Origin of the sequence: Flavobacterium sp. DG2-3, from assembly GCF_030730925.1 — a bacterium.
In the GTDB taxonomy this organism is placed as follows: Bacteria; Bacteroidota; Bacteroidia; order Flavobacteriales; family Flavobacteriaceae; genus Flavobacterium.
On sequence record NZ_JAVAMB010000002.1, the window covers coordinates 57,672 to 173,014 of the forward strand.

General features: G+C 33.2%; 109 protein-coding genes and 1 tRNA gene (2 of these 110 cut by a window edge). 42 read left to right on the top strand and 68 right to left on the bottom strand.

Annotated elements, in window-relative coordinates:
- From Q9Q97_RS04235 to Q9Q97_RS04250, 4 genes are all read right to left on the bottom strand, one after another.
- Positions 1-301, bottom strand: partial view of a Maf-like protein gene (locus tag Q9Q97_RS04235; RefSeq protein ID WP_306154925.1) — the 5' portion only. 284 nt of this gene lie to the left of the window's left edge; 301 of the gene's 585 nt are visible here — the first part of the coding sequence; it begins with the start codon at positions 299-301; its stop codon lies beyond the left edge, outside the window.
- The gene (locus tag Q9Q97_RS04240; RefSeq protein WP_306154927.1) at positions 294-1,220 is read right to left on the bottom strand and encodes a geranylgeranylglycerol-phosphate geranylgeranyltransferase; all 927 of its coding nucleotides are present in this window, start codon (positions 1,218-1,220) and stop codon (positions 294-296) included. The genes Q9Q97_RS04235 and Q9Q97_RS04240 overlap by 8 nt, the downstream gene beginning before the upstream one ends.
- Positions 1,221-1,303: 83 nt before the next feature.
- Positions 1,304-1,831: an HAD family hydrolase gene (locus tag Q9Q97_RS04245; protein WP_306154929.1), complete on the bottom strand. Its 528-nt coding sequence runs from the start codon at positions 1,829-1,831 to the stop codon at positions 1,304-1,306.
- Positions 1,815-2,576: a Rossmann-like and DUF2520 domain-containing protein gene (locus Q9Q97_RS04250; RefSeq protein ID WP_306154931.1), complete on the bottom strand. Its 762-nt coding sequence runs from the start codon at positions 2,574-2,576 to the stop codon at positions 1,815-1,817. The genes Q9Q97_RS04245 and Q9Q97_RS04250 overlap by 17 nt, the downstream gene beginning before the upstream one ends.
- Positions 2,577-2,864: 288 nt before the next feature.
- Between Q9Q97_RS04250 and ccsA the strand changes: the two genes are divergently transcribed.
- Entirely contained in the window at positions 2,865-6,092 is a 3,228-nt protein-coding gene (gene ccsA, locus Q9Q97_RS04255) for a cytochrome c biogenesis protein CcsA (protein ID WP_306154933.1), read from the top strand.
- Positions 6,093-6,582: 490 nt separating this feature from the next.
- Here the strand turns inward: ccsA and Q9Q97_RS04260 are convergent, their stop codons facing one another.
- From Q9Q97_RS04260 to Q9Q97_RS04275, 4 genes are all read right to left on the bottom strand, one after another.
- Positions 6,583-7,314: a DUF3667 domain-containing protein gene (locus Q9Q97_RS04260; protein ID WP_306154935.1), complete on the bottom strand. Its 732-nt coding sequence runs from the start codon at positions 7,312-7,314 to the stop codon at positions 6,583-6,585.
- Positions 7,315-7,319: 5 nt separating this feature from the next.
- Complete coding sequence (locus Q9Q97_RS04265) at positions 7,320-7,706, bottom strand: DoxX family protein (RefSeq protein WP_306154937.1); 387 nt, start codon at positions 7,704-7,706, stop codon at positions 7,320-7,322.
- Between the two features lie 101 nt (positions 7,707-7,807).
- Complete coding sequence (locus Q9Q97_RS04270) at positions 7,808-8,596, bottom strand: anti-sigma factor (protein WP_306154939.1); 789 nt, start codon at positions 8,594-8,596, stop codon at positions 7,808-7,810.
- Positions 8,596-9,126: an RNA polymerase sigma factor gene (locus tag Q9Q97_RS04275; protein WP_306154941.1), complete on the bottom strand. Its 531-nt coding sequence runs from the start codon at positions 9,124-9,126 to the stop codon at positions 8,596-8,598. Before Q9Q97_RS04275 ends, Q9Q97_RS04270 begins: the two co-directional genes overlap by 1 nt.
- A gap of 761 nt (positions 9,127-9,887) precedes the next feature.
- Between Q9Q97_RS04275 and Q9Q97_RS04280 the strand changes: the two genes are divergently transcribed.
- Positions 9,888-10,472 (top strand): glutathione peroxidase, encoded by a 585-nt coding sequence (locus Q9Q97_RS04280; protein WP_306154942.1) that lies wholly within the window; start codon positions 9,888-9,890, stop codon positions 10,470-10,472.
- 154 nt (positions 10,473-10,626) lie between these two features.
- On the opposite strand, the gene Q9Q97_RS04285 is transcribed toward Q9Q97_RS04280, so the two are convergent.
- Both Q9Q97_RS04285 and Q9Q97_RS04290 read right to left on the bottom strand, forming a co-directional pair.
- Positions 10,627-11,121, bottom strand: a complete 495-nt coding sequence (locus Q9Q97_RS04285; protein WP_306154944.1) for a GNAT family N-acetyltransferase — start codon at positions 11,119-11,121, stop codon at positions 10,627-10,629.
- A 16-nt stretch (positions 11,122-11,137) separates the two neighbouring features.
- Positions 11,138-12,313, bottom strand: coding sequence for a thioredoxin fold domain-containing protein (locus tag Q9Q97_RS04290; protein ID WP_306154946.1), 1,176 nt, complete (start codon positions 12,311-12,313; stop codon positions 11,138-11,140).
- A 176-nt stretch (positions 12,314-12,489) separates the two neighbouring features.
- On the opposite strand from Q9Q97_RS04290, the gene menD reads away from it, so the two are divergent.
- The 8 genes from menD (at position 12,490) to Q9Q97_RS04330 (ending at position 21,587) form a co-directional block, all read left to right on the top strand.
- On the top strand, positions 12,490-14,151 hold the full coding sequence (menD, locus tag Q9Q97_RS04295; protein WP_306154948.1) for a 2-succinyl-5-enolpyruvyl-6-hydroxy-3-cyclohexene-1-carboxylic-acid synthase: 1,662 nt from the start codon (positions 12,490-12,492) through the stop codon (positions 14,149-14,151).
- A gap of 87 nt (positions 14,152-14,238) precedes the next feature.
- Positions 14,239-14,580 (top strand): DUF2853 family protein, encoded by a 342-nt coding sequence (locus Q9Q97_RS04300; protein WP_306154950.1) that lies wholly within the window; start codon positions 14,239-14,241, stop codon positions 14,578-14,580.
- A 165-nt stretch (positions 14,581-14,745) separates the two neighbouring features.
- Positions 14,746-15,600: a S1 RNA-binding domain-containing protein gene (locus tag Q9Q97_RS04305; RefSeq protein ID WP_306154952.1), complete on the top strand. Its 855-nt coding sequence runs from the start codon at positions 14,746-14,748 to the stop codon at positions 15,598-15,600.
- Positions 15,601-16,406: 806 nt separating this feature from the next.
- Entirely contained in the window at positions 16,407-17,240 is an 834-nt protein-coding gene (locus Q9Q97_RS04310; protein ID WP_012024845.1) for a 1,4-dihydroxy-2-naphthoyl-CoA synthase, read from the top strand.
- Positions 17,241-17,350: 110 nt separating this feature from the next.
- Positions 17,351-18,313 carry a 1,4-dihydroxy-2-naphthoate octaprenyltransferase gene (gene menA / locus Q9Q97_RS04315; RefSeq protein ID WP_306154970.1) on the top strand — a complete coding sequence of 321 codons (963 nt, stop codon included), beginning with the start codon at positions 17,351-17,353 and terminating at the stop codon, positions 18,311-18,313.
- A gap of 31 nt (positions 18,314-18,344) precedes the next feature.
- Positions 18,345-19,022 carry a metal-dependent hydrolase gene (locus tag Q9Q97_RS04320; protein ID WP_306154972.1) on the top strand — a complete coding sequence of 226 codons (678 nt, stop codon included), beginning with the start codon at positions 18,345-18,347 and terminating at the stop codon, positions 19,020-19,022.
- A 222-nt stretch (positions 19,023-19,244) separates the two neighbouring features.
- Positions 19,245-20,471, top strand: coding sequence for a M48 family metallopeptidase (locus tag Q9Q97_RS04325; RefSeq protein ID WP_306154974.1), 1,227 nt, complete (start codon positions 19,245-19,247; stop codon positions 20,469-20,471).
- 81 nt (positions 20,472-20,552) lie between these two features.
- On the top strand, positions 20,553-21,587 hold the full coding sequence (locus Q9Q97_RS04330; protein ID WP_306154977.1) for an o-succinylbenzoate synthase: 1,035 nt from the start codon (positions 20,553-20,555) through the stop codon (positions 21,585-21,587).
- Positions 21,588-21,829: 242 nt separating this feature from the next.
- Here the strand turns inward: Q9Q97_RS04330 and Q9Q97_RS04335 are convergent, their stop codons facing one another.
- Both Q9Q97_RS04335 and Q9Q97_RS04340 read right to left on the bottom strand, forming a co-directional pair.
- Complete coding sequence (locus tag Q9Q97_RS04335) at positions 21,830-22,375, bottom strand: hypothetical protein (RefSeq protein ID WP_306154980.1); 546 nt, start codon at positions 22,373-22,375, stop codon at positions 21,830-21,832.
- Between the two features lie 21 nt (positions 22,376-22,396).
- Complete coding sequence (locus tag Q9Q97_RS04340; RefSeq protein WP_306154981.1) at positions 22,397-23,305, bottom strand: OmpA family protein; 909 nt, start codon at positions 23,303-23,305, stop codon at positions 22,397-22,399.
- 219 nt (positions 23,306-23,524) lie between these two features.
- On the opposite strand from Q9Q97_RS04340, the gene Q9Q97_RS04345 reads away from it, so the two are divergent.
- Both Q9Q97_RS04345 and Q9Q97_RS04350 read left to right on the top strand, forming a co-directional pair.
- The gene (locus Q9Q97_RS04345) at positions 23,525-23,998 is read left to right on the top strand and encodes a CYTH domain-containing protein (protein ID WP_306154983.1); all 474 of its coding nucleotides are present in this window, start codon (positions 23,525-23,527) and stop codon (positions 23,996-23,998) included.
- Between the two features lies 1 nt (position 23,999).
- Positions 24,000-24,968, top strand: coding sequence for a YpdA family putative bacillithiol disulfide reductase (locus tag Q9Q97_RS04350; RefSeq protein WP_306154985.1), 969 nt, complete (start codon positions 24,000-24,002; stop codon positions 24,966-24,968).
- Between the two features lie 198 nt (positions 24,969-25,166).
- Here Q9Q97_RS04350 and Q9Q97_RS04355 read toward each other — a convergent pair whose 3' ends face one another.
- The gene (locus Q9Q97_RS04355; protein ID WP_306154987.1) at positions 25,167-26,735 is read right to left on the bottom strand and encodes a YdiU family protein; all 1,569 of its coding nucleotides are present in this window, start codon (positions 26,733-26,735) and stop codon (positions 25,167-25,169) included.
- 114 nt (positions 26,736-26,849) lie between these two features.
- Entirely contained in the window at positions 26,850-27,383 is a 534-nt protein-coding gene (gene msrA, locus Q9Q97_RS04360; RefSeq protein WP_306154989.1) for a peptide-methionine (S)-S-oxide reductase MsrA, read from the bottom strand.
- A 185-nt stretch (positions 27,384-27,568) separates the two neighbouring features.
- Between msrA and Q9Q97_RS04365 the strand changes: the two genes are divergently transcribed.
- Complete coding sequence (locus Q9Q97_RS04365) at positions 27,569-29,056, top strand: aminotransferase class V-fold PLP-dependent enzyme (protein WP_306154990.1); 1,488 nt, start codon at positions 27,569-27,571, stop codon at positions 29,054-29,056.
- 1,055 nt (positions 29,057-30,111) lie between these two features.
- Here the strand turns inward: Q9Q97_RS04365 and Q9Q97_RS04370 are convergent.
- The 6 genes from Q9Q97_RS04370 to Q9Q97_RS04395 form a co-directional block, all read right to left on the bottom strand.
- Positions 30,112-31,854: an APC family permease gene (locus Q9Q97_RS04370; protein WP_306154992.1), complete on the bottom strand. Its 1,743-nt coding sequence runs from the start codon at positions 31,852-31,854 to the stop codon at positions 30,112-30,114.
- A gap of 108 nt (positions 31,855-31,962) precedes the next feature.
- On the bottom strand, positions 31,963-32,433 hold the full coding sequence (locus Q9Q97_RS04375) for a nuclear transport factor 2 family protein (RefSeq protein ID WP_306154993.1): 471 nt from the start codon (positions 32,431-32,433) through the stop codon (positions 31,963-31,965).
- A 47-nt stretch (positions 32,434-32,480) separates the two neighbouring features.
- Complete coding sequence (locus Q9Q97_RS04380; RefSeq protein ID WP_306154995.1) at positions 32,481-33,005, bottom strand: hypothetical protein; 525 nt, start codon at positions 33,003-33,005, stop codon at positions 32,481-32,483.
- 12 nt (positions 33,006-33,017) lie between these two features.
- Entirely contained in the window at positions 33,018-33,494 is a 477-nt protein-coding gene (locus tag Q9Q97_RS04385; protein ID WP_306154997.1) for a hypothetical protein, read from the bottom strand.
- A gap of 6 nt (positions 33,495-33,500) precedes the next feature.
- Positions 33,501-34,178, bottom strand: coding sequence for a peptidoglycan DD-metalloendopeptidase family protein (locus Q9Q97_RS04390; protein WP_306154999.1), 678 nt, complete (start codon positions 34,176-34,178; stop codon positions 33,501-33,503).
- Positions 34,179-34,182: 4 nt separating this feature from the next.
- Positions 34,183-34,848, bottom strand: a complete 666-nt coding sequence (locus Q9Q97_RS04395) for a spermidine synthase (protein ID WP_306155001.1) — start codon at positions 34,846-34,848, stop codon at positions 34,183-34,185.
- 64 nt (positions 34,849-34,912) lie between these two features.
- Between Q9Q97_RS04395 and Q9Q97_RS04400 the strand changes: the two genes are divergently transcribed.
- A complete protein-coding gene (locus tag Q9Q97_RS04400; protein ID WP_306155003.1) occupies positions 34,913-35,464 on the top strand; it encodes a 1-acyl-sn-glycerol-3-phosphate acyltransferase in 552 nt (183 codons plus the stop codon).
- Between the two features lie 84 nt (positions 35,465-35,548).
- Here the strand turns inward: Q9Q97_RS04400 and Q9Q97_RS04405 are convergent, their stop codons facing one another.
- Positions 35,549-36,004 carry a helix-turn-helix transcriptional regulator gene (locus Q9Q97_RS04405; protein WP_306155005.1) on the bottom strand — a complete coding sequence of 152 codons (456 nt, stop codon included), beginning with the start codon at positions 36,002-36,004 and terminating at the stop codon, positions 35,549-35,551.
- A 312-nt stretch (positions 36,005-36,316) separates the two neighbouring features.
- Between Q9Q97_RS04405 and Q9Q97_RS04410 the strand changes: the two genes are divergently transcribed.
- The 4 genes from Q9Q97_RS04410 to Q9Q97_RS04425 all read left to right on the top strand — a co-directional run bounded on the left by Q9Q97_RS04410 (position 36,317) and on the right by Q9Q97_RS04425 (position 41,232).
- Complete coding sequence (locus Q9Q97_RS04410) at positions 36,317-37,471, top strand: M14 metallopeptidase family protein (protein ID WP_306155007.1); 1,155 nt, start codon at positions 36,317-36,319, stop codon at positions 37,469-37,471.
- Positions 37,472-37,548: 77 nt separating this feature from the next.
- Entirely contained in the window at positions 37,549-38,028 is a 480-nt protein-coding gene (locus tag Q9Q97_RS04415) for an Lrp/AsnC family transcriptional regulator (RefSeq protein ID WP_008468989.1), read from the top strand.
- 92 nt (positions 38,029-38,120) lie between these two features.
- Complete coding sequence (locus tag Q9Q97_RS04420; RefSeq protein ID WP_306155045.1) at positions 38,121-40,706, top strand: phosphoenolpyruvate carboxylase; 2,586 nt, start codon at positions 38,121-38,123, stop codon at positions 40,704-40,706.
- A gap of 10 nt (positions 40,707-40,716) precedes the next feature.
- Complete coding sequence (locus Q9Q97_RS04425; protein ID WP_306155047.1) at positions 40,717-41,232, top strand: DinB family protein; 516 nt, start codon at positions 40,717-40,719, stop codon at positions 41,230-41,232.
- 212 nt (positions 41,233-41,444) lie between these two features.
- Here Q9Q97_RS04425 and recQ read toward each other — a convergent pair whose 3' ends face one another.
- The 6 genes from recQ to Q9Q97_RS04455 form a co-directional block, all read right to left on the bottom strand.
- A complete protein-coding gene (gene recQ, locus Q9Q97_RS04430) occupies positions 41,445-43,553 on the bottom strand; it encodes a DNA helicase RecQ (RefSeq protein WP_306155049.1) in 2,109 nt (702 codons plus the stop codon).
- A gap of 149 nt (positions 43,554-43,702) precedes the next feature.
- Positions 43,703-44,116, bottom strand: a complete 414-nt coding sequence (locus Q9Q97_RS04435) for a DNA primase (protein ID WP_306155051.1) — start codon at positions 44,114-44,116, stop codon at positions 43,703-43,705.
- Positions 44,117-44,124: 8 nt separating this feature from the next.
- The gene (locus tag Q9Q97_RS04440; protein WP_095931202.1) at positions 44,125-45,093 is read right to left on the bottom strand and encodes a deoxyhypusine synthase family protein; all 969 of its coding nucleotides are present in this window, start codon (positions 45,091-45,093) and stop codon (positions 44,125-44,127) included.
- Between the two features lie 100 nt (positions 45,094-45,193).
- Complete coding sequence (locus tag Q9Q97_RS04445; RefSeq protein WP_306155055.1) at positions 45,194-46,597, bottom strand: arginine decarboxylase; 1,404 nt, start codon at positions 46,595-46,597, stop codon at positions 45,194-45,196.
- A 302-nt stretch (positions 46,598-46,899) separates the two neighbouring features.
- On the bottom strand, positions 46,900-47,967 hold the full coding sequence (aroB, locus tag Q9Q97_RS04450; protein ID WP_306155057.1) for a 3-dehydroquinate synthase: 1,068 nt from the start codon (positions 47,965-47,967) through the stop codon (positions 46,900-46,902).
- A 126-nt stretch (positions 47,968-48,093) separates the two neighbouring features.
- The gene (locus tag Q9Q97_RS04455; protein WP_306155058.1) at positions 48,094-50,469 is read right to left on the bottom strand and encodes an O-antigen ligase family protein; all 2,376 of its coding nucleotides are present in this window, start codon (positions 50,467-50,469) and stop codon (positions 48,094-48,096) included.
- Between the two features lie 107 nt (positions 50,470-50,576).
- Between Q9Q97_RS04455 and Q9Q97_RS04460 the strand changes: the two genes are divergently transcribed.
- Complete coding sequence (locus Q9Q97_RS04460) at positions 50,577-51,746, top strand: proline dehydrogenase family protein (RefSeq protein ID WP_306155061.1); 1,170 nt, start codon at positions 50,577-50,579, stop codon at positions 51,744-51,746.
- Between the two features lie 158 nt (positions 51,747-51,904).
- On the opposite strand, the gene Q9Q97_RS04465 is transcribed toward Q9Q97_RS04460, so the two are convergent.
- The gene (locus tag Q9Q97_RS04465) at positions 51,905-53,695 is read right to left on the bottom strand and encodes an ABC transporter ATP-binding protein (RefSeq protein WP_306155063.1); all 1,791 of its coding nucleotides are present in this window, start codon (positions 53,693-53,695) and stop codon (positions 51,905-51,907) included.
- 263 nt (positions 53,696-53,958) lie between these two features.
- On the opposite strand from Q9Q97_RS04465, the gene Q9Q97_RS04470 reads away from it, so the two are divergent.
- The 4 genes from Q9Q97_RS04470 (at position 53,959) to Q9Q97_RS04485 (ending at position 57,306) form a co-directional block, all read left to right on the top strand.
- Positions 53,959-54,036 (top strand) — tRNA-Val (locus tag Q9Q97_RS04470).
- A gap of 291 nt (positions 54,037-54,327) precedes the next feature.
- Positions 54,328-54,963, top strand: a complete 636-nt coding sequence (locus Q9Q97_RS04475; RefSeq protein ID WP_306155064.1) for a hypothetical protein — start codon at positions 54,328-54,330, stop codon at positions 54,961-54,963.
- A 182-nt stretch (positions 54,964-55,145) separates the two neighbouring features.
- Positions 55,146-56,768: a signal peptidase I gene (gene lepB / locus Q9Q97_RS04480; protein ID WP_306155066.1), complete on the top strand. Its 1,623-nt coding sequence runs from the start codon at positions 55,146-55,148 to the stop codon at positions 56,766-56,768.
- 7 nt (positions 56,769-56,775) lie between these two features.
- A complete protein-coding gene (locus Q9Q97_RS04485) occupies positions 56,776-57,306 on the top strand; it encodes a hypothetical protein (protein WP_306155068.1) in 531 nt (176 codons plus the stop codon).
- A 61-nt stretch (positions 57,307-57,367) separates the two neighbouring features.
- Here Q9Q97_RS04485 and Q9Q97_RS04490 read toward each other — a convergent pair whose 3' ends face one another.
- Positions 57,368-58,021 carry a hypothetical protein gene (locus tag Q9Q97_RS04490; protein ID WP_306155070.1) on the bottom strand — a complete coding sequence of 218 codons (654 nt, stop codon included), beginning with the start codon at positions 58,019-58,021 and terminating at the stop codon, positions 57,368-57,370.
- 2 nt (positions 58,022-58,023) lie between these two features.
- On the bottom strand, positions 58,024-58,218 hold the full coding sequence (locus Q9Q97_RS04495; protein WP_306155072.1) for a hypothetical protein: 195 nt from the start codon (positions 58,216-58,218) through the stop codon (positions 58,024-58,026).
- 148 nt (positions 58,219-58,366) lie between these two features.
- Between Q9Q97_RS04495 and Q9Q97_RS04500 the strand changes: the two genes are divergently transcribed.
- Positions 58,367-58,951, top strand: a complete 585-nt coding sequence (locus Q9Q97_RS04500; protein ID WP_306155074.1) for an HD domain-containing protein — start codon at positions 58,367-58,369, stop codon at positions 58,949-58,951.
- A 15-nt stretch (positions 58,952-58,966) separates the two neighbouring features.
- Here the strand turns inward: Q9Q97_RS04500 and Q9Q97_RS04505 are convergent, their stop codons facing one another.
- Positions 58,967-59,488, bottom strand: coding sequence for an endonuclease V (locus Q9Q97_RS04505; protein WP_306155076.1), 522 nt, complete (start codon positions 59,486-59,488; stop codon positions 58,967-58,969).
- Positions 59,489-59,503: 15 nt separating this feature from the next.
- Positions 59,504-60,076: a hypothetical protein gene (locus Q9Q97_RS04510; protein ID WP_306155079.1), complete on the bottom strand. Its 573-nt coding sequence runs from the start codon at positions 60,074-60,076 to the stop codon at positions 59,504-59,506.
- Between the two features lie 192 nt (positions 60,077-60,268).
- Here Q9Q97_RS04510 and Q9Q97_RS04515 point away from each other — a divergent pair, with 192 nt between their 5' ends.
- The gene (locus tag Q9Q97_RS04515) at positions 60,269-60,664 is read left to right on the top strand and encodes a VOC family protein (protein WP_306155081.1); all 396 of its coding nucleotides are present in this window, start codon (positions 60,269-60,271) and stop codon (positions 60,662-60,664) included.
- Positions 60,665-60,675: 11 nt separating this feature from the next.
- On the opposite strand, the gene Q9Q97_RS04520 is transcribed toward Q9Q97_RS04515, so the two are convergent.
- A complete protein-coding gene (locus tag Q9Q97_RS04520) occupies positions 60,676-61,263 on the bottom strand; it encodes a hypothetical protein (RefSeq protein ID WP_306155083.1) in 588 nt (195 codons plus the stop codon).
- A gap of 93 nt (positions 61,264-61,356) precedes the next feature.
- On the opposite strand from Q9Q97_RS04520, the gene Q9Q97_RS04525 reads away from it, so the two are divergent.
- The 3 genes from Q9Q97_RS04525 (at position 61,357) to map (ending at position 63,624) form a co-directional block, all read left to right on the top strand.
- On the top strand, positions 61,357-61,926 hold the full coding sequence (locus tag Q9Q97_RS04525; RefSeq protein WP_306155085.1) for a Crp/Fnr family transcriptional regulator: 570 nt from the start codon (positions 61,357-61,359) through the stop codon (positions 61,924-61,926).
- A 78-nt stretch (positions 61,927-62,004) separates the two neighbouring features.
- Complete coding sequence (locus Q9Q97_RS04530; protein WP_306155087.1) at positions 62,005-62,742, top strand: SDR family oxidoreductase; 738 nt, start codon at positions 62,005-62,007, stop codon at positions 62,740-62,742.
- Positions 62,743-62,859: 117 nt separating this feature from the next.
- Positions 62,860-63,624: a type I methionyl aminopeptidase gene (gene map / locus Q9Q97_RS04535; RefSeq protein ID WP_306155089.1), complete on the top strand. Its 765-nt coding sequence runs from the start codon at positions 62,860-62,862 to the stop codon at positions 63,622-63,624.
- 52 nt (positions 63,625-63,676) lie between these two features.
- On the opposite strand, the gene Q9Q97_RS04540 is transcribed toward map, so the two are convergent.
- The gene (locus Q9Q97_RS04540) at positions 63,677-64,072 is read right to left on the bottom strand and encodes a VOC family protein (RefSeq protein ID WP_306155091.1); all 396 of its coding nucleotides are present in this window, start codon (positions 64,070-64,072) and stop codon (positions 63,677-63,679) included.
- 134 nt (positions 64,073-64,206) lie between these two features.
- On the opposite strand from Q9Q97_RS04540, the gene Q9Q97_RS04545 reads away from it, so the two are divergent.
- Positions 64,207-64,557 carry a DUF2200 domain-containing protein gene (locus tag Q9Q97_RS04545; RefSeq protein WP_306155094.1) on the top strand — a complete coding sequence of 117 codons (351 nt, stop codon included), beginning with the start codon at positions 64,207-64,209 and terminating at the stop codon, positions 64,555-64,557.
- 37 nt (positions 64,558-64,594) lie between these two features.
- Here Q9Q97_RS04545 and Q9Q97_RS04550 read toward each other — a convergent pair whose 3' ends face one another.
- The 6 genes from Q9Q97_RS04550 to Q9Q97_RS04575 form a co-directional block, all read right to left on the bottom strand.
- Entirely contained in the window at positions 64,595-65,152 is a 558-nt protein-coding gene (locus Q9Q97_RS04550) for a DUF4256 domain-containing protein (RefSeq protein ID WP_306155096.1), read from the bottom strand.
- Positions 65,153-65,163: 11 nt separating this feature from the next.
- A complete protein-coding gene (locus Q9Q97_RS04555; protein WP_306155098.1) occupies positions 65,164-65,541 on the bottom strand; it encodes a DoxX family protein in 378 nt (125 codons plus the stop codon).
- A 7-nt stretch (positions 65,542-65,548) separates the two neighbouring features.
- Positions 65,549-66,016 (bottom strand): SRPBCC domain-containing protein, encoded by a 468-nt coding sequence (locus Q9Q97_RS04560; protein ID WP_306155100.1) that lies wholly within the window; start codon positions 66,014-66,016, stop codon positions 65,549-65,551.
- A 3-nt stretch (positions 66,017-66,019) separates the two neighbouring features.
- Positions 66,020-66,337: a helix-turn-helix transcriptional regulator gene (locus Q9Q97_RS04565; RefSeq protein ID WP_306155102.1), complete on the bottom strand. Its 318-nt coding sequence runs from the start codon at positions 66,335-66,337 to the stop codon at positions 66,020-66,022.
- A 143-nt stretch (positions 66,338-66,480) separates the two neighbouring features.
- Positions 66,481-67,857, bottom strand: coding sequence for a hypothetical protein (locus Q9Q97_RS04570; RefSeq protein WP_306155104.1), 1,377 nt, complete (start codon positions 67,855-67,857; stop codon positions 66,481-66,483).
- 87 nt (positions 67,858-67,944) lie between these two features.
- Positions 67,945-68,997, bottom strand: a complete 1,053-nt coding sequence (locus Q9Q97_RS04575) for a linear amide C-N hydrolase (RefSeq protein ID WP_306155106.1) — start codon at positions 68,995-68,997, stop codon at positions 67,945-67,947.
- Positions 68,998-69,228: 231 nt separating this feature from the next.
- Between Q9Q97_RS04575 and Q9Q97_RS04580 the strand changes: the two genes are divergently transcribed.
- On the top strand, positions 69,229-70,203 hold the full coding sequence (locus Q9Q97_RS04580) for an alpha/beta fold hydrolase (protein ID WP_306155108.1): 975 nt from the start codon (positions 69,229-69,231) through the stop codon (positions 70,201-70,203).
- Positions 70,204-70,226: 23 nt separating this feature from the next.
- On the opposite strand, the gene abc-f is transcribed toward Q9Q97_RS04580, so the two are convergent.
- The 9 genes from abc-f to Q9Q97_RS04625 all read right to left on the bottom strand — a co-directional run bounded on the left by abc-f (position 70,227) and on the right by Q9Q97_RS04625 (position 77,962).
- On the bottom strand, positions 70,227-71,813 hold the full coding sequence (abc-f, locus tag Q9Q97_RS04585; protein WP_306155109.1) for a ribosomal protection-like ABC-F family protein: 1,587 nt from the start codon (positions 71,811-71,813) through the stop codon (positions 70,227-70,229).
- Between the two features lie 206 nt (positions 71,814-72,019).
- Complete coding sequence (locus tag Q9Q97_RS04590) at positions 72,020-72,388, bottom strand: hypothetical protein (RefSeq protein WP_306155111.1); 369 nt, start codon at positions 72,386-72,388, stop codon at positions 72,020-72,022.
- 216 nt (positions 72,389-72,604) lie between these two features.
- Positions 72,605-73,537 (bottom strand): transglutaminase, encoded by a 933-nt coding sequence (locus Q9Q97_RS04595; RefSeq protein ID WP_306155113.1) that lies wholly within the window; start codon positions 73,535-73,537, stop codon positions 72,605-72,607.
- Between the two features lie 19 nt (positions 73,538-73,556).
- Positions 73,557-74,408, bottom strand: coding sequence for a substrate-binding domain-containing protein (locus Q9Q97_RS04600; RefSeq protein ID WP_306155114.1), 852 nt, complete (start codon positions 74,406-74,408; stop codon positions 73,557-73,559).
- A 239-nt stretch (positions 74,409-74,647) separates the two neighbouring features.
- Positions 74,648-75,124 carry a DUF4265 domain-containing protein gene (locus Q9Q97_RS04605; RefSeq protein WP_306155116.1) on the bottom strand — a complete coding sequence of 159 codons (477 nt, stop codon included), beginning with the start codon at positions 75,122-75,124 and terminating at the stop codon, positions 74,648-74,650.
- 3 nt (positions 75,125-75,127) lie between these two features.
- Complete coding sequence (locus tag Q9Q97_RS04610) at positions 75,128-75,514, bottom strand: VOC family protein (protein ID WP_306155118.1); 387 nt, start codon at positions 75,512-75,514, stop codon at positions 75,128-75,130.
- A gap of 72 nt (positions 75,515-75,586) precedes the next feature.
- A complete protein-coding gene (locus tag Q9Q97_RS04615) occupies positions 75,587-76,456 on the bottom strand; it encodes a nucleoside phosphorylase (protein WP_306155120.1) in 870 nt (289 codons plus the stop codon).
- A 120-nt stretch (positions 76,457-76,576) separates the two neighbouring features.
- A complete protein-coding gene (locus Q9Q97_RS04620; protein WP_306155122.1) occupies positions 76,577-76,909 on the bottom strand; it encodes a translation initiation factor in 333 nt (110 codons plus the stop codon).
- 102 nt (positions 76,910-77,011) lie between these two features.
- Positions 77,012-77,962, bottom strand: a complete 951-nt coding sequence (locus Q9Q97_RS04625) for an isopenicillin N synthase family oxygenase (protein WP_306155124.1) — start codon at positions 77,960-77,962, stop codon at positions 77,012-77,014.
- Between the two features lie 190 nt (positions 77,963-78,152).
- Here Q9Q97_RS04625 and Q9Q97_RS04630 point away from each other — a divergent pair, with 190 nt between their 5' ends.
- Entirely contained in the window at positions 78,153-80,129 is a 1,977-nt protein-coding gene (locus tag Q9Q97_RS04630; protein WP_306155126.1) for a dehydrogenase E1 component subunit alpha/beta, read from the top strand.
- A gap of 385 nt (positions 80,130-80,514) precedes the next feature.
- On the opposite strand, the gene Q9Q97_RS04635 is transcribed toward Q9Q97_RS04630, so the two are convergent.
- The gene (locus tag Q9Q97_RS04635; RefSeq protein ID WP_306155128.1) at positions 80,515-80,916 is read right to left on the bottom strand and encodes a glyoxalase; all 402 of its coding nucleotides are present in this window, start codon (positions 80,914-80,916) and stop codon (positions 80,515-80,517) included.
- A gap of 101 nt (positions 80,917-81,017) precedes the next feature.
- On the opposite strand from Q9Q97_RS04635, the gene Q9Q97_RS04640 reads away from it, so the two are divergent.
- Positions 81,018-81,437 carry a hypothetical protein gene (locus Q9Q97_RS04640; RefSeq protein WP_306155130.1) on the top strand — a complete coding sequence of 140 codons (420 nt, stop codon included), beginning with the start codon at positions 81,018-81,020 and terminating at the stop codon, positions 81,435-81,437.
- 142 nt (positions 81,438-81,579) lie between these two features.
- Here Q9Q97_RS04640 and Q9Q97_RS04645 read toward each other — a convergent pair whose 3' ends face one another.
- Both Q9Q97_RS04645 and Q9Q97_RS04650 read right to left on the bottom strand, forming a co-directional pair.
- Positions 81,580-82,836 (bottom strand): mechanosensitive ion channel family protein, encoded by a 1,257-nt coding sequence (locus tag Q9Q97_RS04645; protein ID WP_306155131.1) that lies wholly within the window; start codon positions 82,834-82,836, stop codon positions 81,580-81,582.
- Complete coding sequence (locus tag Q9Q97_RS04650; protein WP_306155133.1) at positions 82,829-83,113, bottom strand: DUF3817 domain-containing protein; 285 nt, start codon at positions 83,111-83,113, stop codon at positions 82,829-82,831. The genes Q9Q97_RS04645 and Q9Q97_RS04650 overlap by 8 nt, the downstream gene beginning before the upstream one ends.
- Positions 83,114-83,292: 179 nt before the next feature.
- On the opposite strand from Q9Q97_RS04650, the gene Q9Q97_RS04655 reads away from it, so the two are divergent.
- The 4 genes from Q9Q97_RS04655 (at position 83,293) to Q9Q97_RS04670 (ending at position 88,342) form a co-directional block, all read left to right on the top strand.
- Positions 83,293-83,826, top strand: coding sequence for a DUF6155 family protein (locus Q9Q97_RS04655; RefSeq protein WP_306155135.1), 534 nt, complete (start codon positions 83,293-83,295; stop codon positions 83,824-83,826).
- A gap of 109 nt (positions 83,827-83,935) precedes the next feature.
- A complete protein-coding gene (locus Q9Q97_RS04660) occupies positions 83,936-85,474 on the top strand; it encodes a DEAD/DEAH box helicase (protein WP_095929316.1) in 1,539 nt (512 codons plus the stop codon).
- Positions 85,475-85,661: 187 nt separating this feature from the next.
- Positions 85,662-86,996: a DEAD/DEAH box helicase gene (locus Q9Q97_RS04665; protein ID WP_306155139.1), complete on the top strand. Its 1,335-nt coding sequence runs from the start codon at positions 85,662-85,664 to the stop codon at positions 86,994-86,996.
- An 80-nt stretch (positions 86,997-87,076) separates the two neighbouring features.
- On the top strand, positions 87,077-88,342 hold the full coding sequence (locus Q9Q97_RS04670) for an NAD(P)/FAD-dependent oxidoreductase (RefSeq protein ID WP_306155141.1): 1,266 nt from the start codon (positions 87,077-87,079) through the stop codon (positions 88,340-88,342).
- Between the two features lie 152 nt (positions 88,343-88,494).
- Here Q9Q97_RS04670 and Q9Q97_RS04675 read toward each other — a convergent pair whose 3' ends face one another.
- A complete protein-coding gene (locus Q9Q97_RS04675) occupies positions 88,495-89,724 on the bottom strand; it encodes a multidrug effflux MFS transporter (protein ID WP_306155143.1) in 1,230 nt (409 codons plus the stop codon).
- A 143-nt stretch (positions 89,725-89,867) separates the two neighbouring features.
- Between Q9Q97_RS04675 and Q9Q97_RS04680 the strand changes: the two genes are divergently transcribed.
- The 4 genes from Q9Q97_RS04680 to Q9Q97_RS04695 all read left to right on the top strand — a co-directional run bounded on the left by Q9Q97_RS04680 (position 89,868) and on the right by Q9Q97_RS04695 (position 93,824).
- Entirely contained in the window at positions 89,868-90,284 is a 417-nt protein-coding gene (locus Q9Q97_RS04680; RefSeq protein WP_306155145.1) for a hypothetical protein, read from the top strand.
- An 86-nt stretch (positions 90,285-90,370) separates the two neighbouring features.
- Positions 90,371-90,754 (top strand): hypothetical protein, encoded by a 384-nt coding sequence (locus tag Q9Q97_RS04685; RefSeq protein ID WP_306155148.1) that lies wholly within the window; start codon positions 90,371-90,373, stop codon positions 90,752-90,754.
- Positions 90,755-91,310: 556 nt separating this feature from the next.
- On the top strand, positions 91,311-93,224 hold the full coding sequence (locus Q9Q97_RS04690; protein WP_306155150.1) for a DUF294 nucleotidyltransferase-like domain-containing protein: 1,914 nt from the start codon (positions 91,311-91,313) through the stop codon (positions 93,222-93,224).
- A 3-nt stretch (positions 93,225-93,227) separates the two neighbouring features.
- Entirely contained in the window at positions 93,228-93,824 is a 597-nt protein-coding gene (locus Q9Q97_RS04695) for a 3'-5' exonuclease (RefSeq protein ID WP_306155151.1), read from the top strand.
- 189 nt (positions 93,825-94,013) lie between these two features.
- Here the strand turns inward: Q9Q97_RS04695 and acs are convergent, their stop codons facing one another.
- The 7 genes from acs to Q9Q97_RS04730 form a co-directional block, all read right to left on the bottom strand.
- Entirely contained in the window at positions 94,014-95,921 is a 1,908-nt protein-coding gene (gene acs / locus Q9Q97_RS04700; protein ID WP_306155153.1) for an acetate--CoA ligase, read from the bottom strand.
- Between the two features lie 490 nt (positions 95,922-96,411).
- Positions 96,412-97,881, bottom strand: a complete 1,470-nt coding sequence (ilvC, locus tag Q9Q97_RS04705) for a ketol-acid reductoisomerase (protein WP_306155155.1) — start codon at positions 97,879-97,881, stop codon at positions 96,412-96,414.
- Between the two features lie 62 nt (positions 97,882-97,943).
- Positions 97,944-98,465 carry an acetolactate synthase small subunit gene (gene ilvN, locus Q9Q97_RS04710; protein ID WP_306155157.1) on the bottom strand — a complete coding sequence of 174 codons (522 nt, stop codon included), beginning with the start codon at positions 98,463-98,465 and terminating at the stop codon, positions 97,944-97,946.
- Between the two features lie 87 nt (positions 98,466-98,552).
- Positions 98,553-100,241 (bottom strand): biosynthetic-type acetolactate synthase large subunit, encoded by a 1,689-nt coding sequence (ilvB, locus tag Q9Q97_RS04715; protein WP_306155159.1) that lies wholly within the window; start codon positions 100,239-100,241, stop codon positions 98,553-98,555.
- 154 nt (positions 100,242-100,395) lie between these two features.
- Entirely contained in the window at positions 100,396-102,069 is a 1,674-nt protein-coding gene (gene ilvD / locus Q9Q97_RS04720) for a dihydroxy-acid dehydratase (RefSeq protein WP_306155161.1), read from the bottom strand.
- Between the two features lie 270 nt (positions 102,070-102,339).
- Positions 102,340-103,458, bottom strand: coding sequence for a 3-isopropylmalate dehydrogenase (gene leuB / locus Q9Q97_RS04725; RefSeq protein ID WP_306155163.1), 1,119 nt, complete (start codon positions 103,456-103,458; stop codon positions 102,340-102,342).
- A 51-nt stretch (positions 103,459-103,509) separates the two neighbouring features.
- Positions 103,510-104,685, bottom strand: coding sequence for a 2-isopropylmalate synthase (locus Q9Q97_RS04730; RefSeq protein WP_306155165.1), 1,176 nt, complete (start codon positions 104,683-104,685; stop codon positions 103,510-103,512).
- A gap of 155 nt (positions 104,686-104,840) precedes the next feature.
- Between Q9Q97_RS04730 and Q9Q97_RS04735 the strand changes: the two genes are divergently transcribed.
- A complete protein-coding gene (locus Q9Q97_RS04735) occupies positions 104,841-106,385 on the top strand; it encodes a hypothetical protein (RefSeq protein ID WP_306155167.1) in 1,545 nt (514 codons plus the stop codon).
- A 510-nt stretch (positions 106,386-106,895) separates the two neighbouring features.
- Here Q9Q97_RS04735 and Q9Q97_RS04740 read toward each other — a convergent pair.
- Together Q9Q97_RS04740 and Q9Q97_RS04745 are read right to left on the bottom strand one after the other, a co-directional pair.
- Positions 106,896-108,551 (bottom strand): M1 family metallopeptidase, encoded by a 1,656-nt coding sequence (locus Q9Q97_RS04740; RefSeq protein ID WP_306155169.1) that lies wholly within the window; start codon positions 108,549-108,551, stop codon positions 106,896-106,898.
- Between the two features lie 226 nt (positions 108,552-108,777).
- Entirely contained in the window at positions 108,778-110,433 is a 1,656-nt protein-coding gene (locus tag Q9Q97_RS04745; protein ID WP_306155571.1) for a M1 family metallopeptidase, read from the bottom strand.
- Between the two features lie 234 nt (positions 110,434-110,667).
- Here Q9Q97_RS04745 and Q9Q97_RS04750 point away from each other — a divergent pair, with 234 nt between their 5' ends.
- A complete protein-coding gene (locus Q9Q97_RS04750) occupies positions 110,668-111,366 on the top strand; it encodes a carbohydrate-binding family 9-like protein (protein WP_306155171.1) in 699 nt (232 codons plus the stop codon).
- 164 nt (positions 111,367-111,530) lie between these two features.
- On the opposite strand, the gene hisIE is transcribed toward Q9Q97_RS04750, so the two are convergent.
- The 6 genes from hisIE to hisB all read right to left on the bottom strand — a co-directional run.
- Complete coding sequence (gene hisIE / locus Q9Q97_RS04755; protein WP_306155574.1) at positions 111,531-112,133, bottom strand: bifunctional phosphoribosyl-AMP cyclohydrolase/phosphoribosyl-ATP diphosphatase HisIE; 603 nt, start codon at positions 112,131-112,133, stop codon at positions 111,531-111,533.
- Positions 112,134-112,215: 82 nt separating this feature from the next.
- On the bottom strand, positions 112,216-112,971 hold the full coding sequence (hisF, locus tag Q9Q97_RS04760; RefSeq protein WP_306155172.1) for an imidazole glycerol phosphate synthase subunit HisF: 756 nt from the start codon (positions 112,969-112,971) through the stop codon (positions 112,216-112,218).
- 86 nt (positions 112,972-113,057) lie between these two features.
- Complete coding sequence (hisA, locus tag Q9Q97_RS04765) at positions 113,058-113,780, bottom strand: 1-(5-phosphoribosyl)-5-[(5-phosphoribosylamino)methylideneamino]imidazole-4-carboxamide isomerase (RefSeq protein ID WP_306155174.1); 723 nt, start codon at positions 113,778-113,780, stop codon at positions 113,058-113,060.
- 69 nt (positions 113,781-113,849) lie between these two features.
- The gene (locus Q9Q97_RS04770) at positions 113,850-114,323 is read right to left on the bottom strand and encodes a hypothetical protein (RefSeq protein WP_306155176.1); all 474 of its coding nucleotides are present in this window, start codon (positions 114,321-114,323) and stop codon (positions 113,850-113,852) included.
- A gap of 3 nt (positions 114,324-114,326) precedes the next feature.
- Positions 114,327-114,908 carry an imidazole glycerol phosphate synthase subunit HisH gene (gene hisH / locus Q9Q97_RS04775; RefSeq protein ID WP_306155178.1) on the bottom strand — a complete coding sequence of 194 codons (582 nt, stop codon included), beginning with the start codon at positions 114,906-114,908 and terminating at the stop codon, positions 114,327-114,329.
- Between the two features lie 174 nt (positions 114,909-115,082).
- Positions 115,083-115,343, bottom strand: the final stretch of a protein-coding gene (gene hisB, locus Q9Q97_RS04780) for a bifunctional histidinol-phosphatase/imidazoleglycerol-phosphate dehydratase HisB (protein ID WP_306155180.1). The gene runs 876 nt beyond the window's last position; only the last 261 of its 1,137 coding nucleotides appear in the window; the start codon falls outside the window, past its right edge; it ends in the stop codon at positions 115,083-115,085.

Below are 115,343 nucleotides of genomic sequence, written 5' to 3' on the forward strand. Positions count from 1 at the left end.
TAATCATTGCAAAAGCTTCTTCAGCATTTTTTGGCTTTCCTAAAGCTTTATTTTGATGCCAAACAATCGTGTCGCTTGTAACTAGAATTTCATTTTCATTTAATTCTCCTTCAAATGCATTTGCTTTTAATTCAGCAAGATAATCGGTTATTTCAGCCGCTTTTAATTCTGGAGGATAAATTTCTTCCACATCTTTTAAGCGAATTTCAAAATCAAGGTCTAAATCCTTAAAGAACTGTTGTCTGCGCGGAGATCCCGACGCCAAAATGATTTTATATTTTTTTAGTTTTTCTTTAAGCATTGTATTTGATATTTAAGGCAATAACCAAGATTGATAAAATTCCGAAGAACAAAATAAGTTTTAAAATACTGCTTAAATGATGAAAATCTTTCTGCGATTTGGCACTAAAAATTTTCACGATAAAATAAAGCAAAGGCGCTAAAACCGTTACAAAAGCATAAAATACGGCTATGTAAAGCTTATTTTGCATGAAATAAGTATTGCAGTAAAGTCCACACATAATAAATGCAACAATCGCAAAACCTAAAGCAATTTTTGCCGCTCTGTTCACCCCGATTGCCACTGGGAGTGTATTAAATCCCATATTGTAATCGCCATTTACATCTTCAATGTCTTTTACGATTTCGCGAATAAAATTGATCATGAAAGCAAACAAAGCATAATCGGTCAGAATTGAAAAAAGACTCGCCATTTGCGCTTGATTTTCGCCAGTTGTAGCAGGAAAAAGATCAAAAACACCAATAATTAATACGCTTGCCGCTAAAAGCAACGCAACTACAAAATTGCCTAAAATCATGATTTGTTTTAGCGTTGTCGCATAAAAATATAAAAGGGAAGCAATTAGAATAAAAAGCGACGCAAAAGTCGGCCTCATGATAATATTAGACAAAATAAAACCGATGGCAACTCCAGAAATATTCAATCCGATATAAATGTTATAGGCAGCAGTTTCTGAGATTCCTTTTCCAACCACAACATCGTTTGGCTTATTAATAGTATCGGTTCCTACATCATAAATATTATTGATTACGTAACCTGCCGCAGCCAATAAAACGGTGCTTAGAACCAGTAATCCGTACTGCCAATCGGCCAATGCTAGCGGAACTTCCTGTTGTTTTAAAAAAGCATAACGAAAGAGCAGCTGCATAAAAGCAAGCATTAATAAATTTTTATATCGAATAAGATTTAGGAATTTCATTTTTCTAAGGTTCTGAGTTGCTAAGGGGCTAAGGTTCTGAGTTTTCTTTAATCTAAAATCTAAAATCAGAAATTTAAAATTATTTAATCGTGTTTTCCGTTAAAGTAATCCATCCATTTTCCCTGCACTTTCATTACTTGTTCAATTACGTCTCTCACGGCGCCACGTCCGCCTTTTACATGCGAAATATAGCGGCAGATATTTTTAATTTCTGGACTAGCATCTTGCGGGCAAGTTGGAAGACCTACTAATTTCATAACATGAAAATCTGGAATGTCATCTCCCATATACAATACATTTTCGTGTTTGATATTGTTTGTATCTATATATTCTTGCAATGTTTTTACTTTGTCAGGAGTTCCTAAATGAACATCTTTAACCCCTAGATTATTAAGACGAATACGAACGCCTTCATTGCTTCCTCCAGAAATAATGCAGACATGGTAACCGCTTTCAATTGCCGCTTTCATAGCATAACCATCACGTATATTCATTGTTCTTAACATTTCGCCTTCATTGGTTACAAAAACTGAACTGTCTGTAAGTACGCCGTCTACATCAAAAACAAACGTTGTGATGTCATTCATTATTTCTTTATAACTTTTTGCCATTATGCTGTATAGATTGTGTTAGGATTTTATAGATATTTTTTTTGTTTTCGTCTTGTAAAAAAGCCACATGTGCATCGGTAGTAATAGAATCGTGGCGCACGGCTGGACCAGTTTGTGCGTCGATTGGATCAAGCGTATTGATTTTATCTGCAGTTTCCTGAATTAAAGGTCTTAAAACAGCAAAAGGAACCTGATTTTCTTCACAAATTTCCTGTCCCATTTGGTATAAATGATTCGTAAAATTGCTCACAAAAACTGCAGCGACGTGAAGCGCTTTACGCTGTTCTGAACTTATAGGATAAACTGCTGTAGAAACACTTTTTGCAATGGTTTCCAAAAGCTTAAAATCAGCTGTGTTTTCTGCTTCCAGACAGAAAGGAATAATTGTATAATCTAATGTTTTATTCTTAGAAAATGTCTGAAGCGGATAAAAAACGCCTCGTCTGTTTTTAGGATCTAAAAGTGCTATAGAAGATGTTCCTGAAGTATGCGCAACCAACTGATTGTTGAAAGGAAGCTGTTCTGAAACTTCTGTAATAGCATTATCTGAAACAGAAATAATATGCAGATCAGCGGGTTCTAAATCCTCTAGATTATTCACAATCTTTTCAGAATCAATTAAATGAAGTAAACCTTCTCGCTTTCGCGAAAAAACCTGTTTAATTTCAACAATTTTGCTGGCAGAAAATGCCTTTATCAAATGCTGTGCAACGTTGCCGGAACCGATTATTGTTATCTGAATCATGAAAGCAAAATTAGTATTATTTTTTTTAATGCGAAGAGCTAATGAATAGTGATAATGCTTTTTTCAAGTTTTTATTGCCTATTGAGTTTTGTTAGAATTTCAACACTTTTTCTATAAAAGCAACTATTCAGAAAAAACACATTTAATTTGTAAGTTAAAACTTTCTATATTATCAATTTGTTTGAAAAATAGTCTTTATTTTTGGTTTTTATTAACAAAAGCCGAAGCCTGCTAATCAACATTTTTAAGTACTTTTGTCGCACTTTTATACAATGTAATTCCTAAGAAATGGATAAAAAAATATTCTCTTTTTTGTTTTCTACACGATTAATGGCCGTTCTTTTTTTAACATTTGCAATTGCAATGGGTGTTGGAACTTTTATCGAAAGTAAATACAACACCGATACAGCCAGAATACTAATTTACAATACTTGGTGGTTTGAGGCAATTATGGCCATCTTTATGATCAATTTCTTCGGAAACATCAAAAAATACCAACTTCATAAAAAAGAAAAATGGGCAACGCTTTTACTGCACCTTGCCTTTGTTTTTATCATTTTAGGAGCTTTCATTACACGTTATATCAGTTATGAAGGAATGATGCCAATTCGTGAAGGAGCAGCTGAAAATCAAGTTTATTCAGATAAAACCTTTCTAACCATTTTTGCTGATGGCGAATATAAAGGTCAGCCAAGAAGAAGAGTTTTTGAAAAAAGCCTTTTACTTTCTCCCGTTACCAATAATAATTTCAGCATTTCAGGAAAATTTGACCAGACTCCTTTTGAAGTTTCGTATTCTAATTACATCATGGGAGCGAAAGAAGTGGTTAAACCAGATCCAAATGGAGCTTTATACATTAAATTGGTTGAAGCTGGAGCAGGTGGGCGAGAAGAACACTACCTAAAAGAAGGTGAAGTTCAGAACATTCACAATGTTTTATTTGCTTTAAATAAGCAGACAGACGGCGCAATTAATATCAATACAACTGGAAAAGAATACACTATCCAAACTCCATTTGAAGGTGAATTTATGCGAATGGCAGATCAGTTTAAAGGTAAAGTGACAAAAGATAACGTACAGCCTTTAATGATGCGTTCGTTATACAGCATTGGAGATATCAGAATTGTATTTCCAGAGCCTCCAATGAAAGGAAAAGTAGATTATGAATCTAATAATGATTTTAAAGCAAAATCTCATACAGATGCTTTGGTTGTAAAAGTAAAAGCGGAAGGGCAGGAGAAAGAAGTAATGCTTATGGGATCTAAAGGTCAGATTGGAGAAGCTAAAACAGTAAAAATTGGCAATATCGAATATTCTTTATTCTACGGAAGCAAAGCTTATGTTTTACCATTTAAAATTCGTTTGAATGACTTTATTGCTGAAAAATACCCTGGTACAGAGAAAAGTTATTCTTCATATAAAAGTAAAGTAACAGTTCAAGACTCTACGGAAACTTTTGATGCTGATATTTTTATGAATCACGTTTTAGATTATCAAGGGTATCGTTTCTTCCAATCTTCATTTGATCCAGACGAAAAAGGAACTGTTTTATCAGTAAATCACGATTTCTGGGGAACGAATATCACTTATTTTGGTTACTTTCTATTATACATTGGTTTAATGGCAATTATGTTTACTAAACATTCTCGTTTTGGAGATTTGAAAAAGAAATTAGAAAACATTCAAAAGAAAAAAGAAAAACTAATAACCATCTTAGTTTTATTTATTGGTTTAAATGGTTTTGCTCAGGAAGCACCACACGTTCATACGCCGGGACATGTTCACGAACATGAACATAATCATAGTGCAGATCCAAACGATCATGCGAATCACGTTACAGCTCCACCAAGTAAAAAACAATTAGATTCGTTATTGAATATTTATAAAGCGCCAGAAGCACACGCAGCAAAATTTGGACGTTTAATTATTCAGGATGCTGGAGGAAGAATGAAGCCGATTAATACGTTTTCATCTGAACTTCTTCGTAAAGTAAGTCATAATGATAAGTACAACGGAATGAATTCTGATCAGGTATTTTTATCGATGACGCAATACGGTCAGGTTTGGATTCAAGTTCCAATAATTTATATAAAATCAGGAAACGACAGTATCCGTAAAATCATTGGAATTGATTCAAAAGATAAATATGCGCCATTTGTAAAATTCTTTGATGAACAAGGAAATTATAAACTGTCTCCTTATTTAGATGCAGCTTACAAAGCGGCAAATCCAAATCAGTTTGAGAAAGACTTTATTGAAACAGACAAAAAAGTAAATATAATGGAATCTGCATTGAGCGGAAGGATTTTGAAAATTTTCCCTATTCCAAATGATTCCAATAATAAATGGGCTTCTTATCTGGAACGTGATAATGCTGGTTTTAAAGGAATGGATTCTACTTACGTGAAACAAATTCTCCCTTTATATTTTAGCGCATTAAATAATGCTTCAATTTCTAAAAATTGGGATACAGCAGATCAATTAGTAGAAAGCATAAATGGATTCCAAAAGAAATTTGGAGCTAAAGTGCGTCCAAGCGAACGAAAAATTGATCTTGAGATTGCTTATAATACGTATGATGTTTTACCAAAGATGACTTATTGGTATTCTATGGCAGGGATTTTAATGCTGATTTTTACATTATTTAGTATTTTCTTTGATAAAAAGTTCTTACGTATAACTGTAAATGGTTTCCATATATTAATAGGAGTAATATTTGCATTGCATACTGTTGCTTTAATTGCACGCTGGTATATTTCTGGTCATGCACCTTGGAGTAATGCTTACGAGTCTATAGTTTATGTAGCTTGGTCAACCATGTTCTTTGGCTTGGCTTTCCATAGAAAATCAAAATTAACAGTTGCTTCAGCTGCTTTTGTAACCTCTATGATTTTCTTTGCTTCAAATCTAAATTGGGTCGATCCAGAAATTGCAAACTTACAGCCTGTTTTGAATTCTTATTGGTTAATGATTCACGTAGCGGTAATCGTAGCAAGTTATGGTCCAACTGCTTTAGGAATGATTTTAGGTTTTGTCGCTTTAGTATTAATTTTCTTTACGAATGATAAAAATAAAGCTAAGATGGACTTGCATATTAAAGAGGTAAGTTACATTAACGAAATGGCAGTTACAATTGGTCTTATCATGCTTACTATTGGAAACTTCCTTGGGGGACAGTGGGCAAACGAAAGTTGGGGACGTTACTGGGGTTGGGATCCAAAAGAAACATGGGCTTTAATTTCGATTATGGTTTATGCATTTGTAATTCACGCTCGTTTTGTTCCTGCTTTAAGAGGTAAATGGTTCTTCAACTTAATGACCATGTATGCTTTTGTTTCGATCTTGTTTACTTATTATGGAGTAAATTTCCACTTAGTAGGTTTACACTCGTATGCAAGCGGTGAAGCGCATTCTTTAAACTGGATTTACTACTGTTTAGTTACTATTACAATAATTGGAGCTGTAACATATCCAAAATATAGAAAATACTATAAAACCAAAAAAGTTAAAAAATAATTATAAAAGTAATTATTATCGATTTATAAAAAGGAAAGTTTAGCAAATAGATAGTTGAACTTTCCCTTTTTTTTTAAAAATTTTAAAATTTCTGCAATTAACAGAGTTTTAGAACTCAAAAAAAAGGTTGTCTCAAAAGTGAGACAACCTTTTTAATAATAATTTGGCTTATCAAGAATTAAATTCCCGCTAAAGCTGCAAAAAGTTCAGCTAACCATCCCATAATATACCTCCTTTCTTCATCTAATAAATTTCATATGTTATACAATTAATTTAACAAATGTTTCTGCAGAACCATTTGATTTGTAAATATAAATTTATTTTTTTTAATAAGTAAAATAAATCTTATAAATAAAATAAATATAATAGGTTTTTATTTGTTAATATTTTGATTTAGAGCTTTTTAAAAACAAATTAATAGAGATTGTACCAATGATATAAAGTTGTTTCAGTAAGGAGTATGTGTTATTTGTGGTAAATCCCTTTTTGTTTATGTAAAAATTTCACTTATTAAAACAATAATAGTGAGAATAATTATAAATATTATTAAAAATATAAGATGACTAACTATTGATAAAATAAAAGCTTTTGCTTTTGGCATTTTGTTGAAAAACTGAATATTAGTCCAAAATATAAGTACTAATCCAATTGAATAAGTGATGGTCTGAAACCAATGTGAGTGTCCTAATTTATATAAATAAAGCGCCACGGGAAATGTCAAAATCTGAACAAATAGTCTTTGTGATGCTTTAAACGTATTCAATACAAAAAGTTCGACAAAATTATAGCCCTGGTTTTTAAAAGCAATATAAGTTCCTACAGTATAAAGAGGAATTGTGAGAACTGTTGTCCAAGAAAAATGAGTGAGAACCCAATCATTCATACTTTCATAATCAAAAGAATTATCAGAACTAGTGTTTAGATAATTAAGATGAAAGTAGTGAAATAAAAATCCATAAAGAGTCGCTAAAACAACAACTAGAGATAAAGGCTTGAAATGGCGGACTCTTTTTCCTTCAATAAATTCACGGATAGAATGCCCAGGTCTCGTAAACAGTTGCCTCAGAGAATAAGGTATTCCTTCATCAAAATGCAGCAAGCCATGTTGTATATCATGCCACAAAAAATGAAAATTTATTTTGTGTGTATCTGCAGTCTGTCCGCAGTTGTTACAAAATTTGCCAGTAAAAGTAGTATTACAGTTTTTACAAATTGTTGCCATTAATCTTATGAATTTATTTTTTTAGAAAAACCAGAAGGATACATTATAGCCAAAAGAACGCAAATTAAAAGAAAATTGTATTCGCAGCCATTTCTTCCTCCGCCAACAACAAACCATCCTTCTGGAAAATGAACCATTACAATTCCCATTATAAAAATAAAAATCGTGACAAATCCCGCGAGTTTGACATATTTATTAAGCAATAAAAGAATAGCCGCAATTATATGTGATATTTTAATTAGCCAAGCTATATAAAGTCCGAAAGGAGCGAATCCGACTTTATTGAGATAGAGATTTCCAAAATCATTTATTCCGTTATTAAAGATTCCGAAAACAGAATGCGTAAGCAGAATAAAAGCTACAGCAATTCTTAGAAGTAAAGTTCCATTCATGATTATAGTTGGTTTTGGAAAATTAATAACCCTAAAATAATAAAAAAACGCATATCAAAATAAATTAATATGCGTTCTTAAGAGTTTTAAGTTATTGATTTTTAGACTTTCCCTAAAGTGTAAAGCTGTTCCATTGTTGGAGTAGGACTTCCGCCAGCTGGCTCTAAAGTAATTCCAAATGCTTCTGCTGAATCTGTTTGGCTTACAGCAAAAATCTTTTGAGAATTTCCTTCAAAATTATCCAATAAACCAATACTTGTCGGCGTCAAAACCGGACTTAATTTTAAAGACCAAACTTGATACACCATACCTTTTGGAGGCGTTGGCAGACCAGCCGCGTCAATATAAGTTGTTTTGGTTTGCTGATTCCAATATACTTTTGCAAAAGAAGTTGGAGAAACAGCCTGACCGCCAAGAGTTACACCCGTATTTTTGATGTCTCTTACAATTCCTAAGTTTTTCTCCGTTTCCTTATTCTGCTGGCTCAAATAAGCAAATTCTCTTTGGATTTTGTTTTTCTCATTTCCAACAGTAGAGATTTCTTCTTTGCTTTTTGTCAATTCTAAAGTTTGGTAGCCTAAACCTAAAAGTAAAAGTACTGCCGCTGCCCAGCCCACGTACTGAGACCAGTTTGAAGCTGGCTTCATTTCGACTACTTTTCCATGTTTCAGTTCCAGACGCGCTTTAATCTTCTCAAAATTTTCAACAGAGTGAAAAGGAGAGAAGCTAGAAGAAAGTGCAATTATGGCTTTTTCGATCGAAATAATTTCCTGATCTACTTCTGGCGCTTTTTTGGCCAGTTCAGCAATTTCCAGATTTTCTTTTTCACTTAATAGGCCATAAACGTACAGCTCTAAAATTCCTGATTCTATATATTCTTGTGCTTCCATTATATCTTCAAATAATTACGTAAATCGTTAATACAGTTTCTGTTTTGTGTTTTGATAGTCCCCAGTGGCATTGCCAATTCTTCTGAAGCTTCTTGCTGGGTATATCCTTTAAAGAATAACAAATTGATTATTTCGATACATTTTGGTTTCAGTTTTTTTACAAATTCCTGAATTCCTATTGCATCAAGTTTGTGGCTCAATTTATTGCTCTCGTCTAAGAGATTTACGAAATTATCTGATGAAAGGTTTTTTTGTGTGTTATTATAGTCTTTAGAACGAAGTTTATCGATAGAGGTGTTTCTAGCGATATTAAGGATCCAAGTGTAAAACCGTCCTTTACTCTCGTTATAAGAATCGATGTTTTTCCAGATTTTGACAAAAACATCCTGAAGCACATCTTCTGCCTCTTCGCGATTCTTGATTAGGACATGAATGACAGAAAATAAGCTCTTTGAGTACATATCGTACAAGTGCGTAAAAGCTTTTTCGTCCTTTTTGTAAATTAAAACTAGCAGTTCTTCTTGACTCATAGATTTGGATTTTTAAGTTTAAACATTAAAAGTTAAGCCGTTATATGCTAACCTGTTTATAAAGTTAATTTATTTTTCTTTGATTTTTGTATTTTTTTTAACAGTCCAAACCCTAAGAAAATAAGGGCTTCAGAAAAAAAACGCATTTTTTCTCACATTTTTTAAAACCAAAAACAATCCGATTACGTAAATGTATTTAATAAGATGAGAAAGATCTTATATAAGTCAGTAAAAAAGCTGTTGTTATAATATTATTAAAGACGTATGGATAGCAAAATAATAGTCAGAATATTAATAGTTGGATTAACAACAGTTTTGACTTTGAGTGTTTGTGCTAAAAAAGATTTTGTAAAAAAGACTTTATTAGGTAGCGCAACTAGTGTAGCAGTTAAGAATTAGGATTTGATAAAATAAAAATAAAAAGATATTGAATAGTTGATGTACTCGGACTTCCAAAACAGAAGATTTCTTTAATATGTTTCTCGAATAATTTTAGGATTTTAATTTACATCATACAAGCCATTTAAATATTTTTTGAACACGTTTAGCATATTGGGGGAAAGAAATTTTCGAAAATAACCGAGTCATCAACTATATTTTATAAAAGATAGCATAATATTAATTCATGGTTTGATTTGTTTGTATGGGGGGAAGCCTAACGTCTGATTAACGTTAGGCTTCATTTTTTTATTTAACTTTTGATTAGCAAAAATTAAATTTGTAGAAAATGATTTTTGCCTAATTTTATAAAAAATTACAAGATGAAAAAAATACTTTTTATATTATTTGGAGCCGCTTTATTAAGCACTCAGACTAATGCTCAAACGAGTACAACTAAATTATCTAAAACAGATAAAACCATGACAAAAGAAACCATTTATCAGTTTAAAGTAGAAGATTTATCAGGAGACACTTTTGATTTTGCTTCGCTAAAAGGGAAAAAAATTATGATTGTCAATACAGCATCAAAATGCGGATTGACGCCTCAATACAAAGATTTAGAAGCTGTTTATAAAGAATATAAAGACAAAGGATTTGTAATAGTAGGTTTTCCTGCCAATAATTTTGCTTCACAAGAACCTGGAACAGCTAAAGAAATCGAAACTTTTTGCCAGCAGAATTATGGCGTGACTTTTCCGATGATGAATAAAGTTTCAGTTAAAGGAAGCGATATGTGTGACGTTTATAAATTCTTAACTGAAAAATCAAGAAACGGATTGCAGGATTCTGAAGTAGAATGGAACTTTCAAAAATACCTAATCAACGAAAAAGGAGAATTGGTTAAAGTTATTAAACCAAAAACTTTAGTTACTGAGCCAGAAGTAATCAACTGGATTAAGAGCTAAGAAAACATAAATTGATAAAAAATCCGTAAATCTAAAATTTTTAAGATTTACGGATTTTTTTTTTTCAGGCTGAGCGGAGTCGAAGCCCCACAAAGTGATTCAGCAAACGTGGCTTCGACTCCGCTCAGCCTGACAAAATTGTAATGTTTAATTATTATAGAATAAGCTGCATAAAAACCAAATCCAGCCAATGGTCAAATTTGTAGCCCACTTCACGAATCGTTCCTGTAGCAACAAAACCGAATTTTTCATGAAAAGCAATGCTTCCTGCGTTATCTGCGTCGATTGCGCCAATCATAACATGATAACCTTGCTCTTTGGCTAAGCGAATTAATTCTGTTAAAAGTTTAGAACCAATTCCTTTACCTATAATGTTATCTACTACATATACAGAATGTTCTACCGTATATTGATAGCCTATTTTTTCTCTAAATTGCCCATAACTCCCAAAACCAACTACTTCGCCATCCAGATCGGCTACAATTACAGGAAGATTTTTAGCTCTTTTATCTTCAAACCATTTGGTCTGAACTTCTAAAGTTTGCGTTTCGTAACTGTAATTTGCAGTTGTATGTAAAATAGAATGGTTTACAATTTCTAGAATTTTTTGCAAATCGTTTGCTGTTGCAGGTCTTAAAATAATGCTCATTGGTAATTATTACGGTTTATTTGGTATTTAGTTCGGCTAATAGAGTATCTGCTTCTTTAGAATTCCAGTCCATTTCTTTGGCTATGGCTTTGGCATTTTTGACATATTCCAAAGCTTTCTTTTTATTTTTTATTTTGTTATAAAGCTTGGCTTCCAACAGATTTCCATCATAAGAATCGCTTAATTCTAAAGAACGGTCTACCCAAGAAATAGCTTTTTTCAAGCTTTCGGTGTCTTTAATATGTTTAAAATAAGTATTTCCGATATCTTTTAAGAAACTGGCATCATTCCAAACCAATTTTTCAGTATCTTCTAGCGTCACTTTTTTATAAAAATTCCATTTTTCGGTTCTTTCGGCTAATGTCAGATCGTATTTAAAAACCAAAGAATCCGTTTTTTGCAATCGGATCGATTTGGCAACTTCTCTTTGTTTATAATAGTTTACCGTATCTAAATTATCAACCAGAGGGCGAAGCAGTTCGTTTACAATGCTCTCAATTTTACGGTCAATGCGGTTTTGAGAAGCAACAGTAGCAAATTCTTTCTGATGATTTAAAACATACTGGAATTCTCTTGATTTAATGTCAGTTACTCCATTCGCAATAACTCTCCAGTTTAATTCGCTAACCAATTGTTTGTCAGATTGCGTATTTAAATAAATATGTGTTGGTATCGATAATTCCGTTCTGTCTTTTCCTTTTTTTAAAGTATTCAGATAAACAAAGAATTTATCAGAATTGCTCGGATCTGCCAAAAATTGCTTTTCTAAATATGGCAACTGCATTTTCGGATTCAAAGCATTATTCAATTCATTTAAAAATTCAGCTTTTTTCATTTCGCCTTTTAAAGCATAAATCAGCGTTTCATTATGGTCTATAAATAAAAAAGTCGGAAGCGATTTGGTATTGAATTTATCTTTTAAAGCAATTCCTTCTTCTTTTTCAATATTTTTATAAGTGCAGACAAAATTTTTATTGAGAAAATCAAGAACAGCAGGATCTTTTAAAACTTCGGTTTTCATTAAATTACAATGCGGACACCAGTCGGCGTAAAGCATTACAAAAACTGGTTTTCCTTCTTTTTTTGCATTTTCTAAAGCCGTTTTGTACGGAACATCAACAGGAACAAATTGATTCTGAGAAGTTATCGTTTGAGAAGTAACAGCTAAAAAAAGTAAAAATAAAAAACGCATATCAAGTCGGACTTTTAGTAATTATTCGATTTTACAAATATATTCCCTTTTTTGGTAAAGAGCCTTAATATATTCCTAATTATACTATAAATCAAGTGCGAAGTTTGTAACTTTGTAAGCAAGATAAAGAATAATCAGATAGAAGATTTTCTTTGAAAAAGTAATACACGACCGTAATGATTTACCCCAAAATAGCGCTTGCACAAAGCATTATCGAAATTTTATCTGCCAAAGGCATTGTTAATATTATAATTTCTCCAGGATCTAGAAACGCACCGTTAACGATCGGATTTGCTCAAAACCCAAATTTTACCTGTTACAGTATTGCAGACGAGCGATGTGCCGCTTTTTTTGCTTTGGGAATTGCGCAACAGACCAAACAGCCAACCGCTATAGTCTGTACTTCAGGATCAGCCTTATTAAATTATTATCCCGCTTTAGCAGAAGCGTTCTACAGCCAAATTCCGTTGATTGTGATTTCTGCAGATCGTCCGCAGAGTAAAATAGATATCGGTGACGGACAAACGATTCGCCAAGAAAATGTTTTTGCCAACCATTCTGTTTTTAATGCCAATTTAACCGAAGAAGCTTCAGAAGAAAACGATTTGAAGATCAATTTGGCTATCGAAACGGCAATTCTAAAAAAAGGACCAGTTCATATTAACGCTCCTTTTGAAGAGCCTCTTTATGAAACTACAGAAGAGCTTTCTGTAAAGCCAAAAATCACAGTTTTAAAACCTGAAAATAGTTCACAAAACATAGAAAATAATGATGAAATTGTTTCTGTTTGGAATACTGCAAAAAGAAAACTGATCTTGGTTGGAGTAAATGAAGCCAATACTATTGATAAAGCAATTATCGAGAATTTAGCTTCAGACCCGTCAGTTGTTGTGCTTACAGAAACGACTTCGAACCTTCATCACCAAAGTTTTATTAATTCAATTGACACTTTAATTACTCCATTTGATGATTCTGATTTTAAAGAATTTAATCCAGAAGTTTTAGTGACTTTTGGCGGAATGGTGGTGTCAAAAAGAATAAAAGGTTTTCTAAGAAAATACAAGCCAAAACACCATTGGCATATAGATACTTTACGCGCTTACGATACATTTGGAGCGCTGACAAAACATTTTGAAATGCAGCCAAATGATTTCTTCAAAGATTTGCTTTCAAAAACATCTTTTGTAAAAAGTAATTATTTCAAAAATATTGATGCCATTTACCAAACGAGACTAGAAAGAAGAAAAGAATATTTAAGTAAAATAGAATTTTCAGATTTTAAAGTTTTCGAAAAAGTAATTGAATCGTTGCCAAAAAATAGCATGTTGCAAATTAGCAACAGTTCTGCCATTCGTTACGCACAATTAATTGACATAGACAATTCTATTGAAGTCTTTTGTAATCGAGGAACAAGCGGAATTGACGGGAGCACTTCTACCGCAATTGGAGCTGCGCTACGAAGCGAAAAACAGACTGTTTTTGTTACGGGAGACATTAGTTTTTTATACGACAGTAACGCTTTATGGAATTCGTACATTCCTAAAAATTTTAAAATTGTTTTGATTAATAATGGAGGAGGAGGAATCTTTAGAATTCTTCCAGGACATGAGGAGAAACCGGTTTTCAATACTTATTTCGAAACATCGCACCAACTAACAGCTGAACATTTGGCAAAAATGTACGGATTGAATTATTATACGGCACAAGACATTCCAACTTTAGAAAATGGAATTCAGTCATTATATAATTCTAATGATGCCCCATGTATTTTAGAAGTTTTTACGCCAACATTAGCCAATGATCTTATTCTAAAACAGTATTTCAAATACTTAATTTAATTGAAAGAAAATATTTGTTAAAATTATTGTTTTAAAACTGCTTTACTCATAACTTTGGTGATTATTCACCAAATTAATTTTATAGTTATGAGCACAAGAGAAGATTTAATTAAAAAGTACACTGCCGATTTAAAAGAAAAGTGCGGAATTACAGCTGATGCAGATTTATTGACTAAAGTTACAATTGCTTGCGGACCTTCAATTTATAATGACGATGCCTCTACAGTAGCTTCTTCGCAGCAATCGGAGTTAAATACGGTAAAAAACAACTTTTTAATCAAGAAGTTAGGCTTAACAAATGGTCCAGATTTAGACAAAGGAATTGATGCTGTTATGGAAAAATATGGAAAATCTAACAAGCACAAATATAGAGCAGTAGTATACTATTTGCTAACGGTGCACTTTAAAAAAGAAAGCATTTTCAAATAATAAAATTCACTAAAAATCCCTTTATGGCGCTTATGCATAAAGGGATTTTCTAATTTATTAAGAATAAATAGCGTTTTGTTACAATTAATTTCTTTGTGCCACGCCAAACTTCGTACCTTTGCACCTTAAAAACTTAGCAGTTATACTGCCTAGAAAAATATTAAGATGCTAGAAATAGGAAAATACAATACTCTAACTATATTACGTGATACCAAAGTTGGTTTGTTTTTAGGAGATCCTGAAAATGATCCTGATGGAATTCACGATGTTTTACTTCCAAACAAATACGTTCCAAAAGTATTTGAAATTGGCGAAGAATTAATCGTTTTTGTTTACTTAGATCACGAACAGCGACCAGTTGCGACCACTTTGGTTCCGTATATTTTATTGAATGAATTTGCTCTTTTAAGAGTGAATTACATTAATAATGTGGGCGCTTTTATGGATTGGGGAATGGAAAAAGACATTTTGGTTCCGTTCAAAGAACAGGCGCGACCGATGGAAAAAGGAAAACGTTACTTGGTTTATTTGTACTTAGATAAACAAACAAATCGTTTAGTGGCTTCAAGTAAAACCAATCAGTTTTTGAGCAATGATAATCTAACAGTTGAAAAAGGCGAAGAAGTAGATTTAATTGTTTCTCACATTACCGACATGGGAATTAATGTTATCATAAACGAGCAGCACAAAGGACTTTTATATAAAGATGAAGTTTATGACGATGCCATAAGAACTGGCGACAGAATGCGCGGTTACATTAAAACCATTCGTCCTGACAATAAAATTGATGTAGCGCTTCAGGCTCAAGGTTTTGAAAGCATTGAACCAAATGCTGAGAAAATTTTAAGCGAATTAAGAGCCAGCAGAGGCTTCCTTCGTTTAAACGATGATTCTCATCCTGAGGATATTAAAACAGTTTTGAAAATGAGTAAAAAGTCATTCAAAAAAGCGATTGGCTCTTTATACAAAGAAAAACTGATTGAAATAAAAGAAGACGGAATTTATTTGGTTAAAGAATAAAAATATAAAAATTCCAAATTTTAAATTCCAAATTCCAATTGATGCTAGTGTGTAATTTGGGATTTGGAATTTAAAAAAATTGGAATTTATTTTGCTTCAGCAAAATTATTATAACACAAAAGGCTGCCCATTACGAGCAGCCTTTCGCTTTTTATTCAGTTTTAAAAAAAATTGTAATTAAAAAAAAACAGAAATAAAATAATTCGAATCCATCTCAGAACAATAGCTTTATAAATTTTAGAAATTATCCCATTGATGGTATGTCTTTTAAACAATTGATGCACCTATCTTAAAAGCAAAAAAATAATTTCACGGCTCATCCATTGGTTTATTAAATAACTTTTAGAAAGTGTGAATTAGTACTTTTTCCTCTTTTTCGTTATCATTCCTATACTAATTATATAACAATTCTAACATTTAACCTTAGGTGTTACTTTTTTCTTTTTGAAGTTTCGACAAACACATAAATCATTTGCTCTTTTAATTGAGGTTTGTTACTTAAAACCCTAAAAAAATGAGCGACAAATTTTTTAAATTTTCTCAAAAAAATCATTTTTTAGGTTAATAAATCAGTGAAAGAAAATCAATCTGAAATCTTTGAAATGTTTTGTATCTCATTGATTTCTAGGGTGTAAAATTAAATATTATTTTTCTAAACTAATGTTAAAAAATGTTATTTTTTGTAAGTAAATACCAATTGTTAACGTTGCAGGCCAAATTAGTAAAGACTTAAGGCAGATTAAGTAGGTAAAGTAGTAAAAATGCTTTATTTTTACCGTATAATTATTTTAAACAAAAAAATCAAAATGGATTGGATTACAGCCAGAGAATTTGAAGATATAACTTATAAAAAATGCAATGGAGTAGCGAGAATAGCTTTTAATAGACCAAATGTTAGAAATGCATTCCGTCCTAAAACTACTTCAGAATTATACCAAGCTTTTTACGATGCACAAGAAGACACTTCAATTGGAGTAGTTTTACTTTCTGCTGAAGGTCCTTCTACAAAAGACGGGGTTTATTCTTTCTGCAGCGGTGGAGATCAAAATGCACGTGGACATCAAGGATATGTTGGTGACGACGGACAGCACCGTTTGAATATTTTAGAAGTACAGCGTTTGATTCGTTTTATGCCTAAAGTGGTTATTGCAGTTGTTCCAGGCTGGGCTGTAGGTGGCGGACATAGTTTGCACGTAGTTTGCGATATGACGCTTGCCAGTAAAGAACACGCTATTTTTAAACAAACAGATGCAGACGTAACAAGCTTTGACGGTGGTTACGGATCAGCATATTTAGCTAAAATGGTAGGACAGAAAAAAGCGCGTGAAATCTTCTTTTTAGGTAGAAATTATTCTGCACAAGAAGCTTTTGAAATGGGAATGGTAAATGCTGTAATTCCGCACGACGAACTAGAAGCAACTGCTTACGAGTGGGCACAGGAAATTCTTCAAAAATCGCCAACCTCTATAAAAATGTTGAAATTTGCCATGAACTTAACAGACGATGGAATGGTCGGACAGCAAGTTTTTGCAGGAGAAGCAACTCGTTTAGCTTATATGACCGAAGAAGCAAAAGAAGGAAGAAACGCTTTCTTAGAAAAAAGAAAACCAAACTTCGGTGAAAATAAGTGGTTACCATAATAATTGTAGATTTCTGATTTTAGATTTTAGATTAATCTTGAATAATCTAAAAATCAGAATTTTAAAATAATCTAAAATCTACACTCTAAAATCTAAAATAATAAACAAGAATGAAACATTGGATTGAAGCCGCTAGACTGCGCACCTTACCTTTATCAGTTTCCGGAATTATAGTTGGAAGTATTTATGCTTTGTCAAATCCAACAGAAACCATCAATACGCCGACTGAAGTATTCAGCTGGAAGGTTTTTGGTTTTGCCTTATTGACAACATTAGGATTACAGGTTTTATCCAATTTTGCAAACGATTATGGCGATGGAGTAAAAGGTACTGATAATGCAGATCGAGTGGGGCCGCAGCGCGCTATTCAAAGTGGGGTTATTACACCACAAGCAATGAAAAAAGCGATCATTATTACTTCACTATTGACTTTATTGTCTGCCATTATATTAATTTATTTTGCCTTCGGAAAAGACAATTTCGGGTATTCTATCTTTTTCTTATTGCTAGGAATTGCAGCTATCGTTTCAGCAATTCGTTACACCGTTGGTAATTCTGCTTACGGATATAGAGGCTTTGGAGATTTATTCGTCTTCGTTTTCTTCGGATTAGTAAGTACGTTGGGCGTTAACTTTTTGTATGCAAAAGAAGTTGATCCGCTTTTAATTCTTCCGGCGGTAGCGATCGGATTATTGAGCGTTGGGGTTTTAAACCTAAACAATATGCGTGATCAGGAGTCGGATAGAAAATCTGGAAAAAATACAATTGTAGTACAGATTGGAGCTCAAAAAGCTAAAAGCTATCACTTTTTCCTAATTATTACAGCAATGGTTTCGGTAGTGGTATTTGCTATTTTAAGCGATTACAACTTTGACCAATACTTATTTTTATTGGCTTATATTCCATTGACAAAACATTTAATCACAGTTTACAAAAATCAAGATCCTAAATTATTAGATCCAGAATTGAAAAAACTAGCATTAAGCACATTCTTGCTTTCTATATTGCTTACAGTGTGTATGATTTCGCTAATTTCAGACATTATTGTAAACCTCTTTTTAGGAGGAAGATAAAAAACAAACGTTTAACATAAAAGTTGACAAAATGAAAATTACATATTACGGACATGCTTCATTAGCCATTGAAGTAGGAGGAAAAAATATTATTGTAGATCCATTTATTACAGGAAATCCGCTAGCTGCAGCAATCAGCCTTGAAACATTAAAAGCAGATTACATTTTATTAACGCATGCGCACGGTGACCACGTTTTGGATGTTGAAGCGATTGCTAAAAATACAAATGCAGTTATTGTTTCTAATGCTGAAATTGCGAGTTATTACGCGAAAAAAGGATTCAATTCTCACCCGATGAATCATGGCGGAAGCTGGAAATTTGATTTCGGAAATGTAAAATATGTAAACGCAATTCACTCAAGCAGTTTTCCTGATGGTTCATACGGAGGAAACCCTGGAGGTTTTGTTATTGAGGGCGAGCATAAAAACATCTACATTGCCGGAGATACAGCATTGACGTTTGATATGAAACTAATTCCACTTCGTACAAAATTAGATTTAGTAATTCTTCCAATCGGAAACAACTTCACAATGGATGTTGAAGATGCCATTATCGCTTCTGACTTTGTAGAATGCGATAAAGTGTTAGGATACCATTACGATACTTTCGGTTATATAGAGATTAATCACGAAGAAGCAATCCGTAAATTTTTCGATAAAGGAAAAGATTTAATGCTTTTACCAATCGGAGAATCTATAGAACTATAATATTTATTCTAAGATAAGTCTAAATTGTCATCCTGAGCGGAGTCGAAGGACTATACTCCCGATTTAGAAAAACAAGGCTTTTAGCCGTAGTTTTTCTAAATCGGGAGATACCGCTTCTATCGGGGCTTGGGTACTTGATTTCATAAGAAAGTTATTTGGCATAATCTATGTTAATTGAATTTTGAGTTTTAAAAGTAAAAATCATTTTAATCTGTAAGATCCGTGGCACTTAAAGCATCATCACGAAATGTAACTTTCAAAATAATTTTATCCTTACTTATAACAGTTTCCTTTAATGCCTTTGCTCAAAAAGAAGGCTATTGGGACAAAGAGCGAGCAACAACCAAAGAAATTATGGTTCCTGCCCGCGATAGAATTTCTATACCAACAGAAGATTTACCCGTTGGAACTACAGAAATTGTATATCGAATTACACTTTTAGATAAAAATCAAGAAATGGCCAATAGTCTGGTCTCTTTATTAAAAGCAATTCCGGATCCGACGGGGGTAAGCCAAGGTTCTGCAGGCGCTGTTTTCCTGATGTCTAAAATTTCAGGTGATGATGAGTGTACTTATTCCATTTTTACCTCTAATGAAAATGCCAAAAAATACGTTGCAGATGGTAAAATTGACAAAGCGTGTTATTCTCAGGCAGAACCAGTCAGTAAAGATGCTAAACGTTTGTCTGTCAATAAATCTTCTTGTTTAAAAGAAAATATCAATACTATTTGGTTTGGTTTTGAAAGTAAAAATTGGTTGTTGAGTCAAAAAGTAGTTTTGGAAGTCGTGCCTTGGGTGGACACAAAATTAAACCGAGGATGGAACCAAGACAATAAAAACGAAATTATCAGTCTGTGCAAAACTTCTACAATGGCACAAAAAATGGCCAATTCAGATGATTTCTGCGTTTGTATTTTGAATAAAATCATGAAACAATATCGCTATGATGAATTTCAAAAATTATTGGCTGTAGAAAAAACAAAAGTGTATAAAGATTTCGGAAACAGCTGTTACAAAGACGCAGACATTTCTAAAAATGTATTTAACGATTTAAGAACGCAAGCCGCATCTTTAATTAAAACTCAAAAATACAATGAAGCAATTCCGAAATTGAATACGATTGTAAACGAAGGCAAAGCAACAGCCATAGATTACAGTTCGTTAGGATATTGCTACATACTTACCAAACAATATGCAAAAGCCTTAAAAGTGCTTCAAGAAGGCGAAAAATTAGATGATACAGAATTATTAGTAAAATTAAATCTAGCTCATACATATTTGGTAAGTAACAATTATAGCGCAGCCAAAGCCATCTATAAAAAATACCAAAGCCAAAATGTAACAGACAGTTTAAGCTGGATTGCTAAAACAAAACTTGATTTTCAGGCTTTTGAAAAAGCGGGTTTACCATCAAAAGATTTTGAAAAAATCTTGAAATTATTTAATTAAATTTCTCAGATACAAGTGCTTTAATAATCTATCTAAAAACTTAGCACCTCAGAACCTTAGTAGCTTAGCACCCTTAAAAAAATGATCGCATCTTATCAAAAATATTTGTTAGAATTCAAACGCCCTTCTGGAACTTCTAGAGGAATTATGACCGAAAAAGAAACCTGGTTTATAATTCTCGAAGAAAATGGAAAAAAAGGAATAGGCGAGTGCGGAATATTGCGTGGCTTAAGCGCAGATGATCGTCCAGATTATGAAGAAAAACTAAAATGGGCTTGCGATAACATTCATTTAGGTGAAACAGCACTTTGGAACGCTTTATTAGAATTTCCTTCCATACAATTCGGAATAGAAATGGCTTTTTTATCTCTTAAAAGCGAAAATCCGTATGTTTTATTTCCGTCAGATTTTACCCGAAATTCAAGTTCGATTTACATAAATGGCTTAGTCTGGATGGGAGAAGCAGCTTTTATGAAGGAGCAAATAGAAGAGAAATTGGCTGATGGTTTTAACTGCATAAAACTTAAAATTGGAGCGATTGATTTTGCTAAAGAATTAGAACTGTTGCAATTCATAAGAAGCCATTTTTCGCCAGAAGAAATAGAAATCAGAGTTGATGCGAATGGGGCTTTTTCTTCAACAGAAGCTTTAGATAAATTAAATCAATTAAAACAATTCGAGCTTCATAGTATTGAACAGCCAATAAAAAAAGGGCAAGTGGCTGAAATGGCAGAATTATGCAAACAGACGCCATTTCCGATTGCTTTAGATGAAGAACTTATTGGCGTATTTTCGTTAGAAGAAAAAGAAAAACTGTTGCAAGAAATTAAACCGCAATACATCATACTAAAACCAAGTTTTATTGGTGGTTTCCGCGGTACGCAAGAATGGATCACATTAGCAGAAAAATATAATATTGGCTGGTGGATTACTTCGGCATTAGAAAGCAATATAGGCCTGAATGCTATTTCACAGTGGACATTTACCTTAAATTCAGATATGCCACAAGGTTTAGGAACAGGAGCATTATATACAAATAATATAGATTGTCCTCTTGAAGTAAAAAAAGGCCAGCTTTGGTACAATGCTTCAAAAGATTGGAAATCTTTCTTTTGAAAGTGATAAAGTAACAAAGTGACAAAGTGACAAAGTAACAAAGTGGCAAAGAAACAAAGATCTAGAATATAAAACTCTGTACCTTGGTCACTTTGCCACTTTCTATCAGTCTTAGAAACTTAGTATCTCAGGAGCTTAGAAGCTAAAGAGGTTGAAGAAACAAAAATCTAGAATATAAAAACTCTGCACCTTTGTCACTTTGCCACTTTGTATCTCTCAGCAACTTAGAAGCTTAAAAAAAATCACTCTTTCCCGCCTAAAAGACTTTCTTGCCAATCTTTTAATTCTTTCCATTTTCCTTGATAAGCCATTAACGCTTGTCTAGCCCAAGTACTAGGATTATGGATAGCATAATTTTCACCACCGGCATCTAAAATAGATTGCAATTTTTCTGTAGAAGCCTCGGAAAGCTCGTACCATGTTTTAATTCCAGCTTCATTAAACAAAGCTTCTATTTTTGGTCCGATTCCTTCTACTATTTTTAAGTCATTTTCTTTTATTTTTCTTCCTAGCGCACTTGTAGCCAATTCACTGTCAAAAAGAAAAACAGGAGCGGCTGTAGATGCAAAAGATTGAGCTGATGCATTAACTTTTGCAGCAAGATCTGCTTCTAAAGTAGCAATTCTAGCATTTAAGTTTTTAGTATTAGCTCTGCAGGCATCCAAATCTGCTTGAAGTGAAGCTGTTAGTGAATCATCATTTTTTGAGTTCATTTTTCCTAGTAAGTAGCCTAAAATTACACAGATTAGCCCCACTAGTATTGGTATTAAAATACAAGGTATATTCATGATTATATGTTTTGAAATTAATTATTTAATTGTAATGACAGTTCTTCTGTTAGAAGCTTTACCCTCTTCCGTTTGATTATCTCCAATAGGTTCATCTGGACCTTTAGACATGGTCTCAATTCTTTCTGCACTAATTCCGTTTTTAGAGAGATAATTTTTAGAAAACTCAGCTCTTTTTTGCGCCAAAATGATATTAGAATCCCGATTTCCAACATTATCTGAATGTCCCACAGCCACAACAGTGGCGTCTTTTACATGCGCCGCATATTTAGCAATATCAGCAACTTTCTTTTTATCGGCGTCGCTTAATGTTTGGCGTGACTGATTAGTATTAAAGTGCAGAATTAACGGATCAGCATTTATTTTCTCTTTTAGCAAGCTCCATTCATCAGTCGCTGTCGAAGTAGAGTCTATGCTTTCGAAGGCATAATCTGCTGGCCCGATTAGTGTATCGGCACTCATTTTCCACTTATCAATTATTTCGCCTTTTGTCGTAAATTGATTTTCAGCCAAGCCATTCGATACAAAATAATTCTTTACGTCATTTGCCCTAGCAAGACCTAGATTTTCAAAAGAAGTAGAATTGGTTTCGTCAGATGTTGCATAACCAGTTATGGTTATTTTCTGTTTCGGATTCGACGCTAAAAAGGCTTTTAGCTTTTCGATTCCAGTTGTTACAGAATCACTTACAGGCACTATAAGTTTAGCGCTGTTTTTAAGGAACTTCAAATTATCGCTGGTACGATATTCAATACCTTGACCATTTAATACAAACGGAACATCAGGCTCTTCAACAGTAGTAGAAACTGTTTTTGGAGTATCATCCGTTACTGTTTTTTCGCAGCAGTTGCAGCAGAATTTTTGGTACAAAAAGGTGCCTAAAATAATGGTTATTGCAATGCCTAATAGATAGAGTGTTTTTTTAGACATAATTTAGGTTTTAATTCTATCAAATTTAGCAAAAAAAGAAAAGCTAATTATTTAATAATCAGATTATTGAAAATTTATTATTTTCATAGTATTTTTAAAAGTAAGATTAGGATTACTTTTTAAATTAACATTTTAGCTAGCAAATAGATTTAAATTATGATAAACTTTTAAATCGCTAAATTGACTAACTTGCAGTAAATTTCAAATAAAGAATGAAAAATGGTCGAAATTGAAAGAAAATTTTTGGTAAAATCAGAAGAATTCAAAAATCTGGCTTTTACTCAAAACAAGATCGCTCAAGGATATTTGAGTTCTGCACCTGAGCGTACGGTTAGAGTCAGAATCAAAGGGCATAAAGGCTATTTAACTATAAAAGGAATAAGCCATAGCGGCGGTATGTCCCGTTTTGAATGGGAAAATGAAATTCCGCTTGATGAAGCGCAAGAACTTTTAAAATTATGCGAAAAAGGCAAAATTGAAAAAACGCGTTACGAAGTGAAATCTGGAAATCATGTAATTGAAGTTGATGAATTTTACGGCGAAAACGAAGGTTTGATAATGGCAGAAATAGAATTAAATTCTGAAGATGAAATCTTTGAAAAACCAGATTGGCTTGGTGAAGAAGTAACAAACGATGAAAGATATTACAATGCTTATTTAGGCAAAAATCCTTATAAAGACTGGCAAAAATAAAATGACAGAATCTAAATATGACCTTATTATTGTAGGTGGCGGACCAATTGGCCTTGCCTGTGCAATAGAAGCCGAAAAGAAAAAATTAGACTATTTGATTATAGAAAAAGGAGCGATCGTTAATAGTATTTTTAACTATCCATTATATATGACCTTTTTCTCGACTGCAGAAAGATTAGAAATTGGTGATATTCCGTTTAATTGTTTGGCACCAAAACCAGGGCGTCAAGAAGCTTTGGAATATTATCGAAATATCCACCGTTACTTTAAATTCAATATTAATTTGTTTGAAAAAGTTTTAGACGTTCAGAAGGATAACGGAATTTTTAAGATCAAAACCGATAAGAAAGATTACGAAGCTAAAAATGTTGTGATCGCTACTGGCTTTTATGACATTCCGATTGAAATGAATGTTTTAGGAGAAAATCTTCCAAAGGTTCGTCATTATTACAAAGAAGCACACGAGTATGCTTTTAGAAAAGTTTTGGTTGTGGGAGCTAATAATTCTTCTGTAGATGCAGCGTTGGAATGTTGGAGAAAAGGAGCGGAGGTAACAATGGTGGTCCGCAAGAACGAAATTAACAGCCGTGTAAAATACTGGGTGAAACCAGATATCGAAAATAGAATTGCTGAAGGAAGCATTAAAGCTTATTTTGAATCGAATATTACTGAAATTCGGGAAAATGAAGTAGAAATTCAGACCCCAAACGGTAAAATTACAATCGAAAATGATTTTGTTTTAGCTTTGACTGGCTATAAACCAGATTTGAATTTTCTTGAAAACATTGGAATTCAGCTTTCTGAAGATGAATTAAAAATTCCAGTCTATAATCCGGAAACTATGGAGACCAATGTAGATGGTTTATTTCTTGCCGGTGTAGTTTGCGGCGGAATGCAGACGCATAAATGGTTTATCGAAAACTCGAGAATCCATGCTACTATGATAGTAGATCATATTACGGCTAAATAGTTTATTTGCTACGAATTATGGCAATCTATATGTTTTTTATAGCCACAAATTACACAAATTTCCGCTAATTTTTTAAAGATCGCTAAAATAAATTTGTGCTAATTTGTGTAATTTGTGGCAAAAAAAATTAAGAAGTATGATACTGCCGCGCACTATTTAATTAGTGTAATTCGTGTAATTCGTGGCAAGCAAAAAGCATTAAGAACTGCAAGACAGCATAGAACAGCCGACTTTTGTTCTTGCCCAATCTGGACGTTTGGCAAACCATTTTTCAGATTCAGGCTGCTCGTCATACGGATTTTTTAAAAGTTGAAATAATTCATCTACTAAAGTATAATCTTCTTTATCGGCGGCATCTATAGCCAATTGCGCCATATAATTTCGCAACACATATTTTGGGTTTATCTTATTCATTTTTTCCGAACGCTCTTCATCAGATAAAGATTCAGCGTTTAATCTTTTCAAATAAACCGTAAACCACTTTTGCCAAGCTTCCAGAATATTTTCTTTTATTTCTTCTGAAATGTAAAATGCATTTTCAATTTTCTCGAAGGCTTGTTCTACAGAATCTTCTTTTTTAATCTGACTTAAATTTCTAAAAAATATAGTCATATCAGTTTCCGACAACTTCAGAATTTCTTCTAAACCTTTAATAATTTTATCATCAGCTTCGCTTGAAGTAAACAATCCCAATTTACTTAAAAACATGGCTTTATAATCAGATTCAAATTCTGTAATAAATGAATCTAGGATTTTTTCTAAAGGCGCAGCTTCATTAACTAACGGATAAAGTGCATTGGCCAATTGAAACAGATTCCATTGTGCTACCTGAGGCTGATTTCCGAAACGATATCTTCTGTTTTGGCTGTCGGTTGTATTAGGTGTCCAATCTGGATCATAGTTTTCCAGCCAACCGTACGGGCCATAATCAATCGTGATTCCATGAATCGACATATTATCGGTATTCATTACGCCGTGAACAAATCCGACGCGCTGCCAGTGCAGAATCATTTCGCGAGTTGTATCGGCAACTTTTTGAAAGAATTGTAAATATTGTTCTTTTGGCTCGCCTTTTATTTCAGGAAAATAGTGCTGAATGGTAAATTCTACAAACTGTTTCAGGTTTTTTAGCTCATTTCTAGCTGTTAGCATTTCGTAACTTCCAAAACGAATAAACGAAGGGGCAACACGACAGACCACGGCTCCCTTTTCATAAGCGGGATTTCCGTTATACAAAATATCTCTCAAAACTTGATCTCCAGAAAGAGCAAGCGAAAGTGATCGAGTAGTGGGAACACCTAGATAATGCATGGCTTCTGCGCACAAATATTCTCGTATAGATGAACGCAAAACAGCCAAACCGTCTGCAGTTCTAGAGTATGGAGTTTTACCAGCTCCTTTTAATTGCAGTGTGTAAAACTGCCCATTATTTTCAACTTCCGTTAAATTAATCGCACGTCCGTCTCCCAATTGTCCCGCCCAGTTTCCAAACTGATGTCCCGCATAACACATAGCATACGGCTGTGTCTCTGGAAGAATTTCTTTTCCAGTAACAACATTCAAAAATTCTTCTGACTGAATTTCATCTTTAGAAATCCCAACCAATTCAGCCACTTCTTCAGAAACGTGAATCAATTTCGGATTGGAAGGTTTTGTTGGATTTACATACGAAAACAGCGTATTCTTAACCTGACGAACTTCGTTTGTCAAGTCTGGATCTGCTGGTAATTCGAAAGTAAAACGATTTTTTATTTTTAGATTTTTCATTTTTTTTAGTTTTCTAGTGGCTAGTCCTTAGTCCTTAGACTTTAGCCCATCATTTGTTAGATTTTCTTGGTGCTTGCTTAGCTATTTTTTCGTAAAAGATGAAAATACTAAGTATTATTTCACCAATTTATCGGCATACATTTTTTTTAGTTTTTGAATTTTTGGATCGATTACAAGTTGGCAATATTGTGCGTCTTGATTTTCATTATAATAATTTTGATGGTCTTCTTCGGCTTTGTAAAAAACTTCAAAAGCTTTTAATTCCGTTACAATTGGATCTGGATAGGCAGGCTGCACTTCTTCAAATACTTTTTCTGCTATTTCTTTTTGTTCCTCATCATGATAGAGAACAATAGAACGATATTGTGTTCCGCTGTCAGCGTCTTGACGATTTAAAGTTGTCGGATCATGACTTGTCATAAAGATAAAAATTAAGTCATGATATGAAATTATGTCAGGGTTAAAAGCTACTTGAATCACTTCGGCATGTCCTGTTCTTCCTGTGCGCACTTCGCGATATGGTGGATTCTTTATAAATCCGCCAGCAAATCCCGATTGTATTGATTCTACACCTTTTAAACGCTGAATTACCGCTTCTATACACCAAAAACATCCGCCGCCAAAGGTAGCTATTGATATGTTCTTCATACATAATGCTTTCTTTTACTTTACAATGCCTATTAATTCGATAGGATATTATGATAATTTATTAAAAAAAAGTTCTTTTAACTAAAAATACCAAACAGTATTCTAGTGTTTGAAGTTTAGTATTGATAAATTCGCAATTTTATAAAAAAGACTATATATTTGCAGTCAAACACAAGGCACAACTAATGGATAGCAAAAATAGTACCATGACACTGGAAACTTATTTTCAGGAATTTAGACAGAATATTGTCGGTATAAACCAAGAATTTACTTCGCCGTATGGCAGAAAATCAATAATTTACACAGACTGGACTGCCAGCGGAAGATTATATCGTCCGATTGAGGAAAAACTGCTAAATGAGTTTGGTCCTTTTGTCGCCAATACGCATACTGAAACGACTGTATCTGGTACTGCTATGACAAAAGCATACCATCATGCAAGACATATTATCAAGCGTCATGTAAATGCAAATAACGACGATGTTTTGATTACTGATGGAACTGGTATGACGGGAGTTATCAATAAATTCCAACGTATTTTAGGATTAAAAGTTCCAGAAAACTTAAAGAGCTTTACGAATGTTCCTGCTGAGAAAAAACCAATTGTTTTTATTTCTCACATGGAGCACCATTCTAATCAGACTTCTTGGTTGGAGACGATTGCAGATGTGGAGATTATTCCGTCTTGCGAGAAAGGGCTTTTTAATTTAGAAAATCTTGAAGTTTTATTAGAAAAATATAAAGATAGAACGATAAAAATTGCTTCTATTACAGGATGTTCAAATGTTACTGGTTTGAGAACTCCATTTCATGAAGCTGCAAAATTGATGCATCAGTACAATGGTGTTTGTTTTGTAGATTTTGCGTGTTCAGGACCTTATGTAGAAATTGACATGCATCCAGCAGATCCAGAAGCTTATTTGGATGCTATTTTTATGTCTCCGCATAAATTCTTAGGTGGACCTGGGACTTCTGGCGTTTTAATTTTTAATAAAAAATTATACAATAATATGATTCCGGATTGTCCGGGCGGAGGGACGGTAAGCTGGACAAATCCGTGGGGCGAGCATAAATATATTGATAATATTGAGGATCGTGAAGATGGAGGAACTCCTGGTTTTCTTCAGGTTATTAAAACGGCCTTGGCTATTGAACTGAAAGAGGAAATGGGAATTGAAAACATTATGGAACGTGAGCATGAAATTGTTGATTATGTTTTCTCTGAGTTGGAACCTGTTGAAAATATCAAAATCTTAGCAGGACAGCATAAAGAGCGTCTTGGTGTAGTTTCCTTTTTTATTGATGATCTTCATTTTAGCCTTGGTGTTAAAATTTTAAATGATCGTTTTGGAATCCAAACTAGGGGCGGATGCAGTTGCGCGGGTACTTATGGTCATTATTTATTGCACGTAGATCAGGAAACTTCTAATAAATTGGTTAACGAAATTACGATTGGCGATTTAATCAAAAAACCGGGATGGATTAGAATGTCGATTCATCCAACTACTACTGATCAAGAAATTGCTTTTGTTTGTAAAAGTATAAAAGAATTAGCGGCAAATCATAAAACGTGGGCATTGGATTATTCTTATGACAAAATGCGTAATGAGTTTATTCATAAAGATGCGACTTCGTTTGAGGATGAGTTGGTAGAAGGGTGGTTTAAGTCTTAATATTTTTTTAACGCAAACAGCACTAATATTTTTTTTAACGCAAAGAGCGCTAAGGAATTTTATAAAGCTTGTGTTTATCGTTGCGTTAAATAAGTTCGCAAAGCTGAACTTGATAAACCCGACAGGTTTTAAAAACCTGTCGGGTTTGTATTTTTACACTTTTTGTCTGGCTGAGCGGAGTCGAAGCCCACGTGCCAATTGGAACGCCCTTCGACTTCGCTCAGGGTGACATAGCTTTGATCGATATTTTTTTCTTAAATTTTATTAATTAACGTAGAACTGTGACTTTTTTTTAACGCAAAGTACGCTAAGGAATTTTATGAAGATTGTGTTTGTTTTTGCGTTGAATAAGTTCGCAAAGCTGGGATAGCTAAACCCGACAGGTTTTTAAAGCCTGTCGGGTTTATTTTTTATATTTTTTGTCTGGCTAACGCAATTGCCAATTGGAACGCCCTTCGACTTCGCTCAGGGTGACATAGCTTTGATCGATATTTTTTTTTAAAATTTTATTAATTAACGTAGAACTGTGGCTCTTTTTTTTAACGCAAAGTACGCTAAGGAATTTTATAAAGCTTGTGTTTGTTTTTGTGTTGAATAAGTTCGCAAAGCTGGATTGGTTAAATCCGGCTGGTTTAATGTTGACGCCTTTTGTCTGGCTGAGCGGAGTCGAAGCCCACGTGTCAATTGGAATGCCCTTCGACTTCGCTCAGGGTGACATAGCTTTGATTGATATTTTTTTCTAAAATTTTATTAATTAACGTAGAACTTTGACTTTTTTAACGCAAAGCACGCTAAGAAATTTTGCAGAGCTTGTGTTTGTCGTTGCGGTGAATAAGTTCGCAAAGCTGAGATAGTTAAACCCGACAGGTTTTTGAAACCTGTCGGGTTTTGTCGTTTAATAGATATGTTTTTTATTTATGTTTCTTATGAAAAATATACTTGTGGTATAGCCCCGATAGGAGCGGTATCCTTTTATGCTGGGGTTCAGCATAAAAGATATAGCGTATAGCGGGAATAATGTTCTTGAAAAAACGGAAATTTCTGCTGCTAAAAAATTACATAATTAATCGAACTCCGCCAAGATCGGAAACGCGATAGGAAAATCTATTTCCTGGAGAGCCAATAAACATAAAGTTTTTAGGGATTTTCCATTTTTGGGAGAGTTCATCGATAATTTCTGGGCCGAAAACGCCTTTGACTTCAATGTATTCTATATCGAGTTTGTCGTAGGCGCGATCTAAAACTTCTAAATCTTTTTTGAGCGCTTCGTTGTCTATAGGATCTTTTTTGACATAAACAATTTTCAATTTCTTGGTTGTTTCATTGGCTTCAACATACTGTAAAACTTTGTTCAAAATGGTAATGTCGTCTCCTTTGGTAAAGAAAACAAACTCCTGAGAATTTATTTTAGAGCTTAAACTTTCAAGATAGCGATTACTTAGCACCACCATTTTTCGCAGTGGCTGGTAAAAATATTCTAAAGCTTCGATTAATAATCGTATTAAAGCGACTCGATTGAGCATAATGCCAACAAACAGTAGGGCTGGAATCATATACTGCAAAAAGGTGTAAAACGAATTGATATTCAATATCATATTTCCGAAAAAGGCTGCAATTACAAAAGCTACGGCTGCAACAACTGCAATGCCTCTTGCGCGTTCAGGTCTTGGAAGTTTTTTGCGTTTGTATTTTAAAAGTAAATTTCCAATTCCGAACAGCGCCATTACAGCTAGGAAAGAAAAAGTATAAACTCCTGCCAACGATTCTAGATGTCCATTGGTAGCGAAAAGTACAGAAAGACAAAGTATTAAAAAGCTTATAACGATTCTGTAATGTGAACCTCTTTTATTTTGTTTTAAAAAATAATTCGGCAAAATTCTATCTAATGTCATTCGGTTTAAAAGTCCTGAAACACCGACAAAGGAGGTTAAAACGGCTCCACAAAGTACCATAACGGCATCTATAGAGATAAGCCAGGCAAGCCATGAACCGCCAGTTGTTTCTCCTAAGTGCGCTAGAAGCGATTCTTTGTTTGCTCCAACTTCTGTTAACGGAATTACACTAATTAACAAGATAGCAATAACGGGATTAAAGAAACTTACAATTCCCCACATGTTACGAAGTGTTTTAGGAAAAACACCATGTTCTTGCTCTTCGACAAAATTGGCGGAGCTTTCAAAGCCAGAAATTCCAAGCATGGCCGCCGAAAAACCAAGAAAAAGCGCAGTTCTGATGCTTCCTGAAGCTATTGGAGTTTGCCAATTAATATGAAAAGTGTCTAATCCGCTATTTAAAACGAACCAAGCTGATGCTAAAACGAGCAATGTCAAAGTTCCAATATGGGTCAAAAAGATAACCACCGCTACAAATGCCGATTCTCCAATTCCTAAAATCGCCAAACCTGTAAACAAAACTAAAACAATGAATGTGGCAATGGTAACATTCAAACCTTCGAAAATTCCGTGCAGATAATGCATACCTTCGGAGGCAGAAATTACGGCGGTTGCCATATAGGATAGTACTGTAAGGGTCGCGGCCAGAGATGCCAGCCGTTTTGTAGAAGTATTCAGCAAAACATTGTAAGCGCCTCCATTTAAAGGAATTGCCCCAACAACTTCTGCATAAATCTTTCTAAAAAGAAATAGCACTACAGCGACAATTAGAAGAGAAATCCAGGCGTATTGTCCTGCGTATAAAATGGTTAAAGCTGAAACATACAGGCAGGAAGAACTAATATCGTTTCCGCAGATCGCGGTTGCCTGTAATTGATTTAATTTTTTGTGTACGATTTCTTTCATAAGCATTTAGAATTAATACTTTTAATACTGAAGCAACAAAATAATTATAATCGGTAAGAAGGCAGATATTGAATTTAAATCTAAGATATACTTTGCGTGTAGCCAGATTTATTTGGCATTCTGAAATTGTTTAAGCGATAATAGGGCTTGTGTCTGTACTTTTTTTTGAAAAAATCCTGTCCAGCCTAGCAAATAACCAGTAAGTCCAAAGGCTTGTTTTGACCATTTCCAAACATCGAAATTGTCGGTGTGTTTAATAATTAGTCCGTCTTGAAAGATAAATTCCGCGGAGATTTTATTGACAACTTTTCTATTTGTCTTGCTAAAATTATAAGTGGCAGTCCACTTTGCGCTGCCAGTAGAAGCATCGGCTTTTACATCTGAGAATTCAATTTTTAAATTGCCTTTGCTTTTTAAAAGAAGCATTTCCCACATTTTAGAAACCTGTTCTTCTTTTAATAAACCAAAAGCTGGATCAATAAAATGAACTTTCGGATGATAGCACTCGCTCATTGTTTTGGCGTCTGCATTCGCGAAAGCGGTATAGAATTTTGTAATCAAGGTTTCATTTGCATTCATAAAAAAATATTTATGTTAAATATAAGATTTATTATATTAAATAATCATTATAAAACACTAATTTCTTTAGCGGTGTCAAATGTTTTTTTTGATTTGTCAAATGCTGTTGAGAAATATTTGACTTTACTGTAAGCTGTAAAATGCCCAGTAAGATTTCCTGATATATCTGGCCCGCCAGCAATAATAAATCTTACGGCATAAATATCACTTTTTTTAAGTTTTAGCCATTCTGCTGGTGTAAAATAGTAGTAAGCAGTTGTTTTACCGTCTGCAGATTCTTTTACATTTTTGTCTGTGCAGGCAATAACATCGGCATTTGTTAAATCGACGTAAACTCCGCCCGCAATTTTTGCTTTGTCGCTTGCTGTAGAAATGGTTAATTTTAAAATACCACCTTTTTCTGTTTTCGCTATTTGAACATTAATTTCGCCAGAGTAAGCATATTTATCACAGATAAAAGTATATTCTTGTGTCGCAGGATATGGTGCAGATCCTTTTACGCTAATAGTTTGCTGTGCTGAAGCAAATGTTGAAACAAATAATAAAAGAAAAAGTGGTAGTTTAAAATTCATAGGTATCTTAATTTATTGATCGGCTAATTTGGCATCAAATTTTTCATCCCAATCCATAGATTTTATGGCCGAAATGAGATTGTCTTCATTCACAAAAATGCGCAATTCTTTATTGGCTACTTTTTTGGTATACAATGCATGATAGCGGTAAATGACTTCTTGTTTGGTTTTGTAAACTCCGTCTAATTTTAAATCTATAAAACTTCCGTAATATTGTCTAAATCTTTGGCAGGTCTTGGTTAAACGCTCTTCTGTAGTGTTTTCCATAACCGATTTAGTAACTTCCGTTTCGTTAAAAGGTTTAAATTTTGAAGTGTTACAAGTTTCTAAAACTCTCTTTCCTAAATCATACGCTTTTCGCTGCTGATTTGCATCTATTTCTGCTCCAGAAACTTTTTTAATTTTTAAATCTTCTGTATCTCTGCTTACTGTTTTCGATTTACATCCAATTAATAACAACAAACATATAATCAATCCTGCTTTCTTCATAACTATTTAAGTAATTTTTAATAATAAGTTTGGATCGGGACAATTTTCGATATAAAAGTTTAGGTCTTTCGTATTGCAGACACCTGGATAATCTCCCCAGTAATCACCAATATTATGGATAATCTGAAAATGGACGTGAGGTGCGTAATCGCCATTTACTGAGGCATTTCCGAGAGTCGCAATTTTTTCGCCTTTCTTAAAATGGTCTCCGATCGTTAAGTTTTCTATACTTTCTAACGACAAATGTCCGTATAAAGTATAAAATTTTTCATTTTCTACTTTGTGTTCCAATATAATTGTCGGGCCATAATCGCCCAAACCAATATTGTTTTTAAAACTATGAACTGTTCCGTCAAGTGCGGCAAGCACAGCAGTTCCGGCTTCTGCCCATAAATCTAAACCAATGTGAATATTGCGTTCTGGTTTTGAAGCATCCAAAAAAATCGGGCTTCTTTGATATAAAAATCGGCCTTCAATATAACCGCCAAAGGCCACTTTAGCGTTTTTTTCTTTTAGAAAATTTGAAATGTACTTTTCAAAATCTTCCGAAGTATCCAATTTCTGATTGATTAATTCTTGATTTGAAACCGATAAATTTAACGGCGTATATTCAGAAATAGTAATTGAGGAGTCAATAACTTTAGCAGGTGGTAAGGCATTTAAGATGGAGGCAAGGGGTTTCATAAAATTAAGCAACTTTATTAATAATTATTAATTCATTATGTAGTTCAATTCGGGGAAGCATTTTTGTTTGGAACAATTTAGGATTCACTTCTGCAACATATTTTCTATTTCGAACATTATGCGCTTCGTCTAGGATCATAGTGTTAAACAGAACAAAACCATCATCATTTAAGATCGTGCAGACTCTATCGACAAAAAACTTTTCAAACAGAAAGTTTGGCATGTGCGTGTCTTCAAAAATATCTATAATTATAAGGTCATATTTTTCTTTTGTTTTTAGGACAAATTCGAATGCATCATCAATAACTACTTCTAGTTGCTTAATTTGATTAAGATTAAAATACTGATTAGCAATCTGAATCATATCGGGATCAATTTCAACTCCTGTTATTTTTTCTTTGTATGCAATCTCATCTACTAATGTTTTTACGACGCTTCCGCCGGCAACTCCCAATAAAAGAATGTGTTCCATTCCTAAAATTTTATCGTAACCAATATTTCGAAGTCCGTACCTTAATATACGTTGCAGACTTCCGTAAGAATAATTTGTGTTTTCAGTATCCAATACTAATTCGCCATTTGCCCAAGTGACTTCGATCGTTTTGCTTCTGGCCGATTTTTTCTTAAATATTTTTATTGGAATTATATAACTGAAAATTTTTCGAATCATTTTTTATGCTTTTACTCAAATTTACCATTAAATCTTTTATTTTGCACGAAATATTGAACCTTTAATGAAAAAACTATTATACAAATTCATATTTTTTAAGCTAATGGGCTGGAAAATAGTGGGAATCGAAAATGCGGAAGTTAAAAAATGTATTCTAATGGTGATGCCTCATACAAGTAATCATGATTTTTATATCGGACTTTTCACTCGCGGAATTTCGGGACTTCAAATGAATTGGGTGGGCAAGAAAGAATTGTTTCGATTTCCGTTTGGGTATTATTTTAGAAATGTTGGAGGAGAACCTTTAGACCGTTCTGGCGGATTAAATAAGGTAGATTCAATTGCGGCAATTTTTGATCGAAAAGAAATCTTTCGTTTGGCTGTTGCTCCAGAAGGAACACGAAAAAAAGTAAACGAATTGAAAACCGGATTTTATTTTATAGCGCTTAAAGCGAAAGTGCCAATTGTTCCCGTAGCTTTTGATTGGGGTAAGAAAGAAGTAAATCTCGGCGAACCATTTTATCCGACAGGAAATTATGAAGCGGACTTCGAAATTTTGAAGAAACATTATAAAGGAGTAGTAGGTAAAATTCCAGAAAATGGAGTTAAACTCTAATTTCTGAGATTTTTTGCAAACGCGCGAGAATCGCATATTTGAAAATTTTCTGAATCAAGAGTCAAATACGCGCTAATTTTTGAATCACGGAGAATAAGCTTTAAAAGTTCCATTTTTGTAAAACAAGACAATTTTTTCAATTTCATCATCTTCCAAATCAAAATTTACATTTTTTGGAGTTGATGATTTTTTTGTTTCTAATTTTTCTTCTTTTTCATTTGTCTCAAAAGTTGAGAATAAATTTTGATCTGAATTTTGAATTGGCAAAATAGGAGCAGAAGGTTTAGATATTTCTACATTTTCTTCTTCATTAGTTTTTGGAAAATTTCCTCTCCCAATTAAAATCCAATACAGATCTACATCGGGAAAAACTTCTAAAATTTTCATTACAAAATCTAAGCTTGGCTTGTTTCTCCCAGATAGGAGATGAGACATACTAGAACGTTGCACACCAATTTTATCGGCAAAAGCAGAGGCATTTAAACCATAATAATCTAATACAGTTTCAAGCCTTTTTACAAAATCATCTATGTTTACCATTGTGAATTCTTGTTTTTCATTATCTCATTTACAAATGTAAACAAAAAGATAAACTACTGCAATATTATTGTTGTGTTTTTAATACTGGGTTAGTTTTATGTTAAATTTAAAATTGAATTAGATTACGCTAATGAATTGAAATTTATATATTTATAAAGTTATATACATTCTAATTCATTGTATTGAAATAAGTTGTATCAAATAGTAACAAATTGTTCCAAATATTGTTTACAATTCTAAATTCTCAAATTTTTTAATAGTTTACAATTGTAAAAATAAAGATGTTTACTTTTGTAAACTAATCGAAATGCAATGAATTTAGAACAGTTATTTACACAATACAAAGAACAGTCTATCTCTGGAAGATATCTTACTTTAGATCATATTAAACCTCTTTTAGACAAACTAAACACCAATGGTCAAGTACAGATTATTGGAACATCTGTTTTAGGAGAACCTATATATAGTTACCAAATTGGAACAGGAAAAACACGCGCGTACTTATGGTCGCAAATGCACGGTAACGAAAGCACTACTACAAAAGCTCTATTCGATTTTATTAATTTATTGAATGACGACACTGATTTAGCAAAGCAAATGCTAAATACCTTCACTTTTTTATGTATTCCGATACTTAATCCAGACGGAGCAAGGCTTTATACCCGAGCAAACGCGAATAAAATAGACTTAAATCGTGATTCGCAAGACTTGACACAGCCAGAAAGTAAAATTTTGCGCGAAGTATTTGAGCAATTCAAACCTGATTTCTGTTTTAATCTTCATGACCAGCGTACTATTTTTGGAGCTGGTACAACTGGAAAACCTGCAACAGTTTCTTTTCTAGCGCCTTCTTATAATGAGGAAAGAGAAGTAAACGATAACAGATTAAAAGCCATAAATATCATTGCAGGCATCAATGAAGAGCTTCAAAAATACATTCCAGGACAAGTCGGGCGTTTCGATGACTCCTTCAATATTAATTGTATAGGAGACACTTTTCAATTTTTGGGAGTTCCAACTATATTATTTGAAGCAGGACACTTTCCAGACGACTATGAGCGCGAAATTACTAGGAAATTCATATTTTTCTCGTTAATTTTAAGCTTTAAATTGATTTCCGAAAACGATTTAGTTGATAATAGATTTGGTGAATATTTGAATATTTCACAAAATAATGTCGTTTTTTATGATTTTATGTATAAAAATGTCAAAATAAATTATGATGGTATCGAAATTATTACGAATTTTGTCGCACAATACAAAGAAGAATTAATCGAAAATAAGATTCATTTTAATGCCTACATCGCAGAAGTGGGTGAATTGGAAAATTATTTTGGACATTACGAATACGATGCAAAAGGCGCAGAATATTCGGACGATTTCCAAAATCTTCCAAAAACGGGTCAGAAGGCAGATTTTTATTTAAATAAAAATGTTAAATTTGTTAACGGATTAATAAAAAGTTAATTTTTATGTGAATTTGTTGTTTTTTATATATAATTTTATACTTTGTAATAGCAATTAGTAATATTAATTAAACAATTATGAGTAAATTTCGTTTAGATGAAGTAGATCACCAGATTTTAGATATGTTAATAGACAATACGAGAGTTCCGTTTACTGACATTGCAAAAAAACTATTGATATCTGCTGGTACAGTACACGTTAGAGTTAAAAAGATGGAGGATGCCGGTATTATCATGGGATCTTCATTAGCCTTAGATTACGATAAATTAGGTTATTCATTTATTGCTTATGTAGGGGTTTTTCTTAATAATACATCTCAAACTAAATTTGTATTAGAGCGAATCAATCAAATTCCATTCGTTACTGTGGCTTCTGTAACGACAGGAAAATTCAACATCTTTTGCAAAATCAGAGCAAAAGACACTAAACACGCGAAAGAAGTTATCTTTATGATTGACGATATCGATGGTGTTTACAGAACAGAAACAATGATTTCATTAGAGGAAAGTATAAACGATAAGAAGCGTTTGATGCATACTATTTTCAAAAATATGTAAGAACTTTTCTTGAATGCTATATTAAAATATAACCTCAAGTTTATTCTTGGGGTTTTTTTATGACTAATTAACCAACCAACTATAACACAATTATGTATACGTTGCCGAAAATTGAGCGTTTTAATCAAGACGTTCTCTCAAAATACCACATTTATAATAGTGTTTTTATAACATTACCATTTGATTCTATAGATAATACAGGAGTTTTACTTCCTTTATTTACAGAAACTTGCGAAACAGGCTTTAAAAAACAGGAAACACCAAAAGAAATCGTTGATTTCTTCTCAAATAAATTCTTAAATAATACCTCTGAAGAAGAAAAAATCGATCTTATGTTTCGATTTATTCAATATATTGAACGTCAGATTGTATTATTTGATGCTATTGAAGACGCTGCTTTTCCTGAGGTTAACAACATGGAAGGACGCGGATCTCTTCGTGACATTAAAGAGAAATCTGATGCTAAAGAGAAAGATGAAGAATTAAGCGAATTCTTAGAAAACTTCAATGTGCGAACAGTTTTAACAGCGCACCCAACTCAGTTTTATCCTGGTCCGGTTTTAGGAATTATAAATGATTTGACAGAAGCAATTCGTCAAAATGATTTGCTGCAGATTAAACAATTATTGGCTCAGTTAGGTAAAACTCCTTTTATTCAGAAAGAAAAACCAAACCCTTACGACGAAGCAGTAAGTTTAATTTGGTATCTAGAAAATGTATTTTATGCTACAGCTGGAGAAATTGTACATTATCTGCAAAAAAATATTATGGATGGAAATCCAATCCAGAATCAATTAATTAAACTTGGTTTCTGGCCAGGAGGTGACCGTGACGGAAATCCTTTTGTTACTACAGATATTACACTGAAAGTTGCAGATCGTTTGCGTACTTCAATTTTGAAGTGCTATTATGTAGAAATGAGAAATCTAAAACGTAAGCTAACTTTCTCAGGTGTAGATACTTTAGTATCTGAACTTGAACATAAACTTTACCGTTCTGTATTTTATTCTAAAGGAGATATTTTCATCACTTTAGAAGAATTATTAACGCAATTAAACAAAGTTCGTACTATAATTATTGAAAAACATCAATCTTTATATTTGGACGAATTGGAAGCGCTTTTAGTAAAAATCAATTTATTCGGATTCCATTTTGCGTCATTAGATATTCGTCAGAATAGTAAAATTCACAATGTAGTTTTCAAAGATGTTGTAAATTATTATTTGAATTCTGGTTCTGATATTTTTCCTAAAAATTATTTCGAATTAACAGAAGATGAAAAAATCAATGTTTTATCGAAAGTTAAAGGAAATCTTGACCCAAGCAATTTTGAAAACGAAATCACCAGATATACGTTAGAATCTGTACACGCTATTAAAACTATTCAGGAGAATAATGGTGAAGAAGGAGCAAACCGTTATATTATCAGTAACAACGAAAGTGCGCTGAATGTAATGGAGACTTTCGCTATGATCCGTTTAAATAACTGGGAAAAACCTACTGTAGACATTATTCCACTTTTTGAATCTGTAGACGATTTGCAAAATGCTCACGCTGTTATGGAGCAATTGTACACGAATCCAGAATATGCAAAACATCTTAAATCGAGAGGAAACAAGCAGACTATTATGCTTGGATTCTCAGATGGAACTAAAGATGGTGGATATTTAATGGCAAACTGGAGTATTTATCAGGCTAAAATTTCGCTGACAAAAATTTCTAGAGAATACGGAGTTAAAGTTATTTTCTTTGATGGACGTGGTGGACCTCCGGCTCGTGGCGGTGGAAAAACACATAAATTCTATGCTTCTTTAGGGCCAAAAATTGAGAACAACGAAATTCAGATCACAGTTCAAGGTCAGACGATTAGTTCTAATTTCGGAACTTTAGACTCTTGCCGTTACAATATCGAAAACTTATTAAGTGCTGGTGTTACCAACCAAGTATTTAGCAAAGAGAAAAACGAGCTGACTGCTGATGAAACTCAGATTTTGACAGATTTAGCTAATTTAGGTTATGAGAAATATTTAAGTTTCAAAAATCACCCGAAATTCATTCCGTACTTAGAAAAAATGAGTACGCTAAAATATTATTCTAAAACAAACATTGGAAGCCGCCCTTCTAAAAGAAGTAAATCTGAATCTTTAGATTTTGCTGATTTAAGAGCCATTCCGTTTGTGGGTTCATGGAGTCAGCTAAAACAAAACGTTCCTGGGTTCTTTGGAGTAGGTTCTGCTTTGAAACATTTTGAAGAAAGTGGACAATGGGATAAAGTAAGCGATTTATACCACAATTCATTGTTTTTCAAAACCTTACTTGAAAACAGTATGATGTCATTGGCAAAATCATTCTTACCGTTGACAGCTTATATGAGAAAAGATCCTGAGTTTGGCGAATTCTGGCAGATTATTTATGACGAATTCTCAGAAACAAAACGTCTTTTATTGAAAATTGCGGGACACAAAACCTTGATGGAAAACTATCCTGATGGTATTGCTTCAATTCAGATTAGAGAGCGCATTGTTTTACCATTATTAACCATTCAGCAATATGCTTTATTGAGAATCAATGAGTTGAACAAAGAAGAAGTTCCAAATGAAGAATTGGTGAAAGTATATGAAAAGATTGTAACAAGATCTTTATTCGGAAATACTAACGCAAGTAGAAATTCAGCTTAAAACAGAATAAATGAGAGCAGCAGAATTATTAGATAATGAATATTCAGGACATTTTGGCAATTATGTCAAAGCGGCCGGCGACGGAATTTTAATTGAAGAATTAGAAATTTCGCTTCATGAATTTATCCGATTTGTTCAAAATATCCCGATGGATAAATTTGATTATCGCTATGCAGAAGGAAAGTGGACAATAAAAGACATTATTCAGCATGTTATAGATACGGAACGAATTTTTGCTTATCGCGCTTTGCGTTTTTCTAGAAACGACCAAACACCTTTGCCAAGTTTTGAAGAAAACGATTATGCAGAGAACACCGATTCAAACAAAAGAAGTATTCAAGATTTATTAACTGAACTTTCAGCTGTAAGACATTCAACTCTATTGTTTTATAAAAGCTTATCTCAAGAACAGCTTAAGAGAATCGGCACTGCATCAAACAATCCAATTTCAGTTCGCGCTTTAGGTTTTGTTATGATAGGACATCAGAGACATCATCAAAAAGTTTTTGAAGAGAGGTATTTGTAAAGTATAAAATATCTTAAAAGTAAAAATCCTGTGAAAATTAATTCACAGGATTTTTTTGTTTTTTTTATTCTGTTTGTCATCCTGACGAAGGAAGGATCTCCGTAAGTAGCTCGACAAAGATTGTAGATTATACTTGCGGAGTTTCTCGCGGAGATCCTTCCTTCGTCAGCATGACAAAATTGATGAATAAATATTTTATTGAAAAAAAGAAATTACTTATTCCTCTCCACAATAGCCAAACCTAAACGAATTTTATCATAAGATAATTTTTCTTCAAAATGATCGAAATAAGGTTTTAGTGCTGTAGGATATTCCAGTTCTATCTGTGCTTTATGAAGAAGCTTAACTTCTTCGTCAGAAATAAACGGACTCAAATCGATATCATTTCCATCACTATACAATTTAGCCAAATGTGAAATAATGGTCGGAACTCCAAGTTTTCGTCTTTCAGCAATTTCTTCTACCGAAATACCATCTTGATATAATTCTAAAGTTGCTTTATACGTGTTGCCTTCTTTCTTTTTCTTAGAATTTTCGTTCTTTACTTTTTCATAATAAATTATGGCGTCAATAAATTCAGTCCCATACTTTTCTAGTTTTGCTTTTCCAACTCCATCAATCGTAAGGAATTCCTCTTCACTCATTGGTCTTACTATTTCCATCTGCCTTAATGCAGCATCACTAAAAATCACATAAGCGGGAACTTCTTCATCTTTTGCAATTTCATAGCGTAATTTTCGAAGTATTTCAAAAAGAGAGTTTTTCGCTGGTTTAGCTTTTGCTTCTTTGATTTCGTTTTTATCAATTATTTTTTTAACGACAGTCGTTAATTTTACTTTTTCGCCTTCAAACAAAACTTTCTTTGCAAAAGGAGTAAGGAGAATTTTATTATGTTGATGAAAAGCAATTTCGCAATAGCCTAAATTAATAAGCTGAATAAGATACTGATTCCAATCGTACCAAGAAACGTCATCGCCAATTCCGTACGTTTTTAGCGTTTGATAATTTTTTTCGTAGATATATGCGTTTTTTGAGCCTCTTAAAAAATCAACAATTACCGCTAGAGGTTCAGATTCTTTTAAACGCACAATTGCAGACAAAGCTTTTTGCGCGAGAATCGTCCCATCGAAAAAAGTTGGAGGATTTTTGCAAATATCGCAGTTTCCGCAATTCTCCGTAACCAGTTCACCAAAATAAGAAAGCAGAATTTTTCTTCGACAGCTCACAGCATCGGCATATTGTTTCATTCTATCCAATTTTGCCAATTGAATATCAGAATTGAGTCCTTCAGATGCAAATTTCTGCAACTGAATTACATCGGCATAACTTTCAAACATAACCGTTTCGGCTGGAAGACCATCACGACCGGCACGCCCAATTTCCTGATAATAGCCTTCAATATTTTTAGGAAGATTGTAATGAATCACCCAACGGACATTCGATTTGTCAATTCCCATTCCGAAAGCAATTGTAGCACAAACCACCTGACAGTCATCATTAATAAATTGATCCTGAGTTTTAGCACGAGTTTCATTATCCAAGCCTGCATGATAGGCTTTTGCTACAATACCGTTTTTTCTTAATTTATCAGCAAGTTCTTCTGTGGTTTTGCGACTTAAGCAATAGACTATTCCCGATTCATTAGGTTTCTTTTCAATAAAATCTATAATTTGCTTTACACGATCCAAAGCGGGACGAACTTCTAAACTTAAATTTTTTCGATCAAAAGAAGCTATAAAAGTTTTTGGATTTTTTAGCTTTAATTGTTTAATTATATCGGTTCTTGTCGCTTTGTCGGCCGTAGCAGTTAAAGCCAAGACTGGAGTAGAAGGGAAGCGGCTTTTTAAATATCCCAAATTAGTGTATGCAGGCCTAAAATCATGTCCCCAGGAAGAAATACAATGCGCTTCATCAATGGCTATCAAGCTAATATTCAATTCATTGAAGGCCACATCTAAATAAGAAAGACTTTCTGGTGCAATGTAAACTAATTTAAAATGATTTGATTTTAGGTTATCTATATAATATTGCTGCTCTTGCGAGGATTGTGTGCTATTGATATAACAGGCAGAAATCCCATTGGTTTTCAAACTATCGACTTGATCTTTCATTAAAGCAATCAAAGGCGATATTACAATGGTAATTCCTGGCAGAATTAAAGCTGGAAGCTGAAAGCATATTGATTTTCCCCCACCAGTAGGCATAATCGCTAAGGTATCTTGACCAGATAAAATAGTATTGATTATAGTTTCTTGATTTGGTCTGAATTTTTCAAAACCAAAATTTTCTTTTAACGTGGTGTGTAGTAATTCTGAATTCATTAGGCTGATAATTTATAAAATCATTAGTAAAACCGAAAATAGATATTTAGAAATAATCTTACAAATTTTAAATGGTTTTGTTATAATTTATAACAATTCATAAAAAAAGGAACTCTAAAAAGAGTTCCTTTATATTTTAAAGAAATGAATTAATCTTCATCGTCTTCATCTTCTTCGTCATAATCAGTATCTGCTTTATCATCGTCGTCATCGTCATCATCACCGCCGTCAGTATCAGGTTTGTCTAGATTTTCGTCTTCATCATCGTCATCATTACTAATATCGTCATCAAGATCCATTCCTTTAACTGGTGCAATTGCATCTACATCAACATCTAAATCGTCATCTTCATCGTAGTTTTCAATTCTGTCAGCAAGTTTAGTACTAATTTTTACCAAATAAATAGTGTCTTCAGTACGAACTTCTACAGCTTCGACCAATTCGTTTTTAGCATTTCTAAAACGGATTACATCCGAATCATCATAACCATCAGGAAATTTTTCAACCAAAAGGTTTAAAATTTCGTTGGTAAGTTTGGCGTAGTCTACTATAACTCTTTTCATAAATTATCTTATAAATCTAATAAGTATGCAAAAATTAACGGAGCAACAATTGTAGCATCCGATTCAATAATAAATTTAGGGGTTTTGATGTCTAATTTACCCCAAGTGATTTTTTCATTTGGAACTGCCCCAGAGTAAGAACCATAACTAGTTGTTGAATCTGAGATTTGGCAGAAATAACTCCAAAATGGAACATCGTGCATTTCCATATCTTGGTACAGCATAGGAACAACACAAATAGGGAAGTCACCAGCGATACCACCACCGATTTGGAAGAATCCAATTCCGTTTGAACTGTTTTTAGAATACCAATCCGCAAGGAAAGTCATGTATTCGATACCAGATTTCATGGTAGACGCTTTTAATTCACCTTTAATTACGTATGAAGCAAAGATATTACCCATAGTACTATCTTCCCATCCAGGAACGATAATTGGCAAGTTTTTCTCTGCAGCTGCATACATCCAGCTATCTTTTAAGTCAATTTCGTAATATTCTTCTAAAACGCCAGACAATAACATTTTATACATAAATTCGTGTGGGAAGTAACGCTCACCTTTGTCGTCAGCATCTTTCCAAATTTTGTAAATATGTTTTTGTAAACGACGGAAAGCTTCATGCTCAGGAATACAAGTGTCAGTAACACGGTTTAATCCTCTTTCTAGTAAAGCCCATTCGTCTTCTGGTGTCAAATCACGGTAGTTAGGAACTCTTTCGTAGTGAGAATGAGCTACTAAATTCATGATATCTTCTTCTAAGTTTGCTCCAGTACATGAAATAATATGCACTTTGTCTTGTCTGATTACTTCGGCAAAAATTTTACCAATTTCTGCTGTACTCATTGCTCCAGCCATACTTACCAGCATCTTAGCACCATCAGCTAATTGCTGCTCGTATGCTTTTGCAGCATCTACCAATGAAGCAGAGTTAAAATGCAAATAGTGTTTTTCAATAAACTGACTGATTGGTCCTTTCATTTTTTTTTGTTTTTTTTGAATTAAAAAGTTTAACCTTTTTGGATGTTAATGCAAATTAAGAATTTTTAACAAAATTCTATTACTTAATCTGCCGTTTTTTTTACAACTTTTTTTTGTAGCCTAAAATCTTTAAAACATCGTCTGAAGTCTGTTGTTCTGAGAAAACCTCAGTTGCCAGAATTCCATTTTCATCACGATCAATTAAAATGTGTTTAGGCTGCGGAATCAAGCAGTGGTGCAGACCACCGTATCCTCCAATTGTTTCTTGATAAGCGCCAGTATTAAAGAATCCGATATATAACGGCTTTTCTTTGTTGTACTTAGGCAGGTAAATTGCATTCATGTTTTGCTCAGAGTTGTAATAGTCGTCACTATCACAAGTCAGACCTCCCAACAGTACCCGCTCGTAAGTATCATTCCAGCGGTTAATAGCCAGCATGATAAAACGTTTATTTATAGCCCAAGTATCTGGTAAAGTGGTAATGAAAGATGAGTCAATCATGTTCCATTTTTCTCTATCATTTTGCTGTTTTTGGTATAAAACCTGATAGATTGCACCACCGCTTTCACCTACAGTAAACGATCCAAATTCCGTAAATATATTTGGAACATCAACTTCGGCTTCATCACAAGCAATTTTAATCTGATTGATAATTTCATCAATCATATATTGATAATCATATTCAAAAGCAAGTGAGTTTTTAATAGGGAAACCACCGCCAATGTTCAGTCCGTCTAGTGTAGGACATTCTTTTTTAAGAGCAATGTAAACTTTAATACACTTTACAAGCTCGTTCCAATAGTATGATGTATCGTTGATTCCGGTATTGATAAAGAAGTGAAGCATTTTCAGCTCTAATTTATCGTTTTCCTGAATTTGTTTTTTATAGAAAGAAACAATGTTTTTGTAACCAATACCTAATCTAGAAGTATAAAACTCAAATTTAGGCTCTTCTTCAGCAGCAATACGGATTCCAATTTTGAATTTTCCTTTAATTTCTGCCTGAAGTAAATCTAACTCTTCGTAGTTATCAATAATCGGAATAGTATTTTTATGTCCATTATTGATTAATCTAGCGATATTGCTAATATATTCGTCTCTTTTGAAACCGTTGCAAATTACAAATGTACTTTTGTTGATTTTTCCGTTTTCTAATAAATTCTCTACGATATTAACATCAAAAGCAGATGATGTTTCGATATGAATGTTATTCTTGAAAGCTTCATTCATAATATATTCAAAATGAGAGCTTTTCGTACAATAACAATAATAATATTTTGCGTCGTATTTATTCTTCTCCATTGATTTTCTGAACCAAGCTTTTGCTTTGTTGATGTTTTCAGAAATTTGAGGCAAGTAAGTAAACTTTAATGGTGTACCATATTGTTCAACCAATTTCATCAAATCAATATTGTGAAACTGAAGGTTGTCTTTGTTTAGTTTAAATTCCTCTTGAGGGAAGTAGTATGTTTGGTTTATTAGATCAGAATATTTTGTATTCATTTATTTGTCAATGTTTAGAGATTGTAATTGTAATTTAATTTAGGTTTTTTGGGACTAAATCTTAAATTCAAACTCTAATATTGGCGAATATAATAGGCAGTTTTTCGTGCTCCGCTTTTGTACATTGGAAAACATCGATACAAAAAGGGCTTTTACTATTGTAGAAACGGTTCAACATTCTTAATAAAGAACTGCTGAGTCTGTTTCTGTAAGAGCTAAAGTGCCTTTGCTGCTTGTTTGTTTTCATGGGGCAAATGTAAAAAATAATATATACCAAATGCAATGCTTTTGATTAAAAAAGTTTAAGATTTATAATCCTCAAACGCTTCTAGAATCAATTTATTTTCAACGGATTGGTTAATTTTTATTTTTCCGATTCCTTCAATTAACGCAAATTGAATTAAACCGTATTCATTTTTTTTGTCATGAATCAGCAATTCTAAGATCGGATCGATGTCTTTTTCTTCAAAAATTACATCGTCATAAATGTCTTTAATAATAGTTTTGATTTCTCTGTATTCTTCTTCAGAAATTAATCCTTTTTGAAGCGAAATATAACTTTCCAAAATCATTCCGACAGCAATCGCTTCTCCATGCAGTAAAGTCGTTTTTTCTTCACTTTCCAAAAAGTATCCTTCTATAGCATGCCCTAAAGTATGTCCGAAATTTAATGCTTTACGAATGTTCTTCTCTGTAGGATCCTGAATTACAATTTCATTTTTAATTTCAACAGAACGATAGATCAATTGGTCTAATTCGTCAAAAACAATTGATTTTAAATCTGAGAATTGTCTCCAATACGGCGCATCATATATTAAACCATGTTTTAGCATTTCTGCCAAACCAGAGCGCATTTCGCTTTGCGGTAAAGTTTCTAAATAATTGGTATCAATTAAGACCATTTGAGGTACATTGATAACTCCAATCTGATTTTTAAGATTTCCTAAGTCAACTCCTGTTTTTCCTCCAACAGAAGCATCAACCATAGATAATAGAGTAGTTGGGATATTAATAAAATCGACACCTCTTTTAAATGTAGAAGCCACAAAACCTCCTAAGTCTGTAACAACGCCACCACCTAGATTAATGATAAGCGATTTTCTGTCGGCACCAAGTTCTGTTAAGATATTCCAGATCTCAATACAAGTTTCTATATTTTTATTGGCTTCACCAGCTTCAAATTCAATAATTTCAATTGCCAATTCTGTTTCTAGAAGCGGAATAAACTTAGACAAACAATACTCATTGGTTTGATCATCTACAATTATAAAAATATTCGAATATTTACTTTCTCTTAAATGTTTATTTAAAGCTTCGTAAGCATTCTCATTAAAATGCACGAGATAATTATTGGCTTGAATAGATTGCATAATTCTTTTGTTAATTGAAAGCGCAAAATACGGCATTTTTAACTAATTAATCCCCAAACTATTTCTATTATTTAAAGAAAAAAAATGTTCAAAATAAGCAAATCAGTGTCATATATAACTTTTGAATTAGCCGCAATTTTGAATCGCAGGATTATTTCTATCAATAAACTTTTTATCAAGCGCTATTCTATAATACTTGCATGCATTTGCTTTGTCTTTTACGAGTTGATAGCTCATACCAAGATAATATTCTGTTTTGCCATCATTCAAACCTGGTTTTTGGAGTGCTTTTGTCAAATTAAGAATAGCTTTGTCGTACTGGCCATTTTTCAAATAATAAAAACCAATATTCTGCAATACATAAATATTATCAGGATCGATTTTCAATGCACTTTGGTAAGTTTTAAGCGCCAAGTCTGATTTTGATTCAGATTCATAACGCTGGCCTTTAATCAAATAATCGGTAATGAGGAAAGCATTTTTCTGTGACAAAAGTGTACTGTCTTTCGGCATTTTTCTTAATCCAGAATCTAGGAACTCAACAAGTCTATTATATCCTGCACCTGCATTTTGCAAAGATTTTGCTGTTTTAACCCATTCTTCAGGAATATTTCTATAAGTAGAAAACAGAGCGTGATTTTTTAATAATTGAACAGTATCTTTTTTTAGAGTAGCATAAATAGAAGCGGACTTATATAAGTCATAGTTTCTCGGGCGAGTAGAAAAAGCTTTTTGTGCGTAGATATAAGCACTATCTAGATTTCCTTTTTTAGAAGAAATAACCTGTTTGTAAAAATCAATTCTTCCTACATATGGATTTATTTTTTCAGCTTTTGAAAAACATTGCAATGCTTTCTCAAAATTATTTTCACGAATAAAATAAATGCCTGCATATTCATAAAATGATTCAGAAGTGCTAAAAACGTTTGGATAATCTGGCATTTGCTTCAAAACTTCATCTCCCGTCAAAACTCCTTTAGTATTGTTGTTTATATCATCGGACAAAATCATATATTGAAGGTGCGAAGCTTTGCAAATATGATAGGCTGTATAACTCGTAAACAATGAAAGTGCTATTAATGCAATAGCAATAGTTTTGGTATTTAATCTTGTTGCATTTAAAATTTCAGAAGTCTTAGAATTATTCAAAATCGTCAATGCAAGGATTAGAACAAAAAATATTGACATAGTTGGTCTGTACATCGGGAAATTGAAAAAAGAGTCAATTCCGTAAACCAAAACCAGCATCAAAGCTAATACAGCAATGTTTTTTGTCTGTTCTGAAGATGATTTTATTGTGTTTTTTAAATTAATAAAAAACAATACGGCCAATAAGGCAAAATAAAGCAAACCGTTTAAAATTCCAGTTTCTGAAGTGATTTCTAAAAAATCATTATGTGTGTGCAATGAAACAGTAGTGTCATCTGAAATATATTTCTCATAAGGAATTGATTCTATTCGATAATTTCCTAAACCAATTCCGAGTACTGGATTTTTTTGTGCTAGTTGTAATGCATTTTCCCAATACAGCAATCTGACATTTGCAGAAGCGTCATTTGTATTAATTTCTCCAATTCTATTTTGCAAAGAAACATAACGCCCGCTGTCTTTAGATTTTTCAAAAATAGAGTTCGCAAATAATACTGAGATTAAAGTCGGTATAATTAATAATAGAATTTTGGTAAAAGTAGTTCTGACAGCTTTGTGCTCTCTTAATAAATAAATGATATACACAGTATATATTGCAAACAAATCTAAAAGTGCAGTTCTCGCGCCTGTTAAAAAAATGACAGCTGTTGCCGAAAAAAGTGCGAATAGTAAAAAATATTTTCTCAAACCATTATAATGTACAATACCGAGAAGTAAAAATGGTACTTTAATACTAAGACTCGCTGCAAGGATATTGATATTTCCAGTATTTCCTTTCATATTCGTAAGGAGATCTATTATAGAAGCTCTTTTAGGAATAATTATAAAATGACACAGTTCCTGCCAAGATTGTAAAAAGGCGAAAATACCAACTATAAAAACAATTTTGAAAAACAGTTGAAGTTTGTCTTTTAGTAATATAGAGAGATTTAGAAATAAGCAAAATACAACTAATAGCTGTGTCATTTTGGTAATGACTAAAGAAGTATTTTTGGCTACAAAGAAACTGACAGCACAGAGAACTAAAAATATAATGTATATTTTAAGAAATTGGCTTTTTTTCCAGATTGAAAAAAATGTTGGAGGAATTAAGGCATTGTTTAAATACAAATATATCCCTGCCAATAAATTAAGAAAAGACAAATACAGAAATTGAATATTAATAATTTCTGTAGTCTTAAAATAAGGCATAAAATCTATCAACAGAAGTAAAATAATAAAAAAATAAATCAGAAAATCGGGTATATTTTTACCTGCTTTTGTTTCATCTATAATCTCATTTACTGTCATTCCTTTCATCGTGATATAGTATTTTTTGCAAAAATAATAAAAATTAGGGATATTTTCTGTCATTTTAAGCCAAACTTTCATTTTGCCAGATTGATAATTTAAAAAAATATGCTATGTTTTAGTGAACAATATTCAAAACAGTCTATATATTTGCATAAAAAATAAACTTAATGGAAAAGATATTCGATAACACGCAGGTTGCATTTTCACTTAAAAGTGACACAGAACTTGACAGAGCTTACTTTCTTTTTAAAATGATTGACAGCGAACCTCTTGTGAGAATTGGAACTGCTGTTACTAATTTTGCTATCAAAGCACATTTGCCTGTAGAAGGTTTAATACGCGCTACTGTTTTTGACCATTTTTGTGGTGGTGTAAACGAAAATGACTGTCTTACTGTGGTAGACAAAATGTTTACAAAAGGTGTTTCTTCTGTATTGGATTATTCTGTTGAAGGAAAAGAAGAAGAGGAGCAGTTTGATGCTGCTTTGGAAATGACATTAAGAACAGTAGAATTTGCTAAAGAACGTCTTGCGATTCCGTTTGCTGTATTTAAGCCAACTGGTTTAGGCCGTTTCGAATTGTATGAGAAATTGGGCGAAAAACAAACACTTAATCCTGCTGAACAAGCGGAATGGGATAGAGTAGTAGCTCGTTTTGATAAAATTTGCAGTGAAGCTCATAAAAAAGATGTTGCCTTATTAATTGATGGTGAAGAAAGCTGGATGCAGGACGCTGCTGATGATTTGGTTACAGAAATGATGCGCAAATACAACAAAGACAAAGCAATTATATTTAATACTTTGCAAATGTACCGTTGGGATCGTTTGGATTATTTGAAAAAGCTTCATGAAATTGCAAAAGCTGAAGGTTTTTATATCGGTATGAAATTGGTTCGTGGGGCTTATATGGAAAAAGAAAACAAAAGAGCTGAAGAAAAAGGATATGTTTCTCCAATTTGCGTTTCTAAAGAAGCTACTGACGTGAACTATGATAATGCTGTACAATATATGTTGGAGCATATTGATAAAATGGCCATTTTTGCTGGAACTCACAACGAATTGAGTTCATACAAATTAATGGAAATGATGGCGCAGAAAGGAATTGCTAAAAACGATTCTAGAATCTGGTTCGGACAATTGTACGGAATGAGTGATAATATTAGCTACAACTTAGCTGAAAACGGTTATAACGTTGCCAAATATTTACCATTCGGACCTGTAAAAGATGTTATGCCATACTTGATTCGTCGTGCAGAAGAAAATACTTCGGTTGCTGGTCAAACTAGCCGCGAATTATCTATGATTAAAGCAGAACGCAAACGTAGAAAAGGGAAATAAATCTAGATTTTAGATTTTAGATTTTAGATTTTAGATTTTAGATTTTAGATTTTAGATTTTAGATTTTAGATTTTAGATTTTCCATCATAAAAAAGTCCAATTGCTTTGCAATTGGACTTTTTTATTGGAATTTGGAATTTTAAAAAATTGGAAGTTATTTAAGAATTGCTAAACTGCAAATTACTTAAATTCTTGTAAATCCCGTTTTCTAAGTTTATCAATTCCTGGTGAGTTCCTTCTTCAGATATTTTTCCGTTATCTAGAACTAAGATTTTATCTGCATTTCTAATTGTAGAAAGTCTGTGTGCAATAATGATACTTGTTCTTCCTTCCATTAAAACTTCAAGAGCTTCCTGAACCAGTTTTTCGCTTTCACTATCTAAAGACGAAGTAGCTTCGTCTAAAATTAAAATACTAGGATTTTTAAGCAATGCTCTTGCAATCGCAATACGCTGGCGCTGTCCGCCAGAAAGTTTAACACCGCGCTCTCCAACCAAAGTTTCAAATTTCTCTGGAAATCCATCAACAAAATTGAAAGCATTGGCTTGTTTTGCAGCTGCGATAATTTCTTCTTCTGTAGCATTTGGATTTCCATAAGCAATATTTTCTCTAATAGTTCCTCCGAATAAAATAACGTCTTGAGGTACAATACTCATATTGCCGCGAAGATCTTCCAAATCATAATCTTGAATCTTTTTACCGTCTACTATTATTTCTCCAGAAGTGATATCATAAAAACGTAAAAGAAGTGAAGAAATAGTCGATTTACCGGCACCACTCGGACCAACGATTGCTATTTTTTGTCCGAATTCGGCATTGAAGTTAACGTCTTTTAAAACCTGAATTTCTTTTCTTGAAGGATAACTAAAAGCAACGTTTTTGAAAGTTACATTTCCTTTTATTTTTTCTACAGCAGTAAGTCTTGGTTTAGCATTAATTTCTTCAGGAGTTTCTTCTAGCAATTCAAAAACACGTTCTGTCGCTCCAACTGCTTTTTGAATCTGAGCATACATTTCGGCAATTCCGCCAAAAGAAGCACCGATAAATGTTGTATACAATACAAAAGAGATCAGATCGCCAACGCCTTCAACTTCTCCTTTAATCGTTAAGGTGATTCCGTACCAAACTACAGCAACAACGCATCCAAAAAGGCATAGAATAATAAACGAAGCAAAGTAACCTCTGTATTGACCGCCTTTGATGGCAATTTTCACAATTTCTCTAATCTTGTTTTTGTAACGCTGAATTTCGTACCATTCGTTTGCAAAAGCCTTCACATTGCTGATTCCTTGTAGAGTTTCTTCAACAATAACTTGGCTTTCTGCTACTTTATCTTGAGTTTTTTTTCCGTATTTACGAATAAATCTTCCAAAGATTACAGCAGCGATGGCTACAAGAGGCACAATTGCCAGCATCATTAAAGTCAGTTTTGGACTAATACTTCCTAAAATTACAAAACCACCAATGATCAAAATAAACTGGCGAAGAAATTCGGCGATAGTTGTACTGAAAGTATCTTGCAATTGCGAAATATCAGCACTAATTCTACTATTTAATTCACCAACACGTTTCTGGGAATAAAACGACATTGGTAATTTGATTAAGTTCTCATACAAGGCAAAACGAATATTAGAAAGAGAGTTTTCTGTAAAATTTACAAAGAGTGAAATTCTAAAGAAAGAGAAAACAGCTTGAAGAACTAAGATCGCCATTAATCCCATTGCAATTTCGTTTGCTCTAGAAAGGTCTTTATTGGTAACGCAATCTACAAGCATTCCCATAAGTTTAGGAAAGGCTAGGGCAGTGGCGCTGGTTAAAAAAAGGAAAATCAAACCTAGGAAAAATTTCCATTTGTGGTTTTTAGCATATTTAAAAATTCGAAGTGCTTTTTGAAGGGAGTTAGAGTTTAATTTAGCTTTCGGTAAATCATTTTCTTGAAATCTTGCCATTTGAATATACAATTAAGGTACGCAAAGGTATGACTATAGCAAGTGAATACAAAAAGAATATGCTGAATTACCCTAGACGGATATGATTTTTAACTAAATTTAAGAAATTGCAGATTTTTACCCTGTTTTAATTCCTTGATAAATAGATTTCTAAACATTTTATCAAAATTATTTTTCACATTTTTCAAAAAAAGGCTTGGAAATATAAAATCTAGCTGTATATTTGCACTCGCAATCACAAACGATAGCAACCTAGTAAAATAGGGCGATTAGCTCAGCTGGTTCAGAGCACCTCGTTTACACCGAGGGGGTCGGGGGTTCGAACCCCTCATCGCCCACCAAGAAACTCCTTAAGAAATTAAGGAGTTTTATTTATGTCTATTTTTTTCAAAAACTAATATATTAGCTCAGCTGATTCAGAGCATTCCGATTAACATCGGAAGTGGTCGGGGGTTCGAACCTTCCGATGAATCGGAACAAGCTATCATCGCCCACCAAGAAACTCCTTAAGAAATTAAGGAGTTTTTTTATGTCTAATATTTTTCAAAAACTAATATATTAGCTCAGCTATTTCAGAGCATTCCCATTAGCATCGGATTTTAAAACAACCAAAAAAAGCAACAACTAAAAAAATGAAGTATAACATCGGTAATTATTCTATTGAAAAATTTGAGAATGGAAATTTAAAAATTGATTATAGAAGAAGCCTAAATGATTATTACTATATTTTTTGTTATTTACTCATTTCAGTTGCTATTTTCTATGTTTGTTACCAATTATCAATTAATCTACTTAACAGAGAATTTAATCTAAATACAGGTTTAGCTTTTTTATTTTCGGGCATATTATTTATTGCAGGCTTATATTTTGCATCTGTTTCATTTGAGACATTCATTAAGCCAACATCGAATGTTTTTTATATAGAAAATACTAAAGAAGTTTTAAAAATAAAATTGAATCTTTTTAGGAAAATTCAAGTTCAATTTTCTGAAATAAAAAATTTTGAACTTGGAGCAAATGACATTACGATAGTTTCACATAATAACGGAAGAACATATAAAAGGCAACTATATGTTAATAGGCTATATCTAAAATATACAAACAATAAAGTTGTAAAAATACACCAATTTGAAAAGCCTAATTTACTTATTTCGTTCTCTGAAAAGAAAAACAACAAATCTTTAAAAGACACAAGCAAACATATAACCGAATTGATATCAAAAGAATGTAATAAAAATTATTTCTGGACAGGAACTAAAAAAGAATAAAAATCATGGTTCACAACTACGAAACCTCCAAAGTCATTTGATTTTGGAGATTTTTCATTTATATCTATATTATAAATCCGTTGTTTGGGTTTTATGATCTGTAACAATTTTAACAAAATGCTACATATATCAAAATCAATATATTTTTAGTATAAAAAAATAACGAATCAAACTTCAAAAACATGAATTTATCGCAATGGCTCATTTTTATCTTGATTGTTCTTATTATCCATGGATTATCTACTTGGAAACTTTATACAAAAGTTGGAAGAAAACCGATAGAGTCATTTATACCGATTTATAATTTAGTTATAATGATGAAAATTATAAAACGTCCTCTTTGGTGGATGTTTTTACTTTTTATTCCAATAATAAATCTTTTAATGATTCCAGTAATTTGGATTGAATTCATTAGAAGCTTTGGAAAAAACTCTACAAAAGACACTTTATTGGTTTTGCTAACATTTGGTTTCTATATTGCATTTTTAAATTATGCTTCAAAAGACATATCTTATATTCAAGATAGAGATTTAAATCCAGAATCTAAAACGGAAGATACAATCGGATCTCTTGTATTTGCTATAATTGTGGCTACATTGGTTCATACATATATTATTCAGCCGTTTACCATTCCATCTTCATCATTAGAAAAAACATTATATACGGGAGACTTTTTGTTTGTAAGCAAAATCAATTTTGGAGCAAGAACACCCATGACTTCAGTTGCTCTACCAATGGTTCATGATTCAATTCCTATTTTGGGAACAAAATCTTATTTATTTAATGATGATTTTTCTAAAAAGGAAAGTTCGTTATTAAATAAGTTTCAATTACCTTATTTTAGATTTCCTGCAATAGAAGAAATCGAGCGTAATGAAATTGTAGTTTTTAATCAGCCTGCAGATACTTTGCGAAATATGGATGATTTTAATCCTGATAGAAACTATTATAAACCTATTGACAAGAAAACGAATTTAGTTAAACGATGCGTCGGAATTCCTGGCGATACTTTAGAAATTCGTGACGGAGATATTTATATTGATGGCAAATTATCAGTCTTGCCAAAAAGTGCAAAACCTCAATATAATTTTTTAATTGATACAAAAGGACAGGCGATAAGCCAAGATGAACTTGTGAATACGTATGGAGCCAGAGAAGGATTTAAATATGGCAATGGCTATTTTGGACTAACCAATACGGGAGAATATTTCTTGACGCTAACAGATGATGAAGCTAAATTGATGGCTAGCAACCCAGTTGTAAAAAGCGTTAAAAAGCAATTGACGCCAAAAGGGCAAGATGGAAATGTTTTTCCTCACATTAAATCATTAGGTTGGAATATTGATAATTACGGTCCAATTTATATTCCGAAGAAAGGAAAAACCGTAAAATTGAATATGGAAACACTTCCTCTTTACAAACGAATTATCGAAGAATACGAACACAATAGTTTAAAAATTCAAAACAAACAGATTATAATAAACGGAAAACCAAGCGATACTTATATTTTTAAACAAGATTATTATTGGATGATGGGAGATAATCGCCAAAATTCTCTTGATGCAAGATTCTGGGGATTTGTTCCTTTTGATCACGTAATTGGAAAACCTGTATTTATCTGGTTTAGTTGGGAGAAAAATGCCTCTGGAATTGATAAAATAAGATGGAATCGTGTTTTTTCTTTAACAAATGTAAACAATGAACCTAAATCGTATTTAATTCATTTTTTAGTTGTAATAGGTCTTTTTACTTTAGCGAACAAATTTATAAAGAATAGAAAAAAGAATAAAAACAAGAATATTTAAAAAAAATATGGCGAAACATTTGAGAATTTTGATATTAATATTTTTAGCATTAACCTCGTGTAAACAAAAGGAAATTTCTTCTAACATTCCAAAAACTACTTCAAAGAGTGAAAATGATGTAAAAATCGTTGAAGAAAAATATATTCAAGATGACTCACTGGCAGCCAAATTCTTTTATGAATTAAATGAATTTAAAAAAGACTCTAGATTTATTATTCAAAAAGAACTAATTAAAAATAGGCATGTTGACAACGTAATAGATACTGTAATAAATTTTGAATTCGATAAAATTAAGATTTCAAGCTATAAAACACAGACTGAAGAGTTTATTTTTGAAGCAAATATCAAAAATCCAGAATTTCAATTTTCGAAAAATATTAAAATCGGAATAAAAAAGAAAGACTTTGAAAACAGCCTAAATACTAAAATAAATTCTAATGTAATAAAGGTTGGTGATTTAGAACAGACATCTGTATTTGTATTTAATTTTAAAAAAGATATTCTAACAGAAATTGTTTATGAAGGGTATTTAGATTAAAAATTTTAAACTAATTAGAGACATATAAGTTCTAAAGTTTTTTTGATCACTCATACAGGAATTAAGAAGCTTCTTTTGTGATTATACTTCCACAGCTAATTTCTTTTCCATTAATTCTATAAAAAAGATTTTGTTCTTTTAAATAAAGTTCTGTTCGTAAGGTTCCTTTGGCTCCTTCAGCAGCGCATAACATTACAACATAAAAACCTGTTGATTGTTTAGGAGCTATGGTTCTTTTGAACGAAGATGGTTTACTGATATTAGTATCTAAGAAAGATTCTAAGTTTTCCAATCCATAATTAAACATAGGAATTTTATCGAGTGTCATTTCATCTGAAGGAATTACTATTTTAAAGTATTGACCAGGCAAAGAAGGTATTTCGTATGAGTTTACAGGAATGCTAATTTTCAACTCAAAAGCATTATTTGTTTCATTTGTAATTCGGGTCCAAAATACTGCATAAATATATTTCTCGCCATTGGGAGTAGCATATTTCATACCGCCTCTAGGTAAACTGTTTTGTATGGTTATTTTTCCACCTTCAGAATTGGAATACTTATACTTTGTATAAACTGATAGCTCTTTATTTTTTAATGTTCTAGCAGCACCATTTGTTGTTTTTGGTATTGATTTATCACCTTCTTTACAAGAAAAAGTTATTATTGCGATCAAAAATGATATAATATTTCTGCTTAATTTTTTTGATAAGTTCATTTCTAGCCTTTATAAGATTCATTATCTAAAAAAAGCAACATAGTTGATTTTCCCATTTTATCAAAAGCTGACCAGAAACTTTTTACGTCTGACGTTTCAAAAACGGCATCTAAAGGATTTACCGAGAAATTATTTTGCCCGAAAGCAGAGTTTTGAAGATAAATTAAGGCAAAAAGAATAATATACTTTAGTTTCATGTTTTTTGAGATTATCGAACAAGGTTGGTAAATCTTAGTTAGATTAAATTCTTTATAAATATATTTTAAATATAATAAAAAGCTTTTAGCTTGTAAATCTATAGAAAAATCAATAAATTACAGTCAATAAAAAACTTAAAATATATAGATGAAAGAGCAGAAAGATTGGTCAATAGATGAAATACAAAGAATATGGCAATTGGTTTCTAGACTGCACAATAGTCAGAAATATGGAGGATCGAAAGATGGAGAACAAGTTGAATATATAAATCATATTGGAAGTGTTGTTTTTGAAATTTTTAAAGCAATTCAATTGACGCCATCTATAAATGCCGATTTAGCCATAAAATGTGCTATGCTGCATGATACCATTGAAGACACTGATATATCTTATGAAAAAATAAATGATCTTTTTGGAAATGAAGTGGCAGATGGAGTTTTAGCATTGAGTAAAAACAGCCAAATTGAAAGCTCATCTGAAAAAATGCTAGACAGCTTAAGAAGAATAAAACAACAGCCAAAAGAAGTCTGGGCAGTTAAAATGGCCGATAGAATATGCAATCTCTACGAACCACCATTTTATTGGAATGATGAGAAAAAGCTAATATATATTGAAGAAGCAGAAACGATTTACCGCGAATTAAAAGATGCAAATGAGTATTTAGCCAATCGGTTAAAGACTAAAATTAAAGAATATCATCGTTTTGTAGAATCGCCTAAAATTGAATCATAGCAATAAAACTCCTCTTCAAATTGAGGAGTTTTGTTCTTCCTCCTTCGTCAATCTATCCAATTCTTTAAGCAAAGTCGGAAATCTAAATTCTCCCGCCATACTTTCTACTTTTTTATAAGCTTCATCCAGATCAATTCCGATAGAAGTGATGTACAGCGGTTTTTTGCTGTCTCCTCTATAAAGTGCTTTTTTATTCTTTTCTATAGAAGCAAAATTCGTTTTGGCAACACCAATAATCGGTATTTTCTTGTTTAGCTTCTCGTATAGATAACCGCCTAAACCATATTTGTTTTCATCATCTAAATAAACAAATCCGTCAACTACGATAACTTCAATCGTCGAGAGATCAATTTGTTTTAATAAGCTTAAAATACAAGGCAATTCTCTTTTATAAAATTCACCGGGAATATATTCTTCTACATTGTCTATTGTTTCAGAATGAATTTTAAAGTTTTTGTCTTCATTCCACTCTGCAAATTCAACACAGATTGTTTTTGCTTTTTGGTCGAAATAATAAGTGTCAAAAGCTAAGATCATGTTGGTATGGTATATTTATTTGGGATTTACTTTCTGCAATTCGGCGTACATTTCATTTAAAAAGGACTGCTGCTTCATATCGTCTTTAAAATAACGCTGATTGTTGACGCTACAGTCTTCTATATCAGCAATATTCTGTTTATTAAAAGACCAATCGTCAGTGTTTCTTATTGTAATTCCTAAATCATCATTACAGCTTTTCCAAAGTTCTGAGAATTTAGTTTTTTTATCGTCATTCAATTTGCTAAAGTCAGCCGTAACGGTATATCCATGCATTTCTGAATTGAAAAATTTATCAATAGATTTCACAGGAATACCGCCCCAAATTAATTCTTTTCCGACAGGAAATTCAATTGTTTTCAATTTTTCTTCGCTTAATTTATGTTCCATTTTTCCTTCATTAAAAAAGCTTTCTTCATAAACCAATTTTGTTCCTACTGGAACTTGAATTTTCTTTACCATTAAAGGTTCTGTGGTTATAAAAAAGGGATAATTTGGCGCAGAATTTCCACCGGTCGGATTCATGTTTCCGACGCAGCCTGTTAAGAGTATCGTAAGCAAAAAAGAAAAAGGCTTAAAAATTTTCATAGAGATCTATTTTTTCTTTCAATACAATATTGAAAGTCTAAATTTAGAAAAACCTTACAAAGAATAACGCTTTCAGCGAAAATTAATTTAAAAACTTTTATACAAGAAAATAAATCAATAGCCTAAAGATTCTCTTGCCAACATTTAAGGAATTTATTTAGTAACTTAGTTACAAATCAAAAAACTAAAATTATGATCACTAAAATGATATGGGCCAATTTGGTTTCTAACGATATACAGAAAACAATTCAATTTTATACCGCTCTAGGTTTTAAACAAAACGGAACCGAAACAAAAGAATTGGTAAGTTTTGTTTTTGGAGAAAATGATTTTGTAATTAATTTTTTTGCTCCAAAACGATTAGAAGATGCTGCAAAAGGAAAACTATCCAACACGGCTATCGATAACGAAATTGTATTTTCTCTGTCTGCCAGCAGTGTAGAAGAAGTAGATCTTTGGTATGAAAAAATAAAAGAAATCAACGGAACGATTTACTCTGAACCAGAAAATTTTGAAGTGGGCTATACGTTTGGCTTTTCAGATCCAGACGGGCATAAGTTTAATTTTTTGTATTGGCCAGGAATGTAGTTTTTAATCAATTATTCGTCGTCTGAACCACAATATTCATTATAGAAAAAGACCATATCTTTAATGTTTTTTTTGGTAAATTTCTTGTTGTTAATTCTTTCTATGACTTTTTTACAATCGCCAAAGTATTTTTTTGCTCTTATATTAAAACTAAACTCAATATCTGTAGCATATGGTTCACTTTTTCGTTTTACATATAATGCTTCTGTCGTAGCCCAAACAATATCTTCATCAGAAGGTAATTTTCCAATTGATATATTTGTATCTCTGCCGCTATAATAAGCTTTTGCGTATCGATAAAGATTTACATTTCCTTCTTCAATAACTTGAAGTAACTTGGGTTTTGAATGTTCAAATTCAACATACTCATACTTTTCAGAAAATCCATAGGCAGAAAAAACTAAACCTTTTGCAAAATCATAACTCCACTTATCTGCTTTATCTTCTTGTTTTACCTTAAAATAAATGGCATTATTTTTAATTTCAGCAAAGCCCTCAATAGAACTGTTGTCGTTAAAAATTATCGATGCCTGTCTATAATCCTGACTAAATCCAAGATTAATAAAAAGTACAAATAAAAGTTGTAGAATTAATTTCATTGTTTGTTTTTATATCCGCTAATATAAATATATCTATAGTATTTTTTGCCATATGGCAAATTCTCAATAAAAACTTATGACTAACTTTCGTGCATGAAAGAATTAGTAAATTACATATTACAGTTTGGCAATTTAAATCAACAGCAGATTGATTTGATTTTGACGAAAGCCAAAGAAAAAGAAATAAAAAAAGAAGACTATTTTTCTGAGGCCGGAAAAATAGCTGCTGAAGTTGGTTTTATCGTAGAAGGCATAATGCGTGTCTGTTATTACAACAACAAAGGCGAAGAAATTACAAAATACTTTATCGACGAAAATAATTTGGTTGTTGACTTAGAAAGTTTCGACAACAATATCTGCTCGTCTGCTTATGTGCAAGCCGTTACAGATTGCAAAGTTATCGTGTTTTCTAAATCCGATTGGCAAGAATTACTTAACACGATCGTAGGCTGGGACACAATTGTACATAAAATCACTTCAAAAGCGTTAATTCAGAAAGTGGCAAGAAGAAGTCCGCTGGTTTCAGAAGACGCCACAACACGTTATTTATCTTTTATGGAAATGTTTCCAAAAGTAATTAATCGAGTTCCGCTTTCGTATTTGGCTTCGTATTTGGGAATTACACAATCTTCTTTAAGCAGAATTAGAAAAAATATCCGCTAAAATTACTTTTTGCCATATGGCAAATGTTTTTGTTTTTTATCGACGGAAATTTGCTTCAGATAATTTAAAAAGATAAAAATGAAAACAGTATTAATTACAGGCGCAAATAGAAGCATTGGTTTAGAAACGGCTAAACAGCTTTCAACAAAAGGATTGTTCGTTTATTTAGGAACTCGTGATCTTGCAAAAGGTGAGGAAGTTGTAAAAGAATTGAATGGAAATGGATTTCAAAACATTCAAGCCATTCAAATTGATGTTATCAATGCAGAAAGCGTTTTAGCAGCAAAAAATACAGTAGAAAAGGAGCAAGGCAAATTGGATATTCTGATTAATAATGCTGGAATTCTGGGAGATACTCCGCAAGATGCATCTACAACTTCGGTAGAAAGCATTCAAAAAGTTTTTGATACGAATTTCTTCGGAGTGATAAGCGTTACTCAGACTTTCATGGAATTATTGAAAAAATCAGATAGTCCGAGAATCAGCAATATTACTTCGGGATTGGGGTCACTGACTTTACACAGCGATCCAACTTGGAAATATTATGCCATAAAAGCGGTTTCGTATGTTTCTTCTAAAACGGCATTAAACGCGTTTACGGTGACTTTAGCCCATGAACTGAAGGATCAAAACTTCAAAGTAAATTCAATAGATCCAGGTTATACAGCAACCGATTTTAATCATCACAGCGGACCGCAAAGTGTTGAGAAAGCTGCCAGTTTTATTATAAAACATACTTTGGTTGACGAAGATGGACCAACTGGAAAATTTTTCAGTCCAGATATTGAAGATGAAAGCGAAGAAAGTCCATGGTAAAAAGAAGAAAACCTTTCAAAGTCATTGATTTTGGAAGGTTTTTATCATTTTAATAACTATTGTTTTACTAGAAAAGTGGTAAATTTAGCCCGTTATTAATTTTTAAGAAGCAAAATAATGTCCATTACAACCGAAGCAGAGTTAGCAGGAATGAAAAAAATAAGTGAAGCAGTCGCTTTTACTTTAAAAGAAATGAGAAAATTTTCCAAACCTGGAATGTCTACAAAAGAATTGGACGATTATGGCGGACAAATTTTGAATGATTTGGGAGCGAAATCTGCGCCATTTCTAACTTACGGATTTCCTGGTTGGACTTGCATTAGTGTTGATAATGAGTTTTGCCACGGAATTCCATCTGAGAAAAGAATCTTGAAGGAAGGCGATTTAATTAATATTGATGTTTCTGCAGAGTTAGACGGATTTTGGTCAGATAATGGAGGATCTTTCGTAATTGGTTCTGATGTAAATGAACACCAAAAATTAGTTGAAGCTTCTAAAGATATTTTATATAAAGCAATTCACAGCATAAAAGGCGGAGTCCGTATTTCTGATATCGGATTTTTAATTGAAACTGAAGCAAAAAAACGCGGTTATAAAGTGATTAAGAATTTAACGGGACATGGAGTAGGGAGAAGTCTTCACGAAGCACCGCACGAAATTGCGAATTATAAAGATCGCTTTAACCAAACGAGATTTAAGAAGAATTCTGTAGTGGCTATTGAAACTTTTATTTCTACAGCTTCAACTTTTGCCGAAACCTTAAAAGATGGGTGGACAATGGTTGGAAACAAAGGCGGTTTTATGGCTCAGCACGAACATACCATCGTAGTTACAGAAGGAAAACCAATTATTTTGACCGAAATGAATGAAATTTGGAATTAAAAAAAAACGTATAAAACCAAAACTCCATTAGAAATAATGGAGTTTTTGATTTTTAAACTGCTTCCCAAAGTTCAATTTTGTTGCCTTCAGCATCCATTATATGTACAAACTTACCATAATCGTAAGTTTCGATATTATCAACAATAGTAACGCCATTTTCTTTTAATTGCTTTAAAAGACCTTCAATATTCTGGACGCGATAATTGATCATAAAATCCTTTTTAGAAGGAGAGAAGTAATCGTCTCCTTTTGGAAAAGGACTCCACTGCAATGAATTTACCTGATCAGGATTTTCTAAATCTCTCGATTCAAAAGTCGAACCCCAATCGTTTACGTCTAATCCCAAATTTTTTGAATACCAATTTTTGGTTTCATTTGGATTATCCGAAAAAAAGAAAATGCCTCCAATTCCAATTACTTTTGGTGTTTTATCATCTTGATTTTCCATAGTAATAACTATTTAAAATTTCTAAAATTGATCTTTTTTAGTTGAATCTAAGGTATTAAATAAATGCTTGCGTTTTCATTTTTTATGGTTTTAGGCTATATTTACATAACCGATTTAAGTAAAATCATATTGTCATGAACACAGAAAGAATTTACAAAATACTATTTTCTAGCGTATATCCATTATACATTCAAAAAGTCGAAAAGAAAGGGCGAACAAAAGAAGAATTAGATACTGTAATTAAATGGTTAACAGGTTATAGCGACACGCAAATTAAAGAACAAATTGAAAAGAAAGTAGATTTTCAGACTTTCTTTGCCGAAGCTCCAGAACTTAATCCGAATGCTTCTAAAATTACGGGAGTTATCTGCGGTTATAGAGTAGAAGAGATAGAAGATCCGTTAATTCAAAAATTAAGATATCTAGACAAACTAGTCGATGAAATTGCGAAAGGCAGAAAAATGGAAAAGATTTTAAGAGAATAAAAAAGACCTTCAAAAATAATTTGAAAGTCTTTTACTTTTAAACTCTTAGTAAACCGCGAAAACCTCTCGCAGCGTAATAAGAATCGGCACCGTTATGATATACAAAAACGGTATTGTATCTGAAATCGGAGAATATGGCGCCTCCTAATTTTCGTATTTCTGGCGGAGTTAAAATCCAACTCGAAGTTTTGGTATCAAATTTTCCTAGCTTTTGCAATTCTTTGTATTGCTCTTCATTTAAAATTTCAATTCCCATTTCTTGTGCCATATTTATAGCGCTGTCAGCGGGTTTATGTTCTTTTCTTTTCTCGAGCGCTTCATGATCGTAGCAAATACTTCTTCGCCCTTTCGGACTCTCAGCAGAACAATCTACAAAAAGATATTCGTCTGTTTTTTTATCGTAGCCAATCACATCGGGTTCGCCTTCGGTTCTTTCCATTTCGTCAAGCGACCACAATTTGGCTGGATTGGCTTTTAGTTTGGCTTCAATCTTTGCCCATTCCAGATTTTTATGACGGTTTTTATTTTTCTCAAAACGTTTTTCAAGAATGCTTAAAAGCTCTTCTTGCTCGTTTGCTGTCAGTTGTTTTTTCATGTTCTTTAGTTTTAGTTAGAAGTGCATTTTCTGTTTTCAGGTCTGAAATACCAAGAAGTTACAGTTAAAACAATTAGTAAAATTGGTCCGAAAAGCGCTGATGCATCATCACCAACGGCTAAATGCGAAACAACGGCTCCAGACATGGCAAAAAAGAAACCGGCATAAGCCCATTCTTTTAATAAACCAAATTTCGGAATTAAAATGGCAATAACGCCCAAAAGTTTCCAAACGCCTAAAAGCGTTAAAAAGTAAAGTGGGTAGCCCAAATGCTGTATCATTTCAGCTTCTTCTTTCACTGGTATAAGCTGTACAATTCCTGTTGCTGTCATTCCTAGAGCCAGCCAAAGTGTGGCGATCCAATAAATAATTCTATTTCTTTTTGACATGATTATTTTATTTTAGGTTAGTTACAATTTCTTCTAGTCTGTTATGTGCCATATTTAAACCTTGAGCAAATGGCAGTTTCATTTGCGTTGTTCTATGCTCAATCGATTTGTATATGATCTGCATCGTCAATTTGCTGGTGTCATCGGTTATTTTTTCGAACTCTAAAAACTCCAACTGAGGCGCAAAATTGATGTTATCCATTTCAAAAGTGCGAACAATTTTTTCGTTTGGAACAAAATCATGAATTACGCCATTTGCTTTAAAAACCACATTTCCGTTAGCATCGCTGGTTTCAAACTCCCAACCGCCATGTTTCTTATTTTCTAATTTTAAAACTTTTGTTCCCATCCATTGTGCCACAATTTCAGGTTCAACATAAGCTTTAAACAATAATTCTACAGGCAAGTCAAACTCTCTTGTAATTACGAGATCATGCCTGTTGTCTTCTGCATGAATTTTGGTTTTCTTTTCCATGGTTTATTTTTTATAGTTTTTCATGATAGCTTCTAACTTATTAAAACGTTCGTCCCACATTTTTCTAAATGGTTCGATAAATTGGTCAATTTCTTTCATTTTTTCTGGATTTAAATGATAATAAATTTCTCTTCCGCTTTGAGTTTGATGTAATAATTCGCATTCGTTTAGAATTTGAATATGTTTCGAAATCGTCTGTCTCGACGAATTAAAATTCTCTGCAATTGCCCCAGGAGTCATGGCCTGAACAGCAACTAAACTTAAAATAGCTCTTCTTGTAGGATCGGCTATGGCTTGAAAAACGTCTCTTCTAATTTCCATTATGCAGTTATTTGACTGCAAATATAATGCAATCATTTGACTGCGCAAAATAAAAATGGAGAAACTTCAAAAAAGAAATTCCAAATTCCAACACTAAAAGAATTGGAATTTGGAATTTCAAAAATTGGAATTTTCCTTATTTTTTAAAGCTTAATTTGATAAGATTCAGTTAAATATTCATTTTCAGAATATCCATTTGTTTTCCACAACAACAAATCATTTAATAGATCTAAAGTTGGGTTTTCTGAAGGTCTATTATCGTAAACTTGCGCATAATCTCCAATAGTCCATTCTGCTTTATCTACTTCTTTGTACTTAGAATGTTTTTCTAGTAGCGCAGTTGGGATTTTGAAAGGTTTTATTGTTGAACTTCCTGCACTTTCTTTACCATTAAAATTGAGAATGTAAGTAAAGCTATTAGCAGCATATTTGTTTTTATAAAATGAAACACAAGTTCTCGAAAGTGTTTTGTCTGGAAAAACTGAAGCATGTTTAAATGTATATTGATCTCCAGTTTTGCTTACACTTTGCCCTTGAAGTTCTTTTATTACAACAGAAGAAGGAATCTCTTTTTTATTACTTTCAGCGACGTAAGAAGTACTTCCAGCTTTTGCCGAATAAGCCAATCTCCAAAAACTCATAGGCTCTTCTTGATTATTGCTCAAGTACCAAATGTTTTTACCTTCACTAATATGATTAAAAGATCTAACAATATCCCTTCTATCAGCTTGCTTGTTATAGGTATACAAAAACATGTTTTCATACGGAAGATTATTTGCATTTACTTCCACAGCTTTAATCTCTGTAGGTACAAAATCACTTTTATTTAAGGTAATAACATCATTGTCTCCAGGATAATTCTGAATAAGTGTATCCAAATCTAAATACTTCACGTACGGTTTGTTGGTGCTCTTGTCGAAGATTAATAACTGATATCCATATTTCTTTTCTTGAGCATCATTTCCTTTCGTGAGAGTAAGATCAGCATAAGTGTATCCATTTTCGACTTTATTCCATTTTAGGCTGGTAAAAGTTATGTTACCGCTATAGCCAAAATAAGCCGTACTCATGAATCCATTTTCCATTGGCGCATTATCATCTCTTTTTCCAAAGTCTTCTACTTTGATCTTAAAAGTTTTACGGTATGTTTCTTTATATAGCTCAAAATTCTGTTTATTAGAAAAAGTTTTGCCTACAGGAACACTTTTTATATGCTGAATCGTAATACCATTAACTACCTGAAAATACAATATATCAATCTTATCTCCATTATATTTTCCTTTTAAATTCCATTTTAAAGAATCACCTAAACTGCCGTAATTCAACAATTCACCTTCAGGAGTATAGGCTGCAAGATAACCTTTGATATCGCCAGTGTAGGCATTACCAAAATCTACAGAGAATAACACCTTAGATTGCTGGTCAGGAGTTGGTGTTTCTGTCGCTTCATCATTTTGACAGCTATAAAGAAATAATGCAAAAAACGCACTTAATGCGATCTTACAGTAAAAATGTTTCATAATTAGGAAAGATTTAGGATTATTTTTCAAATATATAAATTTATCTGAATTTAATTACAAGGTAGAATAAATTGCTCTTTTTCAAGATTAATCTAATCCTGCAAACGTAAAGGGCTTGGTTTCTTTAAAGTTTATAAGAGAATCACCAGAATAGTTTTCATTATTGGCTAAGCTCAATTTTTTGATTTTTGCTTTTTCGCTAAAATCAATTTTGCTGAATTCAACCCAAATCACATTTGGATTCAAAACATTGTCGAAATAATACACTAGATTTTTTTGGTCTGCAACCGTTCTCCAGCGGGTAGAGGAGATGTTCGGTTCTGTTTCTGATGAAATTCCCAAAGGAACAGAGCAATTTCTAATTACACCGAAAACACTTGCCAGAGCCGTTCTAGTGTTATCTGTTTTCGGAATCGCATCTATATAATAAGAAGCTCTTACAAAACGATCTGCAGCGCGGTTGGTTCCCGGAAGCATAATCGTGCCGGGAATTCCTTTCCAATACGCATTAATAGCCAATTGCTGATCGAAAATTGGAGAATTGGTCATTGCGACATATTTTCTATCGTGATGAATCACGAGTTTTCCATTTATATATTCAAAAATAGCATTGTCACCGCTAGAATCAGAAATGGAAAGATGTACAGTAGCAAAAATATTGGTTCCAGGAATATGCGAAGAAGTAATTACAAAATCGTTCTTTTCTAATGCCGCTACAGTTTCAGCTACTGTCGAAAAATTATCTAAAACATATTGTAGCCATAATGAAACGGCCAAACCTTTTACTTTACCATTCTTTTCAAATGCAGGATATTGCGATTCTACAAGCCACAAAAGATTTCCCACAAGTCCCTTTTCGTTCATTCCGTCTGAAGAAGCAATGTCCCAAGAACTCGTAATTACGCTTCCATATTTAGATTTCCATTTAATAGAACTAGCTCCAACTTCTCCAGATCGTTCAATTCCTCTGGGGAAAATCCACAAATTGGCAGGAATTTCTCCGCGCCAGTCCATTGATCGTGCGGTAATAATAGTACCGTTCAATCCTTCGTAAACAATTCTTGTACAAGGCAGTACAGTTTCGGTTATTAATAATATTAGAGCTAATAGGGCAGGAAAAAATCTGTTTTTTGTTTTCATAGTTTTAGACATTTAATTAAACGTTAAGTTCTGATTTTCAACAGTTTGTTTTGGAGGAGAAATAGCTTTCAAAAAGCGTCTCTGCAATTTACAGCTTTTATGTAAAAAATTGGCTATAGATTAAAAGTTATAAAAGTAAAAATATTATTTAGAATAATTATAAATAGTTTTGAATTAGGATAAAATAAAACTACTTTTGATGCCATCAGAATATATTTTAAACCCAATATAATGGCAAAAAAGCTACTCAAAATATTAAAATCATTATTGATAACACTTCTAGTTTTACTTCTTATCGGATTTATATTTGAACAAATTGCCCGTTTTTATTTTGATAATAAACGTCCCGATGAAAAAGAATTTGTAGCAATTAATGGAAGAAAAATTCATTATAAAAAGCTAGGAAACGGTCCTTGCACTATAATCTTTGAATCTGGATTAGGTGGAGATCACTTGCATTGGCAAGATATTCAGAAAAAACTTTTAAAAAAATACACCACGATAGCTTATGATAAAGCTGGAATTTTGTGGAGCGATCCGTCTCAAGATATTTCACTAAAAAGATATTCGGATGATTTAGAAACGCTTTTAAAACAAACCAATTGTCCCAAGCCGTACATTTTAGTCGGACATTCTTTTGGCGGAATCACGCAAAGATTGTTTATTCAAAAAAATAATAAAGATTTGGCAGGAATTGTTTTTGTTGATGTTTCGCATCCTAAACAGCTCGAAAAATCATCAGAAGCCTTAAGAAATTCTGTTCAGCCACCGCCAAGAAAGTTTTTAAGTTTTTTAAATGAAATTGGGCTTATTAGAATCTTATACAGTTCAACCGCTTTTACAGCTGCCGTTCCAAAAGAACACTGGTTCAATCAAAATGTGAAAAACTATTTTTACCGCATTTTTGATGGAATGATGACAGAGCTTGAAAATGACGATAAATTGATGAAAGAAGCTTCTGAAATCAATAACTTTGCTTCAATTCCGCTAACTATAATTACTGCGAAATACCCAGTTGGGGTAGAAGGTGCTAGAGACAAAAAACTGGAAAAAGAATATTTAGGTATTCATAATGCATTACAAACCGATTTATTAAAGCTATCCACAAACAGCAATCAAGTTTTTGCTTCAAAAAGTGGACACTATATCACGCTTCAAGAGCCCGATTTGATTTGCAATGAAATTGAAAAACTAGCGCCAAGATAGGTCTGACGCTAGTTTTTTCTATTTTAAAGTAAAATACTTTTTTCGATATTAATTTGTTCTAAGAACAATTGATCATGTGAAATCACGATTAAAGTTCCCTGATATTCATTGACAGCGGCAGTCAGGATTTCGATATTTTGAATATCTAAATTGTTTGTCGGTTCATCTAGAATTATAATCTCCGGGGAATCGCTGCTAATGGTCAGACAGCAAAGCATTAAACGCATTCTTTCGCCTCCGCTTAACGCATTACACGGCTTATCCCAATCATTTTTAGAAAATAAAAATCGATTTAATCTCATTCTTATTTCATGTTCTTCCAAACCGCAATCGTTAAAAACCTGAGCTTGCTCGTAAATTTTAAGATTCTGGTTCAATAAAGAATAATCCTGATCGATATAAACTGCTTTTTTAACCAATGAAGTCATTTGCCCTTTCGTCGGACTCAATTCTCCGAGAATAATTTTGATCAAAGTTGTTTTTCCCGAACCGTTCAATCCTTTTATCACTATGCGATCGCCAGATAGAATTTCAAAATTGAGATTTTCATTCCACAGCTCTTTTTCGCCGTAAGTATAATTAAGATCCGAAGCTTTAAACAGAGTTTTCCCTTTAATAAAAGAAGCATTATTAAACCCAAATTTCATCTGATCGATTGCAGGTAGAGAAGAACGCAACTGTCTCAAATCTTCAGAAATACCGCTAATTTTTTCAGCATGAACATTTTTAAGTTTCGAACTGCTATTTTCGGCTTTATTTCGAAGTGTATTCATCATAATTCTGGCGACACCCGATTTTTCCTGTTTCTTTTTGCCTCGAGCATCTAATTTGTTCTGACGCTCAATAGATTCTCTTTCTTTTTCCTTGGCTTTTCGCAATGCCTTTTCTTTGCTTTGAACATCTTGTTCTAAAGCATTGTTTTCAATCTTTTTTTGTTCGCTGTAAAAATCATAACCGCCGCCATAAACCGAAATTTCATTTTTGGTCATTTCTAATGTCTTATTTAAAAGATTGAGCAAGGTTCTGTCATGGCTAACAATTAAAAGCGTACTTGTTGTCGATTTTATAAAATCATATAACAAGGTTCTGGCAGCAAAATCTAAATGATTACTGGGTTCATCCAACAAAATTAAGTCTGGTTCATGGATCATAATTCCCGCCAGAAAGGCTTTTGCTTTTTGTCCGCCGCTTAAGGTTTCCATTTTCTGGTTCAAATCCAAATCATGCAGCTGCCAATACAACAAAGCTTCAGTACAACGATCTTCTATAGTCCAGTCATCATCTAGCAATTGAAGGTTTTCTTCGGTTACAACACCTTCAAGTATTTCTTTAAGTGAAGTTATTTTTTCCTTTATACGTAAAGCTTCAGCAACGGTAAGATCATTAAACTGACCAAACAATTGCGGAACAAAATAAGGTTTTGAATTCTGAATGATTTGCCCTGAAAAAGGAGCAAATTCACCTGCAATAATTTTTAATAAAGTAGATTTTCCAACACCATTATTGCCGACTAAAGCGGTTTTGTCTTGATTGTTGAGTGTAAAACTAATGTTTTGAAACAGCATGTCTTTATTCTCATGCTGATAGGAGATATTTTGAAGAATAAGCATAATTCCTTTCTTTTATAGATAATAGTATAGCATCCACAAACTTGTGGCTGCTTATTAAATTTTCCTGAAAGAAATTATTTTTCACATAAAGCGTTACTTGTTTTAAGAGTTGCAAAGGTATTTATTTTCGCTTTAAAAATCAAAAAACCATTCGGTACAATCGTCTCGAATGGTTTTTTGTATCGAATTATAATATAATTCTTCGTTTAAATTTTATCAAATGTTAGTTTGGCTTCTTTGGTGTCTAAAATTAATTTATCCTCTGTTATAGTACTTTCGCAAGGATAAGGAGTACCAACTTCATCTTTAATAACAAGGCTTTTTCCTTTTTTTGTTAAAGCGTAAGTTCCGTCGGTAATTTCACGAAGCAAGAATCCTGTAACATGCCCATCTTCTGTAAAAGTAAGCATTCCATTGGTTAGAATTGCGTTTTTAGCAGAATCCGAAAGAGGCATTTTAGCTTCGACAGCGCTAACTTTCCATGAATTTACTAGTTTGTTTCTTTTATTATGACATGAAACCAATAGTACGACAGCAATGGCAATTACGAGAGTAAATAATTTTGAGTTTTTCATGATTTTGAGATTAAAAGTTAAACAGGAAAAAGTTACAAAAAAAAATGATATTAAAATATTAGGTATCAAATATTTATAAAGATTTTTTTTACTTCTTAATTTGAATTGCTTTTAATTCGGAAAGTCTCTGTTTTCGGCACTTTAACTGATAACCAGCACTTTATAAACAAACCTAAAATGGAGCTAAAATTTGTCTAATATACTTTTTAAGATGGATTAATTAAGAGTCAAAGCTCCTAAAATTTCCTCATACATGAAAGGGCCTCCAGGATAAGTTGCGGTATAATCTAAATTCATCCAGACTTGCCCGCGCTCGTCTATGTGATAATGCAGTTTTTTACCGTAGCTTTCTTTTGTAAAAAGAACATTTTTGATTAGATAATTGACTTTTTCCAAATCAATCATCGAACCAATTAAAATTTCTGGATAAATATGCCCTTTGGTATGAATAAGGCGCGGAGTTCCGCCGATAGAGCGTATGGCGGCGGCCATTAAGATAGAGTGATCGTCGCAATCGCCAGAGAAATACTCTAAAGATTCGCTGGCGGTTGCGATGTAATCACCTTCTTTTGGATCGTTGACATAATTCCATCTGCCGTTTATTTCTTTAAAAACAGCAAAACACTGAATAATGGTTCGATAATCTGAATAGCCTCTAATGCCTTTAAAATGTTTGGTTGTTGCCATAATAGCAAAATTTCGCACTTTAGGATTTTGGTATTCTATAGCATTAATAATCTTTGTTTTATTGGGAAACGGAAGCAGTTTTGCGACAATAATATCTTGCGGATACGGATTGTCTGACATTGTATAAATCATCGAATTGTAATCTTCTGAGATTTCGCTGAAACCATAATTTCCAATCACAGATCCGTAAAAGAGAATTAAGAGATAAACGGCAACGCACAAAATAATTATCGTTCTGAGATACATCAGAAGAAAAAACACTGCGGTAAAAACAAAAATAAAGATGAATACGCGATCTAGATTGAATGCCCATTCTAAATCGATTAAATTTTGATGCAGTATGATGAAAATCGGTATGGTAATTAAAAGGCTCAACAGCATTATAATAATCCTGTCCCACGGTGATTTCACCTGTAGCTTGGATTTTAAATACGGTAAGTCAATTTTAGGGAATTTCATCATACGAATCAAAAAGCAGTATTTACAATGCTTTTACTGTTTCTACAAAAATACTTTTTTTATCAATAATTCCCAGATCAAATAATTGATTTTGAATTTTATTAAATGATTTTTCTGTCAAATTTTTCTGTGACCACTGCGTCAGTTTCAGCCATTCTTTAATATCTTCCGCTTTCTGGTTAAACAGCTTCGATAATTTCTTGTCAATCTCTGGAATCTCTTTAAAATCAACCGTTGTTTTGTTGATTATTTTAAGAATGGTTTCTACCGTTTTAGCATTCTTTTTTAAGAACTCATCGCGCCCGACAATAATAAAAGAAGGCCAAGGAGTAGGGCAGTCGTCAATTCTTCTAAAAATGCCTTTGTCTACAAGCGGTTTCGTCATAAAACGTTCCCACATAAAATAATCGGCTTTTTTATTGGTCAAAGCATCAACAGCGCCATCGATCGTGTTTACGATTTCAAATTCAAGATCGTCCATTTGCCAGCCTTGCTCATTGGCATTTACATAAGCCATTAATTGCGATCCTGAGCCAAGTCTAGAAATAGCCGCTTTTTTGTTTTTAAGATCTTTCAGTGTCTGAAAATCAGATTTTGCATCAACGTGAATTCCCCAGATTAAAGGAGATTGCACATAAATCTGAACAATTTTACTCGGATTGCCGGCCGAGATATCTTTTAGAATTCCTTCGGTCAGAATAACAGCTAGATCTGTTTCTCCGTCGCGAAGCATTTGACACATTTTTCCTGTGCCTTCAGGAACATTTGTCCATTGTAAGTCGATGTTCTCTTCTTCAAATTCGCCGTTTTCAATACAGAGATGCCACGGCAAATTGAAGTGTTCCGGAACACCCGCAATTTTGACAGTTTTCATTTATTTTAAGTTTAAGTTAAGTTGCTTGGTATGCGTATGCGTAATCTAAATATATAATGTATGGTTAGTCTTGTTTTGTTACTCAATTTTTTTAACACATAGAAACATAGTTTTAGCAAACTGAAAAAAGGCGTTTCACTCATTTGAATGCACATAGCAAACTATGTGAAAGAAATATTTTTCTCTTTGTCCCTTTTTTTATTAAATAGATCCTATGTTTCTATATGTAAAATAAACTTTTAATTTTTTAATAAATCTGCCCTATGTTTTTCTGAAAGGCAAGGTTCTGCAAATTCGATAATTTCTTGAGATTCATATTCATTCAAAAGGCTTCTTACCAAAGAATAATCTACATCTTTGGCTATTTCTGCAGCAAAAAAAGTTTCATTCAAACCTTCCGACAAACAATTAATTGCCTTTAATTTGTCTCGGATAATTTCTTTGTCAAACCCTTTTTCCAGAATAGCAATCTGAACAATTGAGTTTCCAGAATTCTGAATTGTTTTTCGATGCATAAAACGCTCTTCTTTTTCATCGTATTCTGCATAAAAAATGTCGTCTGTAGCAATCAAAGGTCCGAAAAATGGAATATTATCCAGTTTAAAAAGACCTTTCTCCAAATCTATAATTTCTGCCCACATGGTTTCAGATACTACTTCGTCTAGATAATCACTATAGTATTTAAATAGTATTTTTTTATGAGTTTCCTGTTCCATTCTTTAATTTAATTTTGTTGCTTTTAAAGGCGAAATTACGATGCGATAACCGTCTGGATCAAGAAACATTCTTCCATTTTCATTCCAGTAAGGATTTACAGCTTCAATAAATTCAATATTATGTTCCATAATTTGAATGTACAGCATATTGTATTTTCGAATTGTATCTGGATAAAGAACCAATAGGTCATCTTCATCAAAAACATGAACTGCCTTCGTTTCAGATTGCGTAAATTCAAAATGCCAGTCTAAATCTGGTCGCCCGATAAACACGCCGTCATAATTATTATGATTCTGAAAACCTCCTAAACGTTCAAATCCTAAAACATTGACGTAGAAATTTTCAATTTCTTTTAAATTATTTGTGTGTCGCGCAACTCTTAAATGCATCTGAATTTATCGTCGGTTTTAAAATCATTTAATTTATAATTGACTAATTTTCTAATTAACTCAATTATCTAATTATTTCTCTGCCAGTTTATTTAATGTATACGCAATCAATTCATCTACTGCTTTGTACGGATCTTCACTAAAAGTTCCGCTCGCACGATTTGCAATAATAGCATTCAGCGATAAAGCGTTGTGACCTAAAAGCGCAGAAAGTCCGTAGATTGCTGCTGTTTCCATTTCTAAATTAGTGATTTTAGTTTCATTAAAACTAAAATTATCCATTTTATTATTCAATTCTTCATCTTGAATATTCAGACGCAAAACTCTTCCCTGCGGGCCGTAGAATCCGCCGGCTGTTGCTGTAATGCCTTTAAAAATTCGATCAGATTCGATTAATTTTTCTAGGGTTTCAGAACATTTTATAACATAAGGTTTTCCTTTTTTAGGATCCCAATTGGTATGTTTTACAAATGCATCTTCAATTTCTGCGATAGAAACGTCATCAATTAAGTAGGAGCGAAGCATATTGTCTAATCCTAAACCAAATTTAGACATTACAAAACTATCAACTGGAATATCTTCTTGTAACGAACCCGAAGTTCCAATTCGAATAATATTCAAAGAAGTCAATTTTTCTTTTGGCTGACGCGTTTTTAAATCAATATTGACTAATGCATCAAGTTCATTCAACACAATATCAATATTATCTGGGCCAATTCCTGTAGAAACAACAGAAAGTCTTTTGCCTTTGTAAATACCCGTTTGGGTTTTAAATTCTCTTTTTTGAGCAGAATGTTCGATTGAATCGAAAAACTGAGTGATTTTTTCTACTCTATTTTGGTCACCAACAAAAATAATGTCGTGTGCTATATGTTCAGGACGAAGGTTTAAGTGGTAAACGCTTCCGTCTGGATTTAATATCAATTCTGAAGATTGTATCATTTTTTTTTCTTTTAAGATGCAAAGTGACAAAGGCTCGAAGCTTTTATAGAGGCTCACTGCAGTGCGTCTTCCTCGTTTACCAAATTGGAATTTGGAATTTAAAAAATTGGAATTTTACTTTTATCCACCAACCCGTTTGGTTTTGAATCCTTTTTCTTTTAAGATTGCCATAATTTTATCGCGGTAATCGCCTTGAATTATGATCGAAGCGTCTTTAAAAGTTCCGCCCACGCTTAATTTGGTTTTGATTTCTTTGGCTAAGATTTTGAAATCTTCGTCTGAGCCTTCATAACCTTCAATTATGGTTGTTGCTTTTCCTTTTCTTTTTTCAAATTTACAGATCATTGGCTCTTTCTGAACATAAAGAACGTGTTTTTGTTCTTCAATCTGCTCAGGTTCATTCGATTCTTCGTGATCTGGAAATAAATTTTTTAATTGGTCTTTTAAATCCATAAAATTTTATGCTAAAAATAAATTCGAATAAATATAAAAAATTAAATTCCAAATCCCAATACGAGTTTGGAATTTGGAATTTATAATATTGAATTAAAAAGTTTATTTTTTAATTAAACCTAATTCTACTAAACGTTCGTACAAGAACTCACCCGCAGAAATATCTTCAAATTTCTTTGGATTTTCTGCATCAATACAGTTTTCTAGACAGTCCAGACGCATATCGCTTACAGGGTGCATGAAAAACGGAATTGAATAACGTGAAGTTCCCCACAATTCTCTCGGCGGATTTACCACTTGGTGAATTGTAGATTTTAATTTATTGTTTGTGTGTCGAGATAGCATATCTCCAACATTAATTACTAATTCGTCCTCTTCAGCAATAGCATCAATCCATTCTCCGTCATGGTTTTGAACCTGTAATCCTTTACCTTGAGCTCCCATCAGCAATGTAATCAAGTTGATATCGCCGTGAGCCGCTGCACGAATGGCGTTTTCTGGCTCAGAAGTAATAGGAGGGTAGTGAATTGGTCTTAAAATAGAGTTTCCTTCTTTTGCATATTCATCAAAATAAAACTCATCCAAACCTAAATGTAAAGCCAAAGCTCTTAAAACATAAACACCCGTTTTTTCTAGTTTTTGATACGCTTCTTTACCAACTGCATTAAAACGTGGTAATTCGGTAACTTCAACATTGTCTGGGTATTCAGAAGCCCATCTTGAATCTTTGTCAACGTATTGACCAAAATGCCAAAATTCTTTCAAATCTCCTTCTTTACGGCCTTTAGCATGTTCTTTTCCAAAAGAAACATAACCTCTTTGTCCGCCAATTCCAGGAATTTCATATTTATGCTTAGTTTCTATTGGCAAGGCGAAAAAGTTTCTAATTTCACCATAAAGTTCGTTCACCAATTGATCATCAAGGAAATGACCTTTTAAGGCTACGAAGCCAATGTTTTCAAATGCACTGCCGATTTCATTTACAAATTTTTGTTTACGTTTCGGGTCGTCCGAAAGGAAATCACGTAAGTCTACACTAGGAATGTTTTGCATACTTTACATTTTTTATTTAAAGAAAGAAAGGTGTCATAAGTACCTTATCGCTAACAAAGGTATAGAATATTTTAGAAAATAATCTTACGCTCAGGCATTAAAAGCTAGTTGCGAATTAAAATTTTATTTTCAAAACCAATAAAATTAACGCAAATTGTTATATTTGAAACACTAAAAAACAAAAAATTACATGATTTTTTACCGACAAAACCTCACTGACGCTCAATTATTAGATTTATATAAAAAAATACTAAAACCAAGACTGATTGAAGAAAAGATGCTCATCTTGATTCGTCAGGGAAAAGTCTCCAAATGGTTTTCGGGAATAGGACAAGAGGCTATTGCTGTAGGAGTTACTGCTGTTTTAGACCAATCAGAATACATACTTCCAATGCATCGAAATCTTGGAGTTTTTACAACAAGAGAAATTCCGCTTCATCGTTTATTCTCGCAGTGGCAGGGAAAAGCAAATGGTTTTACAAAAGGTCGTGACAGAAGTTTTCACTTTGGAACTCAAGAATATAATATTATCGGAATGATTTCGCATTTAGGTCCGCAATTAGGAATTGCTGACGGAATTGCGCTTGCGAATAAACTTCAAGACAATAAAAAAATCACCGCTGTTTTTACTGGTGAAGGTGCAACAAGCGAAGGCGATTTTCATGAAGCTTTAAATATTGCAGCTGTTTGGAAACTCCCAGTTATGTTTATTATTAAAAATAACGGTTACGGACTTTCGACACCAACTAACGAACAATATGCTTGCGAAAACCTTGCTGATAAAGGAATTGGTTATGGAATTGAAAGCTGGATTATTGACGGAAATAATATTGTGGAAGTTTATAATAAACTGTCTCAGCTAAAAAAGGAAATGCAGGAAGATCCACGTCCAGTTTTATTGGAATTTAAAACCTTCAGAATGCGTGGGCATGAAGAGGCGAGTGGTACAAAATATGTTCCTCAAGACTTAATGGATCAATGGGAACTGAGAGGTCCAGTAACCAATTACAGAAAATATTTGACCGAAAACCGAATCTTAACTGCTGAGTTGGACGAACAGTTTCATGCTGAAATCAAAAAGGAAATCGACGAACATTGGGCAATGGCAAATGCCGAACCTGAAATTGAACCAACTTACAGCGGAGAACTAGATGATGTTTACAAACCTTTTGACTATGAAGAATATACTCACGGAGAAGAAGTAGAAAACATCCGTTTTATAAATGCTATTAGAAACAGTTTAGAGCAATCTATGTGGCGCCATAAAAACCTTGTGATTATGGGGCAGGATATTGCAGAATATGGCGGTGCTTTTAAAATTACAGAAGGTTTTGTAGATGCATTTGGAAAAGACCGTGTTCGAAATACGCCAATCTGTGAAAGTGCTGTCGTTTCTACTGCAATGGGATTGTCTATAAATGGATACAAAGCCATTGTAGAAATGCAATTTGCTGATTTTGTTTCTACTGGATTTAATCCGATAGTAAATTTATTGGCAAAGTCACATTATCGCTGGGGCGAAAAAGCCGATGTTGTGGTTCGAATGCCTTGCGGCGGAGGAACACAAGCTGGGCCATTTCATTCACAAACTAATGAAGCTTGGTTTACTAAAACTCCAGGTTTAAAAGTGGTTTATCCTGCTTTTCCTTATGATGCAAAAGGACTTTTAAACACTTCAATTAACGATCCGAATCCGATATTATTTTTCGAACATAAATTATTATACCGCAGTATTTATCAAGATGTTCCAAAAGACTATTATACTATTCCTTTAGGTAAAGCCGCTTTGGTGAAAGAAGGAAAATCGGTTACTATTATTTCGTTTGGAGCACCAGTTCATTGGGCTTTAGAAACATTGGCAAACAACCCAGAAATTGATGCTGATTTAATTGATTTAAGAACTTTACAGCCTTTGGATACTGAAACTATTTTTGCTTCGGTTAAAAAGACTGGAAAAGCGATTATCTATCAAGAAGACACTATGTTTGGTGGAATTGCAAGTGATATTTCAGCTTTAATTATGGAAAATTGCTTCGAATATCTGGACGCTCCAGTAAAACGTGTAGCGAGTTTAGATTCTCCGATTCCGTTTACTAAAGCATTGGAAGATCAGTTTTTGCCGAGAAATAGATTTGAAATTGCTTTGAAAGAGCTTTTAAAATACTAAGCTTTTGTGTGTATTTTTTTAACGCAGATAACGCTAAGTTTTTTCTAAGCTTTTGCGTTTATCATTGCGCTGAATGAGATCGCAAAGCTGGATTTGTTAAAACCCGTCAGGTTTTTGAAACCTCTCGGATTTATATTTTGAAATCCTTTAATCTTTATAATCTGTGGCTTTTTTTTACGCAAGAACGCTAAGTTTTTTCTAAGTTTTTGCGTTTATCATTGCGCTGAGTAAGATCGCAAAGCTAGATTTTAAACCCGACAGGTTTTCGAAACCTGTCGGGTTTATATTTTGAAATCCATTTAATCTTTATAATCTGTGGCTTTTTTTAACACTAAGCAGTATGATTCAGAGTAGAAAAACTTAGAACCTTAATAGCTTAGAACCTCTATTTAACTTCTACTTCAAATAACTGAACCTGAGATTTAAGCCTTTCAATAACCAAATTCATCATTCTCTTATTTAAATTAGATGAATTTTGGATATAAGTATCGTATTCATCAATTGTAAAAAGAGCCATTACGATTCCTTTTAATGAATTTCTGAATTTAATATCTTTTTGAATGGAGTTTTCAATAGTTTGGAGTTTCTTTTCTACTGAATAAGAATAGAAATCTCGTTTGTTTTTATTGATATAATTTATAAAAACGGCTATAAACAAATCGTTTTGCAATTTCAGAATAGGCCTAATCGTTTGGTTTTGAAAGATCTCATCTGGTGAAGATTGAGCGCTTACGGTTCCTAAAGTTTCGCCTCTGAATTCTCTTAAAAAAGTATCTCTATCTTCCATGGGGTTTTTATTTAAATTTAGCGAAAAATAAAATACTAAAAGTCTATTTTTGTTTTAAATGTAAAATACTTATAAACCATTATTGGTTGAAAAAATATATTATGAAGACTTATTTTATTCTCATTCTTTCCAGTTTATTCCTGATCATTTCTTGTACTTCAAAAGAGAACAGTTACAAAGAGGTGCATTATCAGTCCGTAAACGGAAAAGATAGCGCGGTTTTAGCTTTAAAAATCAGCGAAAAACGTTTTTTTGGACGCTATGAAATTTTCTACAATAAAATTGGAAAGGATTCTGGAGATGTTCGCGGCAATATAAATGGTGATACTTTGCGAGGAGATTATCATTTTATTTCGCAAGGCGGAAGCTGGAAAAGAATTCCGTTGGCTTTACTGAAAAAGGATAAACAGCTTATCCAAGGAAAAGGCGCAATCGGAACGTATATGAATCTTCCTTGCTTTTATCCAGGAACATTGAGCTATAAAAATCCAAATTTCATTTTTGAAGAGATTAAGAAATAGTTTGACGTGGCTTGCGTTGATTTTACCGCAAAGCACGCAAGTTTTTTGATATACTATATCTTCTAAAAGCGCAAAGTTCGCAAAGCTTTGTCTAAAAAACTTTGCGAACTTTGCGTTTGCCTTTGCGTCTTTGCGGTAAAAATCAATCCAAATGCCCAATCTGAGAAGGCAATTCAAATATTTCAAGATCAAAATATCTTACTGAAGCCATAACATGATCGAAAATATCAGCCATGATATATTCGTAATTGGCCCAGCGTTTATCGCTTGAAAAGACATAAATTTCTAACGGAACTCCATGTGCAGTCGATTGCAACTGTCGGCACATGATGTGCATATTCTTATTCAAGCCTGGATGGTCGTGTAGATATTGCATGACATATTTTCTAAACAATCCTAAATTGGTCATGTTTCGGCCATTTAGCGAAAGCGTTTTATCAATTCCTCTAAGATCATTATAGCGATCAATTTCCGCTTGACGGCTTTCAATATAAGAGCTAATAAGCTGTACTTTTTTCAATTGATGCAAATCTTCGTCATTTAAAAAACGAATCGTACTGCTTTTTATCAAAACATGTCTTTTAATACGTCTTCCGTCAGAATTCTGCATTCCGCGCCAGTTTTGGAACGAATCAGAACTTAAAGCATACGTTGGAATCGTGGTAATGGTATTGTCGAAATTTCGAACTTTTACAGTTGTCAAATTGATTTCGATAACATCTCCATCGGCACCAAATTTATCCATTGTAATCCAGTCGCCAATACGAACCATATCGTTTATGGCAACCTGAACACTCGAAACAAACCCAAGAATAGTATCTCTGAAAATTAAAATGATAATAGCCGAAAGCGTTCCTAAAATCGTTAGCAATTCGCCTTTCTTGATTCCGAATAAAGTCGAAATAATCATGGCAACACCAAAAATCCAAAGCACGATCATGATAACCTGAACGAAACTATCGATTGGTTTATCGCTGTATTCTGGTTTCTGCTTTAAATAATCGCGTAACGAATTAAAAACCGTTCGAACAATCCATAGTCCCAACAATACAATATAGATGCCGACAATTTTTCCGAACATCGATTCCCAATATTCGTATTTATCTAAAATAACGGGAACCGCTTTATAGATAAAGAAAAACGGAATTAAATAAGCCGTATATCTAGTGGTTTTGTTTTGAATTAAATAATCGTCAAACTTGGTTTTAGTTCGCTGAGCAAAAACAGCAGTCAGCGTTACTAAAAGAAATTTGGCAGCATAATAAATAATGTAAGCGAGCGCTATTAAAATAGCAATATTAAAGATCAGGCTGGTATAAGACGCAAAATTGCGGCTCATTCCCCAATCTCTAAATAGAGGGTATAAAAAATTGAATATTTTCTCCAAAAGCTTATGCATTTTCCAGATACTTTTTCTCTATATAAAAAGTTCCAAACGGAATAAGAGAAGCTACTAAAATGATTGCAAAAGTTTTTAAATCCCAATTCATGGATTTTTTCAATAAAAAGGCTAAAAGAATGTATCCGATAAATAGAACACCGTGTGTCATTCCTAACGGACGTAATAATGTATGGTAAAGTTCAGGATTGTTGTTTTTGATAATCAACATATTAGCAAATAACACTAAATAAGAGATTCCCTCTAAAATGGCAGTGATTTTGAAAAGCTTGAGCATGTATGTATTTTTTAAGTTTTACAGCAGCAAAATTAGGCATTATGGTTTGATTTTAGGATTTAAAAGTTGAAAATAAAATGCTTTTTTGTCCTATAAATACATTCGTAAACTTTGACAAAGTAGGACAGCAAGTAAAATTGGAATTTGGAATTTAAAAATTTGAAAATTATCTTTACTGTATGAGCAAAAGAGATTTAAAAAAGTATTTAGGCGAATTAACTAAAGAGCAGTTAGAAGAACAATTGATAGAATTGTATGAGAAATTTGCTCCTGTAAAAGTGTATTATGATTTTGTTTTTAATCCGAAAGAAGACAAATTGCTGCAGGAAGCAAAGGTTAAAATCTCGCACGAATATTTTCCGATCAAAAAACCGGGAGCAAAATGGCGCCCGAAAGCCAAAATGAGAAGATCGGTTGCCCAGAAGTTAATTAAGCATTTTATAATGTTGGGTGTCGATTCGTATGTTGTTGCCGATATTATGCTTTACAATATCGAAATTGCGCAAACGTTTTCTTCGCAAAACTTCATTAAGCAGGAATTATTTTACAAAAGCATCCTAAATTCTTTTGAGCAAGCAGTCAATTTTATCGTTTCAAACGGAATTTTTAACGATTTTAAATTGCGAATTAATGCAATTCAGACCGAAACTGTAGAGCAAAAATGGAAAAATAAGTACGATTTTGAGGCAATTTTGGAGAAAATCGACTACTAAATGCCCTTCTCATAAAAAATCTTTATTTAAAAAAAATATTTATTTTAGGTTAAAATAAGATGAATAACTGTTTTTTCGGTGTATTTTTGCAAAAATCCAAAAATAAACAATGTCTCAAAACACTTTAGAAATACAAAGAGAAGAGAAGAAAGAACTTTATGCATACCAAAAAGGCGACATAGACGCTATTTTTGACCGTTTAGACAATGCTCCTCCAAAACATCATTTACTGTATCAGCTTCCTACGGGAGGAGGAAAAACAGTGATATTTTCTGAAATCGTTCGCCGCTATTTATCTCATAATGATAAAAAAGTGGTTGTTTTAACGCACCGTATCGAACTTTGTAAACAAACTTCAAAAATGTTAACAGGTTTTGGCGTTACAAACAAAATAATCAACAGTAAGGTAAAAGAATTGCCAGATCAGAATGATTTTTCTTGTTTTGTGGCGATGGTTGAGACTTTAAAAAACCGTATTAATGATGAAAAACTTCATTTGGACAATATCGGTTTGGTTATTATTGATGAGGCACACTATAACTCGTTTAGAAAATTATTAAACTCATTCAAAAACGCTTTTATTCTTGGAGTAACAGCAACGCCTTTGAGCTCGAACATAAAATTGCCAATGCACCAAAGTTATAATGAACTTATTGTTGGTGACACGATTGGATCATTGATCGAGAAAGGTTTCTTGGCAAAAGCAACTACGTATAGCTACGATGTTGGTTTGACTTCGTTGAAAGTGGGTATTAACGGTGATTATACGGTAAAATCTTCAGACGATTTATATACGAATACTTTGATGCAGGAAAAATTGCTTCATGCGTATACAGAGCGTTCTTTAGGAAAGAAAACGTTGATTTTCAACAACGGTATTCATACATCTTTATATGTATATGAAACATTTAGAGAAGCGGGTTACGATATTAGGCACTTAGACAATACAAGCAGTTCTGAAGAGCGTAAAGATATCTTACAGTGGTTTAAAAAGACTCCAGATGCTATTTTGACTTCTGTCGGAATTTTGACAACTGGTTTTGACGAACCGACTGTAGAAACGATTATTTTGAACAGAGCTACAAAATCGTTGACTCTATATTTCCAAATGATTGGCCGTGGATCTCGTAAATTGCCTGGAAAAGATGAATTTACAGTTATCGATTTAGGAAACAATGCAGCGCGTTTTGGTTTATGGAGCGATCCTGTAAACTGGCAGCACATTTTTAAATCGCCAGAATTCTATTTAGAAAACTTGCGTGATGATCACGAAATCGAAATGTTCTTTAAATACAGCATGCCACCAGAATTGCGTGCAAAATTCAGCAAAACAGCCGATGTTAGTTTTGATGTGGATGAAGAACATAAATTAATCATCAAACAGAATCTTCGTTCTAAAGTGGTTTTAGACAAATCTTTAGACCAGCATGCGGGAATGTGCGTAGACAATACAGAAACACTTCAAGAAGCTAAAATGCTTGCAAAAGAATTGGAAGATGATATTGAAGACCGTATCAAACGTTATTCTAAATGTTTGAGCCAATGCAGTAAAAACTACCGCGAATGGCTGGTTGACGATTACAAACAGAGATTGACCTTATTAATCGGTAAAAAATATCGTGAGAAAATCATGAACGAACCAGATTGATAATTTTTTAAGTTTTTTTTGTTTCAGGTTTCATGTTTCAAGTTGTGATGCCAGAAAATATAAATTAATATATGATCTTTGTCAAAGTTTATAACTTTGACAAAGATTTTCCTTTTTTAAAACAACAACAAAACATTCTGATTAAAAACAATCTAAACTCTAAAATCAGAAATCTAAAATATAAAACATGTCTAAACCATTCTCAGCATTAGGAATTTCGGCTCCAATTTTAAAAGCTTTAAGCGAATTAAATATTGTTGAACCTACAGAAATTCAACAAAAAACAATTCCGTTATTTTTGGACGAAACTCATGATATTGTAGGTTTAGCCAAAACAGGAACAGGAAAAACAGCCGCTTTCGGATTGCCATTGTTGCAATTGGTAAATACAGAATCAGCTGAAGTTCAAGCGGTAATCTTAGTTCCAACAAGAGAATTAGGGCAGCAAATTTTTAGAAATTTGGAAAGTTTTTCAAAATACATTCCAAATATATCAATCGCATCTATTTGCGGGGGAACTCCAATAAAACCGCAAATCGAAAGACTAAAAGAAGGCGCGCAAATCGTAGTGGCAACGCCTGGACGTTTAATTGATTTGATTCAACGAAAAGCCATCAACATTAAACAAGCGGAATATTTAGTTTTGGACGAAGCTGACGAAATGGTTTCTATCCTTAAAGAAAGTTTAGACGAAATTGTTGCTGAATTGCCTAAAAAACACCGCACTTTATTATTTTCTGCAACGCTTCCTGGAACTATAAAACAGCTGATTCAGAATTATTTGAATAAAAATGTAGTTCAGATAAGCGCCAACATGGAAACTGTTGGAAACGAAGGAATCGATCACGAATATATTGTGGTTGATCCTATTGAAAAATTGGACGTTTTAATGCATTTCTTGAATTCACGAGAAGGCGAAAGAGGAATTATTTTCTGTAAAACTAAAGCCGCAGTTAATAAATTGGCTAAAAATCTAGCGATCAATAAATTTTCTTCTGGAGCACTTCACGGTAGTTTAACGCAAGGAATTCGCGATCGAATTATGGAGCAATTCCGAGAAGGGCATATTAATATTCTAGTGGCAACCGATTTGGCTGCGAGAGGAATCGACGTAAAAGAAATTTCGTATGTCATTAATTACCACCTTCCTGACACTTACGAAAATTACGTTCACCGAAGCGGAAGAACTGCAAGGGCAGGGGCAAAAGGGCTTTCGTTAACCGTTTTACAGCAAGAAGAAGTTTTTGAAATTACCGACTTTGAAAGAGAATTAGGAATTAAATTTTCTGAGTTCAAAAAACCTTCAGCAGCAAGTTTGGAAGAAAATAATATGCTTTTATGGGCAAAACAAATCTTCAAAACAAAACCAAATCACGAACTTTCGCAAGATTTAAAAACACGCGTAAAAACTGTTTTTCATCATTTAACGAAAGAGGAACTAATCGAGAAACTAATGGCAAGTTATGTCTTACAGAACAAAATCGATATAGTTGAAAAAACAGTTAAAAAATTCAAAAAGTAATAAATATGACAATTGTCATTGTATATTAAAGTTGTATATTTATAAGGAATTATTTTATAATCCTACTTAATACAATATATATGAAAATAGTCATTATTGGAGGAGGATTTGCAGGACTTAATCTAGCGAAAGAGCTTGTAAATCAGCCTCAAATACAAGTAACTCTTGTAGACAAGAATAATTATAACTTTTTCCCACCACTTATATATCAGGTTGCCACTGCATTTTTAGAGCCATCGAGCATTAGTTATCCTTTTAGAAAGTTCTTTGCAGGCAAAAAAAATCTACAATTTCGTTTAGGCGAATTACTTTCTGTTTCTCCTGCTGAAAAGAAAATTACTTTGAGCAACGGAGAATTGGATTACGATTATCTGGTTTTTGCCACTGGAGCAGAAACGAGTTATTTTGGCATGGAAAACGTTATGAAAAACGCCATTCCGATGAAAACCTTAAATGATGCCATCGTAATGCGTAATACGTTGCTTAAAAATCTAGAAAAAGCTGCGATTTGCAAAGATATGCGTAAAAGACGTAAATTATTGACAATTGTAGTCGCTGGAGGCGGACCAACAGGAGTGGAAGTTTCTGGAATGTTTGCTGAAATGCGTAAAAATATCCTTTTAAAGGAGTATCCAGAATTGGATACATCAGCAAGTAATGTTTATTTGGTCGATGGAGGAGATGCCTTACTGTCGCCTATGAGCAAAGAATCTCAAAAAGATACGCTAGATGCTTTAACTAAACTTGGTGTTGTAGTAAAACTGAACACTAAAGTTGTGGATTACGTAGATGATACGGTAATATTTGAAAACGGAGAAACTATAAAAACCAGAAATCTAATCTGGGCCGCTGGAGTATCTGCTAAAATTTTTGAAGGAATTCCGAAAGAAAGTTATGGTCGAGGCAGACGTATGGCAACAGATCAATACAATAAAGTAAATGGTGTTGAAAACATTTACGCTATTGGTGATACAGCTATTACATCTGGCGATCAAAATTTTCCAGATGGACATCCGCAAGTTGCTCAAGTTGCCATTCAGCAAGGATTAAATTTAGCTAAGAATTTTAAAGCAATGGTTACTAATAAACCGCTTAAACCATTTGCTTACAAAGACAAAGGTTCTATGGCTATTATCGGAAAAGCTAAAGCTGTGGTAGATTTACCAAGCCCGAAATGGCATTTTAAAGGCTTTTTCGCATGGATCATTTGGCTTTTTATCCACTTAATTTCATTAATAACGTACAGAAACAGATTAAATACATTCTGGAACTGGATGGTCGCGTATTTCGCAAAAGATCAATCACTTAGAATGATCATCAGACCGGATAAGAAAACGCAAAACTAAAAGAATAAAATTCCAATTTTTTAAATTCCAAATTCCAATAGAAAAGCCTAAATCATTTTGATTTAGGCTTTTTTACATTTAAGATATTCACAAGAAGTTTGGAGTTTGGAATTTAAAAGATTGGAATTTTTAAAATATTTGGAATTTATTATTTAGTGCCCAATCATAACATCATCACTATCCGATAATTCTACTTTTTGTTTAATAAAACGTTTCCCGATATTTAAAATAAGAAAGGCTGTAATAGTTGTAGTCGTCATAATGGCAACCATTGGAATTACAGAGTTTTTTACGAAAACCCCAATTGCAAATGAAGCCAAAGCACCGATTCCGAGCTGAATTGCGCCCATTAAGGCAGAAGCGCTTCCGGTATTTTTAGCGAAAGGAGCTAGCGTTAATCCTGCCGTATTTGGATTTGAAATTCCTAGACAAGCTAGAAACAAGAATAACATTCCGATAGTTTGATACAATCCTAAAAGATCATTCAAAGCAAGTATCAAAAATATTATACTGATAAAAGATTGCGAAATCAAGGCCCCGAAAATCATCTGTTCGCTAGAAAATCGCTTTAAAAGCATCGAATTCAACTGACTAGATCCAATAAAACTAACGGACATAAGAGCAAAAATCCATCCGTACGTTTTAGCGTCAACCTTGTAAATGTCCATAAAAACTAGAGGTGAAGCCGCCACATAAGAAAACAATCCCGAAAAAGCGATTGCTCCAGTAAAGGCATACGTGTAAAATTGTGGTTCTTTTAAAACAGAAAGAAAATTAGAAATAATCGGTTTTGGTTTTAATGAAATCGAAGTGTCTGGTTTATAAGTATCTGGAAGTCCGAATTGTGAAGCGGCCAGAATTACAATTCCCATACACATCAGAATAAAAAATACGGCATGCCAGCCTAAATCTTCGGTAACATAACCGCCAATTGTGGGCGCCAGCATTGGAGAAAGCCCAACAACTAGCATTAAAAGAGAAAATACTTTTGGTATATCTTTTACAGGAAATAAATCTCGAACCATCGCTACAGAAGCAACCGTTGCGGCACAGCTACCAACAGCTTGTACAAATCGAAGGAATATAAAACTATCAATATCAGCCACATAAATACATCCTAAAGAAGCTAAAATATAGACTAAAAGCCCAATAAACAAAGGTTTTTTACGTCCGAAACGGTCTAATAAAGGTCCATAAAGCAATTGTCCAGCTGAAATTCCGATAAAATAGCTGGATAAACTCATAGAAACTTTGGCAACAGTGGTATTTAAATCTTTTGCAATTCCCGAGAAACCAGGTAAATACATATCAATTGAGAACGGACCTAGAGCTGTTAAAGAACCTAATATCAGGATAAGCTGAATATATTTTTTTGTTGTCATTTTCTTAAAAAAGGGCTTATAATTTTTTGCAAAGGTAAAGATTTCATATCTTGTTATAGAACTTGAAGAAGTTTATAACAATAAATTAAAGTAATTGCCAGCATTATTCGGCATAACTATTTATTAATCTTAAAATTAAAATTATGAAAAAGTACCTTTTACTATTAGCAGTTTTATGCACATCAATGTCGTTTGCACAAACCATTACATCAAAACAAGAAGAAGCTAGTACAGAACAATACGAGCTCTTGAAAAAAGTAAACCAGTATTATCCAGACATTACATTAAGCAAATCGGTTACCAATTTTTATGCAGACGGAAAAATTATCGATTCGCAACAGGATTTTGATTTAAGAGGCACAAAATTTTCAAGTTACAAATTAGGGATTGAGCCAGGAAATAAAAAGGTGAAATTTGATTATACATCATCTGAGGCAGGTCACGTGTATGGTGATGTGACTATTTTTAACGGAAATGCGTTAAGAACAACTTTTAATGAAAAAACAAACCAGATTGACGTATCATTAAACGGAAAATCGGTTTATTTGAAAAAATTATAAATTTTCTAAAATTTAGAAAAAGCATCGCAAACTTGTGATGCTTTTTTGATTTATATTTGATTCAGATTTTAATAAAACAAACTACAATGAAAAAATTTCTTTTCCTGGCATTTATAATTTCCTTGCAATCATTTGCACAGCAAAATAAATTCTCAGGAACTTGGGGAAACGAAAAATGCAAAGACTGCAAGAAAGAATTCATTTTTACGATTACGATTGCACAATCTAATTATAAGATTTTTGGAACCGCCGAAGTTACGAGCGAACACAAAGATTTGAATTCTGGAATTTTGGAAGTTTCCGGACATGTGTATCCGCATGGCGATAAAGCTCAGATAAAATTTAAAGATAAAAACGGAATTACATCAAGTGCCGTTTTATTTGTAGAAGATAACGTAATGCAGTTCACCAAAAGTGGCGGAGGCGATCTAATACCAAAAGAGATGATTTTGAAGAAATTATACGAATAAGCTCCTTCTCGGAGTTATTTCTATTTGACCTATAATTTATATTATGTAAAATAGAATATTTCGAAAACTGCCCTATGATACACTATATAGCTTTTAGTTTGAAAATTTTCATTTTGTCTGAAACTTAATTTACCATACTTCTGTTCAGTCGCATTTTAAATTTTTAAAACTCAAATATTCAAATCTCATAAATACGCTGAATAATTTTATTTTTAAAATATTTTCAAATATTGAAATTTCAGCGTATCTGATTAAAAGATTTATAGTAATTCAAGTTGTCCATAAATGCGCTGTACGGTTTTAAATTTTAAAAATTTTCAAATATCGCAAAATCATCAGTTTAGTTCTGAATGGTTTATTATGCAATAAATCAATTCGCCATTTTTGACAATCCGAATTATTCATTTTTTTAAAACATAAAAGCTTTTTCAGGTCTTATTACCATTATCTTTTAACATTTCTTTAAAATAATTAGTTTCTGCTAAAGATACTTTCATTGTAAGACTTTATTTTACTATTTTTACATTCGATACTTTAAAAATAAATTATCACATATATGAATACAGTTGCTGAGCATATTGCAGATTTTTTAAAAGAATACAAACCATTTGATAATTTAACTTTCCAGGAATTATCAGATATTGCTACGAATATTCGTGTCATTAATTTAGAAAAGCATGCGGTATTATTTCAAAATAACGATCCGCTTCATGAAAACTTTTATGTTGTAGCTTCTGGTGTCATTAATCTTACGACTATTGCCGACGCTGAAGAAACCATTTTGAATAAGTGTCATGAAGGCGATATTTTTGGTTTGCGCCCGTTTTTTGCAAAAAATAACTACATGATGACGGCTAAAGCGCGTGAAGAAAGTATAATTTATGCTATTCCGATCGCTGTATTTAGACCTTTTGTAGCCAACAATTCTGATGTTTTAAATTTCTTGCTGGAGAGTTTCGCTGTAAATTCGCGTCACACCAAAGACAGCATGAACTCGAATGGCAAGCTGATTTCTGATGCTGATTATATTGACCAGCAGACAGAAATGCAATATATTCAGTCACTTAACTATAATAATTCGCCACTAACAACTCAAGCGAGTTCTATAATTAAAGACGTTGCTATTTTAATGACAGATTCTATGTTAGACAACATTATAATCTGCGAAAAAAATCACCCTATTGGTATCGTTACCAATGCCGATTTATCATCAAAAATTGCAACCGGACGCTATCCTATTACCGAAACTATCGACAAAATTATGTCGTCTCCAGTTGTAACGGTTTTAGAAAATGTGTCTTTAGCTGAAGCTCAATTGTTGATGCTAAAACATAATGTAACTCACTTATGTGTTACCAAAGACGGCACAAGCAAATCTGTTGTAAAAGGAATTATTTCTGAGCACGATCTTATTGTAGCACAAGCTAGTAACCCTGGTGTATTAATTAAAGAGATTAAGCGTTCTCAGCTTCCAAAAGACTTAAAACAAATACGTGATCGTCTATCTGATTTGATTCAGAATTCAATTCAAAAGAATATTCCGATTTCGCACGTAAGCAATATTGCGAGTGAAATTAACTTAGCCATTATTAAGAGAGCAGTCGAATTGTCTATTTTAGATTTAGGCTCCCCTCCTGCACGTTTTGCATGGTTAAGCATTGGAAGTCAAGGACGTAAGGAGCAATTATTGCTTACTGACCAAGACAGCATTTTAATTTTTGAAGATGTTACTCCTGAAAAATACAGAGAAGTAAAAGATTATTTCTTAAGATTGGCCAAACGTACTACTTCTATCCTAGAAAAAGTAGGTTACGATTATTGTCCGAACGGACACATGGGAAGCAATATGCTTTGGTGTAAATCATTGAGTGACTGGACAAAACAATACAATAGCTGGATGAATACTCCAGGTGAAAACAGTAATGATTTGAGCAGTATTTTCTTTGATTATGAAATTGTTTTTGGTGAACCAAAAATTGAAGAAGCGATCGAAAGTGTGATTTTCAAGAATGCGGTTAACAATACTTTATTCTTTGATTTTTTAGGAAACGACGCTTTAAAGAGAAATTCTCCTTTAAGCTTCTTCAAGAAATTTATTACCGAAGAAGACGGTCCGCATAAAGATAAATTTGACATTAAGACAAGAGCTTTAATGCCATTAATTGACGGAGCACGTTTGTTGATATTAAATGCCAATATAAAAGGAATTCAGAATACTTATTTGAGATTCAAACAATTAGCAATTACAGATTCTAAAAATGCCGAAATTTATTTAAGCTGTGCAGAAGCTTTCTTAACGCTTTCGAAATTTAGAACTGTTGAAGGATTAAAAAATGACGACTCTGGCCAATATATTAATATAAGAGAAATGTCAAAATCTGACAAAGAGAAATTAAAAAATGCATTGTCCCCAATGAAAGACCTGGAGGAACTGATTAAAAGTAAATTTCAATTGACGCAATTCTCATAAAATATGCTAGACTGGCTAAAAAATATCAATAAAGACTATCCAGATTTCTGGAAAGACTATTTAACTAAATTCGAAACCAAACCTAATAAGTTTGTTGTTCTCTCGACTGAAACTTCTGGATTAAATCCGGATAAGGATGTTATATTGTCACTTGGTGCCTTTTCGGTAATGGACAACAGCATTGTTATTAAGGAAAATTTCGAAACTGTTTTATTGCAATATAAATATCTGCAGGATAACGGACTTTCTAATGAATTTATCATAGAAAGCAAAATGATGAAAATGCCAGAGCCTGATGCTTTGGAAGCTTTTGTTAACTTTATAGGTAATTCTATTTTAGTTGGGCATCATATTAATTTTGATATCGAAATGCTTAATGCCGCTTTAGAACGCCTAGATTGTGGACGTTTAAAAAACGAAGCTTTGGATGTTGATGTAATGTATAGAAAATTGACTGATATAAATGATAAACAGTTTTCACTTGATGATTTATGCGAAATTTATAAAATTCCGAAAAGCGACAGAAATTCTTCTTCTGAAGATGCTTACAGAATCGGACTTTTATTTTTGAAACTGAAATCTCGTTTGGGAATAAAATAGGAATTGGTTTTAACCATATAAGCCATATAAGGATTTTTTTAAGTTTTGTAACGTAACTTTTGAAGGAAAGAACATAGAAAAACAAAAAGCTGTCAGACTGAGCGAAGTCGAAGTCCCGCATTGCTCTTCTTATTATAAAACAAAAAAGCCTCTTAAAATTAAGAGGCATTTTTTTATTCCTGTATTGCATTAAATTCTTTCTTTCATAATCTGCTCCACAACTTCTGGATTTAATAAAGTTGAAGTATCTCCAAAGTTAGAGAAATCTCCTTCTGCTATTTTACGTAAAATTCTACGCATAATTTTTCCTGAGCGTGTTTTTGGCAAACCAGAAACAAATTGGATTTTATCTAATTTAGCGATTGGTCCAATGTGGTCCGCAATATATTGATTGATCTCTTTAGACAAGTTTTCTTTATTTCTCACTTCTCCCGTTTCTTTTAGAATTACATATCCGTAAAGTGCATTTCCTTTAATATCGTGAGGGAATCCAACAATAGCAGATTCTGCAACCGCTGGGTGCTCGTTGATTGCATCTTCAATTGGTGCAGTTCCTAAATTATGTCCAGAAACAATTACAACGTCATCTACTCTACCCGTAATTCTGTAATATCCAACTTCGTCTCTTAAAGCGCCGTCTCCTGTAAAATATTTTCCAGGGAAAGCAGAGAAATACGTTTCTTTGTAACGGTTGTGATCACCCCAAATAGTTCTAGCAATTCCAGGCCATGGGAATTTGATACATAAACTTCCAACTACTTGGTTTCCTTCAATTTCATTACGTTTTTCATCCATCAAAACAGGCTGAATTCCAGGTAATGGCAAAGTAGCGTAAGTTGGTTTTGTTGGCGTAACAAAAGCAATTGGCGAAATCATGATTCCTCCAGTTTCTGTTTGCCACCAAGTATCTACAACTGGACATCTCTTGTCTCCTACGTGGTCATTAAACCAGTGCCAAGCTTCTTCGTTAATTGGCTCTCCAACAGATCCAATAACTTTAAGTGATTTCAGAGGATATTTTTGAATGTAATCTAAACTTTCTTTTGCAAGCGAACGAATTGCAGTTGGTGCCGTGTAGAATTGTGTGATTTTATGTTTTTCGATAATATCCCAAAAACGGCTAAAATCTGGGTAAGAAGGAACTCCTTCAAATAATACAGTTGTACCTCCATTCAATAATGGTCCGTATAAAATATAAGAGTGACCTGTGATCCATCCGATATCTGCTGTACACCAGAAAATGTCATTGTCTTCGTAATTGAAAACGTTTTTAAAAGTATAGGCTGTATAAACCATGTAACCCGCAGTAGTATGAACCATTCCTTTTGGTTTTCCTGTTGATCCTGAAGTATATAGAATAAACAACGGATCTTCGGCATCCATAATTTCTGCAACACTATTATCTAATGCAGTGTCTAATAATGGCTGCAACCAAACATCACGGCCATCTTTCATTTTTACATCAGTATTCGTTCTTTTTGCCACTAATACTTTTGAAACAGAAGGACAAGTTTCTAGCGCTTCATCAACAATTCCTTTTAGATCAATTGTTTTGTTTCCTCTATAACCTCCGTCTGATGTGATTACCATTTTACACTCGCAATCGTTGATTCTCGCAGAAACTGCCGATGCAGAAAATCCAGCAAAAACAACAGAGTGAATTGCTCCAATTCTAGCACAAGCTAAAACCGAAACAGCCAATTCTGGAATCATTGGCAAATAAATACAAACTCTATCTCCTTTGCGAACACCTTGTTCGCGAAGAACGTTTGCCATTTTTGATACTCTTTCGTATAGTTCGTTATACGTTATATGTAAAGCCTCTTCATTTGGATCATTCGGTTCAAAAATAATTGCCGTTTTATCTCCTCTTTTGCTTAAATGTCTATCAATACAGTTTTTTGTAATGTTAACCTTCGCTTCTGTAAACCATTTTACTTCTGCGTCAGCCATATTAAAATCAACAACCTTGTCCCATTGTTGGTACCATGTGAAATTTTCTTCAGCTATTTTTCCCCAAAATTTTCTCGGCTCTCTTATTGATTTATTGTAATGCTTAAAATATTGTTCTAAATTTTCAATTTTGTAATAGCTCATCGTTTGTTGAATTTTTTTATAAATGTATTAAATCTGAACGTATCCGTAAAATAATTTAATTCATAAATTTTATTAAAAAAAACCTTTTATTTAATAAAGTATGATAATTATTGCATTTGTTTTAAAATTTATTTTTTAAACCCTTTTTAGAAACTGAAAAAAAGGCATAACAGATAGATATTATGCCTTTTTTAATTTAACAAATTTCAATAACAATTAATATTGTAAACCGCACTGCGAGACTTTTCTCTATTTTGAAAATAGCAGCATCTTTATTAATTAAAACAGAAATTTCAACAAGTATATTTTTATTAAAACATACCCCATTTTAGGGATTAGCTTCACTTAACTCTCTCACTGAAGTTAAGTGAATGCAATATGCATCTATATCTTTTATCTTAATAAGTGCTTACTAATTCAAAATATTACAAATCATTGATACAGTGCAAATTCCGCAGAATCCAATTCTGCGGAAATTCCCAATTTTTTATTATCCAATTTTCTTCATTGCTGTCATAGACTCTCTCAACCAAGCTCCTACTTCTTCGATAGGGTGTTGGCGGATTTCTTTGTTTACAGCAATTAATACAGTATTATCTACTCCGTTTGAAGTTGAAAACGGTTTTCCGATAATATTAGTATCTACTTTTTTCATAAATTCAGTTAACAACGGCTTACAAGCGTGATCGAATAAGTAACATCCGTACTCTGCTGTATCAGAAATTACACGGTTCATTTCGAATAATTTCTTTCTTGCAATTGTATTTGCAATTAATGGCAATTCGTGTAATGACTCGTAGTAAGCAGACTCTTCAATGATTCCAGCTTCTGTCATAGTTTCGAAAGCTAATTCAACACCAGCTTTAACCATTGCAATCATTAATACTCCGTTATCAAAATATTCTTGCTCTGAGATTGGAGCTTCTTGTGGAGCTGTTTTTTCGAAGTTAGTTTCTCCTGTTGCAGCTCTCCATTTCAATAAGTTCACATCGTCATTAGCCCAGTCAGCCATCATGGTTCTAGAGAATTCTCCAGAAATGATATCGTCTTGGTGTTTTTGGAATAATGGACGCATGATATCTTTCAATTCTTCAGCCAATTCGTAAGCTTCAATTTTTGAAGGATTATTTAGACGATCCATCATATTTGTAATACCACCGTGTTTTAAAGCCTCAGTGATAGTTTCCCATCCAAATTGGATTAATTTAGAAGCGTAAGCAGCATCGATTCCTTTTTCAACCATTTTATCGAAACATAAAATAGATCCAGTTTGCAATAATCCGCAAAGGATTGTTTGCTCACCCATTAAATCTGATTTTACTTCAGCTACGAAAGATGATCTTAAAACTCCTGCTCTGTGTCCTCCAGTTGCTACAGCGTAAGCTTTTGCTTGATCTAAACCTAATCCGTTTGGATCGTTTTCTGGGTGAACTGCAATAAGAGTTGGAACTCCAAATCCTCTTTTGTACTCTTCACGCACCTCAGAACCTGGACATTTTGGAGCACACATAATTACAGTGATGTCTTTACGAATTTGCATTCCTTCTTCTACAATGTTGAATCCGTGAGAATAAGCCAAAGTAGAATTTTGTTTCATTAATGGCATAATAGCAGTTACCACAGCTGTATGCTGTTTGTCTGGTGTAAGGTTACAAACTAAATCTGCAGTTGGAATCAATTCTTCGTAAGTTCCTACAGTGAAACCATTTTCAGTTGCATTTTTATAAGAAGCTCTTTTTTCTGCAATTGCATCTGCACGTAATGCATAAGAAATGTCTAAACCAGAATCTCTCATGTTTAAACCTTGATTCAAACCTTGTGCTCCACAACCAACAATTACAACTTTTTTTCCAGCCAAAGCTGCAATCCCGTCTGCAAATTCAGATTGCTCCATAAATTCGCAAACTCCTAATTGTTCTAATTGTAATCTAAGTGGTAATGTATTGAAATAATTTGCCATTTTTGTTTTAATATTTAATGAAATGAAATTTTAATAATTGATTATATATAACTAAGATTTTATTATTTAAAGGTTTCTAATAAGGTAGAAATCTCCATTTTTTCTTTAGAAACTGAAATTCTTCCCGAACGTACAAACTGCATAATTCCGTATGGTTTGAACTTTTGGTATAATTCTTCAATTTCCTGACGTCTTCCAGACTTTGAAATCACAAAGAAATCTCTTGAAACCGTTACAATTGTTGACTGACTTTCTTTAATAATGTTCTGAATTTGTTTTTCGTCAAACAATAAACTTGAAGCAATTTTAAACAAAGCATTTTCTAAGAAAATCGTCTCCTCGTCTGTATGATAAAATGCTTTTATAACTTCAATCTGTTTTTCAATCTGGCCTACAATATTCTGAACCCATTTTTCTGTCGTATTTACTACGATTATAAATCTCGAAACATTCTCTATTTCTGATTCTGAAACATTTAGACTTAATATATTAATGTGACGCTTTAAGAATATTCCCGATATTCTATTTAATAAACCCACGTTATTTTCTGAGTATACCGATATGGTAAATGTTTTATCTTCCATGTTGTTTTTTAGTTTATTTTGTTTCAAGTTTAAAGTTTCAAGTTTTGCTTAACTTGGAACATGAAACTTGAAACATGAAACTTTTTTCTAGCTTAATCTAATTTCAGAAACACAAGCTCCCGTTGGAATCATTGGGAAAACGTTATTCTCTTTTTCAATCATAACTTCTAAGAAATAAGAATCTTTTGAAGCCAGCATTTCTGCTACAGCCGCATCAAGATCTTCTCTTTGTGTTACTTTTTTAGATTTAATATGATATCCTTCTGCAATCGCAACAAAATTTGGGTTTGTCATTCTTGTAGACGCATATCTATTATCAAAGAATAATTCCTGCCATTGGCGTACCATTCCTAAAAACTCATTGTTTAGAATAACAATTTTTACTGGTACTTGTGTTTGGAAAATAGTTCCTAATTCTTGAATAGTCATCTGGAAACCTCCATCACCAATAATCGCAACTACTTCGCGTTCTGGCTGACCCATTTTCGCTCCAATTGCAGCTGGCAATGCAAATCCCATTGTTCCTAAACCACCAGAGGTAATATTACTTTTAGAAGAATTGAACTTCGCATATCGGCAAGCAAACATTTGGTGCTGCCCAACATCACTTACAATAATTGCATCTCCTTTTGAGTGTTTGTTGATCATTTCAATAGTTTCTCCCATCGAAATTCCTTTATCTTCACTCGGATTTAATTCGTCTTTAATTACAGTATCAAATTCTATTTTATGCAATTCTTTAAATTCATTATGCCAAGAATCGTGAGATTTTTGATCTACCAAAGGTAAAAGTGCTGCTAAAGATTCTTTCACATCTCCTAAAACAGCAATTTCTGTTTTAACGTTTTTATCGATTTCAGCAGGATCAATTTCGAAGTGAATTACTTTTGCCTGTTTTGCATAAGTGCTCAATTTACCTGTAACACGGTCGTCAAAACGCATTCCCATGGCAATTAAAACATCACATTCGTTTGTTTTTAAGTTTGGCGCATAATTTCCATGCATTCCAAGCATACCAACATTCAACGGATGATCTGTAGGAAGTGCAGAAAGCCCTAAAATAGTCCATGCTGCAGGAATTCCTGTTTTTTCAACAAACGCTTTAAACTCTGCTTCTGCTTGACCAAGAATAATTCCCTGACCAAAAACGATCAACGGTTTTTTAGCGCTGTTAATCAAAGCCGCAGCTTCAGCAACTTTGTCTTGTTTTAATTTAGGAACTGGAACGTAGCTTCTAATTCCTGTACATTTTTCGTAGCTAAAATCTAAATCATCAAACTGAGCATTTTTAGTAATATCAACCAATACTGGACCTGGGCGGCCAGAACGAGCGATATAGAAAGCTTTTGCCATAATTTCAGGAATCTGAGAAGCTTCAGTTACCTGAAAATTCCATTTGGTAACCGGAGTCGAAATTCCGATAATATCCGTTTCCTGAAAAGCGTCTGATCCTAATAAATGTCTTCCAACCTGCCCAGTAATACAAACCATAGGCGTTGAGTCGATTTGAGCATCTGCGATACCAGTTACTAAGTTAGTTGCACCTGGCCCAGAAGTAGCAATTGCCACCCCTACTTTTCCTGTAGCTCTTGCATAACCTTGAGCTGCATGCGTTGCTCCTTGTTCGTGACGTACTAAAACGTGGTGCAACTGATCTTGAAATTTATATAATTCGTCGTAAACTGGCATTATAGCTCCACCTGGATAACCATAAATCAAATCTACTCCTTCTGCTAATAAACATCTTATAACGGCTTCTGCCCCTGATATTTTCATAGTATATTGTTTTTATCAATTTCAATGGCAATGTCAAAAATCAATATCAAATTCAAATTTTAAATTGACTTTTGATATTTTATTCTTTATTGCAATTGAATTTTGTCATTGACATTGTTATTGAAATTGATTTTTGATATTGTTCTTTTTTAAATTAATTATCGGTTACACATCCTGTTGATGCACTCGAAACCGATCTTGCGTATTTAAGTAAAACCCCTCTGTCAACTTTTAAAGACGGCTTAACCCAAGCTGCTTTTCTTGCTGCAAATTCTTCGTCAGATATCTTCAGGTTGATTGTATTTTTCACAGCATCAATAGCGATTAAATCTCCATCTTTAACTAGTGCAATACCACCACCGTCATATGCTTCTGGTGTAACGTGTCCTACCACAAAACCGTGCGAACCGCCCGAGAATCTACCGTCTGTAATTAGTGCACAGCTGCTACCTAATCCAGCTCCGATAATGGCAGATGTAGGTTTTAGCATTTCAGGCATTCCCGGACCACCTTTTGGCCCGCAACCTCTAATGACGACTACATTACCTGGTTTAATTTTTCCGGCTTGCAAGCCTGGAATTACTTCAAATTCACCTTCAAAAACTACAGCAGGACCTTCAAAATATTCTCCTTCTTTTCCGCTGATTTTGGCTACAGCACCTTCAGAAGCAAGATTTCCGTATAATACTTGGATATTTCCTGTTGGTTTTAATGCTTTTTGTATTTCGTGAATTACTTCTTGTCCGTCTTGTAAATCTGGAGTTTCTGCTAAATTTTCTGCAACAGTTTTTCCCGTTACAGTTAAACAGTCTCCGTGAATCAATCCAACTTTCAATAAATATTTCATCACTGCAGGAATACCTCCAACTTCGTGAACATCTTCCATCATATATTTACCGCTTGGCTTCATGTCTGCCAACACTGGTGTTCTATCGTTAATCGCCTGGAAATCATCTAAAGTGATCGTAATTCCAACAGAATGCGCCATTGCGATTAAGTGCATAACTGCATTTGTAGAACCTCCTAAAACTGCTACAATTGTAATAGCATTTTCGAAAGCCTTACGCGTCATGATATCTCTTGGCTTAATATCTTTTTCTAATAAAACTCTAATTGCAGCTCCAGCAGCAGCACATTCGTCTCTTTTTTCCTGACTCATAGCTGGATTTGAAGAGCTGTATGGCAAACTCATTCCTAAAGCTTCAATTGCAGAAGACATTGTGTTTGCTGTATACATTCCGCCGCACGCACCTGGGCCAGGGCAAGAATTTTGAATAACACCTTTAAAATCTTCTGGAGTAATTTCATTTCTCACTTTTTTACCTAAAGCTTCAAAAGCAGAAACAATATTTAAAGACTCTCCTTTCCACTTTCCAGAGTGAATAGATCCTCCGTAAACCATCATTGCTGGGCGGTTTAATCTTCCCATTGCAATTAAGGCCCCTGGCATATTTTTATCGCATCCAGGAATTGCAATTAAACTATCGTACCATTGTGCACCCACAACTGTCTCGATAGAATCTGCAATTACATCTCTAGAAACCAGTGAGTAACGCATACCTTCAGTTCCGTTAGAAATACCGTCACTGACACCAATGGTATTAAAAATAAGTCCGACCAGATCTGCATCCCAAACACCTTTTTTAACATCTTTTGCTAAATCGTTCAAGTGCATGTTGCAAGTGTTACCATCGTAACCCATGCTCACAATACCTACTTGTGCTTTTTTCAAATCTTCTTCAGTTAAACCAATTCCGTACAACATCGCTTGCGCCGCAGGCTGTGTTTGATCTTGAGTGATGGTCTTGCTGTACTTATTTAATTCCATTTATAATTTGTTTTATTTTATTTTTATTCAAAAAAAAACCTTCCAAGTATTTGGAAGGTTTGTAATATAGTCTTTCAATTATATTTATAACATTCCCGATGCAGATGTGTGAATCACATTGACAACAACGACAGAAGTAATAATAATTGAGATTTGCATCTTTCTATTTTTTTAGTGCGACAAAAGTATGAAAACTTAAGGAACTAAAAAAATAAAATCTCAACATTTTCGATACTTCTTGTTATTATCTTCACGTTTTAACAAAAAATATTAAACAATTGTAGATTGTCCAATACTAACATTGTCATTATTAAAATATAGCAAATCATCTTTGCTGAAAATAAAGTTGGAAACAAACTCTCCTACTTCATTTGTTCCGAATTTAGAATCTGGTTTCAAATCAACTGTAACTACTTTAAATTCAATAGCTTTTCTAACAGCAGCAAAAACCACATTCGCTTCTTTAATTAATCCAAAATGCTCTAACAACATTCCAGCTGCTAAAATTGAAGCAATCGGATTAGCGATGTTTTTTCCTTTTGCTTGCGGATACGATCCGTGAATTGGTTCAAATAATGCATTTTTTTCTCCTAAAGATGCTGACGGCAACAAACCGATAGACCCCGTAATTACGCTAGCTTCATCAGATAATATATCTCCGAACAAATTCTCTGTCAAAATCACATCAAATTGTTTCGGATTTAAAATCAACTGCATCGCTGCATTATCAACAAATAAGAAATCAAGCGCTACATCTGGATAATTTTCACTCACTTTCTGAACTACTTTTCTCCATAATCTTGAAGTTTCCAAAACATTTGCTTTGTCTACTAGAGTCAGCTTTTTACGACGATTTTGCGCCGATTTAAAAGCCAAATGTGCAATTCTTGTAATTTCTTCTTCTGTATATTCACATAAATCTGATGCGTGTGTACCTTCTTCATTCAAAGTTTTAGCTCCGAAATAAGCACCGCCTGTTAATTCTCTGAAAATTGTAAAATCTGCTCCTTCAATAATTTCTCTTTTTAATGGAGAAGATTCAATTAATGCCTTATAAGGTTTAATCGGACGGATATTAGCAAACAAACCAAGCTCTTTACGAAGTTTTAACAAACCTTGCTCCGGACGAACTTTTGCATTTGGATTGTTATCATATTTAGGATCTCCAATAGCACCAAGCAAAACAGCATCTGTGTTTAAACAAAGATTTAAAGTCTGCTCCGGCAAAGGGCTTCCCGTTTTGTCGATCGCAACAGCTCCCATGAGTGCGTCTTCAAAAACAAATTCATGATTGTAAACTTCAGCAATAGCATATAATGCTTTTTTTGCTTGTAAAATAACCTCAGGTCCAATTCCATCTCCCGGCAAAACTGCAATTTTCAAATTCATAACGTCTCGTTCTTTATGTATTTAAATCCTTTATTGTTCCTCTTTTTAAAACTAACTTCTAATTAAATCTCCTTGAATTTTAGAAGCTTCAATAATTTGGTGAATATCTGAGTCTACAACCTCTTTCTTGATATCAGCAAACTTTAAGAACTCAACATATACAATATCCAATTGTACTTTTGTAAGTTCGTAACCTACTTTTTTAGCACGGTAAGCCAATGCTGCTCTTCCGCTTCTAGCAGTTAATATGATTGACGATTCATTTACACCAACATCTAGCGGATCCATGATTTCGTAAGTTGCTCTGTTTTTAATTACACCATCTTGGTGAATTCCTGAACTATGTGCAAATGCATTTGCTCCAACAATTGCTTTGTTTGGCTGCACAATCATTCCCATACTTTCAGAAACTAAACGGCTCATTGCGTTTAATTCTTTCGTATTAATGTTTGTATCTAGGTTTAAGTAAGGATGCTGTTTGAAAATCATTACCACTTCTTCGAGGGCTGTGTTTCCAGCTCTCTCACCAATACCATTAATAGTACATTCTATTTGTCTTGCTCCATTTATAGCTCCTGCGATAGAATTTGCAGTTGCCATTCCTAAATCATTATGACAGTGACATGAAAGGGTTACGTTTTCGATTCCTTTCACGTTTTCTTTTAAATATTTAATTTTTGCTCCGTATTCTTCAGGAAGACAATATCCTGTAGTATCTGGAATATTTAATACCGTAGCCCCAGATTTAATAACTTCTTCGCAAACTTTTGCTAAGAAAGCGTTGTCTGTTCTACCAGCATCTTCTGCATAAAACTCAACGTCTTCTACATACGATTTTGCGTGTGCAACAGCATATTTTGCTCTTGCGATAATGTCTTCTGGCGTGGTATTTAATTTGTGGAGTATGTGAGATTCTGACGTTCCGATTCCAGTGTGGATTCTAGGTTTTTTAGCATTTTTAAGCGCTGCAGCAGCAACGTCAATGTCATTTTTTACGGCTCTTGTCAATCCGCAGACGGTTGCATTTTCTACAATTTTGCAAATCTCAGAGACCGATAAAAAATCGCCTGGACTTGACACAGGAAAGCCTGCTTCGATAATGTCAACTCCCATTTGATCTAGTCGTTCTGCGATAACTAATTTTTGTTTAGTATCTAACTTACATCCTGGAACTTGTTCACCATCTCGCAATGTGGTGTCAAAAATTTGAACTTTCTCTCTATTCATATTCATTTATTTAATGTAATTTCACATCTTGATAACAAATATATATTGTACTAATACAGTATGAAATTCATTTTAATGAAATTATACTGTTTATAAAACGATTTATCCTATATTAACTAACTTATAATCAATAAGTTATATTATTATTTTTTACAATGGCTAACCATCAAAAAGATTTCTTATTTGTTCTAATCAAATCACTTTCGAAATCAGAAAAAAGGCAGTTTAAAATTTTTGCAAGCCGATTAGAAACGAGTTCAAACACAAAATTTATCGAGTTATTCAACATTTTAGATAAATCCGAAGTTTACGATGAAAAACTCATTCTGAAAAGCGGCATCATACAAAAAGTACAGTTATCCAACTTAAAATCATACTTATACAAACAAATTCTCGTAAGCATTAGATTAAATATTCCTAGCCAGAATATCCGCTACCAGCTTCGCGAACAAATGGATTTTGCGGTTATTCTTTATAATAAAGGATTATACAAGCAGAGTTTAAAAATCTTAGACAAAACCAAACAACAGGCTCTTGAAAATGATGAAAAATATATGGCGTATGAAATTGTAGAGTTCGAAAAATTAATCGAATCGCAATATATTACACGAAGTATTCAAGGCCGCGCTGACGAATTGGTTGTTCAGGCAAAAGAATTGAATTATAGAAATACGATTTCTAGCAAACTTTCAAATCTTTCGCTTCAGCTATACGGAATCATGCTGAAAACCGGTTATGTAAAAAGCGATGAAGAGTACAAGTATATAGACGATTATTTCAACAGACATATTGCAAAACTGGACGAAAGTAAGTTTGGCTTTCGCGAAAAATATTGGTTTTATAATGCGAGTCTTTGGAGAAGTTTCTTGGTACAAGATTTTCTAGCGAGTTATAAATTTGCTTATAAATGGGTTACGCTATTTTATGATAATCCGAACATGATTTACCTAAATCCTGTCTTTTTCTTAAAAGGAAATCACTATTTCTTAGAATCGCTTTATATGTTAAAGTATAAATCGAATTTCAAGAAATACCTGAATCGTTTGGAAGAAACTATTGCAGATCCAAAATTTCCTGTAAATGACAATATTGCATCATTATCGTTTCTATATGTTTATAACAATAAGCTAAACCTGCATATTTTAGAAGGAACTTTTGCTGAAAGCGAATATTTGATTCCAGAAATTTTAGATAAACTAAAACTCCACAGCGAGCATCTTGATGAGCATCACGAAATGTTGTTCTTCTACAAAATTGCTTCTATTTATTTTGGTAACGAAAAATATAACGAGTGCATTAATTACTTAGACAAAATCATCAACAACAAGAACTTAACGATGCGTGAGGATTTAATGTGCTTTGCGAGATTATTGTCGCTTATTGCACATTATGAGCTTGGAAAAGATTATTATTTGGAAAACCATCTTAAAAGCACGTATAAGTTTTTATTAAAAATGAATGACTTGCACGAAGTTCAAAAAGAAATCATTAAGTTTTTGAGAAACCTGAATAACTTCTACCCTGCTGATATTAAAAAGGAATTCAAAAAGATGCACACTCGTTTTGTGGAACTTGAAAAGAACACGTACGAAAAAAGAGCTTTCCTTTATCTTGATATTATTTCATGGCTGGAAAGCAAAATCGAAAACAGAAAAATTGCTGATATTATTAAGGAGAAAGCGAAATTGAACAACCGATAGTTTAAATTCCAATTTTTTAAATTGCTTCGACTGTTCGCTATCTCTCGGGTCCAAATTCCAAAACTTTGCGTTTAGTTTAACCGCAAAGGGCGCTAAGAGCCTGCGCAAAGTCCGCTAAGATTTTTTAAGTAAGTTTTATAAAAGTTCGCAAAGCTATATAGACAAAGCTTTGCGAACTTTATCTTTATAAATAGAATAGCTTAAAGAAAAAAACCTTGCGTTCTTTGCGGTTAAATTAAACGCAAAGGCTTACAAACTGTACTCAAAACAAGAAACCCGACAGGTTTTAAAAAACTATCAGGTTTAACAAATCCAGCTTTGCGATCTCAATCAGCGTAATGATAAACTAAAACTTAGAAAAAACTTAGCGTTCTCTGCGTAAAAAAAGGCCACAGATTATAAAGATTAAAAGGTTTTCAATTATAAACCTGACAGGTTTCAAAACGAAAAAAATCCCAAACTCCAACACATTTGGAATTTGGGATTTAAAAAATTGAGATTTATCGAATTTTATTCAACAATATTAGAAGTAGTTACATAAAAATCCTTATCCACTTCTACTTTTCTATCTTCGCTTGTGGTTTTAATTGACTGCCATTCAGTTGTTGGTTTCAACCAAGTCTCAACGCCATTTAATTTCACCCTTACAGGCATATCAAATTTCGATACGCAGTTAGTCCAGTGATATCCGAAAGTTCCGTTTTTAAACATATATTCAAAAACTGGAATTTGAGTTGTGGTTAAATATTGAGCAAAAACTCTGTTGAAATTAATTCCCGATTGTTCGTTGATGTATTCCTGAATCTGTTTTCCAGTAACGGTTTGATGATAAAAAGTCTTGTTCATTCCTCTTAAAATCGATTTCCATTTGGCATCGTCATTAATAACCTGACGAATCATGTGAAGCATTGTCGCTCCTTTCGGATACATATCTCCAGACCCTTCGTTGTTTACATCATAATGTCCGATAATTGGAGTATCATTTTTAATGTTTTTTCTGCAACCAATAACATACTCTGCACCAGCTTCTTTTCCGTAATAATATTCCACAAAAAGACTTTCAGAATAATTGGTAAAACTCTCGTGAACCCACATGTCGGCAATATCTTTGTACGTAATATTGTTCGCATACCATTCGTGTCCAGATTCGTGAATAATGATAAAATCAAATTTTAATCCCCAACCTGTACCGCTTAAATCACGTCCTAAATAACCATTTTTATATTGGTTTCCGTACGTTACAGAACTTTGGTGCTCCATTCCTAAATACGGAACTTCTACCAATTTATAGCTGTCTTCATAAAACGGATAAGGTCCAAACCAGCTTTCAAAAGCTTTCAGCATTTTTGGAGCATCTTTAAACTGCTCTTTTGCTAAAGCCAAATTATCTCTCAAAACATAATAATTACAGTCTAAATCGCCTTTTTCTCCTTTAAATACTTCAGAGAAATTTACATAATCTCCAATATTGATGTTTACCCCATAATTGTTGATCGGATTTGCAACATACCAATTGAAAGTCTTAGTTCCGTCTTTTTCTTTTTTAACGCTTTGCAATCTTCCGTTTGAAACGTCTGTCAAATCTCCAGGCACATTTACGCTAATCAGCATATTTTCTACTTCATCGTACATATGATCTTTACAAGGCCACCAAACGCTAGCACCCAAACCTTGACAAGAAGTAGCGATAAAATCTTTTCCGTTTTTATCTTTTTTCCAAGAAAATCCTCCGTCCCATGGCGCTCTCACAGCTTCTTTCGGTTTTCCGCTAAAGAAAACTTTGATTTCTTTAACGTCTCCAACTTTTTGTTTTTCTGTCAAAGTAATAAAGAAAGCATTTCCGTCTCTTTCAAACTTCAATTCTTTACCGTTTTGTGTTACTTTGGTAATGTTCATTGGCTCCTGCAAATCAATCTGCATACGGTTGTTTTCTGTTAAAACAGTATAACGAACTGTATTTGAACCCGAAATAGCTTTTTCTTTCGGATTAACCTTTACATCAAGATGATAATATTTTAGATCCCACCAAGCTCTTTCTTTTGTAATGCTTCCGCGTAAAGTGTCCTGATGTGTAAAAACGGTTTCTCCCTTATTAAGAAGTCCTTGAGCATTGGCACTAAAACCAATTAAAAAAGCAGTAAAAATGCTTCCGAAGTAATTTTTCATTAGTAAAACAGTATTATTTTGAAATCAATTTGAAACAAATGTAAACATTCGAATTAAGATTTTTAAAATTTTATGATTTCCTGATAAAATGAGACGCAGATCAAACGGATTCGCTATCGCGAAGACACGGAAAAAAAACAGATTTTTCTTTTTGTAATAATAAAAAAATCCACTTAAATCAGCGTTTTCGCGATAGCGAATCCGCTTTATCCGCGTCCATTTGCTCTTAATTTGTGATATTGAATTCTGTCACATAAAAGTTTTTATCCACTACTAAAGTAGATTTCTCTCCCATTACATTTTCAGCTTTCCAGTCTGTAGTTGGTTTCAGCCAAGTTTCAACACCATTTAAGCTTACTTTTACAGGAAGATCAAAATTTTCTACACAATTGATCCAATGGTAAACCAATCTCTGGTCCATAAAATAATATTCTAAAGTAGGCACCTGAGGCGTTCTTAAATACTGATCGAAAACTGGACTAAAATTAATGCCAGATTCTTTGCTTATAAAATCTTCAATCTGTTTTGTGGTAACCGTTTGATGGTAAAAAGTTTTATTCATTCCTCTAAGAATTGATTTCCATTTGGCATCATCATTTATAACCTGACGAATCGTATGAATCATATTGGCTCCTTTCGGATACATATCGCCAGAACCTTCTCTATTAACGTCGTAATGACCAATGATAGGATGTTTATTCTCAATCATTTTTCTAAGTCCTCTTGCATATTCATTCGCAGCATCTTTTCCATAATAATATTCAACAAAAAGCACTTCAGAATAAGTGGTAAAACTTTCATGAATCCACATGTCTGCAATGTCTTTGTAGGTAATATTATTGGCAAACCATTCGTGACCAGATTCGTGAATAATGATATAATCAAACTTCATTCCCCAGCCAGTTCCGCTTATATCATGTCCATTATGACCATTCTGATAATTGTTTCCGTAAGTAACGGAACTTTGGTGTTCCATTCCTAAATACGGAACTTCGACCAATTTATAGCTGTCTTCGTAAAACGGATACGGTCCAAACCAGCTTTCAAAAGCTTTAAGCATTTTTGGCGCATCTTTAAATTGTTCTTTTGCTTTTGCTAGATTATCTCTTAAAACATAATAATTACAGTCTAAATCGCCTTTTTCTCCTTTAAACTTTTCAGAAAAATTTACATAATCACCAATATTGATATTTACCCCATAATTGTTAATCGGATTGGAAACGTACCAATTAAAAGTCTTCGTCCCATCTTTCTGTTTTTTAACACTTTGCAATATTCCATTTGAAACATCGGTTAAATGTCCTGGAACATTGACGCTAATCAGCATATTTTCGACTTCATCATACATATGGTCTTTGCAAGGCCACCAAACGCTAGCTCCAAGCCCCTGACAAGATGAGGCTATAAAATCTTTTCCATTTTTATCTTTCTGCCAAGTAATTCCCCCATCCCAAGGCGGACGAACTGCTTCTTTTGGAACACCGCCAAACGAAACCACGATTTCTTTTGTTTCTCCAACTTTCTGATTTTCGGCCAACGTAATAAAGAAAGCATTTCCGTTTCTTTCAAATTTTAGTTCTTTACCGTTCTGCGTTACTTTGGTAATATTCATTGGCTCCTGCAAATCAATCTGCATGCGATTGTATTCGGTTAAAACAGTATAACGAACCGTATTTGATCCCGAAATAGTACGATCGGCTGGATTTACTTTTATATCCAAATGGTAATATTTCAGATCCCACCAAGCTCTTTCTTTTGTAATGCTTCCGCGTAAGGAATCCTGATGCGTAAAAACCGCTCCAGACTTTGCCATAAGTCCTTGAGCAATACCAGAAAAACTAATAAAAAGAGCCATTATAGCACTTCCAAAGTATTTTTTCATCATTTATAAATTAAGTTTTGAATTATGTTGTTATACTATTAGTATTCTTTTTTGATCAATGTTACAAAATTTGTATTCATATCCAACATTGTTTTTTATTTTAGCTGAATATAGACAATGAGATAATAAGTCAATTAGAGAATTAGATAATTAGTCGGTTAGTTAAATAATTAATTTTCTAATTGACTAATTATCTAATTTGCTAATTATCTAATTGACTAATTATTCTATTTTATGAAATTTAGCACGCTTTTATATCTTCTGCCATTCCTGTTTTCAATAAATACTTATTCACAGACAATTCCGATTTATAAAACTGCAGAAAAAATCAGTATTGATGGAGATTTATCCGATTGGGAAAAGCCTTTTCTGGGTCCGTTTGTAATTCACAATTCTGGACAAAATGCCACTCAAAAGACTTTTGTTTCACTTTCGTGGAATAATGAAAATCTTTATATCGCTTACAATTGCACTGATTCGAAGATTATTGGAACGCCACAAAAAAAGGATTCTGAAATTTTTTATACGGATGATTTGGCAGAAATATTTCTCGATCCCGATGGAGACGGTCGAAATTATATTGAAATTGGCGTTAATGCATTCTCAACCCACTACGATTTACTTTTAAAATGTATTTCTCCAGAATGCGGCGGGTGGAAAACCACAATGGCTTTTGATATTGCAGGTTTAGAAACCGTAAGTAAAATCAATGAGAATGGCTATACTGTAGAAATAAAAATTCCTTTTTCGAGTCTTGAAAAAATTGAAAACGGCGGTTTTTCAAAACCAAAAACAGGAACAAAATGGAAGGGAAATACTTTTAGAATTGATTACGGTAATACGACGGAATATCTTGCTTTACAGCCGTATAAAAGTTTAAAATTTGGCTTTCATCAGCCGAAAGAGTTTGCGGTTTTTGAGTTTGTGGAGTAGTTTTTTTTTTTTTGAAAATTTAACCGCAAAGAGCGCAAAGGATTACGCAAAGTTCGCAAAAGTTTATTAGATAAAGCTTTGCGAACTTTGCGTTTTTAGAAAGTTTAGTATATCAAATACCTTGTGTTCTTTGCGGTTAAATCGACATAAATCTGAAACAAAATTTACTTCTGACGTTTCTTCAAAACTTCAACAACATCATTTAACTGATACCCTTTTGCTTGAAGCAGTATTAAATAATGAAATAATAAATCAGCGCTTTCGCTAAGGAATAAATCGTCGTTATCATCTTTTGCTTCGATAACGACTTCCACAGCCTCTTCTCCTACTTTTTGAGCAATTTTATTAATTCCTTTTTCGAATAAAGATGCTACATAACTTTTCTCAGAATCGGCGTTTTCTCTTCTGGTTTTGATAGTGCTTTCTAACTGAGATATAAAACCGTAATTCGCTTCATTTGGTTCTTGCCAGCAAGTATCTGCACCTGTGTGACATGTTGGTCCAACTGGTTTCGCTTGAATCAAAAGCGTATCGCCATCGCAGTCATTTTTTATGCTTACCAAATTTAGAAAATTGCCACTCTCCTCACCTTTTGTCCAAAGTCTTTGTTTGGAACGGCTGAAGAATGTTACTTTTTGAGTTTCTATTGTTTTTTGAAGCGATTCTTCGTTCATATAACCCAACATCAGAACATTTTTAGTTTCTGAATCCTGAATGATCGCCGGAATTAATCCGTGTGCGCTTTTGATATCGATGTTCATTTTTATTTTAGATTTTTGATTTCAGATTTTAGATTTAATTTCTAAACTCAGTTTATTGGAATTTGGAATTTAAAATTTGGAATTTCTTCTAAATTCTAACTTCTATATTATTATTTCTAAGCTCCTGTTTCAAAGCTTTAATTTCAATTTCTTTAAAGTGAAAAACACTCGCAGCCAAAGCAGCATCTGCTTTTCCTTCTTTAAACGAATCTACAAAATGTTGAATGTTTCCGGCGCCTCCCGAAGCAATAATCGGAATATTTACTAATTGCGACAGTTTAGCCAAAGCTTCATTTGCAAAACCATTTTTAGTTCCGTCGTTGTCCATTGACGTGAATAAAATTTCTCCCGCACCACGTTCAGCCACTTCTACAGCCCAATCAAAAAGATTTAATTCCGTTGGCACTTTTCCGCCTACTAAATGCACAATCCATTGTCCATCAATTTGTTTGGCGTCTATTGCCACAACCACGCATTGGCTTCCAAATTTCTGAGCCAAATCATTAATCAACTGTGGATTTTTAACTGCCGATGAATTAATCGAAACTTTATCCGCCCCGTTATTCAGCAGAATATCAACATCTTCTACAGATGAAATTCCGCCGCCAACAGTAAACGGAATATTGATTTTTTCCGCAACGCTGCGCACCATATTCACCAGCGTTTTACGTCTTTCTTCAGTTGCCGAAATATCCAGAAAAACCAATTCATCCGCTCCTTCAGCCGAATAAATCTCAGCCAATTCCACAGGATCTCCAGCGTCCCGTAAATCTACGAAATTAACGCCTTTTACGGTTCTTCCGTTTTTAATATCTAAGCAGGGTATTATTCTTTTTGCTAACATTTTTCTAATGTGTCAATTAGATAATTAGTCAATTAGATAATTTTATGCGCTTGCTAAAATAATTATCTAATTTTCTAATTATCACATTATCTAATTATAAAGTTTTCCAGTTGTTTCAAGGAAATTCTTCCTTCATAAATTGCTTTTCCAATAATTGTTCCCTCACAACCTAGTTCTGCAAGTTTTGGCAATTCGTCGAAAGTTGAAATTCCTCCAGAAGCAATTAACTTTACTTCTTTCGCTTCCGCTAAAATCTTCGCATACAAATCAAAACTTGGGCCTTGAAGCATTCCGTCTTTTGCAATGTCGGTACAAATAACATACTGAATCCCTTTAGATTGATAATCCTGAATAAACGGAATCAAATCTTCATTGGATTCTTCTAACCAGCCTGAAACTGCAATTTTTTCATCTTTTGCATCTGCGCCCAAAATGATTTTTTCTGTTCCGTATTCAGAAATCCATTTTTCGAAAATAGTTCTGTTTTTTACTGCGATACTTCCGCCAGTAATCTGGTTTGCACCGCTTTCAAAAGCAATGCTCAAATCATCATCAGACTTTAATCCGCCGCCAAAATCAATTTTTAAGCTCGTTTGCGATGCAATTTGTTCTAATATCTTGTAATTGACAATTTTGCTCGATTTTGCACCGTCAAGATCTACTAAATGCAGATATTCTATTCCGTGTGCTTCAAATGATTTCGCCACTTCCAGCGGATTTTCATTGTAAATTATCTTAGTATCATAATCACCTTTGGACAAACGAACGCATTTTCCTTCAATGATATCTATGGCTGGTATTATTCTCATTTTTTGGTATTTTAGATTTTAGAGTTCAGATTTTAGATTTTCTGAAAACTTAATTTTTGATTTATTTTTCTAATTCAACTCTATTTGTAAATCATTACTGAAATAACTTTTCCAAAATTCAATGACATTTTGAATTTCTTCATTAAAATCCAAAGTAGTTTCATCTTCTAATACTATTTCTAATCGTGAAACGTCAAAATCATCACTTGAGAAATCTTCTTTACAAAAATCACCTTCATGTATACTAGTTGTTCTTATAAATGCTTTAGGTCTATCAAGATTTTTATGTTTTGAAGCATTTGCTATATCGTGCATAATTTTTAAAGAATGGCATCTTGGGTATAATGAACTTCTTAAATCTCCAATTTTATCATAACCGTGAATATTTTCAAATTCAACAAAAACCCAATCAATAATATGCCAAGCATTTGTGCATAAATTATTAGCCTTATATTCTGTCAAATTATCTTTACGAAAATCATGATATTCGAAAATCAATTCTTCAAGTTTCTTTGCTGAATTATCAATAAAAGATTTAGCCATAATTTACATTTTCAAAAAGTTCCCAAGTATTTTCTCTCCCACATCACCGCTTTTTTCTGGGTGAAATTGTGTTCCGTAAAAATTATCTTTTTGCAAAGCTGATGCGTATTCTACATCATAATTTGTTGTAGCGATTGATTCAGCACAATTTGGTGCATAAAAACTATGAACCAGATACATAAATTCATTTTCAGAAATACCTTTAAACAAATCGGTTTTTAAATCGTAAATCTGATTCCACCCCATTTGTGGCACTTTTACGTTGTTTGAAAATTTCAAAACATCAACATCAAAAATCCCTAAACCTTCCGTATTTCCTTCTTCGGTTTTGTTACACATTAACTGCATTCCGAGACAGATTCCTAAAACAGGCTGTTTCAATTGCGGAATCAAATTATCCAAACCGCTTTCGTGAAGTTTACTCATCGCCGAACTCGCCTCGCCAACTCCAGGAAAAATCACTTTATCTGCCGATTTAATTTCATCCGGATTATTACTCAAAACAGCTTTAAAACCCAATCTTTCAATAGCAAACATAATGCTCTGAATATTTCCTGCTCCGTAATTTATAATTACTATTTTCAAAATTAATTTAGATTTTAGATTTTAGATTTTAGATTTCTCTTTATTCCTAAAATCATTAATACTTAATTTAGCGTCGAACTTAACCGCAAAGTTCGTAAGGTTTTATCGCAAAGAGCGCAAGAAAAAAACTTGCGAATTTTGCGTAATTCTTAGCGTGCCTTGCGGTTAAACCTTTTACAACATTCCTTTAGTTGAAGGCAAAATCATTTTTTCTGTATCTCTTTTTACAGCTACTTTTATCGCTTTCGCGAAAGCTTTAAAAATGGCTTCAATTTTATGATGTTCGTTGATTCCTTCCGCTTTGATATTTAAATTGGCTTTTGCGCCATCTGTGAATGATTTAAAGAAGTGATAAAACATTTCTGTCGGCATTTTACCTACCATCTCGCGTTTAAATTCAGTTTCCCAAATCAGCCAATTTCTTCCCCCAAAGTC

Bases quoted from the DNA above. Each gene is read 5' to 3' on its own strand.
- Q9Q97_RS04615 (WP_306155120.1), bottom strand. From the start codon at position 76,456: ATGATACAATCTTCAGAATTGATATTAAATCCAGACGGAAGCGTTTAC.
- Q9Q97_RS04745 (WP_306155571.1), bottom strand. From the start codon at position 110,433: ATGAAAAAATACTTTGGAAGTGCTATAATGGCTCTTTTTATTAGTTTT.
- Q9Q97_RS04405 (WP_306155005.1), bottom strand. From the start codon at position 36,004: ATGGTAAACATAGATGATTTTGTAAAAAGGCTTGAAACTGTATTAGAT.
- Q9Q97_RS04475 (WP_306155064.1), top strand. From the start codon at position 54,328: ATGAAGTATAACATCGGTAATTATTCTATTGAAAAATTTGAGAATGGA.
- Q9Q97_RS04610 (WP_306155118.1), bottom strand. From the start codon at position 75,514: ATGCATTTAAGAGTTGCGCGACACACAAATAATTTAAAAGAAATTGAA.
- Q9Q97_RS04380 (WP_306154995.1), bottom strand. From the start codon at position 33,005: ATGAATTTTAAACTACCACTTTTTCTTTTATTATTTGTTTCAACATTT.
- Q9Q97_RS04625 (WP_306155124.1), bottom strand. From the start codon at position 77,962: ATGCAAAACATTCCTAGTGTAGACTTACGTGATTTCCTTTCGGACGAC.
- Q9Q97_RS04355 (WP_306154987.1), bottom strand. From the start codon at position 26,735: ATGAAAAATCTAAAAATAAAAAATCGTTTTACTTTCGAATTACCAGCA.
- Q9Q97_RS04435 (WP_306155051.1), bottom strand. From the start codon at position 44,116: ATGAAAAGAGTTATAGTAGACTACGCCAAACTTACCAACGAAATTTTA.
- aroB (WP_306155057.1), bottom strand. From the start codon at position 47,967: ATGCAATCTATTCAAGCCAATAATTATCTCGTGCATTTTAATGAGAAT.
- Q9Q97_RS04645 (WP_306155131.1), bottom strand. From the start codon at position 82,836: ATGCATAAGCTTTTGGAGAAAATATTCAATTTTTTATACCCTCTATTT.
- Q9Q97_RS04415 (WP_008468989.1), top strand. From the start codon at position 37,549: ATGAGTAAATTTCGTTTAGATGAAGTAGATCACCAGATTTTAGATATG.
- Q9Q97_RS04530 (WP_306155087.1), top strand. From the start codon at position 62,005: ATGAAAACAGTATTAATTACAGGCGCAAATAGAAGCATTGGTTTAGAA.
- ilvB (WP_306155159.1), bottom strand. From the start codon at position 100,241: ATGAAAATATCAGGGGCAGAAGCCGTTATAAGATGTTTATTAGCAGAA.
- Q9Q97_RS04555 (WP_306155098.1), bottom strand. From the start codon at position 65,541: ATGTCAAAAAGAAATAGAATTATTTATTGGATCGCCACACTTTGGCTG.
- ilvN (WP_306155157.1), bottom strand. From the start codon at position 98,465: ATGGAAGATAAAACATTTACCATATCGGTATACTCAGAAAATAACGTG.
- Q9Q97_RS04445 (WP_306155055.1), bottom strand. From the start codon at position 46,597: ATGAATACAAAATATTCTGATCTAATAAACCAAACATACTACTTCCCT.
- Q9Q97_RS04240 (WP_306154927.1), bottom strand. From the start codon at position 1,220: ATGAAATTCCTAAATCTTATTCGATATAAAAATTTATTAATGCTTGCT.
- Q9Q97_RS04330 (WP_306154977.1), top strand. From the start codon at position 20,553: ATGATCGCATCTTATCAAAAATATTTGTTAGAATTCAAACGCCCTTCT.
- Q9Q97_RS04680 (WP_306155145.1), top strand. From the start codon at position 89,868: ATGAAAAAGTACCTTTTACTATTAGCAGTTTTATGCACATCAATGTCG.
- Q9Q97_RS04375 (WP_306154993.1), bottom strand. From the start codon at position 32,433: ATGAATGCAAATGAAACCTTGATTACAAAATTCTATACCGCTTTCGCG.
- Q9Q97_RS04660 (WP_095929316.1), top strand. From the start codon at position 83,936: ATGTCTCAAAACACTTTAGAAATACAAAGAGAAGAGAAGAAAGAACTT.
- Q9Q97_RS04600 (WP_306155114.1), bottom strand. From the start codon at position 74,408: ATGAAAACTGTCAAAATTGCGGGTGTTCCGGAACACTTCAATTTGCCG.
- Q9Q97_RS04340 (WP_306154981.1), bottom strand. From the start codon at position 23,305: ATGTCTAAAAAAACACTCTATCTATTAGGCATTGCAATAACCATTATT.
- Q9Q97_RS04595 (WP_306155113.1), bottom strand. From the start codon at position 73,537: ATGATGAAATTCCCTAAAATTGACTTACCGTATTTAAAATCCAAGCTA.
- Q9Q97_RS04740 (WP_306155169.1), bottom strand. From the start codon at position 108,551: ATGAAAAATTACTTCGGAAGCATTTTTACTGCTTTTTTAATTGGTTTT.
- Q9Q97_RS04365 (WP_306154990.1), top strand. From the start codon at position 27,569: ATGGATAGCAAAAATAGTACCATGACACTGGAAACTTATTTTCAGGAA.
- Q9Q97_RS04665 (WP_306155139.1), top strand. From the start codon at position 85,662: ATGTCTAAACCATTCTCAGCATTAGGAATTTCGGCTCCAATTTTAAAA.
- Q9Q97_RS04460 (WP_306155061.1), top strand. From the start codon at position 50,577: ATGGAAAAGATATTCGATAACACGCAGGTTGCATTTTCACTTAAAAGT.
- Q9Q97_RS04540 (WP_306155091.1), bottom strand. From the start codon at position 64,072: ATGGAAAATCAAGATGATAAAACACCAAAAGTAATTGGAATTGGAGGC.
- ilvD (WP_306155161.1), bottom strand. From the start codon at position 102,069: ATGGAATTAAATAAGTACAGCAAGACCATCACTCAAGATCAAACACAG.
- Q9Q97_RS04560 (WP_306155100.1), bottom strand. From the start codon at position 66,016: ATGGAAAAGAAAACCAAAATTCATGCAGAAGACAACAGGCATGATCTC.
- Q9Q97_RS04685 (WP_306155148.1), top strand. From the start codon at position 90,371: ATGAAAAAATTTCTTTTCCTGGCATTTATAATTTCCTTGCAATCATTT.
- Q9Q97_RS04630 (WP_306155126.1), top strand. From the start codon at position 78,153: ATGATTTTTTACCGACAAAACCTCACTGACGCTCAATTATTAGATTTA.
- Q9Q97_RS04735 (WP_306155167.1), top strand. From the start codon at position 104,841: ATGGCTAACCATCAAAAAGATTTCTTATTTGTTCTAATCAAATCACTT.
- Q9Q97_RS04580 (WP_306155108.1), top strand. From the start codon at position 69,229: ATGGCAAAAAAGCTACTCAAAATATTAAAATCATTATTGATAACACTT.
- abc-f (WP_306155109.1), bottom strand. From the start codon at position 71,813: ATGCTTATTCTTCAAAATATCTCCTATCAGCATGAGAATAAAGACATG.
- recQ (WP_306155049.1), bottom strand. From the start codon at position 43,553: ATGAATTCAGAATTACTACACACCACGTTAAAAGAAAATTTTGGTTTT.
- Q9Q97_RS04605 (WP_306155116.1), bottom strand. From the start codon at position 75,124: ATGGAACAGGAAACTCATAAAAAAATACTATTTAAATACTATAGTGAT.
- menD (WP_306154948.1), top strand. From the start codon at position 12,490: ATGATTTACCCCAAAATAGCGCTTGCACAAAGCATTATCGAAATTTTA.
- Q9Q97_RS04280 (WP_306154942.1), top strand. From the start codon at position 9,888: ATGAAAAAAATACTTTTTATATTATTTGGAGCCGCTTTATTAAGCACT.
- Q9Q97_RS04675 (WP_306155143.1), bottom strand. From the start codon at position 89,724: ATGACAACAAAAAAATATATTCAGCTTATCCTGATATTAGGTTCTTTA.
- Q9Q97_RS04650 (WP_306155133.1), bottom strand. From the start codon at position 83,113: ATGCTCAAGCTTTTCAAAATCACTGCCATTTTAGAGGGAATCTCTTAT.
- Q9Q97_RS04245 (WP_306154929.1), bottom strand. From the start codon at position 1,831: ATGGCAAAAAGTTATAAAGAAATAATGAATGACATCACAACGTTTGTT.
- Q9Q97_RS04320 (WP_306154972.1), top strand. From the start codon at position 18,345: ATGAAAATTACATATTACGGACATGCTTCATTAGCCATTGAAGTAGGA.
- menA (WP_306154970.1), top strand. From the start codon at position 17,351: ATGAAACATTGGATTGAAGCCGCTAGACTGCGCACCTTACCTTTATCA.
- Q9Q97_RS04440 (WP_095931202.1), bottom strand. From the start codon at position 45,093: ATGAAAGGACCAATCAGTCAGTTTATTGAAAAACACTATTTGCATTTT.
- Q9Q97_RS04265 (WP_306154937.1), bottom strand. From the start codon at position 7,706: ATGAATGGAACTTTACTTCTAAGAATTGCTGTAGCTTTTATTCTGCTT.
- Q9Q97_RS04385 (WP_306154997.1), bottom strand. From the start codon at position 33,494: ATGAAGAAAGCAGGATTGATTATATGTTTGTTGTTATTAATTGGATGT.
- hisA (WP_306155174.1), bottom strand. From the start codon at position 113,780: ATGAGAATAATACCAGCCATAGATATCATTGAAGGAAAATGCGTTCGT.
- Q9Q97_RS04350 (WP_306154985.1), top strand. From the start codon at position 24,000: ATGACAGAATCTAAATATGACCTTATTATTGTAGGTGGCGGACCAATT.
- Q9Q97_RS04465 (WP_306155063.1), bottom strand. From the start codon at position 53,695: ATGGCAAGATTTCAAGAAAATGATTTACCGAAAGCTAAATTAAACTCT.
- ilvC (WP_306155155.1), bottom strand. From the start codon at position 97,881: ATGGCAAATTATTTCAATACATTACCACTTAGATTACAATTAGAACAA.
- Q9Q97_RS04290 (WP_306154946.1), bottom strand. From the start codon at position 12,313: ATGCGTTTTTTATTTTTACTTTTTTTAGCTGTTACTTCTCAAACGATA.
- Q9Q97_RS04590 (WP_306155111.1), bottom strand. From the start codon at position 72,388: ATGAAAAACTCAAAATTATTTACTCTCGTAATTGCCATTGCTGTCGTA.
- Q9Q97_RS04550 (WP_306155096.1), bottom strand. From the start codon at position 65,152: ATGAAAAAACAACTGACAGCAAACGAGCAAGAAGAGCTTTTAAGCATT.
- Q9Q97_RS04505 (WP_306155076.1), bottom strand. From the start codon at position 59,488: ATGATCTTAGCTTTTGACACTTATTATTTCGACCAAAAAGCAAAAACA.
- Q9Q97_RS04335 (WP_306154980.1), bottom strand. From the start codon at position 22,375: ATGAATATACCTTGTATTTTAATACCAATACTAGTGGGGCTAATCTGT.
- Q9Q97_RS04370 (WP_306154992.1), bottom strand. From the start codon at position 31,854: ATGAAAGAAATCGTACACAAAAAATTAAATCAATTACAGGCAACCGCG.
- Q9Q97_RS04250 (WP_306154931.1), bottom strand. From the start codon at position 2,576: ATGATTCAGATAACAATAATCGGTTCCGGCAACGTTGCACAGCATTTG.
- Q9Q97_RS04635 (WP_306155128.1), bottom strand. From the start codon at position 80,916: ATGGAAGATAGAGATACTTTTTTAAGAGAATTCAGAGGCGAAACTTTA.
- Q9Q97_RS04345 (WP_306154983.1), top strand. From the start codon at position 23,525: ATGGTCGAAATTGAAAGAAAATTTTTGGTAAAATCAGAAGAATTCAAA.
- Q9Q97_RS04570 (WP_306155104.1), bottom strand. From the start codon at position 67,857: ATGAAACATTTTTACTGTAAGATCGCATTAAGTGCGTTTTTTGCATTA.
- Q9Q97_RS04690 (WP_306155150.1), top strand. From the start codon at position 91,311: ATGAATACAGTTGCTGAGCATATTGCAGATTTTTTAAAAGAATACAAA.
- Q9Q97_RS04695 (WP_306155151.1), top strand. From the start codon at position 93,228: ATGCTAGACTGGCTAAAAAATATCAATAAAGACTATCCAGATTTCTGG.
- Q9Q97_RS04425 (WP_306155047.1), top strand. From the start codon at position 40,717: ATGAGAGCAGCAGAATTATTAGATAATGAATATTCAGGACATTTTGGC.
- Q9Q97_RS04485 (WP_306155068.1), top strand. From the start codon at position 56,776: ATGGCGAAACATTTGAGAATTTTGATATTAATATTTTTAGCATTAACC.
- Q9Q97_RS04730 (WP_306155165.1), bottom strand. From the start codon at position 104,685: ATGAATAGAGAGAAAGTTCAAATTTTTGACACCACATTGCGAGATGGT.
- Q9Q97_RS04520 (WP_306155083.1), bottom strand. From the start codon at position 61,263: ATGAAATTAATTCTACAACTTTTATTTGTACTTTTTATTAATCTTGGA.
- Q9Q97_RS04270 (WP_306154939.1), bottom strand. From the start codon at position 8,596: ATGGAAGCACAAGAATATATAGAATCAGGAATTTTAGAGCTGTACGTT.
- Q9Q97_RS04390 (WP_306154999.1), bottom strand. From the start codon at position 34,178: ATGAAACCCCTTGCCTCCATCTTAAATGCCTTACCACCTGCTAAAGTT.
- leuB (WP_306155163.1), bottom strand. From the start codon at position 103,458: ATGAATTTGAAAATTGCAGTTTTGCCGGGAGATGGAATTGGACCTGAG.
- Q9Q97_RS04455 (WP_306155058.1), bottom strand. From the start codon at position 50,469: ATGACAGAAAATATCCCTAATTTTTATTATTTTTGCAAAAAATACTAT.
- Q9Q97_RS04420 (WP_306155045.1), top strand. From the start codon at position 38,121: ATGTATACGTTGCCGAAAATTGAGCGTTTTAATCAAGACGTTCTCTCA.
- hisF (WP_306155172.1), bottom strand. From the start codon at position 112,971: ATGTTAGCAAAAAGAATAATACCCTGCTTAGATATTAAAAACGGAAGA.
- Q9Q97_RS04400 (WP_306155003.1), top strand. From the start codon at position 34,913: ATGAAAAAACTATTATACAAATTCATATTTTTTAAGCTAATGGGCTGG.
- Q9Q97_RS04285 (WP_306154944.1), bottom strand. From the start codon at position 11,121: ATGAGCATTATTTTAAGACCTGCAACAGCAAACGATTTGCAAAAAATT.
- Q9Q97_RS04260 (WP_306154935.1), bottom strand. From the start codon at position 7,314: ATGGCAACAATTTGTAAAAACTGTAATACTACTTTTACTGGCAAATTT.
- lepB (WP_306155066.1), top strand. From the start codon at position 55,146: ATGAATTTATCGCAATGGCTCATTTTTATCTTGATTGTTCTTATTATC.
- msrA (WP_306154989.1), bottom strand. From the start codon at position 27,383: ATGAAGAACATATCAATAGCTACCTTTGGCGGCGGATGTTTTTGGTGT.
- Q9Q97_RS04770 (WP_306155176.1), bottom strand. From the start codon at position 114,323: ATGGCTAAATCTTTTATTGATAATTCAGCAAAGAAACTTGAAGAATTG.
- Q9Q97_RS04500 (WP_306155074.1), top strand. From the start codon at position 58,367: ATGAAAGAGCAGAAAGATTGGTCAATAGATGAAATACAAAGAATATGG.
- Q9Q97_RS04575 (WP_306155106.1), bottom strand. From the start codon at position 68,997: ATGAAAACAAAAAACAGATTTTTTCCTGCCCTATTAGCTCTAATATTA.
- Q9Q97_RS04395 (WP_306155001.1), bottom strand. From the start codon at position 34,848: ATGATTCGAAAAATTTTCAGTTATATAATTCCAATAAAAATATTTAAG.
- Q9Q97_RS04640 (WP_306155130.1), top strand. From the start codon at position 81,018: ATGAAGACTTATTTTATTCTCATTCTTTCCAGTTTATTCCTGATCATT.
- Q9Q97_RS04515 (WP_306155081.1), top strand. From the start codon at position 60,269: ATGATCACTAAAATGATATGGGCCAATTTGGTTTCTAACGATATACAG.
- Q9Q97_RS04410 (WP_306155007.1), top strand. From the start codon at position 36,317: ATGAATTTAGAACAGTTATTTACACAATACAAAGAACAGTCTATCTCT.
- Q9Q97_RS04525 (WP_306155085.1), top strand. From the start codon at position 61,357: ATGAAAGAATTAGTAAATTACATATTACAGTTTGGCAATTTAAATCAA.
- Q9Q97_RS04275 (WP_306154941.1), bottom strand. From the start codon at position 9,126: ATGAGTCAAGAAGAACTGCTAGTTTTAATTTACAAAAAGGACGAAAAA.
- Q9Q97_RS04305 (WP_306154952.1), top strand. From the start codon at position 14,746: ATGCTAGAAATAGGAAAATACAATACTCTAACTATATTACGTGATACC.
- Q9Q97_RS04490 (WP_306155070.1), bottom strand. From the start codon at position 58,021: ATGAACTTATCAAAAAAATTAAGCAGAAATATTATATCATTTTTGATC.
- Q9Q97_RS04750 (WP_306155171.1), top strand. From the start codon at position 110,668: ATGAAATTTAGCACGCTTTTATATCTTCTGCCATTCCTGTTTTCAATA.
- ccsA (WP_306154933.1), top strand. From the start codon at position 2,865: ATGGATAAAAAAATATTCTCTTTTTTGTTTTCTACACGATTAATGGCC.
- Q9Q97_RS04620 (WP_306155122.1), bottom strand. From the start codon at position 76,909: ATGGATTTAAAAGACCAATTAAAAAATTTATTTCCAGATCACGAAGAA.
- acs (WP_306155153.1), bottom strand. From the start codon at position 95,921: ATGAGCTATTACAAAATTGAAAATTTAGAACAATATTTTAAGCATTAC.
- Q9Q97_RS04670 (WP_306155141.1), top strand. From the start codon at position 87,077: ATGAAAATAGTCATTATTGGAGGAGGATTTGCAGGACTTAATCTAGCG.
- Q9Q97_RS04510 (WP_306155079.1), bottom strand. From the start codon at position 60,076: ATGAAAATTTTTAAGCCTTTTTCTTTTTTGCTTACGATACTCTTAACA.
- Q9Q97_RS04310 (WP_012024845.1), top strand. From the start codon at position 16,407: ATGGATTGGATTACAGCCAGAGAATTTGAAGATATAACTTATAAAAAA.
- Q9Q97_RS04655 (WP_306155135.1), top strand. From the start codon at position 83,293: ATGAGCAAAAGAGATTTAAAAAAGTATTTAGGCGAATTAACTAAAGAG.
- Q9Q97_RS04300 (WP_306154950.1), top strand. From the start codon at position 14,239: ATGAGCACAAGAGAAGATTTAATTAAAAAGTACACTGCCGATTTAAAA.
- map (WP_306155089.1), top strand. From the start codon at position 62,860: ATGTCCATTACAACCGAAGCAGAGTTAGCAGGAATGAAAAAAATAAGT.
- Q9Q97_RS04565 (WP_306155102.1), bottom strand. From the start codon at position 66,337: ATGGAAATTAGAAGAGACGTTTTTCAAGCCATAGCCGATCCTACAAGA.
- Q9Q97_RS04545 (WP_306155094.1), top strand. From the start codon at position 64,207: ATGAACACAGAAAGAATTTACAAAATACTATTTTCTAGCGTATATCCA.
- Q9Q97_RS04495 (WP_306155072.1), bottom strand. From the start codon at position 58,218: ATGAAACTAAAGTATATTATTCTTTTTGCCTTAATTTATCTTCAAAAC.